This window comes from Pseudomonas sp. UYIF39 (assembly GCF_029963765.1).
Taxonomy (GTDB): domain Bacteria; phylum Pseudomonadota; class Gammaproteobacteria; order Pseudomonadales; family Pseudomonadaceae; genus Aquipseudomonas.
The window spans coordinates 1-110,159 of sequence record NZ_JALBYU010000008.1 but is presented as its reverse complement, the minus strand read 5'-3'; the positions used below and the strand labels follow the sequence as shown (position 1 = coordinate 110,159).

The window sequence follows — 110,159 nt, the reverse complement described above, 5'->3', positions numbered from 1 at the left end:
AATACCGGATCGTCGTGTTTTTCGAGACGTTCGATCACGCCTTCCATGAACCATTCGGCCATGTGTTCGCCGGGGTGTTGCTGGGCGATGATCCAGACCTTGCGCTGACCTTCGGCGCCCGTGCCTTTACGCAGCAGCTGGATGTCCCGACCTTCGACGCTTTTGCCGGTGGCCAGCAGTTCGGTGCCAGCCTTGGTCAGCGCTTGCTCGATCAACCAGTCATGGCGACCGCGGCTGTAGGGTTCGAAGTAAGCAAACCAGGCGTGGGTGGCGGTGGCTTCAAGGCTGAAGCGCAGGCAGTCACCTTCGAAAATGGTCGGCACCCGGAACCAGTTGACGTGGTCGTAGGACGCCACGGCCTGATAACCATCCCAGGCTTTGTTGTAGGAGGACTTGCTGGCATTGTTCAGACGAAACCAGTGTTCCTGACCGACGTGCAGGCCGCTGGCCTTGAAGTGGAACCACTGAAAGTGCTGGCTGCGGGTGTCTGGTTTGATGGCCAGCAGGGCTTGCAACGGATTGCTGATGTCCAACACTTCAATGTTGCCACTGTCGAAGTTGGCACTGATGTCGAAAGAGGATTTAGCCACGGTCATAGTCGATTCCTGAATATGATTTTATGGCTGCTACTTTACACGCTGGGAAGGGAAAACCCGGGGGAAATTCTGCGCTGAAGCGGGGGGCGTCCTCCTTGACGCCGACGCAGCTTAGAGACTGTGCGATTGATTCTCAAGCGCTATTTTTTGATTGGTTTTGGCCAATGATGCCGGGCTTCTCTTGTTAACGGATATTCTTTTGATATCATCCGCGCCATTCGAATTTGCAGCACTTAAAGACTTCATTAGCCTGAAGGTAAAGCCAGAGTAACTGGCAAAAAAAGACCCGGCAAAAGCCGGGTCAAAAACCGTGATTAGCCTGATGAGGAGATAGTCCAGGAGACCGACCTAAGGTCACTTGGACAATCGACTGATCTCGCGACCAGCTGCGTGCAATAATAATCATTCTCGTTTGCAAGTCAAATGTTTTTATCTACTCGATTGGAAAATTCTTTCCCGTCCACCTCGTCAGACACCCATGTCTCACCCGTTCTGATCGCCCTCCAGGGATCGATCCACCATCGCCCTGGCCATATCGATCATGTGTACTGTCGAAAACGCCAGGTCCCGACTTGCGCCCTGCAAATTGCTGGCTGACTCGTACGCGATGGCGGCGGCACAACGTAGCAAATCCGTGGCATGGATCAGCGCCTCTTCGCAGCTGATGTTGCGGTTTACGTCAAAAAAACGTTCTTCGACCACTTCCTCTGAAACAGCTGGTTTCAAGTAATAGTCCAGCGCTCGTTGCGCGGCGGCAGAGCCTTTGGGCGAGGTGAGGGAAGTGTCGATTTGCTTGTCGGGCAGGTCGTTGCAGGGGATGGACATGGCGATGGCAAGCTCCGTGATAGGTTCAGATCCGTGAACCAATCCTAGTACGAACTGTATTTATGACGAGAGATTAAATACTACAATTTGTGTTTTGATGGCCGGAGGCGCCCACGTATCGTGCCGCACATGGATAAATGGATTGAGTTGGTCAAAGCCAAGATGAGTGAACTCAAAGTCACTCAAGAGATACTCGCCGAACGTCTCGGGATGTCCCAGGGCGGCGTGGGTCACTGGCTGAATAAACGCCGTCAGCCGAGCATCGAAGACATGAACCGTGTCTTGCGGGCGCTCGGGATGGATTTTCTGGAAGTGGCGGTGGTGATCCGGGAGCCTTTAGTCCTGCAGGGTGACGAGATTTCCCTGACGCAAAAGTACAACCCGTATTTCCGCTACCCGGTCAGCGACTGGCGGGCACCTGCCGAGGTGCGCGACGGTGAGCTGTCGGTGTACGGCAAGCCACGTTTTGAACTGACCGATTACCACGCCCAGGGCGCGGCCTTCTGGCTGGTGGTGGTCGGCGATGCGATGACCGCACCCAGTGGCGTCAGCGTTGCCGAGGGCATGATGATCCTGGTGGACCCGGCCATTGTGCCGGAACCCGGAAAGTTGGTGATTGCCCACTGGCCGGACAGTACCGAGGCGGTTTTCCGCAAACTGATAGAAGAGGGCGGGCAGCGTTACCTGGTCCCGCTCAATCCGACGTATCCGAAAGCCCTTTACACCGAAGAGTGCCGAATTATCGGCGTGGTGGTTCAGGCGACAGCCAGGTTCTAATCAGATCGGTCCTCGCAAGACGTAGGACCGATCTTCATTTCATGCTTCTTCAAACTCGACCAATGCACTGCCTTCACTGACCATCTCGCCTTCCTGGCAATACAGCGCCTTGATCATCCCGGCGTGTGGCGCACGAATGCTGTGCTCCATCTTCATCGCCTCCAGCACCACCAACTGCGCCCCGGCTTCGACCGTTTGCCCGGCTTCCACCAATACCCGCACGATGCTGCCATTCATGGGTGCGGTCAGCCCGCCGTGATGGCTGTGACTGGCCTCGACGGCGCTGATCGGGTCGTAGGACTCGATGCGGCGCAATTCACCTTCCCATTGCAGATACAGAACATCACCACGGCGGATTGCCCGATGCTGGCGGCGCAGGCCGTTGTGCTCGGTCAGCAGTTGCTCGCCCTTGAGTTGAGCAGTGTGGGCATCAGCGTCGCCCAACGTCAGCGCGTGATTCTGGCCTTCACAACTCAAATGCAGGGTGATTTCTGTCGGCAGCCCGACACGCAAACCATTGCTGTTGGCCCAAGGCGAAACCGGGTCATCGGCACGGGTCGTACTCGGCTGGCTTTGGGCGAATGCCTGGGCGGCGGCTTGCCAGAATTCGTCACTGAGGTCCGAGGCGACTGGCAGCAGTTCTTCCTGATAACGCGGAATGAACCCGGTATCCAGCTCTGCCGCAGCAAATGCCGGATGAGCGACGATCCGGCGCAGGAAGTTGATGTTGGTCTTGAGCCCGCCAATGGCAAACTCATCGAGCATGCTCAGCAGCCGCAGTCGCGCCTGTTCACGATCCTCGCCCCAGGCAATCAGTTTGCCGAGCATCGGGTCGTAGAACGGTGAAATTTCATCGCCTTCTTCGACGCCACTGTCCACCCGCCGTCCCGGACCTTGCGCGGATTCACGATACAGCTCCAGTCGACCGGTCGCCGGCAGGAAATCATTGCCCGGGTCTTCGGCATACAACCGCACTTCGATGGCATGGCCGATCAGCGGAACCTCGGCTTGAGTCATCGGCAGCGCTTCGCCGCGGGCCACACGAATCTGCCAGGCCACCAGGTCGAGGCCGGTGATGGCTTCGGTGACCGGGTGTTCGACTTGCAGGCGTGTGTTCATCTCCATGAAGAAGAACTCACCCCGCGAATCCAGCAGAAATTCCACGGTGCCAGCGCCGACATAGCCGATGGCCTGTGCCGACCGCACGGCGGCCTCGCCCATGGCGCGACGCAGTTCCGGGCTCAAGCCTGGCGCGGGTGCTTCTTCAACGACTTTTTGGTGCCGACGCTGGATCGAGCAGTCACGTTCGTTGAGGTACAGGCAGTTGCCATGCTGGTCGGCGAAGACCTGGATTTCCACATGACGCGGTTTGAGCAGATACTTTTCCACCAGCATTCGCGAATCGCCAAACGAGGATTTCGCTTCACGCTGGGCCGAGGCCAGGGCTTCGGCCAACTGGCTGACGTCCTCGACCACTTTCATGCCTTTGCCGCCACCCCCCGCGGTAGCCTTGAGCAGCACCGGATAACCGATGCGTTCGCAGGCGTCGCGGAAGGTATCGAGGTCCTGAGCTTCGCCGTGATAGCCGGGTACCAAGGGCACACCGGCGGTTTCCATCAAGGCTTTGGCCGCGGATTTGCTGCCCATCGCGTCGATGGCCGAGGCGGGCGGGCCGAGGAAAATCAGGCCAGCTTCTTCAATCGCGCGGGCGAACCCGGCGTTCTCTGAAAGAAAGCCATAACCCGGATGAATCGCTTGAGCACCACTGGCCTTGGCCGCCGCGATCAGTTTGTCGATTTGCAGGTAACTGTCGGCGGCTTTGCTACCACCGAGGTCGACGCGGATATCCGCTTCGCGGCTGTGTCGGGCTTCACGGTCAGTGGCGCTATGAACGGCCACGGTGGTCAGGCCCAAGGCTTTGGCGGTGCGCATCACCCGGCAAGCGATTTCGCCGCGGTTGGCCACCAGCAGGGTGGTGAGAACAGGTGCGCTCATCAACGCGGCTCCTTGGTGGTGGTTTCGGCTTGCCAGCTCGACGGACGTTTTTGCAGAAAGGCCCGCAGGCCTTCCTGACCTTCGGGGCTGACGCGGATGCGGGCGATGGCGTTTTCGGTGTAGCGGCGTAGTGCCGGGGTCAGCGCGCCGTGGCCGACTTCGCGCAGCAACTCCTTGCTGGCGCGCATGGCGGCCGGGCTGTTGAGCAGCAGGTTGTCGATCCACTGTTCGACTTTTTGCTCCAGCTCAGCGATCGGATAACTCTCCGACAACAAGCCGATTTCCCGCGCTTGTTGTCCGCCGAAACGCTCGGCGGTCAGCGCGTAGCGACGTGCCGCGCGTTCGCCGATGGCTTGCACCACGAACGGACTGATCACCGCCGGGGCCAGGCCGATGCGCACTTCCGACAGGCAGAACTGCGCGTCATCGGCGCCGATGGCCATGTCGCAGCAACTGATCAGGCCAAGCGCACCACCGAATGCTGCGCCTTGCACCACCGCCAGCGTCGGGACTTTCAGCTTGGCGAGGTTGTACATCAACTCCGCCAGTTCCCGGGCGTCGTCGAGGTTGGTGTGGTAATCGAGTTCGGCCGATTGCTGCATCCAGGCAAGGTCTGCGCCGGCGCTGAAATGCTTGCCGCGTCCACGCACTAACAGGAAACGCAGACTGGCATCGCTCGACACTTTGTCCAGCGCAAGGATCAGCTCGCGGATCATTTCGGCGTTGAAGGCGTTGTTCTTTTCTTCACGGCTGAGCCACAGGGTCGCAAAACCACGCGGGTCGCTCAGCAGTTCGAGGGTATTGAAGTCGCTCATGATTTTCTCCCGATCACATCCGGAACACGCCGAAGCGGCTCTGTTCGACAGGCGCATTCAGCGACGCCGACAAGGCCAGGGCCAATACATCGCGGGTTTGCGCCGGGTCGATGACGCCGTCGTCCCACAACCGAGCGCTGGAGTAGTAGGGATGACCCTGCTCTTCATATTGGTCGAGGATCGGTTGCTTGATCTCGGCTTCCTGATCGGCACTGAAACCGTGACCACTGCGCTCGGCCTGCTCGCGTTTAACCTGCACCAACACACCAGCCGCCTGCTCGGCGCCCATCACGCCGATGCGTGCGTTCGGCCACATCCACAGGAAGCGTGGATCGTAAGCTCGCCCACACATGCCGTAGTTACCGGCACCGAAACTGCCGCCGATGATTACGGTAAATTTCGGCACCTTGGCGCACGCCACGGCGGTCACCAGTTTGGCGCCGTGCTTGGCGATGCCGCCGGCCTCGTACTTCTGGCCGACCATGAAGCCGGTGATGTTTTGCAGGAAAAGCAGTGGAATGCCGCGCTGACAGGCCAGCTCGATGAAGTGCGCGCCTTTCTGCGCTGCTTCGGCGAACAGAATGCCGTTGTTGGCAAGGATCGCGATCGGGTAACCGTGCAAGTGGGCAAAGCCGCACACCAGGGTCGTCCCGAACAACGCCTTGAATTCGTCGAACACCGAACCGTCCACCAATCGCGCGATCACTTCGCGCACGTCGAACGGCTGCTTGGCATCCGCCGACACCACGCCGTACAACTCGTCGCTGTTGTAGAGCGGGGCGATTGGCGTGCGCTGTTGCAGTTCACCGAGCTTGCGCCAGTTGAGGTTGGCGATGCTGCGCCGCGCAATGGCCAAGGCGTGTTCGTCGCTCTCGGCATAATGGTCGGCAACCCCGGAAATCTTGCAGTGCACATCGGCCCCGCCGAGGTCTTCGGCGCTGACCACTTCACCGGTCGCGGCTTTTACCAGCGGTGGCCCGGCGAGGAAAATCGTCGCTTGTTCACGCACCATGATCGCTTCGTCCGCCATGGCCGGTACGTACGCACCACCGGCGGTGCAGGAACCCATGACCACCGCTATTTGCGGGATGCCCATGGCGCTCATGTTGGCCTGGTTGAAGAAGATCCGTCCGAAGTGCTCACGGTCCGGGAACACTTCATCCTGACGTGGCAGGTTGGCGCCGCCCGAGTCCACCAGGTAAATGCACGGCAAGCGGTTCTGCTGGGCGATGGTTTGGGCGCGCAGGTGTTTTTTCACGGTCAGCGGGTAATACGAGCCACCTTTTACGGTGGCGTCGTTGGCGACGATCATGCATTCGACGCCTTCGACCCGGCCGATCCCGGCAATCACGCCAGCGGCCGGCACGTCTTCGCCATACACCTCGTAGGCCGCCAATTGGCTGATCTCGAGAAACGGCGAACCCGGATCGAGTAAGCGATTGATCCGTTCACGAGGCAGCAGTTTGCCCCGCGAGGTGTGGCGCTCTTGCGCCTTCGGGCCGCCACCTTGCTGCACTTTAGCGAGCAGGGTGTGCAGGTCGTCGACCTGTTTGAGCATCGCCGCGCTGTTGGCCGCGAACTCCGCCGAACGGGGGTTGAGCTGGGTATGCAGGATAGCCATGGACAGCTCCGTTTAGCGGGTTTCGTTGAACAGTTCGCGACCGATCAGCATGCGACGGATCTCACTGGTGCCGGCACCGATTTCGTACAGCTTGGCGTCACGCAGCAGACGACCGGCCGGGAATTCGTTGATGTAGCCATTGCCACCGAGAATCTGGATCGCGTCGAGGGCCATTCGGGTCGCGCATTCGGCGCTGTAGAGGATTACTCCGGCGGCGTCCTTGCGGGCGGTTTCGCCGCGTTCGCACGCTTGCGCTACCGCATAGAGGTAGGCGCGGCTGGCGTTGAGTTGGGTGTACATGTCGGCGACCTTGCCCTGTATCAGCTGGAATTCGCCGATGCTTTGGCCGAACTGCTTGCGGTCGTGGATGTACGGCACGATCAGGTCCATGCACGACTGCATGATCCCGGTCGGGCCGCCGGATAGCACGACGCGCTCGTAATCGAGGCCACTCATCAGCACTTTCACGCCGCCGTTGAGCACGCCGAGGATGTTCTCTTCCGGTACTTCGACGTCGTCGAAGAACAGCTCGCAGGTGTTGGAACCGCGCATGCCGAGCTTGTCGAATTTGTTGCTGCGGCTGAAGCCTTTGGAATCACGTTCTACGATGAACGCGGTGATGCCGTGGGGGCCTTTTTCCAGGTCGGTCTTGGCGTAGATCACGTAGGTGTTGGCGTCCGGGCCGTTGGTGATCCAGGTCTTGCTGCCGTTGAGAACATAGTGATCGTCGCGCTTGTCGGCGCGCAGTTTCATCGACACCACGTCGGAACCGGCATTCGGTTCGCTCATGGCCAGGGCGCCGATGTGTTCGCCGCTGATCAGCTTCGGCAGGTATTTGGTTTTCTGTTCGTGATTGCCGTTGCGGTTGATCTGGTTGACGCATAGGTTGGAGTGAGCGCCATAGGACAGGGCGACCGAGGCCGAACCGCGGCTGATTTCTTCCATAATCACCACGTGGGCCAGGTAACCCAGGCCAGCGCCGCCGTACTCTTCCGGCACGGTCACGCCCAGCAGGCCCATGTCGCCGAATTTGCGCCACAGGTCGGCGGGGAACAGGTTGTCGATGTCGATCTGAGCAGCGCGTGGAGCGATCTCTTTGGCGACGAAGGACTGAACCTGATCGCGCAGCATGTCGATGGTTTCACCGAGGGCAAAGTTCAGGGATGGGTAGCTCATGGGTCACCTTTTGGCTTTTTTGTAGGGTAGGGAGGGCAGTGATGTGGCTCTCACCTTTACGTTAACGTAAGCCTGTGACGAATGGCTGTCAATCACCCTTTACGTTAACGTCAACTTGAGCGAGAGTAGAGCCAGTTCTGAATGATCGGGGCTAGCCATATGCCTCGTTCCAACAACCCACTAATAAAGACAATAGGGGTCGTCATGGATCAACCCAGTGCAAGCCCGCAGCGCAGCTATACCCGTGGTTCACAGGACAAAGCCTTGCTGGCGATGACCATCGGCCAGGCGTTCGATAACACCGTCGCGCAGTATCCGACCGGGGAGGCGCTGGTCGTGCGCCATCAACAGTTGCGCTACACCTGGCAGCAACTGGCCGAAGCCGTGAACCTGCACGCCAGAGCCCTATTAGCGCTGGGCTTGCAGGCCGGTGACCGCCTCGGCATCTGGGCGCCAAATTGCGCCCAGTGGTGTATCAGCCAGTTCGCCAGCGCGAAAATCGGTGTGATTCTGGTCAACATCAACCCGGCCTATCGCAGCTCCGAACTCGAATACGTGTTGAAGCAATCCGGTTGCCAATGGCTGGTCTGCGCCGGTGCCTTCAAGACCTCCGACTATCACGGAATGCTGCAAGGTCTCGTTCCCGAGCTGGCTGAGCACTCCATCGGTAAGTTGCAGAGTGAACGACTGCCGGAACTGCGCGGTGTCATCAGCCTTGATGCTCAGCCGCCATCGGGTTTCCTGCCGTGGTCGCAATTGACCGATCTCGCGGGGAGCGTGTCGGCCGAGCAGTTGAGCGAACGTCAACACAGCCTGCATTTCGACCAGGCGGTGAACATCCAGTACACCTCCGGCACCACCGGTTTCCCGAAGGGGGCGACCCTCAGTCACTACAACATTCTGAACAACGGTTACATGGTTGGTGAAAGCCTCGGCCTGACCGCGAGTGATCGTCTGGTCATCCCGGTGCCGCTGTATCACTGCTTCGGCATGGTCATGGGCAACCTCGGTTGCATGACCCACGGCAGCACCATGATTTACCCCAACGATGCCTTCGATCCACTGCTGACATTGACCACCGTCGCCGAAGAAAAGGCCACCGCGCTTTACGGTGTACCGACCATGTTCATTGCCCTGCTCGATCAGCCCAAACGTGCTGAGTTCGATCTGTCGAGCCTGCGCACCGGGATCATGGCCGGGGCGACCTGTCCGATCGAAGTGATGCGTCGGGTCATCAGTGAAATGCACATGAGCGAAGTGCAGATTGCCTACGGCATGACGGAAACCAGCCCTGTGTCTTTGCAGACCGGTCCGTCAGACGAACTGGAATTGCGCGTCACCACCGTCGGTCGCACCCAACCACAACTGGAAAGCAAGATCATCGACGAGGCGGGCAATCTGGTGCCGCGCGGCACTATCGGTGAGCTGTGCACCCGCGGCTACAGCGTGATGCTCGGTTACTGGAACAACCCGCAAGGCACCGCCGAGGCCATCGATCAGGCCGGCTGGATGCACACCGGTGACCTGGCGAGCATGAACGACGAAGGCTACGTATGCATTGCCGGACGTAACAAGGACATGATCATCCGCGGCGGTGAGAATATTTACCCGCGGGAGCTGGAAGAGTTCTTCTTTACCCATCCGGCGGTGGCGGATGTGCAAGTGATCGGGATTCCGTGCTCGCGGTATGGCGAAGAGATTGTCGCCTGGATCAAATTCCATCCGGGCCACAGTGCTACCGAGCAGGAGCTGCAAACGTGGTGCAAGGAACGCATCGCGCACTTCAAGACACCGCGATACTTTAAGTTCGTCGATGAGTTTCCGATGACCGTGACCGGGAAGATCCAGAAGTTTCGGATGCGTGAGATCAGTATCGAGGAGTTGAAGGCCAACAACAGCTGACGACAATCCCCCGTGGGAGCGAACTCGCTCCCACGGGGTGGCGCTGGAAATTACAAACGCCAGAAAGCACAAAGGGGAGCCGAAGCTCCCCTTTAATTTTGTCGTTGCGCGTGCTCTTTTTTTATTATTGAGGGGCGGTCTGTTGTTGTTTTTGGAAACCGTGACCCTTTACCGCTGTTTTTGTCGATCCCCATCCGGGATCAAGAGCAAACGTATTTTTTTGAGCGCTGATCTACTTTTTCGCTAAGCGATCCAACCAGTTCGGGAGCTACCTGAAGGTAGTTTTATTGTTCTCTGCCCGGTTGCGGGTTACTCCGAAAAGCACCCTGAAAAGCACATCCTCTCCAAAAAAATCTGTTAGCTGCGTCTCTGCCGTGTTGTTTTTGTTATGTCAGAGTCGTTACGTCTTATTTTTATTAGGTTTGCCGCTTTTTTTGTTCTTGTTATGCAATAGAGATAGCAGAAGCCGTGCCAACTTTTAAAAATCATTTAAAATCAGTAAGTTGTGTTTTTGTTGGATTTTTCTGTCAGTCAAAATCCGACAATTTGTTTCCGTGTTACTCGGTTGCCCCCCACGATTCAGACGCAGCGGTAACACCCGGACGCCTCACTGTGCGCTACGAGCCTTGGCCACGCGCGAACCGGTCGCTCGCCCCAGCACCGCGCAAATCTGCTGACCGGCCAGAATCAAGGCGTCCAGGTCGATACCGGTCTCGATACCCAGGCCATTGAGCAGGTAAACCACGTCTTCAGTGGCAACGTTACCGCTGGCGCCCTTGGCGTACGGGCAGCCGCCGAGGCCGGCGATGGAGCTGTCGAACACCGAGATGCCTTCCAGCAGACTGGCGTAAATGTTGGCCATGGCCTGGCCATAGGTGTCGTGGAAGTGCCCGGCCAGTTTTTCACGGGGTACATCGGCCGAGACCACGTCGAACATCTTGCGGGTCGCGCCAGCGGTGCCGGTGCCGATGGTGTCGCCGAGGGAAACCTCATAGCAGCCCATCGCGTAGAGCTCGCGAGCGACCCGAGCGACTTGTGCAGGCGCAACGTTACCTTCGTAAGGGCAGCCCAGCACACAGGACACGTAACCTCGCACGCTGACACCGTGTTGCCTCGCGGCGTCCATGATCGGCACGAAACGCTCCAGGCTTTCGCTGATCGAGCAATTGATGTTGCGCTGGGAAAACGATTCCGACGCGGCAGCGAACACCGCGACTTCCTTGACCCCGGCCGCAATGGCGTCTTCAAACCCGCGCAGGTTGGGGGCGAGTGCACCATAAGTCACGCCAGACTTGCGCTGGATTTGCGCGAAGACGTCGGCGGAGCCGGCCATTTGCGGTACCCATTTGGGCGAAACGAAACTGCCGACTTCTATATAGGCGAGACCGGCGGCGGTTAGCGCGTCGACCAGTTGCACCTTGTCCGCAACGCTGATGGGTTGGGCTTCGTTTTGCAGACCGTCGCGCGGGCCGACTTCGACCAGGCGTACGTGAGTGGGTAGGGACATGGGAATCGACCTGTGCTGATTGTCTGAATGTTCAGAAAACCCTGTGGGAGCGAGCTTGCTCGCGATGAGGGGGTGACATTCAATATTGATGTTGGCTGACAGTCCGCCATCGCGAGCAAGCTCGCTCCCACAGGGGGCTGGTGAATCTACTGAACCACTTCCTGGCTCTTGATCGTCTGTTCCAGCGCCTGGGTGCAACGCTCCTGCGCGGTGTCCAGTTCCAGCTTCATCTGCTCGATGTCGAGCATTTGCTGCTCGAGCTGTTCACGACGTTCGGCGATTTTGGTCAGCATGGTTTGCAGCTGTTTCTGATTGCCGCCGGTGGGGTCGTAGAGTTCGATCAGCTCGCGGCATTCGGCCAGAGAGAAACCAATGCGCTTGCCCCGCAGGATCAGCTTCAGGCTGACCTTGTCGCGGGGCGAGTAGATGCGCTCCTGACCACGTCGCTCGGGGCTGAGCAGGCCTTGCTCTTCATAAAAGCGAATGGCCCGGGTGGTGATGTCGAGCTCGCGGGCGAGGTCGGAAATGCTATAGGTCTGGCTGCTCATGGAAGCGCTCGAAAAAGGTCATGGCGCTAAGCTAATGTCAGGTTGACGTTTACGTCAAGCATCGCGCCACGATCCTTCGTCTATCAGATGTTTCCTACACCTTATCGAGCTTCTTCTCATGTGCCGTTACCTGCTGGCACAACTCGATCATTTGCTCGCGCATCCAGCGGTTGGCCGGGTCCTGGTCGGTGCTTTCGTGCCAATAGAGGTGGGTTTCTACCGGCGGCACATCGTTGACCGGCAGGTTCACCGAGTACAGGTCATGGCGACGGGCAAAGCGTTCCGGCACGGTCATGACCATGTCGGTCTGCTGCAACACCTGGGATGCCATCAAGTAGTGCTGGGATCGCAGGGCGATCTTGCGCTGGATGCCCATTTTGCCCAAGGCCAGGTCGACATGGCCCAGACCGCTGCGGCGGCTGGAAATATGGATATGGGTCAGCGACAGGTAATCGTCGAGGGTGAATTTCTCTTTGCCCGCCAGCGGATGGCCCTTGCGCATGGCGCACACGTAACGGTCTTCCATCAACTTGACGTGGCGCACTTGCGGGTCAGTGTTGAGCGGTGCATCGACGGCGAAATCAAGACGCCCGGCCGCCAGTTCCTTGGTGGTTTCGCGGCGCTTGGACAGGAAGCTTTCGATGATCACCGTCGGCGCCAGGCGCCGCAGGCGCTGGAACAGTGGCGGCAGGATCACCGCTTCGGTGAGGTCGGTCATGCTGATGCGGTAGGTCTTGACCGCCTGCAGCGGGTTGAAAATACGGCTTTCCTGCACCGACACCCGCAGCAGGGAGAGGGCGTTGCGCACCGGCCCGATAATGTTCTGCGCCATGGGCGTCGGGACCATGCCCTGAGCGGTACGCACGAACAATGGATCATTGAAGGTCTCGCGCAGACGGGCCAGAGCGTTCGAGACCGCCGGTTGAGTAATGCCGACAATCTGCCCGGCGCGGGTCAGGTTGGCTTCGGTGTAGATCGCGTCGAAGACGATGAAAAGGTTGAGGTCGACCTTGCTCAGATTCATTGCGCTGCACTCTTATTGTTGGGCTCTCGATCAACCGATCATATATCGGTGATGAATGTTAATACACGCCGAGAATAGGCTAGGTAAATTTTCATAGCTGTTCTAGCATCGATTGCATGACCTGAACAACTCATCAAAACCCTCCGTTAAAAGGTAGAGCTGCCCATGGATTTCGCTTATTCGCCCAAGGTGCAAGAACTGCGTGAGCGCGTGACCGCGTTCATGGACACCTACGTTTATCCCGCCGAAGCGGTGTTCGAGCGCCAGGTCGCCGAGGGCGATCGCTGGCAGCCGACCGCAATCATGGAGGAGCTCAAACTCAAGGCCAAGGCTGAAGGTTTGTGGAATTTGTTTCTGCCTGAGTCCGAACTTGGCGCCGGCCTGACCAACCTCGAATACGCGCCGTTGGCAGAAATCATGGGTCGTTCGCTGCTGGGCCCCGAGCCGTTCAACTGCTCCGCGCCCGACACCGGCAACATGGAAGTGCTGGTGCGCTACGCCAATGAAGAACAGAAGCAACGCTGGCTCGAACCGCTGCTGCGCGGCGAAATCCGCTCGGCGTTCGCCATGACTGAACCGGACGTGGCCTCGTCCGACGCCACCAACATGGCCGCCCGCGCCGTGCGTGATGGCGACGAGTGGGTGATCAATGGCAAAAAATGGTGGACTTCAGGCGCCTGCGATCCACGCTGCAAGATTCTGATCTTCATGGGCCTGAGCGATCCTGACGCGCCGCGTCATGCGCAGCACTCGATGATTCTGGTGCCTGTGGATGCCCCGGGAGTGAGGATCGTTCGTCCGCTGCCCGTGTTCGGTTACGACGACGCACCTCACGGCCACGCCGAAGTGCTGTTCGAAAACGTCCGTGTGCCGTACGAAAACGTCCTGTTGGGCGAAGGACGCGGCTTCGAAATCGCTCAGGGTCGCCTTGGCCCGGGACGGATTCACCACTGCATGCGTTCAATCGGCATGGCCGAACGTGCGTTGGAACTGATGTGCAAACGGGCGGTAACCCGTACTGCGTTCGGTAAACCTTTGGCACGTCTGGGCGGGAACATCGACAAAATCGCCGACTCGCGGATGGAAATCGACATGGCACGCCTGCTGACGTTGAAAGCGGCGTACATGATGGACACCGTCGGCAACAAGATTGCGAAGAGCGAAATCGCTCAGATCAAGGTTGTCGCGCCGAACGTGGCCTTGCGGGTGATCGACCGGGCGATCCAGATCCATGGCGGAGCAGGGGTTTCCAACGATTTCCCACTGGCCTACATGTACGCGATGCAGCGCACCCTGCGCCTGGCCGACGGCCCGGACGAAGTGCACCGTGCGGCGATCGGCAAATTCGAGATCGGCAAGTACGTGCCCAAAGAAATGTTGCGCAACAGCCACTGATAATGTGGGAGCGAGCAAGCTCGCTCCCACAGGTTCGGTTCGTCAGTCGAACATTGGCAACCCGTAGAATGCTCGCGCACACGCCGTGCTGTGAGCGGCCAGATCTTCTTCGCTCTCCCCACGATGCAACGCCACTTCCCGCAACACTTCGGTCAGATACGCCGGTTCGTTGCGACCATTCTTCGGTTTGGGTCGCAGACTGCGTGGCAACAGATACGGCGCATCGCTCTCCAGCATTAACCGTCCCCGCTTGATCTCTTTCACCAACGGGTGCAGGTGCGTGCCCCGGCGCTCATCACAAATCCAGCCGGTGATACCGATGTGCAAATCCAGATCGAGGTAACTGAACAGCGCCTTCTTTTCGCCCGTGAAGCAATGCACCACAGCGGCTGGCAATTGATCACGGTAATCGCGAAGGATTTCCAGCAATCGCTGGCTGGCATCGCGCTCGTGGAGGAACACCGGCAATTGCAGCTCGACCGCCAACTCCAAGTGCTTTTCCAAGACTTTTTCCTGCTGCGGGCGCGGCGAGAAATCACGATTGAAATCCAGCCCGCATTCACCCACCGCCACGACGTTTGGCTCCTTGAGCAAACTGCGCAGACGCTGGGCGCTGTCGGCGTTCCAGTCGCTGGCGCAGTGGGGATGAATGCCGGCGGTGGCGAACAGTAGTTGAGCCGTTTCATCCAGTTGCCGGCACAGTTCCAGCGCCTGCTCGCTGCCTTCGACACTGGTGCCGGTGAGCACCAATTGGCAGACCCCGGCAGCGTAGGCGCGGTCGAGTACAGCCTGGTGTTTGTCGGCAAAACTGGGGTTGGTCAGGTTGACGCCGATATCGATGAGTTGCATGGTGCTACCTCGGACCAAAGGCCGGAAAGCATATCAGAGCTGTAGATTTATAAGAAAAGCCAAGAACTACAACGAGTTATAGCTGTCTCTTGATGCCGCGAGACAGGTCAGGGTGGCTTGGGTGCCATCACTGTGCCAGTCTTTCGCACTTTGCCAGCGCTCACGGCGCTCTGTTTCTGTCGTTCGATTTCATGAAAATTCTTGAGATCGGCCCAGTATCCTTTCTGGAGAGTGGATGATACGTCCCTCGGCTTTGCTACTGCTGTGTTGTTCGTTGCTGCTGCCGATGCCGGCGGTTGCGCGTCTGGCCGGGCCGCTGCAAGCCGTGCCTTCGACTAAAACGCGGGACTTGGCGGAGATCCGCAGCAGTCGTGTGTTGCGGGTGCTGGTCAACCAGAGCCGCAACAGCTCCGGCGAAGTTCAGGGCCAGGCCATCGGTGTTGAGTACCACCGCTTGCGTGCCTTCGAGCAATACCTCAACGGTCAAGCCCGTGACGGTCAGGAAATTACCCTCAAGATCATTCCCAAGGGCAAGGATCAACTGATCGGCGCTTTGCAGCGCGGCGAGGGTGACCTGGTCGCACCGGGGGAACTGCTGGACCTGCAACCGGGCCACGCGGTCAGCACCAGTGAACCGATTGCCAGCAACATCCCGTTGATATTGGTCGGGATCAAAGGCGAGCGACGTTACACCCGTCTCGAACAACTCTCTGGCAAAACCCTGGCGTTGCCCACCGGCAGTGCCGCTGGGGACGCGGTCAGCCAGATCAATCAAAAGCTCGCGCTGCTTAAACTGCCACCGGTGACCATCGAGTGGGTCGATCCCAGTCTGGCGGTCGAGGACGTGCTGGAGATGGTCCAGGGCGGAATCTTTCACCTGACGATCGTCGAGCAACCCATTGCCGAGCGCTGGGGCAAGATTCTGCCCAAATTGCGTTTCGATCGGCAGGTGCTCATCAGTGAGCCGGGCGAAGAATTCTGGTTCGTGCGCCGCGACGCCTCAATGTTGCGCGCGAGCATTGATCGCTTCCTGACCGGTTACAAAAAACCATCGGATCAGGATGCCGCGTTCCTGCGGATCTATCGACGTCTGTATCAAGTGCACTATCCATTGGCCAAGGCGGATCGGCAGCGCCTCGAGAAACTTCGGCCGTTGCTGCAGAAACACGCCGAAGCCCAAGGCATGGACTGGTTGAATCTGGCGGCCCTGGCGTTCAAGGAATCGGCCCTGCAACCCAATGCCCGCAGTGGCAGCGGCCCTACCGGCCTGATGCAGATTTCCCCGTCCGCCGCCCAGCGGGTGGGGGTCAACAACATTCAGAATCTCGACGCCAATGTGCAGGCCGGGGCCAAGTACCTGGCGATGATTCGTCGCAAGTTCTTTGCCAGCCCCAAACTCAACGAGCGCGAGCGCATGGCGTTCGTGCTGGCGGCCTACAACATGGGGCCGGAGCGGGTTCAGGGCATGCGTGCCGAGGCTCGTCGGCGTGGTTTGAATCCCAATCAGTGGTTCTTCCAGGTCGAACGCATCGCCATGGAGCAGGTGGGAATGGGCGCCGTCAGCTATGTTAATAGCGTGAACAAGTATTACTTGGCGTTCGATCGGGAGCGGGAGTCGTTGGAGCCCCAAGGGCAGAAAGTTGTCTCACGTAAATAATCGAATAAACTGATTGTTATGGCGAATATATTGCGCTTTTAGCATGAGATTTATTGATTAATATAGCGGCCAACCAACACACACTGACAACGGATGACACAGCATGAGCACACTGATCAACAAGGTACTGTTTACCCGCGCTGGCTACGGCCTGACTGTCTTGCGGATCTTCGTCGGCATCATCTTCGCTGCCCACGGCTCGCAGAAACTTTTCGGGGCGTTCGGTGGTTACGGTCTGGCGGGCACCGCGCAGTACATGGAAAGCATCGGCCTGGCGCCGGGCTATCTGATGGCGACGCTGGCGGGCGGTACCGAGTTCTTCGCCGGTCTGGCCTTGATCATCGGCTTGTTGGTTCGTCCGGCAGCGCTCGGCCTGATCTTCCTCTCGCTGGTGGCCATTTTCTCGGTGCACCTCCCTAACGGTCTGTTCATGGCCAACAACGGTTATGAATTCGCCCTGGCGCTGCTCGGTGGCAGCGTCGCGGTGCTGATCGAGGGCGCCGGCAAGCTCTCGGCTGACCGCGCTATCGCTGGCTGACCGCTTTGGCTCAATGAAAAGGCCCGCATTGCGCGGGCCTTTTTGTTGCTCGTCATTCTTGACACTGCCCGGTCAGCTTCTCTAGGATGCTGCCCATGCGCCGATTTAAACAGCTACTTGCGGGGCGCCAGGTGACTCATCCAGTTGCCGATAGAAGCTTGAAACAGGCTTCGAAATACCGCTAAAGCGCTGGTTCGGTGTTGCCTCTCACCTGCCATGCAGAAATTTGAGGCAGAGACACGACACAATGAATGCACTAAGCCCCGTTATACGCCCCGCGCCGATCACGGCACACCTCACCCAGCGCAATCCAAAAATCCTGCTTGGCGGTAAACATCAGCCGACGCTCTTGCGTTATCTCGATGGCTGGCCACGTCGCACCGGTGGGCCTGCGGCCTTCCTGATCCAGTTTGTCGAAGAGGGTGAGTCGCTGGCCCGATTTGCCAGCGACAGTTTCGATCTGGCGGTGATTCAATCGCCCAACGCCACAGATGCCCCCGAAGTGATCAAACAACTGATTCGCGTTGCCCGACAGGGGCTGATTACCCGCCGTTGAGGTTTAGAGCGCTGCGGCTCAAAGGTAGTCGATCGCCACGATATACACGCACTGCTCACCGGTCGGTGTCTGGACCCGAACTTCGGCGTCCAGCGCCTTGCCGATCAGGGCGCGGGCCAGCGGTGAGTCGATGCTGATCAGACCTTGTTTCAAGTCCAGCTCATCTGGCCCGACGATGCGATAGCGTGACTCTTTGCCGTCCTCGTCTTCAATCGTGACCCAGGCGCCAAAATAGACTTTGTTCGGATCGCTCGGTCTTTCGCTGACGACTTTGAGTGCTTCCAGCCGCTTGGTGAGAAAACGTACGCGACTGTCGATCTCGCGCAGCATCTTTTTGCCGTAGGTGTATTCAGCGTTTTCCGAGCGATCGCCCTGGGCTGCGGCCTCGCTGACTGACTGTGTCACCTGCGGTCGCCGAACATGCCAGAGCTCATGAAACTCGGCCCGCATCCGCGCTTCACCTTCGGGGGTAATCAGCGCGGTGCCGGCGGTGCGGGGAGGGCGATAACGGCTCATGGCAACTTCTTGTGGTAGAGAGAGCTTGAGTCTATCAACCCTCGCGCAAGACTGTCAGGGGGCTGGCGTTCAGCGCTCGGCGCGTACCAAACACGCCGGCTCCCCCGATCAGTACCGCACCGATCAGTGGCAGCACCAACAACCACGGATGCGGGTGCCACGGCAGGTCGAAGGCGTAGCGGTAGAGCACCAGACTCACCAGTTCCGAACCCAGCGCTGCCAACAATCCGCTGACCGCTCCAAGCAAACCGAACTCGATCCGCCGGGCCTTGACCAACAATTGCCGCTCGGCCCCCAGGGCTCGCAACAAGGCACCTTGGCGAATGCGTTCATCGAGCGTCGCCTGCAAGCCTGAAAACAACACCGCCATCCCCGCCGCCAACACGAACAACAGCACGTACTCCACCGCCAGGGTGACTTGGGCGAGGATGCTGCGCAGCTGTTCGAGCAAGGCTTCGACTTGCAAGATGGTCACCGCCGGAAACGCCCGGGACAGATCCACGATCTGCTGATCATGACCGGCTGCCAGATAAAAACTGGTCAGATAGGTCGCAGGCAGATCCTTCAGTGTGCCGGGCTGGAAGATCATGAAGAAGTTAGGCTGGAAGTTGTCCCAGTTGATCTCCCGCAGACTGGTGACTTTCGCTTCGCGATTGACGCCGCCCACGGTAAAGACCATGTGATCGCCGAGCTTGAGCTTCAGGCTTTCGGCGACTTTACCTTCTACCGATACGCCGGGAATTTCGTCCGGCGTCTGTTCGGCCCACCAGTTGCCTGCCGTGAGCTTGTTGCCCGCCGGTAAATCCGCCGCCCAGGTCAGGCTCAGGTCGCGCTGGATCGCTCGATCACCGGCCGAATCCTTGCTGACGATTTCCTGCACTGGCTCGCCGTTGACGCTGATCAGCCGTCCAGGTACCACCGGGTATAGCGGCGCCGATTGCGCTGACAACTTGATCAGGTGATCGATGAACGCCTGTTTGTCCGCCGGCAGGATGTTCAGCGCGAAATAGTTGGGCGCGTTTTTCGGTAGCTGGTTCTGCCAGGTGTCCAGCAACTCGCCGCGCAGCAATGCGATCAGCGCCATGGACAGCAGAATCAAACCGAAGGCCAGGGATTGCCCCGCGGCCGCCAGTGGATGACGCAGCAGTTGGCCCAGCCCGAGGCGCCACGGCAAAGAGGCGCGCGCCAGCATTCGGCGCAGACTCTTCAGAAGCAGCAACAGCAAGCCTCCAAGCACCAATGCTGCGATCACACCGCCACCGAGCAGGGCGAAGGTCAATACCAGGTCCAGGCTCAGACGCCACATGATCAGCCCGAGGGCGCCCAATGCCGCGCCGTAGACCATCCAAGTGCTAGAGGGAATTGGCAGCATGTCCCGACGCAATACCCGCAATGGCGGAACCCGGCCCAGTGCCGCCAGTGGCGGCAAGGCAAAACCGGCCAACGCTACCAATCCGGTGCCGATCCCGGCGATGGCAGGAAACAGGCCACCCGCTGGAACGTCGGTCGGTAATAAATCATGCAGCAGCGCGAACAGACCCAGCTGCGCGAACCAGCCGATCAGCGCGCCGCTGATACTGGCGAGCAGTCCGAGCACCGTCAGCTGCAAACTGAACAGCACCATGGTTTCCCGTCGGGACAGCCCCAGGCAACGCAGCAGTGCACTGGCATCGAATCGGCGGGTGGCGAAGCGCGTCGCCGACAGCGCTACTGCCACACCGGATAACAGAACCGCCACCAGACTGGCCATGTTCAAGTAACGCTCGGCCTTGCCCAAGGCACCGCCGATCTGTCGGTTGCCATCGCGGGCATCCTGCAAACGCTGGTTGGCGGCCAGGCCGGGCTTGATCAATTGACGATAGGTTTCCAGCGCCTCGGCTTTACCGCGCCAGAGTTCGCGGTAACTGACCCGGCTGCCGGGTTGCACCACGCCGGTCGCGGCGAGGTCGCTGAGGTTGATCAGCACCCGCGGCGTCAGGCTGTAGAAATTGCCGGCGCGGTCCGGTTCGTAGGTCAGCACTCGCGCCAGTTTGAGGGTTCGCATGCCGACGTCGATGCTGTCGCCGATCTTCAAATCCAGTGCGGTCAGCAGTCGCGCTTCGACCCAGGCTTCGCCGGGTTTCGGTCCGCCACCAGTTTCTTCCGGGGCGAAGGGCGCCGGGGCACTTTTCAGTTCGCCGCGTAGTGGGTAGACGTCGTCGGCAGCCTTGATGCTGGACAACTGAATGCCATTGTCAGTGGCGATGACACTGGAGAATTCCACCACTTGAGCGTGTTCGAGGCCCAGCTCCGTGCCGCTTTTAATTTGTTCGGGCCGTGCCGGTGAACTGCCTTCGAGCAACAGGTCGGCGCCGAGAAACTCGGTGGCGCGCAGCATCATGGCACCGTTCAGACGGGCGCCGAAGTAGCCGATGGCGGTACTCGCGGCGACGGCGACCAGTAAGGCGAAAAACAACACGCGCAACTCACCGGCGCGGGCGTCGCGCAGCAGTTGGCGGATGGCAAGACTGAACAGGCGCAACAGCGGCAGGCGTGCCATCAAGGCTCCAGAGGGGCGACCAGCAGGCCGGCTTCAAGGCGGATCAGGCGCCGGCAGCGATGTGCCAGGCGTTCGTCGTGGGTCACCAGTACCAGGGTTGTGCCGCGTTCCTGGTTGAGTTCGAACAGCAGATCGCTGATGCGCTCGCCGGTGTGGCTGTCGAGGTTGCCGGTGGGTTCGTCGGCAAACAGCACATCGGGTTCGGCGGCAAACGCACGGGCAATCGCCACGCGTTGCTGCTCGCCACCCGAAAGCTGGCGTGGCGAATGGGTCAGTCGCTGGCCCAGGCCGACCCGTTGCAGCAGCTCGGTGGCGCGTTCCCGGGCGTCTTTGCGGCCATCGAGCTCCAGCGGCAGCATCACGTTTTCCAGGGCGTTGAGGCTGTCGAGCAGCTGAAAGGACTGAAACACAAACCCAACATGCTCGGCGCGGATGCGGGCGCGCTGGTCTTCATCGAGATTGCTCAGGGCTTGCCCGGCGAGGGTGACGTCGCCACTGCTCGGCAGATCGAGGCCAGCGAGCAAGCCGAGGAGGGTGGACTTGCCGGAACCGGAGGCGCCAACGATGGCCAGGCTGTCTCCCTTGTTCAGTTCCAGGCTGAGTTCGTGCAGGATAGTCAGTTCACCTTCCGCGCTGGGAACCACTTTGCTGAGGTTCTTCGCGGTGAGAATGCTTGCGCCCATGGAGAATCCGATGCGTGTGTGGTTTTTGAGTGCTGGCCTGGCCTTGATGTGCATGGCCCAGAACGCAGCGGCGGGTACAGTCCTGATCGTTGGCGATAGTATCAGCGCGGGTTTCGGACTGGATACCCGGTTGGGGTGGGTCTCCCTGCTTGAGCAACGGCTCAAGCGCGAAGGTTTCGACGATAAGGTGGTCAACGCGTCCATCAGCGGCGACACCAGCGCCGGAGGCCAGGCGCGCCTGCCCGCGCTGCTTGCAGAGCATAAGCCTGAGTTGGTAATCCTCGAATTGGGCGGCAATGATGGCCTGCGCGGATTGCTGCCAACGCAATTGCAACAAAACCTTGCAGCAATGATCGACAGCTCCCGCGCCAGTGGCGCCAAGGTGCTGCTGCTCGGCATGCAATTGCCACCCAACTACGGCGTTCGTTATACCGAGGCCTTCGCGAAGGTCTACAGCACGCTGGCCGAAGAGAAAAAGATCCCGCTGGTGCCGTTTTTTCTCGACGGCGTGGGCGGCCATCCGGACTTGATGCAGTCCGACGGCTTGCACCCGGCTGCCGGGGCTCAGGACAAGTTGCTGGAAAATGTCTGGCCTACACTGAAACCGCTGCTTTGAAGCTTTTCTAGCGGCGGTGTTTCGGCTAAGGTGGCGCCCCCGATTTGGAGCCCCCGATGCCGCGTCCTGCCTGGTCACTTTTTGCCTACCAACTGATCGAGCCTGACGAACAGCTGGATCTGTTCGCCTGCCAGGAAGTGCGGGTGCATCTGGTGACCCGTCAACTGGAGTTGGGCGGCTCGGCGGACCGAACCTTGTGCGGCAGCCTGCTGCCGGCGCAACCGCGCTGGTCGAGCGTCGATCGCCGAGTTTTCCAGGATCAGCGCCTGTGCTCGCTGTGTCGTGCAATCCTTGAATCGCAAAAACGCGGCACGTCGCCTATCTGGCCGGAACTGCGTTTCGAGCTTTAGAGCCCGATAGATTGCTTGCTATCGGTCAACTCCCCGATTTTCCAGGCGTCGGTGTACAATCCCATTTTTATACCCTTGTCGATCATGCGAAGGATTTTCCGGATGTTGCCGCGCTTTCCTGCCGTCACCCGCTACCTGTCTCTCGCCGCCCTCTGTGTGGCGGGTCCCGTAGCAGCATTGGAGCTGCCCCTGCCACCGCCCGGTGAAGACATCGTCGGTCAGGTCCAGGTAATCAAGGCCAAGTTCGAAGACACCTTCGCTGACCTTGGCACCACCTACGATCTGGGCTATTCGGAAATGGTCGCGGCCAACCCGGGCGTCGATCCATGGTTGCCGGGCGCTGGCACCGAAGTGGTGCTGCCGACACGCTTCATCCTGCCGCCGGGCCCGCGTGAAGGCATCGTTATCAACCTGGCCGAGTACCGCCTTTACTACTTCCCGAAAGGCCGGAACGTGGTGTACACCTTCCCGCTGGGTATCGGCCGTGAAGGCTGGGGCTCGCCGATTGCCCATACCAGCATCACGGCCAAGACGCCGAACCCGACCTGGACCCCTCCAGCGTCGATCAAGGCCGAGCACGCCGCCGATGGCGATCCACTGCCGAACGTGGTGCCGGCCGGCCCGGACAACCCGCTGGGGCCGTTCAAGTTCACGCTGGGCACGCCGGGCTACCTGATCCACGGTTCGAACAAGAAGTTCGGCATCGGCATGCGCACCAGCCACGGTTGCTTCCGCATGTTCAACAACAACGTGCTGGAAATGGCGAGCATGGTGCCGGTAGGCACGTCGGTGCGCATTATCAGCGATCCGTACAAGTTCGGTGTCAGTGGCGGCAAGGTGTATCTGGAAGCGCACACGCCGCTGGACGATAAGGGCAACCCTTCTGTGGTCGACAAACACACCGCGGTGATCAACGCGATGCTCAAGCGTGAGGACATCACCAACAACCTGCGCATGAACTGGGATGTGGTCCGCGACGTGGTTGCCGCCGAAGATGGTCTGCCAGTGGAAATCGGAGCGCCGAACTCCTCGGCGCCGATGGTGACGAGCGCGCCGATCGACCCGTTGCAGTAATGCCTGAACAGAACCCGCCGACGCTGACTGCGCCGGCGGGTTTTTTATGGCCTGGACAAAACGCCGGGCAATAAAAAAGCCGACCCAAAAAATGGGTCGGCTTGATAACAATCCCGAAGGATTATTACTTGCGGCTAGCTTTGTCCAGCATGCGCAGAGCACGCTCGTTAGCTTCGTCAGCAGTCTGTTGTGCTTTTTGAGCAGCAGCCATAGCTTCATCAGCTTTACGGTAAGCTTCGTCTGCACGAGCTTGGGAGCGAGCTGCTGCGTCTTCAGTAGCGGTCAGACGTGCTTCGGTTTCTTTCGATACGCTGCTGCAACCGGTAGCCAGAACTGCGGCCAGAGCCAGAGCAGAGAATTTCAGAACGTTGTTCATCGTGTTCCCCTTCAAGGACTTTCTATTAAGTTAGCTGTCTCCTCAGAGTGAGGAAATAGCCGGCGTACATACTACCCATTACTTGTCGTAAGTAAACTGACGTAAAGCAAGAAGCCAAAAAAATTGTAGGCGTTGATTCTTTTTCGAGCAACTTTTAACTGCATTGTTTAAAAAATATCCAGCTGGGAGGCCCGAACTGAGCGAGCCGCCAAAGAAAAGTTCCGCGAGCGCAGGGCTCTTTTCTCCGTCTTGGCTAAAGTCTGTCTAGATGGATTCGTCCACACTTTTGTTCGGATTTTGCGTGGCGCCTCTCATATCTTTCTCCATGTTCAGGTGACTTTAACAAAGGGCGCTCGTCTTAAGTCTCAACATCCGGCAATGTTCAGGCTGTCGACCTGCAGAGATCTTGGTCGAGCCGTCTCTGCGTAACCCGGAGCAGCACCCCCGCCACCAGCGTGATGACGAGCGTATCTTGAGCATTTCTGCCAATGGTGCCTACTATTTGATACGTGCTCGGTTGCGCGAGATGGGTGCAGTTCTTCTCGGTGTCCATTCAGGCACGGGGTGGCGTAGATGTTCCTTCGCCGGAAAAACATCGGTAAGGTAGGGGTCAGAATTCCAGACCCGCGAGGAGTAGTGATGAGCGAGGCGTTGTCCATCCACCATGACCAGGCTGGTCATCAGTTCGAGACCAATGTGGACGGTCATCGTGCCTACCTGACCTATATGGATCTGGGGAAACAGACCCTGGATATCTATCGCACCTTTGTGCCCAACGCGCTGCGTGGTCGCGGCATTGCAGCAGCCTTGACCGAGAAGGCGTTGGAGTACGCTGAAGAAATGGGTTACACCGTCATTCCATCGTGTTCCTACGTGGAACGCTACATGGAACGCCACCAGCGGCATGCAGCCAAGCTGAGCCAGTAACCTTTCAAAGAATCGAACGCATAAAAAAACGCCGGGTCAAGCCCGGCGTTTTTTTGTTCTGCGGAAAGTGATCAGCTGCGATCGCGTTTCGGCAGCACGTCCTTGAGCTTGGCATACATGCTGCGCAAGGTGGTTTCGGTGGCGTTCCAGTCGATGCAGGCATCGGTGATCGACACGCCGTATTGCAGGTCGGCGAGGTCTTTCGGGATCGCCTGGCAACCCCAGTTCAGGTGACTTTCGACCATCAGGCCGATGATCGACTGGTTGCCTTCGAGGATCTGGTTGGCGACGTTCTCCATCACCAGCGGTTGCAGGGCCGGGTCCTTGTTGGAGTTGGCGTGGCTGCAATCGACCATGATGTTCGGCTTGATCTTCGCTTTGTTCAGCGCCTGCTCGCAGAGTGCGACGCTGACCGAATCGTAGTTCGGCTTGCCGTTGCCGCCGCGCAGTACCACGTGACCGTAGGCGTTGCCCTTGGTGGTGACGATCGACACGCCACCTTCCTGGTTGATGCCCAGGAAGCGGTGAGGGCTGGAAACCGATTGCAGGGCGTTGATGGCGACCGTCAGGCCGCCGTCGGTGCCGTTCTTGAAGCCGACTGCCGAGGACAGGCCGGAGGCCATTTCACGGTGAGTCTGGGATTCGGTGGTGCGTGCACCGATGGCCGACCAGCTGATCAGGTCCTGCAAGTACTGCGGGGAGATCGGGTCGAGGGCTTCAGTCGCGGTCGGCAGGCCCATCTCGGCCAGGTCCAGCAACAATTGACGACCGATGTGCAGGCCGTCCTGAATCTTGAAGGAGTCGTCCAGGTACGGATCGTTGATCAAGCCTTTCCAGCCGACGGTGGTGCGTGGCTTCTCGAAATACACGCGCATGACCAGATACAGGGTATCGGACACTTCTGCCGCCAGCGCCTTCAGGCGCTCGGCGTATTCGTGGGCTGCCTTGATGTCGTGGATCGAGCAAGGCCCGATGACAACAAACAGGCGGTGGTCGGTGCCATCAAGAATGTTGCGAATGACTTCGCGGCCCTTGGTGACAGTGCGCAGGGCAGCGTCGCTCAGAGGGATTTCACGCTTGAGCTGATCTGGAGTGATCAGCGTCTCGTTGGAGGCGACGTTTAGGTCGTTGATCGGTAAATCAGCCATCGTTTACTCGTCAGGTCACGGGTGCCGGCCGCCAGCGAACCCGCGCGGCGGAGCACAGCAAATTAAGCGCGTCGGGGAGCAGAACCTTAGCGCGTTACACCGTGGCTCGACAATGGGTAGACAGCGGTTTAATCCAGCACAGCCTGCGCAAATGCCCTGTGAACCGTGTCGTGAGAGAACTCGTCGGCATGCTCCTGGACCCATTCGAGGGCCAGGGCCTGAATATCCTTCAGCTCGTCATGTGCGTCATGCAGGCGGCAATAACGTTCGATCTGGCACACCTGCTCGCCCATCCGGGCACTGAACATCATCTGTTCGTCAACAAAGGCAATGCCTACCAGATAGCCGCGCTTACGGCGCAGGCACCAGGCTACATAGCCCAGAAAACGCATATCGGGGTTCAAGGTCGGGATGCGAATTTCCAGCGCCGTACCGTGGCGCCACGCCCGGTGATAATTGCAAGCCATGCCCCCGAGGCTGATAGTGTGCAGCTGTTGCCGTGAAATACACTCAGGTTTGAGCAACGTTAATTCGACGGGCACATCGTCAGGGTGAGGAATAAAACGTCCCATGAACACGGACTCCATGTGTCGGCCATCTGACATTGTTCCACCCAGTATAGTGGTCGAATTGGAACTGACTGATTTCGACGCCGACCAACGGCTGCTGGCGATGAGCGGTGTATCGCTGGTCATTTTCACCAGCGTCGGCTGCGCCAGTTGCCGTTTTGCCCGTGAGCAATTGCCACGACTCGATCTGGACGTCGATCGGTTGTGCTGGATTGATGCCGGGAACAATGGCGGGGTGGTCGAGCGTTATCAGGTTTTTTATTTGCCGGCGCTGTTTGTGGTGCGCGACGGTGAATTCTTCGGGGCACTAAAGTCGCGCCTGACCCGCACCGAGCTCAATGACGCGGTGGGTCAGGCGTTGAGTCGAATTGCAGAGGAGTTGCCATGATGGGGGCAGTGACCAAACCGACAATCGGTATTATTGGAACCGGCGCGATCGGCGGTTTCTACGGGTTAATGCTGGCGCGTGCCGGTTTCGATGTGCATTTTCTGTTACGCAGTGAGTTCTCAGCGGTGGCCGAGCGCGGGTTGCAGCTCGACAGTGCGGTGCACGGCGCGCTGACGTTGAAACCGGTCCAGGCCTATTCAAGTGCAGAAGACATGCCGCCCTGTGACTGGTTGCTGGTGGGCGCGAAAACCACCAGTAACGCGCAATTGGCACCGACGATCATTCAAGCAGCCTCCCCAAATGCCAAAGTGTTGTTGCTGCAAAATGGCCTGGACGTTGAGGACAGTCTGCGAGCGTTGCTCCCCGATTCGCTGCACGTACTCGGTGGGCTCTGCTATATCTGCGTTCATCGCGACGGACCAGGCTTCATCACCCATCAGGCGCTCGGCGCGGTGAATGTTGGCTATCACAGCGGCCCTGCAACTGATGAGCAGGCGCGCATGGCGATTGTCGAGGAGGGCGCCGGGCTGTTCCGCGCCGCGGGCATCGACTCTCAGGCCATGCCGAACCTGCACCAGGCGCGCTGGCAAAAACTGGTCTGGAATATCCCTTACAACGGTCTATCGGTTCTGCTCGGGGCAAGCACCACGCCGTTGATGGCCGATGCCGACAGTCGGGAACTGATCAAGGCTTTGATGGCTGAAGTTGTTCAGGGCGCAATCGCCTGCGGTCACGACGTACCGGCCGGTTATGCCGATCATCTGTTCATGGTGACCGAGAAAATGCCGGACTATTGGCCGAGCATGTACCACGATTTTCTGCACAAACGACCGCTTGAACTGGAGGCGATTTACGCCCGGCCACTGGCGGCAGCCAAGGCCGCAGGATGCGAGTTGCCGCGAATCGAAGCCTTGTATCGCAGTTTGAGTTTTATCGATCGACGTAACACCTGAGTCGATCATCCTGAGGGGGAAGGGCATGGCAAAAACTATCGACGACAAACTGGTGCTGGCGATTTCTTCGCGTGCGCTGTTCGACCTGAGCGAAAGCCACAAGGTCTATCTGTCGAGCGGTGTCGAGGCCTATCGGCAATATCAGATCGAACACGAAGACGAAATCCTCGAGCCTGGTGATGCATTCCCGTTGGTACAAAAACTTCTCAACTTGAACACCAGCCTCGGCCGCGCCCGGGTCGAGGTAATCCTGGTGTCGCGCAACAGTGCCGACACCGGCCTGCGGGTGTTCAATTCGATCCACCACTATGGCCTGGCGATTTCCCGCGCGGCGTTTGTCGGCGGACGCAGTCCTTATCCGTACCTCAAGGCGTTTGGCTGCGACCTGTTTCTCTCGACGCATGCCGAAGACGTGCGCAGTGCACTGGATGCCGGGTTCGCCGCGGCGACCATTCTGTCGGGTGGCGCCAGCCGTGCGGCCAGTGATGAACTGCGTATTGCTTTTGATGGTGACGCGGTGCTGTTTTCCGACGAATCGGAGCGTGTTTATCAGTCCGGTGGTCTGGAAGCGTTTCAAGCCAGCGAGCGTGAGGCCGCCCGCGAGCCTTTGCGCGGTGGGCCGTTCAAAGGCTTCCTCGCCGCCCTCAATCTGTTGCAGCGCGAGTTCCCGGAAGACGCCTGTCCGATCCGCACCGCGTTGGTGACGGCGCGGTCGGCGCCGGCCCATGAGCGAGTGATCCGTACGTTGCGCGAATGGGATATTCGTCTGGACGAGTCGCTGTTTCTCGGCGGCCTGACCAAATCGGCGTTTCTCGAAGCCTTTGCCGCCGACGTGTTTTTCGACGATCAGGCCGGTCATTGCGAGTTGGCCCGCGAGGTGGTCGCTACCGGCCACGTGCCGCACGGCATAAGCAACGAGCAAAAGGTTTAAGCCCACGGTTCAACGCGTTACGCGGGACGTCGTACTCGACAAGGCACTGCTAAGCTGAATCAATCTCCGCCATGTTGGAACTCAAGGAGGTCATATGATTCATTCGATGCTGTACGCCACTGACCTCGGCCTGTACGCACCTTTAGTGATGCAGCATGCCTTGGCGCTGGCGCGAACATTCAATGCCGATCTCTACGTGGTGCATGCCGTTGAACCGATGGGGCTGTTTGCCGAATCGGTGCTTCAGAGTTACCTCGATGAGCAGGCGTTGAATGAGTTTCACAGCCAAGGCTTGAACACGGTGATTGCCAACATCGAGCAGCGGGTACTCGACAGCTTTCGTGAAGAGTTGGGGGATGAAGGGTCGCAGGACCTGGAGCGGATCAAAGCAGTGCGGGTGCTTCAGGGCGATCCGTCACAGGTGATTCTCGACCAGGCGCAGAAACTCTCCGTGGATTTGTTGATCGTAGGTAGTCATAGCCATGGTGCTGGCGCGGAAACGCCTTTAGGCCGGACTGCAGCGCGGGTGTTGCAACTGTCTCGGGTACCGGTCTATCTGGTACCGCTGGTGGAACGTCGTCGCCAAGGGGATCGTTAGTGTCCTGCCTCGCGTATTCACGAGGCAGGACACCAGAACACGAATAGTGGCAGTCTGATAAAAAAGTTCTAGATTTATTCTTCAAACCATTAATATAGTTATATACCGTCGCTGATGCCCGTGGCGTCTACCTGCTTTGAGGGATTCATATGAAGCTTCAACAATTGCGCTACATCTGGGAAGTGGCGCACCACGACCTCAACGTTTCCGCTACAGCCCAAAGCCTTTACACGTCGCAACCGGGCATCAGTAAGCAGATCCGACTGCTGGAAGACGAATTGGGGGTCGAGGTTTTCGCTCGCAGCGGCAAGCACCTGACCCGCGTCACCCCGGCCGGCGAGCGAATTATCACCACCGCCGGCGAGATCCTGCGCAAGGTTGAAAGCATCAAGCAGATCGCCCAGGAGTTCTCCAACGAGAAGAAAGGCACCCTTTCGATCGCCACCACGCACACCCAGGCGCGTTATGCGTTGCCACCCGTGATCAGCAATTTCATCAAGCAATACCCGGACGTTGCCCTGCATATGCACCAGGGTTCGCCGATGCAGATCGCAGAAATGGCCGCTGACGGCACCGTGGATTTCGCCATTGCCACCGAAGCGCTGGAGCTGTTCGGTGATCTGGTGATGATGCCGTGCTATCGCTGGAACCGCTGCGTGGTCGTGCCTCAGGGCCACCCGCTGACCAAGCTGTCGAAGCTGACCCTGGAAGCGCTGGCCGAATACCCGATCGTGACGTACGTGTTCGGTTTCACCGGCCGTTCGAAACTCGACGAAGCCTTTAGCCATCGCGGCCTGACGCCGAAAGTGGTGTTCACCGCCGCCGACGCCGACGTGATCAAGACTTACGTTCGCCTGGGGCTGGGCGTGGGTATCGTGGCGAAAATGGCGGTCGATGCCAAACTCGATAGCGATCTGGTCATGCTTGATGCCAGCGATTTGTTCGAATCCAGCATTACTAAAATCGGTTTCCGTCGCGGCACGTTCCTGCGTGGTTTCATGTGCGACTTCATCGAGAAGTTCGCCCCGCACCTGACCCGCGAAGTCATGGCCAAGGCCATTCAGTGCCACAACAAGCAGGAACTGGAAGAGCTGTTCGATGGCGTCGAACTGCCGGTGCATTAATCTCCCGCGTTAAACCACCTCGGTAACAGAAAACTGTTGCCGAGCACCCGCCACCAGAATCTCCACCTCGTCCCCTTCGAACTTGCCCAGCAGGCTTTTGCCTAGCGGTGAGCGGGGGGTGATGACGGTAATCCATTGCCCCACCAGGTCGACCTTCAAACCCGCTGCGTCGGGGGCCAGAAACAACCATTGCTCACGACCCTTTTCGTCTTCCAGACCGAGCAGGGCACCGACTTCGATGCCGCGCTGATCATCGTAAGGGCGCAGCGTCAGGTTCTGGCAAAGCGTCAGTGACTGCCTGATTTCCTCCACCCGTTTTGCCTGCCCGGCTGCCAGATAAGACGCCTCCAGCCCTAGTGTGTCGTACTTGTTCTCGGCGATGTTTTCTTCGTGGGTCGCGGTTTCGTAAGCGGTTTGTGCGGCGCGCTCGGCGATGTCGAGGTCGATCCGCAGCTTGTCGAGAATCAGTTGGTGGACGGTCGGCTTGTGCATAGAGAGCTTCTTGATCAATCGCAGAATTGCTGGACGTTGGCGCGGCTTTTTTCGCTCGGTGCAGTCTGGTCCTGTTGCAACCAGAACTGGCATTTGGGGTTCGATAAATTGCGGTTGCTGCTGCGGGCCTGATCAAGCCTTTGCTGTTGCTCGTTCTTGCGCAGGTTCTCTTCGTACTGTTCGAACAACGGACTCTGCGGTGGAATCTCCGGTGCCGGTTGCACCACCACCGGTGGCTTGGCCAGTTGCTGCACGGCTTCAGCTACGGGCGCCAGCTGCTCGCTGAACAACAGTCGGGAGGCAAGCCAGCACGTCAGCGCGATCGCGATAAACCCCAGCCACACACCCAGGGCAATGCTGCCGGTCAGTTGCAAGGCGTTGAGCTGGATCGGCAACGGGCGTCGCGGGTTGGGACGGTAGGGCATGGCTGCCTCCTGGCGGGTGGTCGCGGGCGAGTGGCGATTGTCGCATGAAGATTAATCGCCGTCGGCTCTTCTGCACGGGGTAATTTATGAGGACAATCGGCGCCTTTGCCAACGGGAGCCTGGAATGCCTGAAATGCCTCAAGTAAAAAACTGCTGGCGCTGGGATATTTTCTGCACGGTAGTCGACAACTTTGGCGACATCGGCGTGACCTGGCGTCTGGCCCGACAACTGGTGGCCGAACATTCGGTGGCAGTGCGACTGTGGGTCGATGATCTGCGAGCTTTCGAGCGTTTGTGTCCGGAAATCGACGTTAACGCCTCACAGCAATGGCAGCAGGGCGTCGAAGTGCGTCAGTGGACGGCCGGCTGGCAGCCCACTGAAGCCGCTGATGTGGTGATCGCCGCGTTCGCCTGCCAATTGCCGAGTGCTTACATGGAGGCCATGGCCGAGCGGGAAAAACCGCCGCTGTGGATGAATCTCGACTATCTGAGTGCCGAGGACTGGATCGTCGGCTGCCACGGCCTGCCGTCGGTAAAGTACAAGAGCGTACAAAAAATCTTTTTCTTCCCGGGGTTCCAGAAGGGCACGGGTGGCTTGCTGCGTGAAAGTGGATTGCTGGAGCGTCGTCAGCAGTTTCAGCAAAACCCCGAGGCCCAGCGAGATTTCCTGCAGGGTTTAGGGATTGATCGTGCGCAAGGTGCGCAGTTGATCTCGCTATTTGCCTACGAAAATAACGGGCTGGCCAGCTGGCTCGACGCAATGGCTGCCGACTCGACGCCCACTCATCTGCTGGTTCCCGAAGGTCGGATTCTTGGGGATGTCGAACGTTGGCTCGGTGTGGACGGTTTGGTGGCCGGCGCGGTGCATGTGCGCGATGCCTTGACCGTTCAAGTGCTGCCGTTCGTCCGACAGGACCAATATGACCTGTTGCTGTGGTGCTGCGATTTCAATGCCGTGCGCGGCGAAGATTCCTTTGTTCGCGCCCAATGGGCAGGCCGGCCGCTGCTCTGGCACATCTATCAACAGGACGAAGACATCCATCTGGACAAGCTTGACGCCTTCCTCGCTCTGTACACCAACGGCCTGTCCGAGCCTGCCGGCGAGGCGATCAGCGGTCTTTGGCGGGCATGGAATGCGGGTGACAATATGACCGGGCACTGGCAATCGACCCGAAAACACTGGCCAGAACTGCAAAAACACGCCGAAGCGTGGTGTCTGGAACAGGCTTTGCAGGCGGATCTTGCCGCAGCGCTGGTACAGTTTTATGTAAATTGGATATGATACGCGGCCTAGATTTTTGTAAATCCCATCCAAATTCGGATATTCGCAATGAAAACTGGTAAAGAACTGAAACCCGGTACCGTGATCCGTCTCGAAAACGATCCTTGGCTGGTTCAGAAAGCTGAATTCACCAAGTCTGGTCGTAACAGCGCGATCATGAAGACCAAGCTGAAAAACCTGCTGACCGGTTACAAGACCGAGATCGTTTACAGCGCCGACGACAAGCTGGACGACGTAATCCTCGACCGCAAAGAAGCGACCCTGTCCTTCATCAGCGGCGACACCTACACGTTCATGGACACCACCGACTACACCATGTACGAGCTGAACGCTGAAGACATCGAAGCCGTTCTGCCTTTCGTTGAAGAAGGCATGACCGATGTTTGCGAAGCGATCTTCTTCGAAGAGCGTCTGGTTTCCGTAGAACTGCCGACCACCATCGTGCGCGTAGTTGACTACACAGAAGGTTCGGCTCGCGGCGACACTTCCGGCAAGGTGATGAAGCCTGCCAAGCTGAGCAACGGTACTGAGCTGCAAGTTGCTGACTTCATCGAAATCGGTGACAAGATCGAGATCGATACCCGCGAAGGCGGTTCCTACAAAGGCCGTGCTAAATAAGCACTGCTTCAGGAATGAAAAAGCCCGACCATTGAGTCGGGCTTTTTTGTGGCTGCGATTTACCGCTTATTTGAGGTGTTGCTTGAGCTCTTCGGACGCCTGCAACATCGCCGAACGCACGGCTGGCACTTGGCTCACCACGTTTAGCAAACCGTAGTCGTGGATCATGCCGTTGTAACGCACGGCGGTGACCGGCACGCCGGCCTCGTCGAGTTTGCGGGCGTAGGCTTCGCCTTCATCGCGCAGCACGTCGGCGCCGGCGGTCTGCACCAGGGCAGGTGGCAGGCCCTTGAGTTGCGCGGTGGTTGCCCGCAACGGCGAGGCGTAGATCTCGTTACGCTGTTTGGCGTCGGTGGTGTAGTTGTCCCAGAACCACTTCATCATGTTTTTGGTGAGGAAGTGCCCCTCGGCAAACTGGTTGTAGGACGCCGTTTCGAAGCTGGCGTCAGTCACCGGCCACAGCAGCACCTGGAACTTGATCGCCGGTGTGCCCTTGTCTTTGGCCATCAGCGCAACCACTGCCGCCATGTTGCCACCGACGCTGTTGCCGGCCACGGCCAGACGTTTGCCGTCGACGTTGATCTCTTTACCGTGCTCGGCCACCCATTTGGTTGCGGCGTAAGCCTGATTGATCGCCACCGGGTAATGCGCTTCCGGTGACGGGGTGTAATTGACGAACACCGCCGCCGCCCCCGAACCCGTTACCAAATCCCTTACCAGGCGTTCATGGGTCGGGAAATCCCCCAGCACCCAGCCACCGCCGTGGAAGAACATGAACACTGGCAGCGGACCTTTGACCCCGGCCGGCCGGACGATGGTCAGATTGAGCGGTTGGCCGTCGACTTGAATGGTCTTCTCGCTGACATCGGCTTTTGGCAGCGTCAGTTTCACCCCGGCCTGCGCGCCGACCAGCACGGCGCGAGCTGCTTTAGGCGTGAGTTGTTCCATCGGTTTGCCGGTGCCGGCATTCAGAACGTCGAGGAACGCCTGGGTGTTGTGTTCAACCCCGTCGCCCGCGAACGCGCTGTGGATGGACAAGGCGAGAAGGGTGCCGGTCAAGACTTTACTGAAAGTGCGCATGTTCGTTTCCTGGATCGGGCCTGGGAATCAGCGGTTAGACGGTAACGTGCAGGCGCACATCGACGTTGCCACGGGTGGCGTTGGAGTACGGGCAGACCTGGTGTGCAGCGTCGACCAGGCTTTGTGCATCGGCTTGTTCAAGCCCCGGCAAGCTGATGTGCAGGTCGATGTCGAGGCCGAAACCTCCAGGAATTTGACCGATGCCGACATGAGCGGTGATCGAAGCGTCGTCAGGGATTTTGCGTTTGGTCTGGCTGGCGACGAACTTCAGTGCGCCAATGAAGCAGGCGGAGTAACCGGCTGCGAACAGTTGCTCAGGGTTGGTCGCTGCGCCGCCGGCACCACCGAGCTCCTTGGGTGTGGCGAGTTTGACGTCGAGGATGTTGTCGCTGGAAACCGCGCGACCATCACGGCCGCCAGTGGAGGTTGCGATAGCGGTGTAGAGAGTTTGCATGGTGTGAGCCTCATTCGGGTTTGATTGTTAGCGCTAAATGTTTGCGCGCTAAGTAAGTGCGAAATGAATGTAGCGCGCGTATATTTAGCGCGCAAGATAAATTTTGGAAAAAGTTTTGGCTTGGAGGCAGGCGCTGAGTAGATGTGTTGAGCTAGAGCTGTTGCGGCAGGATTTTCAGCGAGGAATTTTTTTGACGGGGGAACGAGGTCGGAAGGGACACCACCAAACAAATGTGGGAGCGAGCTTGCTCGCGATGACGGTGTTACTGCAGTAACTCGGTATCGAGGACCTTGGACGATTCACCAATGATGCTTTCCGCAAGTTGAACAAACTCCTTGGTATCCACGCTCTCCAAATGCATCACCCCCTGCAGCACATCATCCAGCGAACGCTTGTTGCGGGTCTTCAGGCGAATCTCGCGATCCAGTTCTTGCAGTAATACGACTGCTTTCGACACCTGCGCCGGGCTGACCTGCTCTGCGCGCAAAGTCGTGACTTTCTGGCTGTCCTTGGCCAACTTCTTCTGCAAACTCTCATACCGCTCATCACTCATGCCGCCAGCGCGGCGCACCAGTTCGATGGCGTAATACTCGGCAAATCCTTCGCTGATCCAGTCACTGCGCTGCTGGTCGTTGATCCGCCCGAACACCTGCGCCAATTCCCGCACCAGCGCACTGGTGCCACTTTCGCTGACCAGCGGCAGACGCGAGTTCAGATAGATCGATTCGTGCGCGCCCAGACTGCCACGCCACATCGGGTCGTTGGCACCGACGATTAGCAGTTTGGTGGGATGACGGGGATACACCGCCTGCACTTGCGGCCAGACAAAGGTCAGCAGCGTCAGCACATCCATACGGCGCATGCCCTGGCCCAGAGGTGAGGCGACGGTGACCTCGGTTTCACCAAGACGCGTGCGACGGCTGCCGAGGTGACCGGCGAGAATCCAGCCCGTGGGCCGGTCGAACAAGCGAGAAACGTTATCGACACGGAATTTGTTCTTGCCTATTCGCGGCCAGGCGGTTTCAACGCTTTTCCAGCCGGTGGGTAATTCGAATTCAAGGCGTGAAACCAGCTCAATGCCGTCCTGCTGATCGAGTTTGGCCGCCGGCACCAGGTCGTCGCCGCGCATCAGCGCCCAAGTTGGCGTCATGCGCGTATCGAAGCTGCCATTCTTGCGCCCGTGGCTGATGCGTACGCGGTAGGTCAGGCTGGCCTTGTCGGCGGCCGGACGCCACACACCACGGACCTGCTTGCCAGGCGTGAGCTGCCATTGGCCGTCGGCCTTGAAATCGCTGTAGTGACTGCCATCGCCCAGGTCGAAATCCAGACTGCGCACCGCCGAACCCTGAGCAAGCGTCAGCCGCACTTCGGCCTGATCGCTTTGCGGCAACAGGCGCACGTGATAATCCAGATCGACCTTCTTCGCCGCCCACACGGACGAACTCAGGGCCAAAAGCCCAAAGGCCAGCGCCAGCCGCAATCCCACAGCCATACACACTCCTTCGTGAAACGTTAAAACGCTTGGCGTTTAACCCGCCCGAAAAATCAGATGTTCTTCCCAATCGTCTTCGGCCACGCTGCCTTCGGCGAGCATGCGCCCGGACTGGGAAATACGTTCGTGGTGCACCGCATCGCGATCACCGCACACCAGATGGTGCCAAAGCGGCAGGTCCTTGCCTTCGCTGACCAGTCGATAGCCGCAGGTCGGTGGCAGCCATTTGAATTCGTCAGCCTTGCCCGGTGTGAGCTGGATGCAGTCGGGGACGAAATCGCGGCGGTTCGGGTAATCGGTGCACTGACAGGTTTTCAGGTCCAGCAGTTTGCAGGCGATACGCGTGTAATAGACGCTGTTGTCGTCTTCATCTTCGAGCTTTTGCAGGCAGCACAGGCCGCAGCCGTCGCACAGCGATTCCCATTCCTCTTGATCGAGTTGATCGAGGGTTTTGCGTATCCAGAACGGTTCGACTTTGGCGGCCATGGCTCAAGCATCAACATCAGGTGGTGAAAAGGCCGCCAGTCTAGTGCCAAGGCCCTTGTGGGCCAAGCGTTGGCGACTGCCGGTAGATCGAGCTTGTCAGTTATTGCGCCGCCCAGTAGGGTTTTGCGTCGCCCCTCACTTTCAAACGTAGCAAGGAATCTCCTGATGAGTGCTAATCCACGCGTTGCCGACTATGCCATCCACCCTCAGTTCACGGACCGCTGGTCGCCCCGTGCCTTCACCGGCGAAAGCATCCCTGTCGAGACCCTGCTGAGCTTCTTCGAAGCCGCGCGCTGGGCGCCTTCGGCCTACAACTCGCAGCCTTGGCGGTTTCTGTATGCGCGTCGCGACACGCCGAACTGGGAGCGCTTCCTGGGTCTGCTGAACGAATTCAACCGCAGCTGGGCGCAACACGCTTCAGCACTGGTGATCGTGATCTCGAAAACCACCTTCGCGGTGCCTGGCGCCACCGAAGAAACCCCGGCCCTGTGGCACACCTTCGACACCGGTTCCGCTTGGGGCCATCTGGCGCTGCAAGCGAGCATCAGCGGCTGGCACACCCACGGCATGGCCGGTTTTGATCAGAACCTGACCCGCAAGGAGCTGAACATTCCTGAAGGTTATGCGCTGCACGCGGCGGTAGCGGTAGGCAAACTGGGCGACAAGGCGACGCTGGCGGACTACCTGCAAGCGCGTGAAGAGCCAAGCCCGCGTCGTCCGCTGAGCGAGTTGGCCGCCGAAGGCGATTTCACCCTCTAAGCCACAACACAGATCCCCTGTGGGAGCAAGCTCCCACATTTTGATTGCGGTGAATTCAGTAGCCGCGATTGAAATCCACTTCCCCGCGCAATGCCTCGCCCGCCTGATACGCCCGCAGGTTCTCGACAAACAGATTCACCATCATCGATGGCGAGGTCGGTGCCGAGCTGTGGCCAGTCAGCAGCAGGCCCCAAGCGGTCCAGAACGGATGACGTTGCGGCAGCGGCTCCTGACGGCAGACGTCGATCACCGCACCCGCCAGATGCCCTTCTTTCAAGGCCTCCACCAGGTCCGCATCGACCACTGCCACGCCGCGCCCGACGTTGACGAACAACCCGGTCGGTTTGAACTGCTTGAACAGTGCCGCGTCGTACAGGTCATGGGTGTTCGGCGTATTCGGCAGCAGATTGATCACGTAATCCACCTCACCGACCAGACGCGGCAGATCAGCCAGCGCCCCGACTTCGGTAAACGGTGCCTGCTCGCGGGCTTCGCTGGCGATGCCGTACAACTCGACGCCAAACGGCAGAAGGAACTGTGCCACGGTCTGGCCGATGTCCCCGGTGCCGACGATCAATACTTTGCGCCCAGCCAGACTTTGGCCCTGGCGACTGTCCCACTTGCGCTCGACCTGGCTGACCAGCCGCGGCAGCACTTCGCGCTCGTGGCCGAGCATGTAGGTCAGCACGTATTCGGCCATGACCTGCCCGAAAATCCCCACCGCCCGAGTCAGGCGATAGTGACGTGGCAAGCCATCGGCCAGCAACGGCGTAATGCCCGCCCAGGTCGATTGCAGCCATTGTGGCTCGTGGCCCTGACGCAGCAAGGTCGCCAGCAGGTCCGGCTGACCGAGCCAGATCGGACAATCAGCGGCCTGGCTGGCCAGTTCGGCAGAGTCGCCGCTGGTCAGCACTTCGAGGTCGGGCGCTGCTTGACGCAACAGCTGGGCGTACACCGGGTGGTCGTGTTCAGCAATCAGAACGCGCATGGTTCAAACCTTTCAAAAACAGTGCAGACAGCCGCCGATGGAGTAACGCTCCATCGCCCTGGCCCTCGCCAAAATCATTCCAGTGCTTCATAAAGGCTCTGAACAGAGCCTGTCTGCCAGTCACATCGGGTCGTTGCGGCGCAGCAATTCTTCCGGCAAGTGTTCGATGTATTCGTCTTCGGCCGGCGGCATTTGCAAGTGGTAACCCTGCTTCTCAAGGTTTTCCAGCACCACGGTGATGTCCTCGCGCGACAGTTTACGCTCGGGGGTCAGCACCAGGTCGAAGGCGTGATGCGGTTTGCCGAAGGCGGCCATCAGACTTTCCGGGACGCGCTCCAGTGCATCGCTTTTGAGCACATAGAGGTACATCTCGTTTTTCTTCAAGCTTCGATAAATGGAGCAAATACGTTTCAAGGCTGTTCTCCGGCGGTGGCCAGGCTGTCGAGCAGCGCCTGGCCCATCAATTCGCGGCGCCAGCCACGCAGCGAATCAGGCAATTGGTAAGGACCATTGGGATAGCCGCTCTTGAGCAGCGCTTCCAGGGTTTTCTTGCGCAGCATCAGCTCCGGCGCAATGTTCAGGCGCTCGGCTTCGGCCTGGCCGATCGCACGCAGCTGTTTGACCAGCGTGGCGGCGTCCACCGGCAAAGGCTCCGGCACCGCAGGCGGCCATTGATCAGGCGACACACTGCCAGAGCGTTTGATCAGATCAAGCAGAAATTCGCCGTCCTGACGCACGGTACGCGGATGCATGTCTTCGATTTTCGCCAACGCGCCGAGGTTGTCCGGCTGAGTCCGCGCCAGCGGCCACAGGGAATGCTCACGCACGATGCGGTTGCGCGGCAGATCACGGGCGCGGGCTTCGCGCTCGCGCCAGGCGCACAGTTCACGTAATACGACGAGTTGGGCACGGGAGAGCTTCCAGGCCAGCTTGGCTTCGCGATAGACCTCATACGGATCAACTTCGCGGCGCAGGTTGGCCACCAGCTCGGCGCCGTCTTCCAGGACCCAGGCGTACTTGTCGTCAGAAAGCTTCGGACGAAGCTGTACGAAAACTTCCGCCAAGTGCAAAGCATCTTCGGCGGCGTAGCTGATTTGGGTGTCGGAAAGTGGACGTTGCAGCCAGTCGGAACGGGTCTCGCCCTTGGGCAGGTCGATGCCGAGCACTTCCTGCACCAACCGCGAATACCCCATGGAAAAACCGAGGTTCAGGTAAGCGGCGGCCAACTGAGTGTCGAACAACGGCGCCGGCAGGCTGCCGGTCAGGCGCAGCAGGACTTCGAGGTCTTCGCTGCACGCATGGACGACTTTGACCACGGCCGGGTTTTCCAGCAACGCGGCCAGAGGCTGCCAGTTGTCGATGCTCAGCGGGTCAATCAGGTAAGCGCGTACGCCATCGCCGATCTGCAGCAGGCCTGCAATCGGATAAAAGGTGTCGACCCGCATGAATTCGGTGTCGAGGGCAACGAATGGCAGCTGCTGCCACTCGGCGCAAAACTGACCGAGGCTATCGTTGTCGCGAATCCAGTGAATATCGATGGCCACACGGCTCTCCCTTGAAGAATGGCGCGCAGTATATATCGCCCCCGGCGTTTTCCGCGCCTCCACAGAACAAGAGCTTTAGCGAAAATGCCTGCCAAACAGCAAGAAATGTCTGACAAGCGGAGACTAGCCGGCCTTACGCAGTACGTAGACGCGCATCCGCGCACAGCCGGGCAGGAAGTCCTGATGACTGAGCACGCACAAACCTGCGAGCTTGAACTCGGCTTCCACCTCGGCCTTGCTGGCCAACGGTCGGGCCGGAACGCCCTGTGCATCCGTGCGCCGGCCTTTGAAATGAGCATCGACCCGTACCGCCACAATCACCGTATCGCGACTGACCCGATGAAACTCCTTAAGCATGGCCATGCGATGCTCGGGGCAGGCAATGTGTTGAAACAGCTGCATGCAAAAAATGCAGTCAACCGCATTCGCCGACAAGCCGATGGTGAACGCTGAACTCTGAAAGGTCTTGACCCGCTTCAGCAGGCTCTGCGGATGGTGGGTGCGGGCATGATCGAGTATGTCCTGCGACGGGTCGGCCGCGAGAATCACCCGGTTTGCATGCTCGGCCAGTACCGGCCAGAAGCGCCCGACACCGCAGGTCAAATCGAGAACCAGCCCTGGCTCGCCAGCAGCCTTGAGCGCGTTGCGCACCAGCTGCTCGTCACGCCAGAACGTCAACCGCCCGGCCAGGCTACGCGGTCGCGGCTGATGACAGACGCGGGCGTGCTCCTGATCGTAGCGCCGGGCGATCTCAAGCTCGATGGCCGATGGGGGTTGAGCGGACATGTGCAATGGCTCTCGGGGGAAACTCTACCGGCCGCTGATTAGGAGGCCGGCGCATGAAAAAAGGTTGAGGCATTTAGTCTTTGGCCAACACGCCGTCGGTTACCGCACCACGACATCCGGCAAACATATCCAGATTCTGCTTGTACACCGTGGTCTTTACCTCCAGCAAACCGAGCATCGAATGGAACAGGTTGTCCTGGCTCAAGGGCTTTTCACGACTCTGTTGTAGGCAATTAGCATCCACCGAGAACGACTTTTGATAGCTGTCGGAAAACCAGGCCAGCATCGCGACATGTTTTTGTTGTTCCGGCGCGAGCATGTAAGGCGTCCCGTGCAGGAACAAGTTGTACTCGCCCAGGGATTCGCCGTGGTCCGACAGATAGAGCATCGCGGTGTCAACTTTTTCCTGATTTTTACGCAACAAATCGATCAGGGTGGACAGCACGTGGTCGGTATACACCAGGGTGTTGTCATAGCCATTGACGATACTTTCGCGACTGCAATTGTTCAGGGCGTTACTTTCACAAACCGGGGTGAAGCGCTCGTACTCTTTCGGGTAGCGCTTGAAGTATTCCGGACCGTGACTGCCCATCTGGTGCAACACCAGTACCGTGTCTTTATCCAGGGTATCGATGAAGTGTTGCAAACCCTGCAGCAGAATTTCATCGCGGCATTCGCTATTGGCACACAGCACCGGGTCTTTCAGGTTACTGACGTCATCAAGGGTGACCCGATCGCAAGTGCCTTTGCAGCCCGATTGGTTATCGCGCCAGATCACGTCGAGACCCGCGCGCTTAAGTACGTCCAGCAGGCCTTCCTGGTTCTTCGCCTTGCTGGCGTTGTAATCCTTGCGGCCCATGTCGGAGAACATGCACGGCACCGACACCGCTGTTTCCGTCCCGCAAGAATGCACGTCGGTGAACGCGATCAGGCCGGCCTCTTTATTCAGTTTGGGTGTGGTGTCACGGTTATACCCCAGGATGCCGAAGTTCTCGGCCCGGGCACTTTCGCCCACCACCAGCACGGTCAGGGATTTACGCTCATGGGTTTGCCAGGCGGGATTTCGCTGGGCATCTTCACCCAGTTTCATAAAGGGCTGTTGTGCTGAGGCAACCTGTTCACGCAGAAAGCCGAAAGAGGCACCGATGTAGTTGCTTGGCACAACCATCAGGCGCAATTCATGATGATTGCGAAACAACGAAGACAGGCCCTGATAGTTAACCAGTGCAACGCCACCAATCACGGCAACCGACGCGACAGTTACCAGCGCTTTACTTAATAGCTCTCGGTGCCAGCGGCGGTAATTAACCGGGACCTGCCACAACAACAACGACGGCAAAACACCCAGCACAAGGATATAAACAAGCAGCTTCAACGACAGCAAGTCACGCACTTCCGTCGCATTAGTTTGCGCAAAGTTACGCAACATACCGGTGTCAATCAGCACGCCATATTGACCCATGAAGTACGCGACGCCGGCACTGACCATAAAGATCAGCGTCAAAACGGGCTTCATTACTGGCCGGAACGCCAGCAAGGTCAGCACAATGTTGAAAGCAGCAATGATCATCGCCCCGAATGCCACACGCATGACGATGCCTTGACCGTCAGAGGCCGTGATTTCAAACAGGTGTTGCCAGAGAACGAAATTGAATCCTGCCAATAGAAAGGCGCTGGAAATCAGTGTTACCCACTCGGGGCGCACGGCTTTAATCTTCAACATGATGATCGGCTGTTCCTGAATAAAAGTGCCTTCGCCAAATGTGAAAATTTCATTGGCCGCAACATCAGCGATTTTAAGCTGCAGACCATCAATTTTTTGTGAAAAAGAAGCCAACGATTAGTTGGCTCCTGGCACGAGGCCAAAACGCTCAACGTTTTTGAGCATGGTTCAGGTTCTGTTCAGGCTTGATTCAAATACCAACGCCAGTCCTGCTCGCCGACCTCGCCCATGAACTGTCGATACTCGGCACGTTTTACCGCCAGGTACACGCCGAGAAACTCACCGCCGAACGCGTCCCGAGCCCAGATCGAACCTTCCAGCGCTCGTAACGTAGTCAGCCAGTCAGTCGGCAACAGTTCCGTGGCCTGGGCGTAGCCATTGCCCTCCACCGGCACACCAGGATCGAGTTGTTCGCGTATACCGCGATGGATCCCGGCCAGAATCGCCGCAGCCGCCAGATATGGATTGGCGTCGGCGCCACAGATGCGGTGTTCGATATGCCGGGAAAACGCCGGCCCGCCTGGCACGCGCAAACTCACGGTGCGATTGTCCACGCCCCACGTGGCCGCCAGCGGCGCATAGCTGTTGGTCTGGAAGCGACGGTAAGAGTTGGCGTTCGGACAGAACAGCAGCAACGAATCGAGCAACGTACTGAGCATCCCGCCGACCGCCTGTTTGAGCAACGGCGTACCTTCCGGGGCTTCACTGGCGAACAGGTTGTTGCCCTCCTTGTCGGCCAGGCTGACGTGCATGTGCATGCCAGTGCCTGCCAAGTCATCAAACGGTTTGGCCATGAAGCACGCCGTCATCCCGTGCTTGTGCGCCACGCCCTTGACCAGTCGTTTGTAGCGCACCGCTTCATCCATCGCCTGCAAGGCGTCGGTGCGGTGTTCGAGGGTGATTTCCACTTGCCCCGGCGCGTATTCGGAAATCGCCGTGCGCGCCGGAATACCCTGGAGTTTGCAGGCGCTATAGAGATCGGCCAGAAACGGCTCGATCTGTTCCAGTTCACGCAATCCGTAGACCTGAGTGCCTCGTGGCCGCCCGCCATCGACATCCCGCGCCGGTTGCGGTCGACCGTTACTGTCGCGCTGCTGATCCAGCAGATAGAACTCCAGCTCCGCCGCCATCGCCGGGTAATAACCGTCGGCCTGCAAGCCTTCGATGACTTTCGCCAGCAGATGCCGTGGATCGGCAATCGTCGCGGGCATCCCCTCTTTCGGGTGCATGCTGACCTGTACCGCAGCCGTAGGAATCAGCCGCCACGGCATGCGCGTCAAACTGCCGCTGATCGGGTACGCCCGGCAGTCGATATCGCCAACGTCCCAGACCAGGCCGGAGTTTTCCACGTCATCGCCGTTAATGGTCAAGCCAAGAATGGTGCTCGGCAATGGCCGCCCGCTTTCATACACCGCCAGCAGTTCATCGCGATGCAACAACTTGCCCCGCGGTACACCGTTGTTGTCGAGGATGAACAACTCGAACATCTCGATATCCGGGTTCTGTTCCAGAAAGGTCAGGGCGTCTTGCTTGGAGGCGAAAGATGTCGTGGCAACACTCATGGGAATTCTCTTATTTCCGCGTCAGGCAAACGCACAGGCGTCGCCGCTTTGACCCCGACGCATAGCGTGGGACCTGTAAGAACAATCAACGGGAAACGCAGGAATCCGGTGGGCGCGCGTGACGGCAGTGCCACAGCGCCCAAAAGGCTAATTCGGAGGGAAGTGCGACGGGACAACCGTCCATAGAAAAAACCACAGAGAACAGATGAGCAGCAGCGTCACACGGGAGGTTAAGTCGTTAAATCGGGATTTGAAGAACCTTGGTTGCAGTTTGGCTAAACATTCACATTGGGTCTCACGTCGCAGCAGAGCTATTTAATTTCTAAATACTGCTCCAGACTTTCTGATTTGCGGCCCGCAGGCCTCGCGCGCCTAATCGGCTCCTTGTCATCCAGGATCCGATAGATGGAAAACGTTCGCGCAAACTCCCGCCCCGCCCTCTGGCTGATGTTCAGCATCATTCTTGTCGCCCTGAACCTGCGGCCTTCCATGGCCGCCGTCGGTCCATTGCTGTCGGCGATTCGCGGCGACATTGCGCTGAGTTTCAGCCTGGCCTCGCTGTTGACCATGCTGCCAGTGATGGCAATGGGGCTGGCGATGTTCTTTGGGCTGGGCGTCAGCCAACGAATCGGCGAACAACGCACTGTGGTGCTCTCGCTGCTGATCATCGGCGCGGCCACGGTGTCGCGGTTATTCCTCGATTCGGCGGCCGAACTGATCCTCAGCGCCGTGCTGGCGGGTATCGGTATCGCGCTGATCCAGGCGTTGATGCCGGCGCTGATCAAATCCCGCTTCAGCGACAACGTTTCCGTGTGCATGGGGCTCTACGTCACGTCGATCATGGGCGGTGCAGCGATTGCGGCGTCGTTTGCGCCGCTGATAATGATCCGCACCGGCAGCTGGCGCGTGGGCCTGGCGATCTGGGCGGCACTGGCGCTGGTAGCGTTGCTGTTTTGGTGCGTGCAACGTGAAAGGCTGCCGGCGCAGCCTGATCAGGCGCAGCGCAATGGGTCCTTCTTCGACAATTCCCGCGCCTGGCTGCTCGCCATTTTCTTCGGCCTGGGTACGGCGTCCTACACCTGTGTGCTGGCCTGGCTGGCGCCGTACTACGTGGAAAAGGGTTGGAGCGAACAAAACGCCGGGTTGCTGCTGGGTTTCCTGACCGCCATGGAAGTGTTGTCCGGCCTGCTGACACCGGCCATCGCCAACCGCAGCCGTGACCGGCGCGTGGTGCTGGTGGTGTTGTTGGCGCTGATCATTGCCGGTTTCTGCGGGCTTGTTCTCAGCCCGCAACACCTGACTCTGTTATGGCCATGTCTGCTGGGGCTCGGCATCGGCGGACTGTTCCCGATGAGCCTGATCGTGTCCCTGGATCATCTGGACAACCCCCAGCGTGCCGGTGGCCTGACTGCGTTCGTGCAAGGCATCGGTTACCTGATCGCCGGTCTCTCGCCGCTGATTGCCGGGTTGATCCGCGATCAGCTCGGCAGCTTCGAATGGGCCTGGTGGTCACTGACCGGTGTCATGGCATTGATGATCCTGATGGTCTTGCGCTTCGATCCGCGGCATTACGCCCAACACATTCGCTGACCCAGGAACCCACCTCATGAAACACACCGGTTTCGCCGCCGCTCACGTCGGCATGCTGCTCTGGGCACTGTTGATCGCTGCATCGTTTTCTGCGGCAGCACAGGTCAGCCAGGCCATTGACCCGATCCTGTTGACCGGTTTGCGCCTGCTGTTCTGCGCCCTGGTGTTTTTGCCACTGCTGCTGCTCAAGGGCGATACCGCCATGACCGCCCGCGGACTGTTCGGCCATGCCGCGCTCGGCTTGCTGCTGGCGGTGTATTTCGGCTCGCTGTTCGAGGCACTGCGCTACACCTCGGCGGTCAACACCGGGACGATGTTCACCTTGGTGCCTTTGCTGACATTGGTGTTCGAAGCCGTATTAATGCCCGACAGCAACCTGAAACAGCGGGTGCTGCCGATGCTGATTGCCGCTGCCGGGGCGGTGTTGCTGGTTTTGAAAGGCGCAGGCCCTGGTGAGCTGCCTTCGCTGTATGCAGTGTCGGTGTATGGCATCGGTTGCCTGGCGATGGCGCTCTACTCGCCCCTGAGTCAACGGCTCAAGGCCAGCAGTCTCAAGGGGCGCGGCCCAGTGGGCATGACTTTCTGGAACATGCTGTTCGGCGCGCTGTTTCTGCTGGCATTCTGTGGGTTCAGCGGCGGCTGGCGATCGGCTTCATTGCTGACCGTGAGCGATTTCTGGTGGCTGATTTACCTGGCGGTGTTCGCCACGCTGGCGACCTTCTGGCTGCTGCATCGGGCCATCGGCGTTATCGCCCCTTCCTCGGTCATTTCCTACATTTACCTGAGCACGCTGTTCCTCACATTGTTTCACTGGTTCTGGTTACGTCAGTCGCCACTGCCGCTGGAAATCATCGGCGCGCTGCTGGTGGGAGTCGGTATGTGGGCACTGCTGATGTCCAGTCGCCGTGCGGTGCCTGCAGCCATTCAGGGCTGAATGCTTCTGGAACCGCCCCACAACTTTCCATGAAAATTCCTACAAGGCATTCTCCTGGCACCATCGTTCCGCTAGGATCGTTCGCACAAGTTTGCGCACAGTCAGCGCAAGGAGCACAGCGAGACGAAACGGATGCTGAACAGTAACTTGCTTAGAAAGCTCGATATGCAGGACCTCATGGTATTTATCGCCGTGTATGAGCAAAGCAGCGTCACCGGTGTATCCGAGGCGCTCTGCGTCAGCCAGTCCACCGTGAGTTACTGCCTGAAAAAACTGCGTACCAGTTTCGAAGACGAGCTGTTCATCAATTCCCGCGCGGGCATGCGCCCCACCTACAAAGCCAGCACCATGTACGCCCACGTGCTGAAGATCCTCGAAAGCATCAACCTGTGTCACGCCGGTGCGCCAGCATTCGACCCCACCCTGCAACCCGTCACCTTCAATATCTGCGCACCGGAATACTTCGAGCAGTTGATCCTGCCGCGTCTGTTGAAAAGCTTCGATTTCGCTGACCTGCCGGTGATGGTCAACATGCACAAGTTTGAAACCGACATCCCGGCCGAAGAACTGCGCGACGGCAGCCTCGACCTGGTGATTTGCTTCGGCCCGCACTTTCATCGCAGTCATGGCGATTTCAAATCCCGGCTGCTGCTGGAGGACGACCTGGTCTGTGTCTTCGATAAACGAGCCACACCGCCGGAACCGCGTTTAAGCCTGCAAGCCTTTGTTGAACGCCGGCACGTGTTCCCGACACCCTGGACTTCCACCACCAACATGGTCGACGGCTGGCTGGCGCAGCAGGCGCAGAAACGGCAGATCGTCGCGCGCTCCAACAGCTACAGCGCGGCACTGAAGATGATCACCGGTACCGACTTCATCCTGACCTTGCCTCGGCGTATCCAGCAATTGCTGGCCAATGACGCGATCTTCAATCATTGCGAAGCGCCCAACGGCTTGCCGGGGTTCAGCCTCGACATGCAGTGGAGCCAGAATGTCGATCAGGACAGCGCCAACACCTGGCTGCGCGAGCAAGTGGTCAAGGCCTGCACCGAGCAGGAAATGGCCTGAAACTCAGTGGCTGATGGCTATCTTGGTGTAGGACTCTCGATCGATGTCGAGGATTTCCACGGCCAGCTGGACTTCAATGTCCGTCGGCCAATCACACAGCTCCTGCACCACGGCCAGCAAACTTTCGGACAACTGCTTCTTGATTTGCGGTGAGCGACCGCTCAACAGTGCCAGTTTCACATGCACAAAGGCTCGCTCACCTGACACCGTGCCGACCTTGAATGTCTCAACCTTCACCGCTCGGCTCTTGATGTCGTATTCGGCAGCAAACTGACCGGAAGCCACCAACGCATTGTTGAGCCGGATCAACGCCATGTCGGCATTGAGCTCGGGCAGGTTGGCGGTGTATTCCATGTGCAGGTGAGGCATGACTGAGCTCCTGAAAGTGGGCAGAAAGGTCGTACATATAACACAGCATCGCCCTACTCACTCGAGCGGTAAAACCGCGCGTTCACTCATGAACGCCTCCAGCCGCGACCTCAACCAGCGCTCGGCCGGGTCGGTATCGACATGGCTGAGCCAGACCATCGACAGATCCAGGGTCGGCGCCTTGATCGGGAACGGCTCCTTGAACAGATGGCCGGATGCGGCCATCGCTTCGGCGGCGTAGTCCGGCAGACTAGCAATCAGATCGGTCCCGGCAAGCAAGGCCGGCAACGAGCTGTATTGCGGCACGGAAAGGACGACATGGCGCGTGCGACCAATCTCCGCCAGCCACTCATCGGCGTAACCACTGACATTGGCGGTGTGGGAAACCAGCACGTGCGGTCGCGCGCAATACTCATCGAGCGTCAGCGGTGTGTCCGATGCGTCCGCGCGCAAAATGCTGGGCAGGATGTGCCGCAACAACTTGCGCTTGGCGTTGGCCGGTAGCCCGCGAGTCTGGCTGATACCCACGGTGATATCGCCGGACGCCAGCAAATCCGGAATCCGCCAGTAATCGATATGCTGCACCACGAACACCACCTTTGGTGCTTCCTGGCGCAATGCACGCAGCAATGGCGGCAGCAGGCCAAACTCGACATCGTCCGACAACCCGATGCGAAAGGTCATGGTGCTGCTGGCGGGGTCGAAATCATGGGTCAGGCTCAACGCCACCGACAACGAATCCAGCGCTGGCGACAGGTGCAGAATAATCTCCTCGGCCCGCGCCGTCGGTTCCATACGATGCCCGACACGTATGAACAGCGGGTCGTTGAACATCGTGCGCAAGCGATTGAGCGCCGAACTGATGGTCGGCTGGCCGAGAAACAATTTCTCCGCCACCCGGGTGACGTTGCGTTCGAGCATCAGCGTTTCAAACACCACCATCAGGTTGATGTCGGCCTTGCGTAGTTCGTTACGATTCATCCACTGACTCCGCTCCCAAATCTGATGACAGTTTAGGTAGCTGTCGCAATCGGCGTCTATGCGACTCAAGCAGTTTGCGTTTAATCCAACCGTAAGACCGCCCGTTGAAACGAAGCTGCTCTGACTGAGCAGCTTCACCACCTGAATCCTAGATTTCCTTGACCGGGGTCTGATCGTGGGTCCCTTTGATCAAACTGATGGCATGCACACAATCAGACTTGTTGACGTAAGCCTCCCCGCTGGCAATCGTTTCATGGTTTCCCGCCCTCAAACGCCACCGCCATTGACCTTTGCCGGTCTGTACGATGCCACGGGTTTGCCTGTAAATCTCAAAATACATTGCTCGCTCCTTGCGATTGCTGATGACGGCAGATCAGTGATCTGCGAAACGAGAGTAGATGAGGATTTTTTGCAGCAGGGTCTTTCAATGTCAGGGGATGTTTCGCAGATCCAGCCTTGATTCGCGAGACGACCAATAGATTCGGGGGGCGGTAAATTGGGTGACTGCGCTGAGTAACTTTTCCCTTGAAGAGGCATATTTTTCTTACGCTGCGGTGCTGTCTGTTCCGACGCATGCTTTACAGACAGTTCACTGATTTTTCTGCTGAGTAGAACTGTCAGCTGACAGAGCCAAAGGCTGTTCTTCCGTCAGCACGGCATCTTCCTCAAGTTCTGTTTGAGGTTGAGCCGGGTCAGGATGGGGCAGTAAACCCCGTACAGCCCTTTCAATCAGTGAAAGGATTCCATAGGTGATGAAGCCAAAGATCAGTCCAACCACCAAAATGCTCAAAGGGTGCATCTGCGCTGCATCGGGGCTTTCCAACATGTAGCTAAAAGCCTGAACAGCAACGGCCAGGCAGGCTGCAAATGCTGCCACCAGCTTCACAAACAGCCAAATCCGTCGCCATCTGTTCATGCATTCCCCCGTCATCCGGTGATTTGCTCTGTATTGCATGATAGCTAATGACCAGGGTTACACCGAAAGCCAGAAAACGCTGATGTGGAATCGCGAGGCGCTATAAGCTGCCTTATGCAAACAGGTTTCGAGGCTTATAATGAAAACCACTGACAAGTCTGGTGGCACTTCGGTTAATGCGCCAATCAAGAATGCGTCAACCGGAAACGCCTGGCGCACCATGCCTGGCGGCATCTGGGCGCTAGGCTTCGTCTCGATGCTGATGGACATCTCCTCAGAGATGATCCATGCATTGTTGCCGCTCTATATGGTGACAGTACTGGGTACCTCCGTTCTGGCGGTGGGTCTCATCGAAGGCATAGCCGAGGCTACGGCCTCGATCACCAAGGTATTTTCCGGGGCACTCAGCGATCGTTTGGGCAAGCGCAAACTGCTCGCGGCGCTGGGCTATGGGCTGGGGGCACTGTCCAAACCGATCTTTCCTTTGGCGGGCTCGCTGGACTGGCTGATTGGGGCTCGCTTTATCGACCGTATTGGCAAAGGTATTCGCGGCGCCCCGCGCGATGCGTTGGTGGCCGACATCACGCCGCCCGCGATACGGGGAGCAGCTTTCGGCCTGCGGCAAACTCTGGATACCGTTGGCGCATTCCTGGGACCGTTGCTGGCGATCGGATTGATGTGGCTAACCGCGAACCACTTCCAGACTGTTTTTTGGGTGGCCGTCATCCCGGCCTTCCTTGCCGTCGCGGTGCTGCTGGTGTTCGTTCATGAGCCCAAACAAGTGGAAGGGACGCACCGGGTGCGTGCGCCTTTGAGCCGGCGGGAACTAGCCCGACTGGGTGCTGGCTACTGGTGGGTGGTGGGTGTCGCTGCGGTTTTCACCCTGGCGCGCTTCAGCGAAGCCTTTCTGATTCTGCGCGGTCAGGCCGTCGGGTTGGCGCCGATGTGGGCGCCAGCGGTACTTGTCCTGATGGGGGTGGCGTACTCACTGTCAGCCTATCCCGCCGGGGCCTTGTCTGATCGTGTCAGCCGCATGGCGGTGCTCGGCATAGGTCTGATTTTGCTGATTGCTGCCGACCTGACTCTGGCGTTCGCGCCAGGTATCGATGGCCTGGTCGTCGGCGTCGTTCTATGGGGGCTGCACATGGGGTTTACCCAAGGGATATTCGCCGCCCTGATCGCCGATTGCGCGCCGGCTGAACTGCGCGGGACGGCATTTGGCATGTTCAATCTGTTGACCGGGTTGACCTTGCTGCTGGCCAGCGTCATCGCTGGGGCATTGTGGGACACGGTAGGCTTCCAGGGCACTTTCTTAATGGGAGGGGGGTTTGCTGTTCTGTCTTTGCTGGGATTGTGGGTGATCCAGGCGAGAGTTCAGGTTCGATAGGAAAGGGTGATACCACCTGTGTTTCGCGAGACAGGCGTACCGCTCGTGGCAAATTTGCCCTAAACGAAACGCCATAAACGAAAAAGCCCCTGAAGTCTTTAACAATTTCAGGGGCTTAGTCTTATTCAATAATGGCGGAGAGATAGGGATTCGAACCCTAGGTACCGGTGAAGGTACAACGGATTTCGAATCCGTCCCATTCGGCCACTCTGGCATCTCTCCAACGGCGCGCATCATAACAACACTTTTGCCGGAAGCGAACCCCCTAAGCGAAATTTTTCCGTGCTATCAGATGCTTGCGTCGATTAAAGCGGTACGCCCAGACGATTGGCGACTTCTTCGTAGGCTTCGATGACGTCACCGAGGCCCTGACGGAAGCGGTCCTTGTCCATTTTTTTGCCGGTGGCCTTGTCCCACAGACGGCAGCCGTCCGGGCTGAATTCGTCGCCCAGGAAGATGGAGCCGTCGGAGAACACGCCGAATTCAAGTTTGAAGTCGACCAGCAGCAGGCCGGCGTCGTCGAACAGTTTGCTCAGGACTTCGTTGACCTTGAGCGACAGTTCTTTCATACGAACCAGTTGCTCGGCAGTGCCCCAACCGAATGCCACGACGTGGGATTCGTTGATGAACGGGTCGCCCTTGGCGTCGTCCTTCAGGAACAGTTCGAAGGTGTAAGGGTTGAGCTTCATGCCTTCTTCGACGCCCAGACGCTTGACCAGGCTGCCCGCGGCGTAGTTACGCACGACGCACTCGACCGGGATCATGTCGAGCTTCTTCACCAGGCATTCGTTGTCGCCCAGCAGTTTGTCGAATTGGGTCGGCACGCCGGCAGCTTCGAGTTTCTGCATGATGAAGGCGTTGAACTTGTTGTTCACCATGCCTTTGCGGTCGAGCTGTTCGATGCGCTTGCCGTCGAACGCCGAAGTGTCGTTGCGAAACAGCAGGATCAAGCGGTCAGCGTCGTCGGTCTTGAAAACCGATTTGGCTTTGCCGCGGTACAGTTCTTCACGTTTTTCCATGATGGGCTCCGCTTGCTAAGTAGGTGGGCTAGGCGATGTGTCGCCAGTCGAGCCCTGAATCTTGATCGGCCAGTTGCAGCCAGTCCGGGTCGCACCCGAGGGTGTCGACAAAACATTGCCGGGCCAGCTGCGGCAGGTTGTTCTTGCTGCTCAGATGGGCCAGGACCAGGTGTTGCAGGCCTTGCCAGCCCAACTCGGACACCAGGAATGCCGCCTGATGGTTGTTCAAATGCCCCAGTTCACCGCCTACCCGTTGCTTGAGAAAGTAAGGGTAGTGACCGCGAGCCAGCATGTCACGGCAATGGTTGGACTCGATCATCAACGCATCGAGATCCCGATAGCCGTCCAGCACCTTGTTGCAATACGAGCCCAGGTCGGTCAACAGGCCGAAACGCCGCTCACCGTCACTGAAGACGTATTGCGTCGGCTCCTGTGCATCATGGGCCACGGCAATGACGCCGATGCTCAGTGCGCCGATCTGCAGTTGCTCGCCGCCGGCCAGAAGGCCAGCCGGTTCAATTGGTTTGCGCATCCCGCGCAGGGTGCCGCGACTGAGGTAGACAGGCAGATTGTAGCGCCGAGACAGTAAACCCACGCCATGCACGTGGTCGGCATGTTCGTGGGTCACGAGTATCGCGCTCAACTGCGCAGGGTTCACACCCAGGCGCAGCAGGCGTTTTTCGGTTTCCCGCAGGGAGAAACCACAATCCACCAGCACATACGTGTCAGCGCTGGCTATCAGCGTGCCGTTCCCTTGGCTACCGCTGCCGAGAACGGCAAAACGCATGTGATCAGCCCAGGTTGTCCTGAATCACGCTCAATACCTTGCGCGCCACATCTGCCGGCGCCACGGTATTGATGTTTTTCTCGACGGTGACCTGGACGTTGTCGCCAACCTTGCTCAGGCGAACCTGATAACGCTCGGCACGGGCTTCAACTTCTTCCTTGCTCGGCGCACTGCCGAACAGGCCGCTGAAGAAACCAGGCTTCTCGTCTTTCTTCTCGGCTTTTTCCGACAGGTTGATGTAGTACAGGCCCAGGCTGCGGTTGATGTCTTCAACGCGCCATTCGCCCTGTTCCAACGCTCGACCGACGCTCGACCAGGCACGATCCAGATCGGGGCCGACGTTCAGGACAGGGTTACCGCTGCCGTCTTCGCTCAGGCTGACACGACTTGGCGTATCGGAGTCACGCGAAGCCAGCATGGAGACCGAACCGCCCTTCTCCGAGATGCGGCTCATGCTCGCGAGCATGTCGTCGACCAGTGCCGCGTCCAGGCCAGTGTTGACCGAACGGTTGGTGAAGGCCACGTCGGAGGTGCTACCGGCAGGACGCTCGGCGCTGACCACGTAGACTTCACTGGTGTTGCGCTGCACGCCTGGCTCGATGCGGACCCGTACGCGGGTTTCGCTGTCGGCGCCGACACCGGCTGCGCTCAGGCGCTTGGCCATTGCGGCGGACAGTTCGTCGGAATGCTGCCAGGTGGTGGTGAATTCGCCGGTTTGCGGACGCTGTTCGTCCAGACGGAAACCGTTGTCCTGGAAGAACTGCACGGCCACTGGCCAGACTTCGGCCGGCGGGTTCTGAGCGACGATCCAACGCGAATCACCGGTCTTTTGCAGGGAGTAGGCGCTGGCGTCAGCCGCTGCCGACAACGGCTGCGGGCGAGGAACGATGTACTCGCCCTTGACGGTGTCATCGGCCACGTTGCGCGGGATCGGCAACAGCGGATCCAGACGTTTGGCAGTGCTGACATCCGGCGGCAATTGCATGGGTGCAGTCTGTTGCGCTTCCAGGTAATCGCTACCGCGGTCACGGAAATAACCTTCCGGGCCCCAAACCCATCCGCAGCCACTGGTGCTGGAGATGATCAAGGCAAGTGCGGAAAGTCCGGCCAATCGCTTCATGCGTAGTACTTCCTCAATTAAACCAGGACGCCGGACTGGCGCATGGCCTGCCGCAGCGGTTCGTGACAGGCAGCACTGAGCCAGGTGAGCGGCAGACGGATACCGTCCGGCATCAAGCCCATTTCATGCAGTGCCCATTTCACGGGGATAGGGTTGGATTCGATAAACAGGGTTTTATTGAGCGGCATCAGCTTTTCGTGAATCGCGCGGGCCGTCACGGCGTCGCCTTTCAGAGCAGCGTTGCACAGGTCGGCCATGTCGCGCGGAGCGACGTTGGCGGTGACCGAGATGTTGCCTTTGCCGCCGAGCAGGATCAGCTCGACTGCGGTGGCGTCGTCACCGGAGATCACCAGGAAGTCTTTGCTCACGCCATCGATGATGGCCTTGGCACGGGACAGGTCGCCGGTGGCTTCCTTGATGCCGATGATATTTTTCACGGTCGACAGGCGGATCACGGTTTCGGCCAGCATGTCGCACGCCGTACGGCCGGGCACGTTATAAAGGATCTGCGGGATGTCGACGGCTTCGGCGATGGCTTTGAAGTGCTGGTACAAGCCTTCCTGGGTTGGCTTGTTGTAATACGGCGTCACCAGCAGGCAAGCATCGGCGCCGGCGGTCTTCGCATTGGTGGTCAGCTCGATGGCTTCGCGCGTCGAGTTGGCGCCGGTACCGGCGATCACCGGAATGCGCCCTGCAACCTGCTTCACCACGTAACGAATCACTTCGATGTGCTCGTTCACGTCAAGGGTGGCCGATTCACCTGTGGTGCCGACCGCCACGATGGCGTGGGTGCCGTTTTGCAGGTGAAAGTCCACCAGTTTGCTCAGGCTGTCCCAGTCGAGACGACCTTGTGCATCCATGGGTGTGACCAGTGCCACCATACTGCCCGCAATCATGCAACCGCTCCTGCCGAAAAAAGAGAGCGGTAATGGTACTGGCGCCAAGATGCTTGTACAAGCGAAGTACTGCGCTGCTGCCATTCCCCTTGGCGCTGCTTTTCGCTACCCTTCAGACTTTGATCGGTACTGATAAGCTCGTACGCCGGGTTCCAGCCTCCATTTTCGGCATCACAAGCCCCGATCCAGCGTTGCCACCCCTCGCTCTTGCCACTCTGGAGCACGTTGCAACCTTGCGGCTCGGGTTTTTTGAATTCGCATCCGCAGGCTCGCTCCCGGTAAAAAAAGCCCGTAGAAGTATCGACCGCTCATCGCTTTAGGAATGCTGCATGTCCACCCCCACAGTTCGCGAACAATTCCTTGTCATCAGTGCCCTCGGCGCCAACCCCATGGAGCTGACTAACGTCCTGTGCCGCGCCAGCCATGAAAACCGCTGCGCCGTGGTCACCTCTCGCCTGACGCGTCATGGCGAGTGCAGTGCGTTGATCCTCGAGATCTCCGGCAGCTGGGACGCCCTGGCGCGCCTCGAAGGCAGCCTGCCGAGCCTCGCCAAGAAGCACGCCTTTACGGTCAACGTGGTGCGCAGCGCGGCGCTGGAGAACCGTCCTCAGGCCCTGCCATACGTCGCCTATGTCAGCTCGGCTTACCGCTCGGACATCATCAACGAGCTGTGCCAGTTCTTCATGGACCACAACGTCGAGCTGGAAAACCTGACCTGCGACACCTATCAGGCTCCGCAAACCGGCGGCACCATGCTCAATGCCACGTTTACCGTGACCTTGCCGGCCGGTGTGCAAATCAGCTGGCTGCGCGATCAGTTCCTGGATTTCGCCGACGCGCTGAACCTGGATGCCCTGATCGAACCGTGGCGCCCACAAAACCCAATGTAAGGAAGCTTTCATGGCCGTTGCCATCGACCAACCGGTTGCCGACTTCGAAGCACCCGCCACCAGCGGGCAGACCGTCAACCTCGCGAGCCTCAAAGGCAAGCAGGTGGTGATTTACTTCTATCCGAAGGACAGCACGCCAGGCTGCACCACTCAGGGTCAGGGCTTTCGTGACCAGCTCGACGCCTTTAAAGCCGCCAATACCGAAGTCTTTGGCGTGTCCCGCGACAGCCTTAAATCACACGAAAACTTCAAGGCCAAGCAGGCGTTCACCTTCGAGCTGATCAGCGACAAGGAAGAAGCGCTCTGCCAGCAGTTCGACGTGATCAAACTGAAAAAGCTCTATGGCAAAGAATATATGGGCGTTGATCGCAGCACGTTCCTGATCGACAAGGACGGTGTGCTGCGTCAGGAATGGCGTGGTGTGAAGGTGCCGGGCCATGTGGATGCTGTATTGGCTGCAGCTCAGGCACTGAACAAAGCCTGAATAGTTGAATTCTGTGGGAGCCCGCTCCCACAGAGTCCTTACAACAGTGGCGCCACCACCGGCTCTTTGCGCGGCCACGCGTCCAGTACAGCCTTGAACAGGGTTGCTAGCGGAATCGCAAAGAACACGCCCCAAAACCCCCACAGCCCGCCAAACAACAACACCGCGCAGATGATCGCCACCGGATGCAGATTGACCGCTTCCGAGAACAGCAGCGGCACCAGCACGTTGCCGTCCAGCGTCTGGATGATCCCGTAGACCGCCATCAAATAGATGAACTGATCGCTCCAGCCCCACTGGAACAGCGCAATCAGCATGACCGGCACGGTCACCACCACTGCGCCGACGTAAGGCACCACCACCGACACACCCACCAGCAATGCCAGCAACGCCGCGTAGTTAAGACCCAGAACAACGAAACCGATGTAGGTCACGCCACCGCAAATGAAAATCTCGATGACCTTGCCGCGAATGTAATTGGCAATCTGCCGGTTCATCTCATGAGCGACGCGGGTGATCAGCGCCCGCTCACGGGGCAAGTAACCACGCACCCACTGACCGATCATCTCCCGGTCCTTGAGAAAGAAAAACACCAGGATCGGCACCAACACCAGGTAGATCATGATGTTCACCAGCAACGGCAGACTCGACAGCGAGAACGTCAGCGCCCACTGACCGAACTTGCCAATCTCGCCCCGCGCCACTTCGATGGCCTGCAGCACCTGCTCGTCGGAGACCAGATGCGGGTAGCGTTCGGGCAGCAGCAATAACAGCGACTGCCATTTGGCGAGCATGCCGGGTAACTCGTTGAACAGCGTAATCAACTGATGCCAGAGCAACGGCACCACAACCACGATGAACACCAGCAATATCCCCATGAACAACGCAAAGACCAACCCCACCGCCACCCCGCCCGGCATGCGCAGGCGTTCGAGAGTGACGACCAATCCTTGCATCAGATACGCCAGCACCATCCCGGCCAGCACCGGCGCAAGCATGCCGCCCAGGGTTAGCACAGCGGTAAACGCCAGAAACAGCAGGACCGCCAGCACAACGGCCTCTTCATCGGAGAAGTAGCGCTGAATCCAGTCGCGTAACACTTTGAACATCAATAATCCTTAGAAACGAACGCAGCAGAATTCAGGCTTTTTTCAACCAGTAGCGGTAAACACCTGCTTCATCTTCTTCACGAAGCAGCGTATGACCAGCCAATCGGGCAAAGGTGCGGAAGTCGCGCTGCGAACCCGCATCGGTGGCAATTACCTTCAACACCGCGCCGCTGGCCAGTCGATTGAGTTCCATCTTGGCCTTGAGCAACGGCAAGGGGCAATTCAGGCCGCTGGCGTCGAGCTCGGCGTCATGGGCTACAGCGTCGGTCATTGCATCACTCCGGGGTCAGGTGGTCGAGCGGCTAGAATATCTGGTCCGAAGCGTAGTGTCCGGCTACAGTAAGGTCTTTGTCGACTAAGGCTTTGTGCATGACTTTTTTGCGCCCTACCCTGCTGACGCTCGCTTGCCTGCTCGCCTCACCGGGCTTCGCCGACGACCTGCCGTCACTCGGCGACGCCAGTTCTGCCATTGTCTCGCCGCAACAGGAATACCAGTTGGGTCGCGCATGGCTAGCGCTGTTGCGCAGCCAGGTTTCCCAGCTCAACGATCCACAGCTCAAGGACTACGTCGAATCCAGCGTCTACAGGCTGGTAGAGACCAGCCAGGTCAATGACCGGCGCCTGGAGTTCATCCTGATCAACAGCCCGCAACTCAACGCCTTCGCCGCCCCGGGCGGCATCGTCGGGGTTAACGGCGGCTTGTTCCTCAATGCCCAGACCGAAGGCGAGTACGCCTCGGTACTCGCTCACGAATTGGCTCACTTGTCGCAGCGCCACTTTGCCCGTGGCGTCGAAGCCCAACAGCGCATGCAGGTGCCGATGATGGCCGCGCTGCTGGCCGGGATCGTGATTGCCGCAGCCGGCGCCGGCGATGCCGGTATCGCGGCCATTGCGGGCACGCAGGCGGCAGCCATTCAGGAACAACGGCGTTTCTCTCGCCAGAACGAACAGGAAGCTGACCGCATCGGCATCCTCAATCTGGAAAAGGCCGGTTACGACCCGCGCTCGATGCCGACCATGTTCGAGCGGTTGGCGCGCCAGTACCGCTTTGACGCCAAGCCACCGGAATTTCTGCTGACTCACCCGGTGACCGAGTCGCGGATCGCTGACACGCGCAACCGCGCCGAACAGGCAAAACCCGGCGGCATCGAAGACACCATGCGTTATCAGCTGATTCGTGCACGGGTCCAGTTGGTCTACGAAGAAACCCCAGGTCTGGGCGCCAAACGCTTTCGCGCCCAGCTTGATGAAAACCCGAAAAATGATGTCGCTCGCTATGGCTTGGCCATCGCCCAGATCAAGGGCGGCCAGTTGAATGAAGCACGGGAAAACCTCAAGCTTCTGCTGGCCAAGTCGCCGAACGAGATCATCTACAACCTGGCGCAGGTCGATCTGGACATCACCAACAATCGTCTGCCGGACGCCCAGTCCCGGGTTGACCGGATGTTGACGCAATATCCCGGCAACTATCCGCTGAATTCGGTGCGTGTTGACCTGCTGCTCAAGCAGAACCGTGCGCCTGAAGCAGAAAAAGCACTGGAGAATCTGCTCAAGAGCCGTCCTGACGATCCGGACGTCTGGTACATGGTGGCCGAGACTCGCGGTCTGTCAGGCAACATCATCGGCCTGCATCAGGCCCGCGCCGAGTATTTCGCCCTGGTCGGGGATTACCGTCAGGCCATTCAGCAACTGGACTTCGCCAAGCGCAAGGCAGGCACCAACTTCCCGCTGTCGTCGCGGATCGACGCACGACAACGTGAGCTGATGGAGCAAGAGCGCATGATCAAGGACATGATGGGCTGACGCTTGTCAGAAAAAAATTTCAGGCACAAAAAAACCGCCTCTTTCGAGGCGGTTTTTTATTCAACCGACAACCGGATTATTCAGCCAGTTTGAAGGTGATGAAGCTGGCGCGTCCTTGACGCAGAACCCGCATCGACACCGAGCGGTTCTTCGGCAGCGCTTTGGCGATATCCGCGAACTCCTTGGTGGAACCGATTGCCTGATTATTCAGGTGAGTGATCACATCGCCTGGCTGCAGGCCAATCAGAGAAGCAGGACCGTCCTGGACTTCCTTGATGACGACGCCGCCTTTGAGGTCGTAGGCTTTCTTCTGCTCATCAGTCAGCTCGACCACGGAAACACCCAGCCGGTTGCTGCTGCGCTCGGTGGTAGATTTCGGCAGCGCATCCAGCTCTTTGCCTTCTTCCGGGATAGCGCCGACAGTCAACTCGACATTCTTGCGCTTACCTTCACGAATCACTTCCAGATCAGCTTTCGAGCCGGCCTTCAGCGCGCCCACCAGGTGTGGCAGATCGGCGGACATGACGATCGCTTGGCCGTTCATGCTCAGGATCACGTCCCCTACTTGCAGACCACCCTTGGCTGCCGGGCCGTCATCCTGGATCTGAGCCACCAACGCGCCGGCTGGCTTCTCCAGACCGAACGACTCGGCCAAGTCCTTGTTCACTTCCTGAATCACCACACCCAACCAGCCACGGCTGACTTTGCCGCCGCTTTTGAGCTGATTGGAAACGTCCATGGCGACATCGATAGGGATCGCGAACGACACGCCCATGAAGCCGCCGGAACGGGTGTAGATCTGCGAGTTGATGCCCACCACTTCACCGGCCAGGTTGAACAGCGGACCACCAGAGTTACCCGGGTTGATCGGCACGTCGGTCTGGATGAACGGCACATAGTTTTCATTCGGCAAGCTGCGACCGATGGCGCTGACTATACCTTGAGTCACGGTATGGTCGAAACCGAATGGCGAGCCAATCGCCACGACCCACTGGCCGGCTTTCAGATCCTGGGATTTGCCCAGTTTCAGGACGGGCAGATCCTTGCCTTCGATTTTCAAAAGCGCCACGTCGGAACGTGGATCGGTACCGATCAGCTTGGCCTTCAATTCGCTGCGGTCGGCGAGACGAACGAGAATTTCGTCGGCATCGGCGATTACATGGTTGTTGGTCAGGATGTAGCCATCAGGCGAGATGATGAAACCCGACCCTAGGGATTGGGCTTCACGCTGACGATCACCACGAGGCGTACGCGGCTGTGGCATGCCGCGCTCGAAGAACTCGCGCAGCATTGGCGGCAAGCCTTCAAGGTCAGGCATCTGCTCGCTCGACACTTTGCGGTCCGGCAGTTTCTGCGTGGTACTGATGTTTACCACCGCGGGCGAGGCCTGTTCGACCAACTGAGTGAAGTCAGGCAACTCGGCCGCCTGAACAGCGACCGCCTGACCAAGCACCAGCACGGTGGCAAAAATAGAAAGATAAGATTTCAAGCGTGGTATCGACATACGGCTCCCGTTACGACGAGCATGGTTAAGCGATATGGAGCAAGGAACACCGGGAACGATACGCCGGTATTTTTGTTCCGGGAACAACAAACAAGGCCAGAGCCGAGAGGCTCTGACCTATAGAAAAAATCGGGGATATTTGCAAGTTGAAATGCTCACCAAACATTTCGATTTCTGCTCACTACTTGGTTGCAGTAGCGTCGCTGCGCATGGATAGCGCAATCCGTTCGGCGGTGCCAATCGGAATCTCACCGACCACGGTCACCATCATCTCGCCTTGCGGGGTAGTCAAGCGTCGGGAAACTGCAACGGTCGGCCCCAACTGGGTACGAGTGTCAGTAATTGTTGCGCCATTCAACGGCTCAAGGAAAACCGAGAAACGGGCCAGACCATCGTCATACATCAGACTGTTGACTTGGGTTTTGGTCTCTGGATCCTTGCGGGAGGTACTGCTGGTCAGCTCGAAACCAGGTGGTAACCAGTCCGAACGCCATACTTGCGCTGCCTTGATTGCAGACGCCTTGTCACTGTCCAAGGCAACAGTTTTACAATCGGCGCCAGGCTGCAAGTCGCTGTCGGACGGAACATCGGCGGTATCCAGTTGTGTGAACTGGAATCGCTCCAACAACTGCCCTCGTTCATTCAGAAGCAATGATTTGAGAGGCAGGCCGGTTTCTTTATCCAGATGCAATTCAAAACCGTAGCGGTGTTGATCGCGAGGTGTCAGTGAAACGATTACTGCCGCACGCCCAGCCACACGCGACTTGCCAATGACGGCAAGGTCATACCAATTCTTTAGCTTTTGTGGATCGAGTGTATGAGCCGCGGAGCTGGGGGAATCGCCAAGCCCTGCTATGAGAATGCCGCTGACGCATTGAGTACGCCCATCAATGCGCACGACTTCCTGTGCCGAGCCGTCGAGCTGGAGTAACCGCTCGCGGACTTTGCCATCCTGGACGCGGTGCCAGATGTTGTGGGTAGAAAAACTACCGTTACGCTCGTAAACGAAAGTACCGTGAAAGCTTTGCTGTTGCTCGGCTTGGCCAAGACGGGTCAACCAGTCCTGGGCTTCATCAGCATGGGCTGGAACAACAAACCAGCCACCGAGCAGAAGCGTAAGTAGAGGGATGGCGCGCATGATCCTCCTTAACGGTTTTCCAGACTTGCTGCACGAGCGTAAGGCAGAGCGCTCTCAGTACCTTTCAGTGCAGCCTGTTGAGCATGTTGGCGCAAGTAGCCTGGCAGACGCTGATCGTGCCAGCCTGGCTGACCTTGCAATACGCCGTTGGCCATAGGGCCAGTGGCTTCCGAACTCTCATTGTAGCCTGCTAATACAGCTGGACCCTTGACCTGAGGAACGGCCAGACCTGGTTGACTGGATTGTTGAGCCAGTTCGACCCCAGCGATCTCGTCCTGGTTATACAGACGAACACCTGCCAGTACGGCGAGAGTTACCGAAGCAGCGACCGCCAGACGACCCAGGCTGCGCCATGGACCACGGGTGGCTTTTGCAGGTACAGCTTCGTCAGCCAGCGCAGCAGAGACTGCCGCAGCGATATCCAGACGAGGAAGCAACAAATCCTTGTGCATAACTGCCCGAGCGATCTGATAACGAGCCCAGGTATCACGGGTTTCAACGTCGTCAAAGGCGTTCAATACCCGACGCAATTCCAATTCGTCCGCTTCGTTATCCATCACTGCGGACAGCGATTCCTGCAGGGCTTCACGACTCATGGCGTTCCTCTCTTGGCTGTCGCCGCTGTCTCAGTTTTCCTGCAACAACGGCTGCAGGGCTTTATCGATGGCTTCCCGAGCGCGGAAAATCCGGGAGCGCACGGTACCCACCGGACATTGCATGACGGCCGCAATGTCCTCGTAACTCAGACCATCGAATTCACGTAAAGTTAAAGCCGTACGCAAATCTTCTGGCAGTTGCTGAATGGTTCGATGGACGGTGCCTTCGATCTCATCCCGCAGCAACGCACGTTCTGGCGACTCGAGATCCTTGAGGCCATGATCGCCATCGTAGAACTCTGCATCTTCGGAACTAACATCGCTATCCGGCGGCCGACGGCCGCGTGAAACCAGATAGTTTTTCGCCGTGTTGATGGCGATGCGGTAAAGCCACGTATAAAACGCGCTGTCCCCGCGAAAATTTCCAAGTGCACGGTATGCCTTGATAAAGGCTTCCTGCGCCACATCCTGGGCTTCATGGGTGTCGTGCACAAAACGCACGATCAACCCGAGAATTTTGTGCTGGTATTTCAGCACTAGCAGATCGAAAGCTCGCTTGTCGCCGCGCTGAACGCGTTCGACCAGCTGCTGATCCTCTTCCTGGGTTAGCATGAACACTCCTCGATAAGCTCGGAGGAGGCTTGCATAACTAAACAACCAGACTTGCAAACATAGACTCGGGCTTTTCGCAAAAGTTCTCCCCTCCAAGCAAGTTTCCTGCGGGCTCTGATTTGGCACGCACGAAAAGCGCAGCGCGGGCTAACCCGGCTGCGCGAATAATCTTGTCATCGGATTCGCCAGCATGGATCAAACCACAGATCCCGCGTTGAAGCCGACACTGTCCCTTGAATCAGGCAACGGTCTATTGATCTTGGGCCTTTGGCAAAAGTTCCAAATATTTATAGCTGCGCAAAACTGGCATTGTGCACAGTGAAGAGAAAAAGACTGTTAAATCGTTGATACAGTCGTTTTGTCGCCGCACCGGCCAAAAAACCATCCGACGAAGCGTCAGGTATTTTCCGTCACAGTAGTTTCACAATGCCATGTGTGCTCGCTATTGTGCCGCTCCCCCTCTCTATATACTAGTGGGCTGTGTGGCTGTCTTGACTCGCCGATCCAGGTGTCTTGCGCCACCCCCGACCCGGGTCGCTTTGAGCGGAATCCTGAAATGAGCCAACAGTTTCAACACGATGTTCTGGTAATTGGCAGCGGTGCTGCCGGCTTGAGCCTTGCGCTGACCTTGCCCGGTCATTTGCGCATCGCCGTACTGAGCAAAGGCGACCTCGCCAATGGCTCGACTTTCTGGGCCCAGGGTGGCGTCGCTGCCGTCCTGGATGACACCGACACCGTTGAATCGCATGTCGATGACACCCTCAATGCTGGCGGCGGCCTGTGCCACGAAGACGCCGTGCGCTTTACCGTCGAGCACAGTAAAGAGGCAATTCAATGGCTGATCGACCAAGGTGTGCCCTTCACCCGCGATGAACAGTCCGGCACCGAAGATGGCGGATTCGAGTTCCACCTGACCCGCGAAGGCGGTCACAGCCATCGGCGCATCATCCATGCGGCCGATGCCACGGGTGCAGCGATTTTCAGAACCTTGCTCGACAAGGCCATGCAACGACCGAACATCGAGCTGCTGGAGCAGCGGGTCGCGGTCGACCTGATCACCGAAAAGCGCCTGGGCCTTGAAGGTGATCGCTGCCTCGGCGCCTACGTCCTCAATCGTGGGACCGGTGAAGTCGACACCTACGGCGCTCGCTTTGTGATCCTCGCATCGGGCGGCGCAGCAAAGGTCTATCTCTATACCAGCAACCCCGATGGCGCCTGCGGAGATGGCATTGCCATGGCCTGGCGTTCGGGCTGCCGGGTGGCGAATCTGGAATTCAACCAGTTCCACCCCACCTGCCTGTATCACCCGCAAGCCAAGAGTTTCCTGATCACCGAAGCCCTGCGCGGCGAAGGCGCACACCTGAAGCTGCCCAACGGCGAACGCTTCATGCAACGCTTCGACTCTCGCGCCGAGCTGGCCCCGCGCGACATCGTCGCCCGGGCGATCGACCATGAAATGAAGCGCCTGGGCGTCGATTGTGTCTATCTGGACATCAGCCACAAGCCGGAAGCGTTCATCAAGACTCACTTCCCGACGGTGTACGAACGCTGCCTCGAATTCTCCATCGACATCACCAAGCAACCGATTCCGGTGGTTCCGGCGGCGCACTACACGTGCGGCGGCGTGATGGTCGACCAGCAGGGTCGCACCGACGTGCCGGGGCTATATGCCATTGGCGAAACCAGCTTCACCGGCCTGCACGGCGCCAACCGCATGGCCAGTAACTCGTTACTTGAATGTTTCGTTTATGCGCGTTCCGCAGCGGCAGACATCCTTGAGCAACTGCCGCAGGTTTCGATTCCGATCGCCCTGCCCGTCTGGGATGCGAGCCAGGTCACCGACTCCGATGAGGACGTGATCATTGCGCACAACTGGGACGAGCTGCGGCGATTCATGTGGGACTACGTCGGCATTGTGCGCACCAACAAGCGCTTGCAACGGGCACAGCACCGCGTGCGTCTGTTGCTGGATGAAATCGACGAGTTCTACAGCAACTACAAGGTCAGTCGGGATTTGATCGAACTGCGTAACCTGGCCCAAGTGGCCGAGCTGATGATCCAGTCAGCCATGGAACGCAAGGAGAGTCGCGGCCTGCATTACACCCTCGACTATCCGAACATGCTGCCGGTTGCCCTGGACACTATTCTGGTGCCGCCCACCTACGTCGACTGAACGTAAGCCGAACCCGCAGGCGCCGGTGCAGATCCGCCGCCTGCGAGTCGCGGGGAACGCAGATTGATCTGACCCGCCACTCGTCTCGCAGTCGAAAACGCAGCACTACAATCAAGGGCAATGCCAAGCTGTCCGGTCGCAACTGCACTGGTTGCCAACCTGCTGCCTGATTCCACAATTGCCAGCCATCGACAGTGCGACGCAAGCCGAGAAATGCCCTTGGGTGCGTCACCAGAATCTGTCGCGGTAACGCCCAAGCGCCGTGAGCCAGACAGCAAAAAGCGCCGAGCAGACAGGCCCAGACCGGTATAGAAAGAAGGAACAGCGAACCCAGCGCGAACAGCTGGGCCAGAAGATACGCCGCCAGCAATTGCCGTGAGGCATGCCAGCGGCATTCGAACGCATTACTTGGGCTGGACACGATCCAGAATCATGCGAACCATGCGTTGAAGCTCCGGATCTTCCGATTCGGCGCGCTCCATGAACCAGCCGAACATGTCCTGATCTTCGCATTCGAGCAGCTTGCGGTAGCAATCGCGGTCGACATCATTGAGGTGCGGATAGACCTCTTTGACGAACGGTACCAGCAACACGTCAAGTTCAAGCATGCCGCGGCGGCTGTGCCAGTAGAGGCGATTCAGTTCAACATCTTCGACCATGGAGCGCTCCTCAAATAGGCGGCAAGTATACAGCCCCAAGCCCGGCCGAACAGTCGGCTTTGGTCGGGCACCATCGTCCTTTGTAAACTACCCATTTCGAGAGCGCCCCCTTATGATGTCCCCCAGACTCTTTACCCTGCGATGACCCATGGCCGATTCTGCTTTTTTCTGCACCCTGTCTCACGAAGGCGTTCTCGCAGTACACGGCGCGGATGCCGGCAAATTCCTGCAAGGCCAATTGACCTGCAACCTCAATTACTTGAGTGACACCCAGGCCAGCCTCGGCGCCCGCTGCACGCAGAAGGGCCGGATGCAGTCGAGTTTCCGCATCCTGCTGGAAGGCGACGGCGTTCTGATGGCCATGGCCACCGAACTGCTCGAACCGCAACTGGCGGACCTGAAAAAGTACGCAGTGTTTTCCAAGTCCAAACTGACCGATGAAAGCGCTGCCTGGGTCCGCTTTGGCATCGACCATGGCGATGCGGCACTGATCAGCCTCGGTCTTGATCTTCCGGCCGATACCGACAGCGTCGCGCGCAATGACGGCTTGATCGCCATTCGCGTCTCGCCGGACCGCGCCGAACTCTGGGTCGCCGCCGACCAGGCCGACCTTATCAAGGGCAAGCTGTCCGCCGTATTGGTCGAAGGCGATCTGAATCAATGGCTGTTGGGCCAGGTCCGCGCAGGGATCGGTCAGGTCATGTCGAGCACTCGCGAACTGTTCATCCCGCAGATGCTCAATCTGCAAGCCGTGGGTGGCGTGAGCTTCAAGAAAGGTTGCTACACCGGCCAGGAAATCGTCGCGCGCATGCAGTACCTTGGCAAACTCAAGCGCCGCTTGTATCGCCTGAAACTGGATGCCAACGAGTTGCCTGAACCTGGCACACAATTGTTTTCCCCTACCCACGGTAGCTCTATCGGCGAAGTGGTGCTGGCCGCCAACACCGGGCAAAACATTGAACTTCTGGCCGTGCTGCAAGCCGAAGCAGCGGAAGGGGGTGATATCCATCTGGGCGCGCTCGAAGGGCCAGCCCTGCACCTGCTCGACCTGCCTTACGAACTGGATCGCGATCGCGAAATCCAGCGTTAACAGCAGCATTTGTCGCAATACCTAGAGAAACGAAATGAGCGAGCTGGCGGAAAGGGTCCAACAGGATTTGGTTGAGGCCATCGATAACGATGACCTGGTTCTGCCAACGTTACCGGAAGTGGCCCTGCAGATTCGCAAGGCCGCCGAAGACCCGGAAATCAGTATCAGCACCCTGAGCAAAGTGATCGGCCGCGATACCGCGCTGTCGGCGCGTCTGATCAAAGTGGTCAATAGCCCGCTGCTGCGCGCGACCCAGGAAGTCACTGACCTGCACACGGCAATCACTCGACTGGGCATCAATTACAGCAGCAACCTGGCCATCGGTCTGGTCATGGAACAGATTTTCCATGCCCGCTCCGAGGTGGTGGAACACAAAATGCGCGATGTCTGGCGCAAAAGCCTGGAAATCGCCGGGGTCAGCTATGCATTGTGCCGCAGGTACACGCAACTCAAGCCCGATCAGGCAGCCCTAGGCGGATTGGTGCATCAGATCGGTGTGTTGCCAATCCTGACTTACGCCGAAGATCACTATGAACTGCTGGCTGACCCGGTCAGCCTCAACCATGTGATCGATCACATTCATCCACTGCTCGGCGACAAACTGCTCAGGGTCTGGGAATTTCCGGAGATGCTGGTACAGGTACCGGGGCTTTATCTGGACTTCAATCGACAGTCCGAGCGGGTCGACTATGTCGATCTGGTGCAAGTGGCCAGCCTGTATTGCCACAAGGACACCGACCATCCCCTCGCGCGCATCGACGCATTCAGCGTGCCGGCGTTCAAAAAGCTGGGGATTGATCCGGAGAACGAGGCGATGTGCCGCGATCTGGAAGAGTCGCGGTCGATGTTTTACTGATTGGGACCGCAGCGCCCCCATCGCGAGCAAGCTCGCACACTGGATCTATGTAGCACCGAAGATTCCCTGTGGGAGCGAGCTTGCTCGCGATGGGGCCATAACAAACACCATCACTCCCCCGCAATAAAACTCACCCGCACCTTCAACCCCGCCTGTTCGCCATCGTGCAGGCTGATTTGAGCCAGGTGTGCGCGGCAGATCTCACCGACAATCGCCAGCCCCAACCCCGAACCGGCCACCTGCTGGTTGCGCCGGTAAAAGCGCTCGAACACCCGATCGCGCTCTTCAAGAGGAATGCCCGGGCCGTCGTCCTCGACCTCCAACACGGCCGGTGCCGTGACCCGGAGAATAACGTTGCCACCCGACGGTGTATGGGCCAACGCGTTATCCACCAGATTGCTCAACAGTTCGTTCAACAGCGTTGGCTCGCCGCGCAACCACACCGGTTCGTCTGCTTCCAGCGCCAGCGCCACACCGCGCGCGTGGGCCAGCGGCGCCATGGCCATGCCGAGTTCGCGAGCCAGCTGACTGAGATCAAGCAACTGCGCGCCGCCCTCGGCGATGGCCCTGGCGCCATTTTCGACCCGTGCCAGCGAGAGCAATTGATTGGCAAGGTGGGTCAATCGGTCCGTGCCTTGGGCAGCGGTTTCCAATGTACTGCGCCAGGTTTCAGGTTCGGTCGAGCGCAAGCCCAGTTCCAGTCGTGCCTTGAGCGCCGCCAGGGGAGTACGCAGCTCATGGGCGGCATCAGCGATGAACTGCGCTTGACGTTCAAACTGCCCACGCAAGCGCTCGGTAAAGTGATTGAGCGCGCGCACCAGTGGCCACAATTCGTGCTGCACTTCCACCAACGGCAATGGCCGCAGATCGTCCGACTGACGTTCTTCCACCGCGGTGCGCAAGCGTTCCAGCGGACGCAACGCGGCACTGACCGCAAACCACACCAGCAACAACGCACCCACCGCCAGCATGCCCAGACGCAACAACGTGTCCGCCGCCAAGCTGCGGGCCATGCTGACCCGAGCCTCATCGGTTTCCGCCACGCGGATTTCCGCCATACCGTTCATGTTCGGCTCGCTCACGGGTTTGAGCAGGCTCACCACGCGTACGTTCTGCCCCTGGTACTTGGCGTTATAGAAACGCGCCAGTGCCGGATAGTCGTCCGTTCGCGGGGTTCCCGGTGGCGGTGGCGGCAGGTTTTCGTAACCGGAGATCAGTTTCTGATTGATGTCGTTAACCAGGTAAAAAATCCGTCCCGCACTGTCGTAGGCGAAGGTGTCGAGGGCCACGTAGGGTACGTCGGCGCTCAGCGAGCCGTCGCGCTGGGAAACACCGGCAGCGATGGTCCGCGCCGAGGCCAGCAAGGTCCGGTCATAGGCGGTGTCGGCCGCTTCGCGACCGTTCCAGTAAGCACTCAAACCACTGGCCAACATCAACACCACCAGCAACAACGCCAGATTCCACAGCAACCGCCAACGCAGGCTGCTGGGCTTATGCATCGCGGCTTTCCAGCAAGTAGCCGAGACCGCGGAAGGTCACGATGACGACCGGTTGGCCGTCGAGCTTCTTGCGCAGGCGATGGACATAGATCTCGATAGCGTCGGGGCTGGCCTCTTCGTCCAGACCGAACACTTGCGAGGCCAGTTGTTCCTTGCTCATCACCCGGCCAGGACGGGCGATCAGCGCTTCAAGAACAGCCTGTTCGCGAGAGGTCAGGGTCAGCAATTCTTCGCCGAGAGTGAAGCGCCGAGTGTCCAGGTCATAGGCCAGCACACCGCAGCGCTGCTGGCGTTCACCGCCGAGCACACTGCGACGCAGCAAGGCTTTGACCCGGGCTTCGAGTTCGGTCAGTTCGAAAGGTTTGGCCAGGTAATCGTCAGCGCCAAGGTTCAGGCCGTGGACCCGATCCTTGACGTCGCTGCGGGCGGTCAACATCAACACCGGCAGGTTCTTGCCCCGCGCCCGCAGGCGCGCCAGCACTTCGAAGCCATCCATGCGCGGCAGGCCGACGTCAAGGATCGCCATGGCGTATTCCTCGCTGCTCAACGCCAGGTCGGCCGCCACGCCGTCGTGCAGCACATCCACGGTCAGCCCGGTGCTCTTGAGCGCCTGGGCGACACTTTCGGCGAGCTGCAGATGGTCTTCGACGAGCAGAACACGCATGGATCTTTACCTCATTCAGGGATGGTCGATGCCATTGTTTGGCGCGGAGTTTACAGCCGCAACCGCCGCTGTGAAGCCCGAAAACCGTGAAAGTCTTCTGAAAGGTTAGCGAAAGGTTGGCCGGTTAGAGTCCAGCCACGGACAGTTTTAACTGCCGTGCGCTACCGCACATAGCGATACGAAAAACGCCTCGAAGCGTTTTCGCCAATAAGAACAATAAACGGAGTACTTCAAGATGCTGTCCATGCAGCTACAGGCTCGTCCGCCTGTTCGTTTTTCCCGCCTCAGCCACACCGCCCTTGCCAGTGCCGCCGCCCTCGCCGGCTTTTCGCCGTTGAGCCAGGCTGCCTTCTTTGAAGACAGTACGGCAACCCTTGAAACCCGCAACATGTATTTCAACCGTGACTTTCGCAACGGCACCAGCGCCCAGCAATCCAAGCGGGACGAATGGGCTCAGGGGTTCATGCTCAACCTGCAATCGGGCTACACCGACGGCACCGTGGGGTTCGGTGTCGATGCGCTGGGCATGCTGGGGGTCAAACTCGATTCGAGTCCCGACCGCACTGGCACCGGCCTGCTGCCAACCCATGACGACGGCCGCGCCGCCGATGAGTACTCCAAGCTGGGCCTGACCGGCAAAGTGAAGATTTCCGCCACCGAACTGAAAATCGGCAGCCTGATTCCGGAACTGCCGATCCTCAAGTCCAACGACGGACGCATCCTGCCACAGACTTTTGAAGGTGGAATGCTGACCTCCAAAGAGATCAAGAACCTGACCTTCACCGGGGGTCGTCTGGAAAAAGCCAAGGACCGCGACAGTACCGACTTCGAGGACATTGCCCTCAACAACAAGAACAGCCGCTTCGCTGGCACCGTAGCCGGCAAGCATTTTGACTTTGGCGGCCTGGACTACAAGTTCACCGACAAAATCACCGGCAGCTACCACTTCGCGCAACTTGATGAAGTCTACAACCAGCACTTCCTCGGTGTTGTCGCTTCGCAACCGTTCGGCCCCGGCACTTTCGGCACCGATCTGCGCCTGGCCATCAGCGATGACCAGGGCGCGGCCCGTGGCGGCCAGATCGACAACAAATCCCTCAACGGCTTGGTGAGCTACGCCTTGAGCGGGCATAAATTCAGCGCCGGCTACCAGCACATGTCCGGCGACAGCGCGTTCCCGTACGTCGATGGCAGTGACCCGTACCTGGTCAACTTCGTGCAGATCAACGACTTTGCTGGTGCCGAAGAACATTCGTGGCAAGCACGCTACGACTACGACTTCGCCAAACTCGGCATCCCCGGCCTGGGTTTCATGAGCCGTTACGTGAGCGGTGACAACATCAAGCTCAAGAACGGCGATGAAGGCAAGGAGTGGGAGCGCAACACCGAAATCAAATACGTCGTACAAAGCGGCGCGCTCAAGGATGTTGCCGTGCGCCTGCGTAATGCCACTTACCGTTCCAACTACTCCGCTCGCGATGCCGATGAAGTGCGTCTGCTGGTGAGCTATAGCGTTGCCCTTTGGTAATTGATTGAAATGCCGAAACCAAAAAAAATCGCAGCCTTCGGCAGCTCCTACACATCCTTACAACAAAAAAGCCGTGGAGAATCCAATGAATGTGTCACTACGTAAAGTTGCTATCACCGCCAGCGCCCTGCTGTTCGCCGGCCAATTACTCGCTGAACCCAAACGTCCGGAATGCATCGCCCCGGCCTCTCCAGGCGGCGGTTTCGACCTGACCTGCAAGCTGGCGCAAAGCGCGCTGGTGAATCAGAAACTGCTGACCAAACCGATGCGCGTGACCTACATGCCCGGCGGTGTCGGCGCGGTGGCGTACAACGCGGTGGTCGCTCAGCGTCCTGCCGACGCCGGCACGCTGGTGGCGTGGTCCAGCGGTTCGCTGTTGAACCTGGCCCAAGGCAAGTTTGGTCGTTTCGATGAAAGCGCCGTGCGCTGGCTGGCAGCTGTCGGCACCAGCTATGGCGCCATCGCGGTGAAAAGCGATTCGCCTTACAAGAACCTGGACGATCTGGTTCAGGCGTTGAAGAAAGACCCGAGCAAAGTGGTGATCGGCTCCGGTGGCACCGTCGGCAGCCAGGACTGGATGCAAACCGCGCTGGTCGCCAAGGCTGCGGGGATCAACCCGCGCGACCTGCGTTATGTCGCCCTCGAAGGCGGCGGTGAAATCGCCACGGCCCTGCTCGGCGGCCACATCCAGGTCGGCAGCACCGACATCTCCGACTCCATGCCGCACATCCAGAGCGGCGACATGCGCCTGCTGGCCGTGTTCTCCGAGAAGCGTCTGGACCAGCCGGAAATGAAAGACATTCCGACCGCCAAAGAGCAAGGCTACGACATCGTCTGGCCAGTGGTTCGCGGCTTCTACCTCGGGCCAAAGGTCAGCGACGAAGACTACGCCTGGTGGAAAAACGCCTTCGACAAACTGCTCGCCTCCGAGGACTTTGCCAAGCTGCGCGATCAGCGTGAACTGTTCCCGTTCGCCATGACTGGCCCGGAACTGGACACCTATGTGAAGAAGCAGGTAGCGGACTACAAAGTGCTGGCCAAAGAGTTCGGCCTGATCCAGTGATCGCCTCTGTCTAGCGGCTGCGGCCCCGTTTGCGCGGGGCTGCGGCACAGGAGTTTCCCATGCTCTTACAACGCATTTTTGCTTCGGTGCTGTTACTGGCCTGTGTTGGCCTGGCGCTGATGGCGTGGCCGTATCAAGCGCCTTTTTCCTACGAACCGGTGGGGCCGCGCGCCTTTCCACTGTTGATGCTCGGCCTGATGGGCCTGGCGCTGTTGTACATGGTGTTTCGTCCCGCACCGATCAAGCACAACCCTGACGAACCGCCGATGGACCGCGAAACCCTGACCAAAATCAGCATCTGCGTGGTGCTGTTGCTGGTGTTTGCGGGCACCTTCGAACCCCTTGGCTTCATTGTCGCGAGCATCCTGATCGGTATCCCGATGGCACGCCTGTACGGCGGCCGCTGGTTGCCCAGTGTGGTGATCATCAGCCTGATGGCTGTCGGCCTTTACTTGCTGTTCGACAAGGTGATGGACGTGCCACTGCCGTTGGGCGTGCTCGACGTTCTGGAGAACTGATATGGATACTCTTGGCTATTTGGGACAAGGGTTTGGCGTTGCGCTAACCCCGTACAACCTGGTGACTGCGCTCTGCGGCACCCTCATCGGCACCGTGGTCGGCCTGTTGCCGGGCCTGGGCCCGATCAACGGCGTAGCGTTGCTGATTCCGATCGCATTCGCCCTCGGCCTGCCACCGGAGTCGGCGCTGATTCTGCTGGCGGCGGTGTACCTGGGTTGCGAATATGGCGGCCGGATCAGCTCGATCCTGCTGAACATTCCCGGCGAAGCCTCCACCGTCATGACTACCCTCGACGGTTACCCGATGGCCCGCAAGGGTCTGGCCGGTGTGGCGCTGTCGCTGTCGGCGTGGAGCTCGTTCATCGGTGCGTTCATCGCGACTTGCGGCATGGTGCTGTTCGCCCCGCTGCTGGCGAAATGGGCGATTGCCTTCGGACCCGCGGAATACTTCGTGCTGATGGTGTTTGCGATTGTCTGTCTCGGCGGCATGGCCGGCGACCGCCCACTAAAGACCTTTATCGCAGCGCTGATCGGTTTGTTTCTATCGACCGTCGGGATCGATGCCAACAGCGGCGTGTATCGTTTCACCGGGGATAACATCCATTTGACGGACGGCATTCAGTTCGTTGTGCTGGTACTGGGCTTGTTCTCCATCAGTGAAATCCTCCTGCTGCTGGAAAAAACCCATCATGGCCAGGAAGCGGTGAAAGCCACCGGCCGCATGATGTTCAACTTCAAGGAAGCCTCGGCAGTGTTCGTGGTGAACATTCGTTGCGGCGTGCTGGGCTTCATCATGGGCGTATTGCCGGGTGCCGGCGCAACGCTGGCCAGCGCCGTGGCTTACATGACCGAGAAACGCATCGCCGGCGCCAAAGGCACCTTCGGCCAGGGCGACATGCGTGGCCTCGCAGCCCCGGAAACCGCCATCGGCGGCGCAGCCTGCGGTGCCCTGGTGCCAATGCTGACCCTCGGCGTTCCGGGTTCGGGCACCACGGCGGTGATGATCGGCGCACTGTCGCTGTACAACATCACCCCGGGCCCACTGCTGTTTCAACAGCAACCGGACATTGTCTGGGGCCTGATCGCTTCGTTGTTCGTCGCCAACATCATGCTGGTGATCCTCAACATCCCGATGATCCGCATCTTCACCCGCATCCTTGCCGTGCCGAACTGGGCGCTGGTGCCGGTGATCGCGATCATTACCGGGATCGGCGTCTACGCGGTGCACGCCACCACTTTCGACCTGTTCCTGATGATCGGTATCGGTATCTTCGGCTACATCCTGCGCAAGCTGGACTTCCCGTTGTCCCCGGTTCTGCTGGGTTTCATCCTCGGCGGTTTGATGGAGCAAAACCTGCGTCGCGCCCTGTCGATCTCCAACGGTGCGCTGGAAATTCTCTGGTCGAGCCCGATCACCTTCGGCTGCTGGGTACTGACCGCGATCATGCTCCTGATGCCGATCATCCGGATCTGGCGCAAACGTTCGGTCGCCCGTCGCGCCATCGCCGATGTCTGATCGAACACCCTTCAAAGCCTGGTGGGGAACTCCGCTGGTCGGTCTGCTGGGCGGTAACCTGGCCAGCCAGATCGGCTGGCCGCTACCGTGGATGGTCGGCTCGTTGCTGGCGATCATCCTGGTGCGTTGCCTGACACCCTGGCAATTGGCGGAAATCCCTGGCGGCCGCAAGTGCGGCCAGTGGATTGTCGGCATCGGTATCGGCCTGCACTTCACCCCGGTGGTGATGGAGCAGGTCCTGAGCCACTTCGGTCTGATCTTCTTCGGTGCGTTAGTCACCAGCCTGTCGGCCGTGGTCGGGGTCTGGTTGATGCGGCGTACCGGTGAAGATCGCGCCACCGCGTTCTTTTCCAGCATGCCGGGCGGCTCCGGGGAGATGGTCAACCTCGGCGCGCGTAACGGCGCGGTGCTCAGTCGCGTTGCGGCGGGGCAAAGTCTGCGGGTGTTAGTGGTGGTGCTGTGTGTGCCGGCGGCGTTCAAGTATTTGTTGGGCAGCGGCACGCCGGTTTTTCATCCGTCCACCGTCAATTGGTGGTGGCTGGCCTTTCTATTCCCGGCCGGCGCATTGTCCGCGTGGCTCTGGGAGCGACTGCGTCAACCCAACCCGTGGCTGTTCGGGCCGTTGCTGGTGAGTGCGGCGGTGAGTATCGGCTGGGACCTGCACATCGGCTTGCCCAACGGCGGCAGCCAGATCGGCCAATGGTTGATTGGCAGCGGGTTGGGGTGTCACTTCAATCGGCAGTTTTTCCGGCGTGCGCCTTCTTTTATGGGACGGACCTTGATCGGCACGGTGCTGACCATGTTGATCGCCACGCTGGCAGCATTGGGGTTGAGTGCGCTGATCCACCTGGATTTGCGTTCGTTGACGCTCGGCATGATGCCCGGCGGGATTGCGGAGATGAGTCTGACGGCAGAGACATTGCAGTTGTCGGTGCCGCTGGTGACGGCGATGCAGGTGATGCGGCTGTTGTTTGTGTTGTTTCTGGCGGAGCCGTTGTTCAAGTATTGGAATCGGCAGCCGGATTCTGTCTGAAAAACCGAGTCGACCCATTCGCGAGCAGACTCGCTCCCACAGGGTTCGCGTGATCCTTGTGGGAGCGAGCTTGCTCGTGATGCTTTTTAGACTGGCGGCAACCGCCACTCGATCGGCGTCTCGCCATTCTGCTCAAGATACTTATTGGTTCGGCTGAAGTGCCCGCACCCGAGGAAGCCTCGATAGGCGGACAACGGTGACGGATGCACCGACGTCAGCACCAGATGCTTGGTGGCATCGATCAGTTTCTGCTTGCTCTGCGCATGGGCGCCCCACAGCATGAACACCAGATGCGGCTGATGTGCGCTGACCACTTCAATGATCCGATCGGTGAAAAACTGCCAGCCCTTGTCCTTGTGCGCATTGGCGTTGGCGCGTTCGACGGTCATGGTGGTGTTGATCATCAGCACGCCCTGGTCAGCCCAGCTTTGCAGGCAACCGTGGGTCGGGATGTCGATGTTCAGATCGCGCTTCAACTCTTTATAGATGTTCACCAGCGACGGCGGCGCCGGTACGCCCGGTTGCACCGAGAAGCACAAGCCGTGGGCCTGTCCCGGACCGTGGTACGGGTCTTGGCCGAGGATGACGACTTTGACTTTATCCAGCGGCGTCGAATTGAGCGCGTTGAAAATCATCGGTCCCGGAGGGTAGATTTCCTTGCCGGCCGCACGCTCCTCTTGCAGGAAGTTACGCAACTCCGCCATGTAAGGCTGGTCGAATTCGGCACGCAGTGCCTCCTTCCAGCTCGGTTCGAGTTTGATACGGTCGTCAGCAGTCATGGTTACATCCGGCAAAAACAATGGGGCGAACCCTAGGAAAGCCCATCACGCTTGTCAATTGATCTGACGCAGATCCTGCACTTTCCTGTACAGCGATCATACTGAACGCTCAAATTCCCGATCGAGGTCACGATGAATCTGCACTTCGAAGAACTCACTGGCACCGACGGCGCACGCATCGGAGTCGCCAGCCTGGATGCCGAAAGCTCCCTCAATGCCCTGTCCTTGCCGATGATCAACGCCTTGCGCGATCAACTGGACGCCTGGGCCAAAGAGCCACAAATCGTCTGCGTCGTGTTGCGAGGCAACGGTGCCAAAGCCTTTTGCGCCGGCGGTGAAGTCCGCAGCCTGGTGGAAGCCTGTCGCGCCCATCCCGGCGAAGTGCCGCCGCTGGCAGCGCATTTCTTTGCGGCGGAGTATCGCCTGGACTTCAATCTGCACACTTACCCTAAACCACTGATCTGCTGGGGGCATGGTTATGTGCTCGGCGGCGGCATGGGGCTGCTGCAAGGGGCAGGCATCCGGATTGTCACGCCGAGCAGCCGCCTGGCGATGCCGGAGATCAGTATCGGTTTGTACCCGGATGTCGGGGCCAGTTGGTTTCTGTCGCGCCTGCCCGGCAAGCTCGGATTGTTTCTCGGCCTGACCGGCGCCCATATGAATGGTCGCGATGCGATCGATCTGGACCTGGCCGACCGTTTCCTGCTCGATGAACAGCAGGAAGAGCTGATGGAAGGCCTGCTGCAGTTGAACTGGCAGGAACAGACGCCGATGCAACTGAACAGCCTGCTCAAGGCATTGCAGCAAGAAGCGATCGCGCAAATGCCTGAAGCCCAGTGGCTACCGCGACGCCAGCAGATCGATGAGCTGCTGGATGTCAGTGACGTGCGCTGCGCCTGGAAGGCCATCAGCCAGCTGCGCGACAACACGGATCTGCTGCTCAGCCGTGCTGCGAAAACCATGAGCGAAGGCTCGCCCCTGACCGCTCATCTGGTGTGGGAACAGATCGCCCGCGCCCGGCACATGTCGCTGGCTCAAGTCTTTCAGATGGAATACACCATGAGCCTCAACTGCTGCCGTCATCCGGAGTTCAGCGAAGGTGTGCGCGCACGGTTGATCGACAAGGATCAAAAACCGCATTGGCACTGGCCAGACATCAATAACCTGCCGGATGCGGTGGTAGAAGCGCATTTCCACAAGGCCTGGGAAGGTCGGCATCCTCTGGCCGATCTGTAGGAATACTGAAATCCGGGCAAAAAAAGCGGCGCTTCATGCGCCGCTTTTTAATGAGTGTTTAACGGTGGCCGCCTCGGCCATCGTTATCGCCGCGACCGTTGTGGTCGCCTCGTCCACCACGATTGTCCCGACCGCCATGTCCGCGATAGTCGTTGTCCCGACCGCCGCGGTTACGGCCGTCCCAACCCTGATTCTGATGGGCCCGATAGTCGCCTCGTTGCGACTGGTAATAGCGTGGTGCCGGTTGATAAACCCGCGGCTGGTGGTAATACCGCGGCGTTGGTTGGTAATACCGCGCTGGCGGTGCGTAGTACCGGCGTGGTTGCGTGTAATAGCCGCCGCCACCTGAGTAATAAGGCCCGCCGTCATAATAAGATGGCGAGGAATAGACCTCGGAACTGTAGTAGCTGGATCCTCCATCGGAATAAGGCACACATGCACCAAGAGACAATCCCAATACAGCAATCAGAAGAATTCGCAGATACATGGCGGCCTCCTGGACCGCGAGTGAGCCACACCAGCGACGCTGGCAGGCGACAGTCAATTATTCGGTGACTGTCGAAAGATCAGACATCGTTTTCCAAATCTGGTGCGTTCCTGAAACACATTGAAACAAGTCGCCGATGAAAGGTTTTTCATCCATTCACCCGCTGATTAATGGTGGCCACCACGATAACCACCTCCGTAATGACGTGGCGAATGCCCGCCCCAATAGTAGTAGCGATAGCCGCCGTAAAAGCGCGGTCCGTAGTAATAGCGCGGTCCGTAATAGTAGGAATAGGGCGAATAGCCGGGGTAGTAATAAGGCTCGGAATACACATCATAGCCACCGGCGTAGTAGTAGCAGCCGGACAACCCCAGACCGAGAACAACACAGAACAACAGTCGACGAAACATGGCGGCCTCCTGAAAGACCTACAGTCGGAACAGGCCGGCTGACACCTGTTTTGACTGGCAATGCTGCGTCGAGTGCCGAGTCGCCTGGACCTTCAGATCAGCGGCCGGCCCGATCCATTGCGGTGCACCCGCGCACCATCACAAGGCAACGCGGCCACCTCCTCCCAACGCGCCAATGGCGTAATCGCCCACGCTAGAGCGCTCAAGCCAACTTGGCACGGCTCTCGCTTTAGCAAAGACGTGCAGGAGTCATCACAGGTTCGCGGCACCACAATTTGCAATGGCTGACTAGGGTTCCGGCTCGCTAAGGCGAGTGGCTGGTCCGAGAGTTGGCGACCTCCAGTTGAGGTTACACGGCGGGACAAAAGCCCGGGAGACAAGCCACCGTTCGCGGTGCCGCGTTGACTCCTGCCCGCCCTTGATCAACTGGAGAACCACCCATGCTCAAGCTTCGTTTACCCACCCTGCTCGCCGCTGCATTCGCAGCCCTCGTGAGCGTCTCGTCCCAGGCCGCCCAGAAAGACCACTTCAGCGTTTGCTGGACCATCTACGCCGGCTGGATGCCCTGGGAATACGCTGGCAGCCAAGGCATCGTCGATAAATGGGCGAAGAAGTACGGCATCAAGATCGATGTGGTACAGCTCAATGACTACGTCGAATCCATCAACCAATACACCGCCGGCCAGTTCGACGGCTGCACCATGACCAACATGGACGCGCTGACCATTCCGGCGGCCGGTGGCGTCGACAGCACCGCGCTGATCGTCAGCGACTTCTCTAACGGCAACGACGGTATTGTGCTCAAGGGCGATGGCAAGAAAGTCACCGACCTCAAAGGCATGGACGTCAATCTGGTGGAGCTGTCGGTTTCCCACTACCTGTTGGCCCGGGCGCTGGATTCGGTCGATCTCACCGAGAAAGACCTGAAAGTGGTCAACACCTCCGACGCCGACATCTCGGCGGCCTTCAACACCGATCAGGTCAACGCCGTCACCACCTGGAACCCGATGCTTTCGGACATCAAGGCCAAGCCTGCGGTGACCGAAGTGTTCAACTCCAGTCAGATCCCAGGCGAAATCATGGACATGATGGTGGTCAACAGCGCCACCCTCAAAGACAACCCGGCCCTGGGCAAAGCGCTGACCGGTGCCTGGTTCGAAGTAGTCGAGTTGATGAACGCGAAAAACGCCGCGAGCAAAGCGGCACTTGAACACATGGCCAAAGCCTCCGGCACCGACCTGGCCGGTTTCCAGTCGCAACTGGACACCACCAAATTGTTCGCCACCCCCAAAGAAGCCCTGGCGTTTTCCACCAGCAAGCAACTGCCGGACACCATGCGCAAGGTGGCCGAGTTCTCCTTCCAGCACGGCTTGCTCGGTGAAGGCGCCAAGGACACCAGCGCGGTAGGCATGGCATTCGCCAATGGCGTGACCAGCGGCGACAAGACCAACCTCAAGCTGCGCTTCGACCCGACCTACGTGCAGATGGCTGCCGACGCCAAGCTGTAATCAGGAGGACCTGGCCATGCGCCTGATCAATCGCCACCCGGATCGCCCGAGTCGCCTGCTGTTGGTGATCCTGCCGTTCGCCCTGGTGCTGTTCGCCTACTTCATGGGCTCGGCCGAGCGGCTGACGGACAACCCCAACGACAAGCTATTGCCGAGCGCCGTGCAGATGACCGACGCGGTGAAACGCCTGGCGTTCACCGCCGACACCCGCACCGGTGAATACGTGTTGTGGCAAGACACAGCCTCCAGCCTGCGACGCCTGGCCATCGGCCTCGGCATCAGCGCGTTGGCCGGGCTGTGCCTGGGCATCGCCGCCGGGACTTTGCCGCTGTTTGGCGCGCCGTTGTCGCCGTTGCTGACGGTGCTGTCGATGGTGCCGCCGCTGGCAATTCTGCCGATTCTATTCATCGTGTTCGGCCTGGGGGAATTGTCGAAAGTGATGCTGATCGTGATCGGCATCACCCCGTGTCTTGCTCGCGATCTGGAGCAACGCGCCCGGGAGATACCGGTCGAGTTGCTGATCAAGGCCCAAACCCTCGGCGCTTCGACCTGGACGCTGATGCTGCGGGTAGTGCTGCCGCAATTGCTCCCGCGCCTGCTGATCTCGCTGCGACTGATGCTCGGCTCGGCGTGGTTGTTCCTGATCGCGGCCGAAGCCATCGCCTCCACCGATGGCCTCGGTTACCGGATTTTCCTGGTGCGCCGTTATCTGGCGATGGACGTGATTTTGCCCTACGTGGTGTGGATCACCCTGCTCGCCTGGCTGATGGACTGGGGCCTGAAGCGCCTGACCCAACGGGCGTTCCCTTGGTATGAGGGGGCCCGCGCATGAGCTTCATCACGGTGAAAAACGTCTGGCAGCAATACGCCGATCAGGTGGTGCTCGAAGGGCTGAACCTGAACGTCAACGAGGGTGAGTTCTGCACCTTGGTCGGCGCATCCGGTTGCGGCAAGTCGACCTTCCTGCGGCTGTTGCTCGGCCAGGAACGCGCCAGTCGCGGCGAGATTCTGCTCGACGGCCAGACCTTGGCCGGCGAGCCGGATGCCAGTCGTGGCGTGGTGTTTCAGCGCTACTCGGTGTTCCCGCACCTGACAGTTCTGGACAACGTCGCCTTGGGCCTTGAACTACCACGTTCGCCGCTGCTCGGACGCTTGTTCGGCAGCGCTAAAAAAGACGCACGCGAACAAGCCTCAGTGCTGCTGCACAAAGTCGGTCTCGGCCACTCGCTGGACAAGTACCCGGCGCAACTCTCCGGCGGCATGCAACAACGGCTGGCCATCGCCCAGGCGCTGATCATGAAACCGCGCGTGTTGCTGCTCGACGAACCGTTCGGCGCGCTCGATCCGGGCATCCGCAAAGACATGCACGGTTTGCTGCTGGAGCTGTGGCACGAGACGCAACTGACGGTGTTCATGGTCACCCACGACCTGTCCGAAGGCTTCAGCCTCGGTACTCGCCTGTTGGTGTTCGACAAGGTCCGCGTCGACCCGCACGCCCCCGGCGCCTATGGCGCGCGCATCACTTATGACATCCCTTTGAACAGCGACCGCCGCACCAACCGTGCCGCCGTCGATGCCTTGCCGGCTGAGCTGGCAGGCACGCTTCGTATCGCTTAGAGGATTTTTGAAATGACTGATTCGACTCAATTGTTCCCGCCCTTCGCCGAGGAAATGCTCCCCGGCGGCGGCCATCGTTCTTTCGGGTTGAAACGCGGCCAACTGCTGCGCCTGACCGACCTGCGCGGTGGCGCCAACGTCAGCCTGACGCTGCTCAACGCCAATGAGAAAACCGAACGCCTGAACCTGCCCGACAGCCTCAAATGCCAACACACCGCCAAGCTCACCACCGGCCATTGCCTGTATTCGGACATGGGCCGCGTGCTGGCCGCCATCACTGCTGACACCTGCGGCTGGAGTGACAGCCTCGGCGGTGTGCTGTGCGCTGAAGAAGTCGCGGAAAAATACGGCCAGGGTCGCTATCAGGAACTGCGCAACGGCTTCTTCCGCAACGGCACCGACAACCTGTTAGTGGAGCTGGGCAAGTGGGGGCTGGGCCTGTCCGATTTGCTGATGACGCTCAATTTGTTCAGCCGGGTGAACGTCGATGAGGCCGGGCGTTTCCACTTCGTCGAAAGCAATTCCAGGGCCGGTGACTACATCGAGTTGTATGCGCCGATGGACACGCTGGTGGTGCTCACCGCGCTGCAACATCCGATGGACCCTTCGCCTGAGTACGCGCCGAAACCGCTGAAACTCAGCTGGATGAACGCCGACGCCAGCGTCGCCGAACACTGCCGCACCTCGCGCCCGGAAAACGAGCGCGGCTTCATCAACACCGACCGTCTGTTCGCCTGAGGATCGCTGCCATGTCACTCGCAATCGCTACTGCTCACCAGCAACCAGAAACTGCGATCTACCGCGCCACCATTCCCGCCGGCGAACCGTGGCTGATGGAGGTCAAGGCCGGCCAGACCTTGCGCATCCTCGACCTGGAAGGCAACCAAGCGGTCGACACCTTGTTCTACAGCGTGGCCAATCCGAAGGAACGCTACGACGTACAACGCACGTTGCGCCGGCAGAACAGCGTCTACCTGAGCACCGGCAGCGTGCTCTATTCCAACCTTGGCAAACCGATGCTGACCATCGTCGCCGACACGTGCGGCCGCCACGACACCCTCGGCGGCGCTTGCGCGCAAGAGAGCAACACCGTGCGTTACGCGTTGGAGAAACGCTACATGCACAGCTGCCGCGACAACTACCTGCGGGCCTGCGTCCACGACGGGCGATTGGGCAAGGGCGACATCGGGCCGAACATCAACTTCTTCATGAACGTGCCGGTCACAGCGGATGGCGGGCTGACGTTTGAGGACGGAATTTCGGCGCCGGGCAAATACGTCGACCTGCGGGCCGAGATGGACGTGATCGTGCTGATCTCCAATTGCCCGCAACTGAACAACCCGTGCAACGCCTACAACCCGACCCCTGCGGAGCTGCTGGTATGGAACTGAAATTCTCGCGGTTGCGTCTTTGGTTGTTTGCCCTGTGCCAGGCCCGTTCCGGGCAGTGCATCAAAAAGTAAGAACACCACTGAACCCAATGTGAGAGCGAGCTTGCTCGCGATAGCGTCAGCACATTCACCATTAATGTCGACTGACACACCGCTATCGCGAGCAAGCTCGCTCCCACAGGGGGGGCGGTGGTGTTTTTGAATGAATTGATTCTGCCGTCGGGGACGACCCCGGCGCTCATCGAAAAACTGCGGGACGGCCCGCATCCCAGGTCGAGGCTGATGCGCTATCGCCTCCAGGGGTTATGCCATGTTCGAAAAAGTCCTGATTGCCAACCGTGGCGCCATTGCCTGTCGCATTCTGCGCACCCTGCGTGAGTTGCAGGTCCAGGGCGTTGCCGTTTACTCCGAAGCCGATGCCGCCAGTTTGCACATTCTGCAAGCCGATGAAGCCCACAGCCTCGGTGAAGGCGCAGCCGCCGGCACCTATCTGGCCGTCGAAAAAATTCTGGCCATCGCCAAAGCCACCGGCGCCACGGCGATCCATCCGGGCTACGGTTTTCTCTCGGAAAACGCCGCGTTCGCCGAAGCGTGCGAAGCCGCCAACATCGCGTTCATCGGCCCGACGCCAGAGCAGCTGCGAGTGTTCGGCCTCAAACACACCGCGCGCGCCTTGGCCAAGCAACACGGCGTGCCGATGCTCGAAGGCACCGAGTTGCTCGACAGTCTCGACGCAGCGCTGATTGCCGGTGAACAGATCGGCTACCCGGTGATGCTCAAAAGCACCGCCGGCGGTGGCGGCATCGGCATGCGCGTGTGCCGCAGCGCTGTCGAACTGAGCGAATCCTTTGAAGCCGTCAAACGCCTCGGCCAGAACAACTTCAGCGACGCCGGCGTGTTCATCGAAAAGTACATCCAGCGCGCCCGACATCTGGAAGTCCAGGTGTTCGGCGACGGCCAGGGTGAAGTGATTGCCCTCGGCGTGCGCGACTGCTCGGTGCAGCGGCGCAACCAGAAAGTCCTCGAAGAAACCCCGGCGCCGAACCTGCCCGAGGGCATGGCTGAGGAGCTGTGTTCGGCGGCGATAAAACTGGCAAAAGCGGTGAATTACCGCAGCGCCGGTACGGTGGAATTCGTCTTCGACAGTGAGGATCAGCGTTTCTACTTTCTCGAAGTGAACACTCGTTTGCAGGTGGAGCACGGCGTCACCGAGCAAGTCTGGGGCGTGGATCTGGTGCGCTGGATGGTGGAACTGGCGGCGGGTGATTTGCCATCGTTGAGCGAGTTGAGCCAGGGCTTGAAAGCCGACGGTCATGCGATTCAGGCGCGGCTTTATGCCGAAGATCCGGGTCGCGATTTTCAGCCGAGCCCGGGGTTGCTGACCGCCGTGAACTTCCCTGCCGCCGATGGCAAACACCTGCGCATCGACACGTGGGTCGAGGCCGGTTGTGAGATCCCACCGTACTTCGATCCGATGATCGCCAAAGTCATCAGTTGGGCGCCGACTCGCGAAGAAGCCGCTGCCGATCTGCATCAAGCGCTGGGCGACAGCCTGCTCTACGGGGTGGAAACTAACCGCGATTATTTGCGGCAGATTCTGCTCGATGTGCCCTTCGCCAGCGGCCAGCCGTGGACGCGTTGCCTGGAAGGTTTGGTGTATCAGGCCAACACGTTTGAAGTGCTCAGCGCCGGTACTCAGACCAGCGCGCAGGACTATCCCGGCCGCCTCGGTTACTGGGCCGTGGGCGTGCCGCCGTCGGGGCCGATGGACAGTCGTGCGTTGCGTCTGGGCAACCTTTTGCTGGGTAACGACGAAGGCGCCGTTGCGCTGGAAATCACCATGAGCGGGCCGCTGCTGCGCTTCAATTGCGACGCGGTGGTGGCGGTGACCGGGGCAGTGATTCCACTGACCCTTAATGGTGAAGTGGTGCCGATGAACACAGCTTTGCTGGTAACGACGGGGGCTACTTTGAGCCTCGGCACGATTGCCGGTGCAGGCGCCCGCAGCTATCTGTGCCTGCGCGGTGGCCTTCAAGTTCCAGATTATCTGGGTAGCAAAAGCACCTTCACCCTCGGCCAGTTTGGTGGGCATGGTGGCCGTGCCTTGCGAGCTGGCGACGTGCTGCATATCCCGGCCTTGAACGACCGCAGCGCCGGTCAACAACTGGCTGAAGAACAGGTCACCGAGTTACCCGACTTGCGGCAGATCCGGGTGATCTACGGCCCTCATGGCGCACCGGAATACTTCACCGAAAACTACATCGACACCTTCTTCGCCACCCAGTGGGAAGTGCATTTCAACTCCAGCCGAACCGGTGTGCGGTTGATCGGGCCGAAGCCTGAATGGGTGCGTGCCGATGGTGGCGAGGCGGGTCTGCATCCGTCGAATATTCATGACAATCCGTACGCCATTGGGGCGGTGGATTTCACCGGTGACATGCCGGTAATTCTCGGTCCCGACGGCCCTAGCCTCGGCGGGTTTGTCTGCCCGGTGACGGTGATCGAGGCGGATCTTTGGCAGCTGGGCCAGCTCAAGGCTGGGGACAAAGTTCAGTTCCTCCCGGTCGATCTCAAGACCGCCCGCAGCCTCGCCTTGAAATGGAATCACTGTGGGAGCGACGGTGCGACGATTCGACTTGCTCGCGATGATGGCGGCACATCCAGCATTGATGTGACTGACACACCGCTATCGCGAGCAAGCTCGCTCCCACAGGGGATTGAGTCGCCTGTGGTGTTGGATTTGGGTCAGGGGGACATGCGGCTGGTTGCGAGACTGTCGGGGGACACTCATCTGCTACTGGAAATCGGAGCCCCCGAACTCGACCTGGTCCTGCGCTTCCGCGCCCACGCCTTGATGCAAGCCCTGGAAAGCCAAAACCTTTACGGCGTCTTCGACCTGACACCCGGCATCCGCTCGCTGCAAGTGCACTACCAACCCGAACAACTGCCGCTGGCCGATCTGCTCGGCATCGTCGCCGGCGAATGGGACGCCGTGTGCGCCGCCAAGGACCTGCAAGTGCCCTCCCGCATCGTTCATCTACCGCTGTCCTGGGACGATCCGGCCTGCCAGTTGGCGATCGAAAAATACATGACCACCGTGCGCAAGGACGCCCCGTGGTGCCCGAGCAATCTGGAGTTCATCCGCCGCATCAACGACCTGCCAAACCTCGACGAAGTGCAGCGCACGGTGTTCGACGCCAGCTACCTGGTGATGGGCCTGGGCGACGTCTACCTCGGTGCGCCGGTGGCCACGCCGCTCGACCCGCGTCATCGCCTGGTGACCACCAAATACAACCCGGCCCGAACGTGGACTGCGGAAAACTCGGTGGGCATCGGTGGCGCCTACATGTGCGTGTACGGCATGGAAGGCCCTGGCGGTTATCAGTTCGTCGGCCGCACGTTGCAGATGTGGAATCGCTATCGCGAGGTCACCGCATTCGATGGCAAACCGTGGCTGCTGCGCTTCTTCGATCAGATCCGTTTCTACCCGGTCAGTGCCGATGAACTGCTGCGTATTCGACGGGATTTCCCACTCGGGCGCTTCGATCTGAACATCGAGCACAGTCAGCTGAATCTGGCGGACTACCAAGCCTTCCTGACGAAGGAAGCCGAGAGCATTGCCGCGTTTCGCGATCAGCAGAAAGGCGCGTTCAACGCCGAACGCGAGCGCTGGATCGCCAGTGGCCAGGCGCATTTCGACAGTGAAGAGCTGACTCCGGAAGTGACCGAAGACGCGCCGCTGGCCAGCGGTCAACAGAGCGTCGACAGCCACATCGCCGGCAACCTTTGGCAAGTTCAGGTTGAAACCGGTAGCCGGGTTGCTGCGGGTGATGTGCTGGTGATTCTGGAATCGATGAAGATGGAAATTCCGCTGCTCGCGCCTATGGCCGGGGTGGTGCGCGAGATTCGCGTGCAACCTGGTTCGGCGGTGCGCGCCGGACAGCGCGTCGTGGTGCTGGAACTCGAGTGAACCCATTTTGAAAAGGATTAACGCCATGAACATCAATCTGCAACTCGACGCCCTGCGCAGCGCTTATCGCGTCGGCAACGTCACGCCCCGTCAATTGCTCCTGAGCCTGCGCGATAAAGCCGCGGCGCTGAACCCGGATTATCACCTGTTCATCCACTTGCTCAGTGTTGAAGAACTGGAACCGTACCTCGCCGCACTTGACGGTCGCGACCCCGACAGCTTGCCGCTGTTCGGCGTGCCGTTCGCGATCAAGGACAACATCGACCTGGCGGGCATTCCGACGACCGCGGCGTGCCCGGCGTTTGCCTACGTGCCGGAACGTTCGGCGACCATCGTCGAGCAATTGCTGGCGCTAGGCGCGATTCCGTTGGGCAAGACCAACCTCGATCAATTCGCCACCGGGCTAAATGGCAGTCGCTCACCGTATGGCGCGTGCCCGAACAGCGTGTTGCCGCAATATCCATCGGGCGGTTCCAGTGCCGGCTCTTCGCTGGCGGTGGCGCTCGGCGTGGCGAGTTTTTCCTTGGGTACGGACACGGCAGGTTCCGGTCGTGTACCGGCGGCGCTGAACAATCTAGTGGGGTTGAAAGCCAGCAAAGGGTTGATCTCCACGGCCGGTGTGGTTCCGGCCTGCCGCACCCTCGATTGCGTGACCACGTTCACCGCGACTGCTCGGGAAGCCAGTCAGTTGCTCGCGCTCACTGCGCACCTTGATCCCCGCGATGAATACAGCCGTAGCAATCCGTTGTGGAACGACGGCTCGGCGTTTGGTGTACCTCGCCCCTTCCGATTTGGCGTACCGCGTGCTCAGGATCTGGAGTTCTTCGGCTGCCCTGAAGGCCCGTTGTTGTTTGGTGATGCCATCGATCAGCTCAAGGCATTGGGCGGTGAAGCCGTGGAACTGGATTTGTCGCCGTTCCTTGAAGCTGCGCGATTGCTCTATGAAGGGCCGTGGGTGGCCGAGCGCTACAGCGTCGCCGGCGAATTGATGGAGCAAGACCCTGAAGCCGTACTGCCGGTGATCCGCGCGGTGCTGGCCAAGGCTCCAGCGGTGAACGGCGTGCAAACTTTCCGCGCCCAGTACCGGCTTCAAGCCCTGAAAGCCCTGTGCGACCAGGCACTGGACGGCCTCGATTGCGTGCTCACACCCACCCTCGGCCGCCCAGTCACGCTGGCGGAACTGGACGCCGAGCCGGTGCTGCGCAATTCGGAACTGGGCTACTACACCAATTTCATGAACCTGCTCGATTACGCCGCCGTCGCCGTGCCCAGCGGTTTCATGGGCAATGGTTTGCCTTGGGGCGTGACGTTGTTCGGGCGGGCGTTTACTGATCAGTATTTGTTGGGAGTGGCGGATGCGTTGCAGCGCCAGCAAGGTTTGCTCTCGCCTGTACCGACGGCTGCTGCGCGTAATGACCGGGCGCGGTTGGTGGTGTGTGGTGCGCATCTGGATGGGTTGGCGCTGAATTGGCAGCTCAAGCAGCGCGGGGCACGACTGCTCGAGACGACGGTTAGCTCACCGGACTATCAACTGTATGCCCTGGCCGGCGGCCCGCCGTTTCGTCCCGGGATGGTTCGCGTGAAGGACGGGGGTGTGGCGATTGCCGTGGAGGTTTGGGAACTGCCGAGCCATGAGCTGGGTTCTTTTCTGACCGGTATTCCGGCGCCACTAGGGTTGGGCAAAGTGCAATTGGCGGATGGGCGTTGGGAGAGTGGGTTTATTTGTGAGGCGTATGGGTTGGAGGGGGCGGTGGATATCAGTCACTTGGGTGGGTGGCGGCGTTACCTCGCTCAATGATCTATTTCGGCGGGGCGTGTGTACGATCATTCGCCCTGCACATAGAACAGTTATTTCCCGGCGGTGCCATTAGAATGCCTGCCATCGGGTCACTGCCAACGGAATTGTCATGCCGCTTCACTCGCCGCTGTATTCGCAACGTTCGTTGGTCCTCACGCTGATCGCGCTGCTGGGCGCAGGTTTTCTCGCCACATCCTTCCTCAGTTACTACGCCTCGCGAGCGTCAATCCGCGACAACATCATCAACACCGAACTGCCGCTGACGTCGGACACGGTCTACTCGGAAATCCAGAAAGACCTCGTCAGACCGATCCTGATTTCCTCGATGATGTCCCGCGACACCTTCATGCGTGACTGGGTGGTAAACGGCGAGCAGGATCCCGAAAAAATGACCCGTTACCTCAACGAGGTCATGACCCACTACGGCGCCTACACCGCATTTTTCGTCTCCGACACCAGCCTCACCTACTACCACGCCAAGGGCGTACTCAAACAGGTCAAAGCCACTGAACCCCGCGATACGTGGTATTTCCGCGTACGAGACATGGCCGATCCCTATGAGATCAATGTCGACCCGGACCTGGCCAACAAGGACAACCTGACCTTCTTCATCAACTACAAGGTCTACGACTACAACAACCGTTTCATTGGCGCGGCCGGCGTCGGTCTGACAGTCGATGCTGTGATCAAGCTGATCGACAAGTATCAGCAGCGTTATCAACGCAGCGTGTTTTTCGTCGACAAATTCGGGCGCCTGGTACTGACGGGCGCCGAGGGTGGCCCAGAAAGCGCGCGGATCGGGCGGACCCTCGGCGAGCTCGACAGCATGAAGGACCTGGTCAGCCAACTGCCCAAACCTCACAGCGGTAGCTACGAATATTCCGTCCGGGACCAGGGGCATTTCCTCAATGTGCGTTTCATTCCGGAGCTGAACTGGTACTTGTTCGTCGACAAACGCGTAGACGGCGCCCTCAGTGAAATCCGCCAATCGCTGTACCTCAACCTCTTGATCTGCCTGATCGTCACGCTGATTGTGCTGGCCCTGCTCAACCGGGTGATCAAGCGCTACCAGGGCAAGATCCAGGCCCAGGCGATCCTCGACAGCCTGACCGAGTTGCCAAACCGCCGCGGTTTCGACCTGTTGGCGGCGCAAGCCATGCACGAAGCCCAGCGCGAGCCCAAACCGCTGACCGCGTTGCTGTTGGATCTGGACCACTTCAAGGTTTTGAACGACACCTACGGTCACCTTGCCGGCGATCAGGTACTGATCGGCTTTGCACGGGATCTGGAGAGTTGCCTGCGGCACTCAGACATCGTCTGCCGTTGGGGCGGGGAGGAATTTATCGTGCTACTCAAGGACACTGATGGTGAGACCGGTCTGATGGTCGCCGAGAAAATTCGTCAGCATGTCGAGCAACAGCGTTATGCCTACAACGTTAAGGCCTTGCAGCTGACCGTGAGCATCGGCCTTACCACCCTGCAGACCGATGACACCTTGCACACGCTGCTGTCGAGAGCGGATCATGCGATGTACCGGGCCAAGCAAGCAGGCCGTAACCGCACCTGCGTGGAAATGCCTCACTCCAGTTATGAATAACCCTACATGAATAAGCCAGATTTCTGCCCGGCCTGCGGCGCTTCCAACGACTGCACTCTGGCCGACCCGCGAACCGCCGATCGGGCCTGCTGGTGCTACGGCGTCAGCATCGACCCGGTGGTGCTCGAAGCACTGCCGCCCGAACTGCGCGACAAATCCTGTTTGTGCCCACGCTGCGCGCAAGTCGAGGCGCAGCTGTAAGCAACCGCACAACCGATCACGTAAGATACGCGCCCCTTTCCTACCGATCCCTCGTCATGCGCATTGACCGTTTCCTCAGCAACCTGCCGCGCTTCAACCGTAAGCAGGTGCGTCTGTTGCTGGTGGAAAAGCGCGTCAGAATCGACGGAAAAATCGTCAGCGACCCTCACGCCGACGTACTGGAATTCAGCCGGGTGGAAGTCGACGAGGAGCTGCTGCAAGTCGGCAAGCCTGCACGCTACTTCATGCTGCACAAACCGCCTGGCTGCGTCAGTGCAACCCGCGATCCGCAACACCCGACCGTGCTCGACCTGATACATGAGCCGGACAAGGAGGACCTGCACATCGCCGGGCGCCTGGACTTCAACACCACCGGCCTGATGCTGATCACCAATGATGGCAGCTGGTCGCGACGCCTGACCCAGCCGCAAACCAAACTGCCCAAGGTCTACTACGTCGAGACCGAGCAAGAGATTGGCCCGGAATACGCTTTGAAATTCACCGAAGGGCTGTACTTCGCCTTCGAAGACCTCACCACCCAACCCGCCGAGCTGGCCGTACTCGGACCAACATCCGCACGACTGAGCATCGTCGAGGGCCGTTATCATCAGGTGAAGCGGATGTTCGGCCATTTCGACAACAAGGTGCTGCGCCTGCACCGCGAAAGCGTGGGCCCGCTGGTGCTCGACAGCGCCCTGAAACCGGGCGAGTACCGCGCATTACGCACCGAAGAGATTCAATTGTTCTAAGCAGGCGACCGCTCAGCAGAAGTTGTCGAACAATTTGCCAAAGATACTTGCGCGATGACGTGACCCCTGCTTGAATCAGGACGTCGGCCGAAATGTGACCGATGAGTCACAACATACTTCCAAGAAACTTTTTGCCGGTAGAGAACCCTCAGGTTCCGCCTTCCCCGGCAGACTGCCCGCCAATAACAATACCCGTCGACCGGACTGCAATGGATCGACATGGGCCTCTCAAATTCCAGGCGTATGCCTACCTGTCACAAAGCTCGTGCAATCTGATTTGCACGCATACCCGCTTGCCAGGAGTCTTATGACATGAGGCCAGAAATCGCTGTGCTGGATATACAGGGTCAGTATCGGGTTTACACGGAGTTCTATCGCGCAGACGCCGCAGAGAAGACCATTATTTTGGTCAACGGCTCGATGGCCACGACTGCGTCGTTTGCACAAACCGTGAAAAACCTTCACCCGCAGTTCAATGTGGTTTGCTACGACCAGCCCTACGCGGGCAAGTCGAAAGCCCACAACCTGCACGAGAAATTGCTGACCAAGGAAATCGAAGGGCAGATCCTCCTGGAGCTGATCGACCACTTCGCCGCCGAACACGTGCTGTCGTTTTCCTGGGGTGGCGCCGCGACCCTGGTCGCTCTGGCCCACCAGCCACGACGCATCGAGAAAGCCGTGATCAGCTCGTTCTCTCCGGAGATCAACGCGCACATGCTCGACTACCTTGAGCGCGGCATCGATTACCTCGGCAGCCGGGACGGTGACCGGGTCGGCAACCTGGTGAACAGCACCATCGGCAAACACCTGCCGACACTGTTCAAGCGCTTCAATTATCGGCACGTCAGTTCCCTGGCCGAGCATGAATACGGGCAGATGCACTTCCACATCAGCGATCTGCTGCAAAGTGATCGCCAGTGCTTCTTCAAAGCCGCGGAGAAAATCAACGTGCCGGTGCTGTTCATGAACGGCGAATGGGACGAGTACACCGCTGCCGACGGCGCTCAACTGTTCGCCAACCATGTGCAACACGCTACTTTCACCACCCTGCAGGCCACCGGCCACTTTCTCGACATGGAACACAAAGCTGCTTGCCGAGATAGCCGCGACGCACTGTTAGGTTTCCTGAAACCGGCGCAACACGTCAGCCGACCGCGTTACCACTACGTCCAGGACCAACATGCATTGGCCATCTGAAACAGCGTCATCGTGAGCAAGCCCCGCCCTGTAGGAGCGAGGCTTGCCCGCGAACGACCGTCACGCGGTCCCAGCGGTTGTTCCACGCGGCGCTAAAGCCATCGCACGCAAAGAAAAACTTCATTTCCACGCCCACATCTGGTACAAAGTCAGCCGCTCTGAGCGGGTGTCGTATAATGGCATTACTCCAGCTTCCCAAGCTGATAACGAGGGTTCGATTCCCTTCACCCGCTCCACTATTTTCAAGGCCTCCAGCGGTATCGAGGTAGCGTCAGGCGAGACTGGTGACAGTTTCAGTGACAGTTACTCAGAATTCGCGTATCACGCTTCCGGCCAGCCCCGCCCTTACCAAATTCCCCTTCTGCCGCATCGTCCTGAAAAAACCTGCCGACAAACGCTGTTTTCGGGGCTCCTGCCCGCCTACTGTCGGATCATTGGTCGTTGCTGACGCTTCATCATTTTGATTAGCTTTTCCGCAGCCAGAAGATCAGCCAACTGAATTCCGAAGTCGTTCTTCGAATCTACGAATTGGATATCGTCTCTGATTAGCTTTTCAATCACACCGCACAAGAATAATGTAGAGAAACAAACTTTTTTTGAACGTACATCTACATGAAAAATTGGCTCACGTTAATCCTTGGCCTCCCCACCGCAAATGCCACCGAGCGCATGCGGGCTTGGCGTGCCCTAAAAGCCTCTGGAGCGGCGGTCTTACGTGATGGTGCCTATCTGTTACCGGATACCACTGCCTGTCGAGACGCGCTAACGTCTGTCGAGCGCGACATCCTGTCCATCAATGGAACCGCTTTCATTCTTCCTGTCGTAGACCCTGCCGGTGAGCGCTTTATTGAGCTGTTCGACCGTAGCGATGACTACACCAAGCTAGGTGCAGAGATCGAAGTGTGCCGTGCACAACTCAATGCAGAGAATGCGCTGTCCACCACCAAGCAGATTCGCAAGCTGCGCAAAGCCTACGATCAGTTGGCCAACATCGATTACTTTCCAGGTCAGCCGAAGCAGCGGATCGACTCAGCTTTGCAGGAGCTTGAGACTGCGGTCAGCAGAGCCCTGTCTGCGGATGAGCCGCATAGCTGCAACCAGCCAATAATGGCACTGAGTCTCGGCGACTATCAGGACCGCGTATGGGCAACACGCAAGCGTCCCTGGGTTGACCGACTGGCCTGTGCCTGGCTGATTCGACGTTTCATTGACCCACAAGCTCAGATCCTTTGGTTGAACACTCCACAGGACTGCCCAGCCGATGCCCTGGGTTTTGATTTCGATGAGGCAACCTTCAGTCATGTCGGCAACCGTGTGACCTTCGAAACCCTGCAAGCCAGTTTTGAAATCCAGGTGCCCGGTCTGGGCCGAATTGCTGCCTTGGTACATTACCTCGATATCGGCGGTATTCAGCCGGTGGAGGCGGCCGGCATCGAACGGGTACTAGCAGGGCTACGCGAAACCATTACTCATGACGACCACTTGCTGGCTGCTGCAAGCGCCATCTTCGACGGCCTGCTCGCCGCGTTTGTGAAAGAGGAACAACCCAATGAGTAAGGTTTCCCTATCAGCTGATGAACAGGATCAGCCAAGGCCTGAGGTGATCAGTTTCCGCGAGGCGTTCTGGTTCTGGCTGAAGCTTGGCTTTATCAGTTTCGGCGGGCCTGCAGGGCAGATCTCGATCATGTACCAGGAGTTAGTAGAACGCCGACGCTGGATATCGGAACGGCGATTCCTGCATGCCCTCAACTACTGCATGTTGCTCCCTGGGCCGGAGGCTCAGCAGCTGGCAACCTACATTGGCTGGTTGATGCATCGAACCTGGGGTGGAGTGATTGCCGGGGGGCTCTTTGTACTACCCTCTCTGTTCATCCTGATTGCCTTATCCTGGATGTATATCGCGCTCGGCGACGTACCGGTGGTGGCGGGTCTCTTCTATGGCATCAAGCCCGCCGTCACGGCCATCGTGGTACAGGCAGCTCATCGGATCGGTTCACGAGCACTGAAGAACAATTGGCTGTGGGCCATAGCAGCGGCTTCATTCGCGGCGATATTTGCATTTGATGTTCCCTTCCCGCTGATCGTTCTGAGTGCGGCGCTGCTCGGCTACCTGGGGGGCCGTTTTGCCCCCGAGAAATTCAGAACCGGAGGTCACAACACCGCCAAAAAATCCTGTGGCCCAGCCCTGATCGATGACGACACTCCGCCCCCTGAGCATGCCCAATTTAGCTGGGTAAAACTGGCGCTGCTGGTGCTCGTCGGCGCTGCGTTGTGGGCTTTGCCAATGGGGATCTTGACCACTCTCTTCGGCTGGGAAGGCACCTTGACCCAGATGGGCTGGTTCTTTACCAAAGCCGCGCTGCTAACGTTTGGAGGTGCCTATGCGGTGCTTCCTTATGTCTACCAGGGCGCAGTCGGTCACTATGGGTGGCTGACACCAACACAGATGATTGATGGCCTGGCGCTGGGGGAAACCACTCCTGGGCCGCTGATCATGGTGGTGGCCTTTGTTGGCTTCATCGGTGCCTACGTCCTGCAAGTGTTCGGCGCCGATCATGTATTTCTCGCCGGAGCCGTCGCAGCCACTCTAGTGAGCTGGTTCACCTTCCTGCCTTCTTTCCTGTTCATCCTCGCGGGCGGCCCGCTGGTGGAGTCAACTCACAACGAACTCAAGTTCACCGCGCCGCTCACCGGGATTACCGCTGCTGTAGTTGGGGTGATTCTCAATCTGGCAGTGTTCTTCGGCTATCACGTGCTGTGGCCCAAAGGGTTTAGCGGCAACCTCGATTGGCCCTCTGCTCTGATCGCAATTGCAGCCGCTATCGCCTTGTTTCGCTTCAAGCGTGGCGTGATTCAGGTACTGATGGCCTGCGCGCTCGCTGGTTTGGCAGTGCATCTGCTGCGCTAGAAAGCGTGCGCTGATCAACCTTCTGTCCCTGTGCCGCCAAGTCGTCACCTGGGTTCGACGCTTCGCCGGGAGTAGGTTCTTTGTCTTGCCGCCCGGCACTGAGTGATTTGATCAGAGCGACGAGCGCACCCAGTTCATCGTCATTGAGGGTATAGGTCACCATGACCGGCGGGTAGCCTTGTACCAGTCGGGCCTTCGGATCGAGGATCGACTCTTTCACGTAGGGCTCATCGACGAGCACGCTGGTGCCATCGGCAAGCTGTTCAGTGCGACCGTACAACCCCTTCTGGCACTGCCATCCTGGCTATGGCAGCCACCGCAGGCGTATTTTTCGACCAGCAGCCGGCCTTTTTCCAGCACGCTGTCCTGACTGGGTTTTGCAGCTGTTGCTAATGTCTGCGCAAAAGTCGGTTGGCTGTTCAGCCATTGAACAAAGGTGGCCTGGCCTTCCACGATCATATGGCCGCGCATGTTGTATTGACCTACGCCACAATATTCAGCGCAAAGAACTTCATATTTCCCCGTTTTAGTCGGTGTAAACCAAAAGTACGACATCATCCCTGGCACCATGCCCATCTTGCTGCGCATTTGTGGGACATAGAAATCGTGCAGCACATCTTTAGAGCGCAGTAAAACTTTTGCCGGCTTATCGAGCGGAAGGCGAACGTCATTGTTTAATATAAGTACATCGTCTTGCCCAACAGGATCCTTGGAGTCAAGGCCGAAGGGATTGGCGGAATCAACAAACTTAATATCCGATTTGCCCAGCTTCCCGTCCTCGCCGGAAAAACGAAAAGTCCATTGCCACTGCTGGGCGACCACTTCAAGTTCATAAGCATTTTTCGGAACCCGAACGAAGCCACGGTAAACAACCAGACCTGGCGCCAACATCGCGGCAATACCTACCGAGGTCACGATAATCAACCATGCTTCTAACTTTTTACTTTCTGGCTGGTAGACCGCCCTGGCACCCTCCTTATGACGATAACGCATCTCATCGGTATGCATAAGCATCGCCACAGAACAACATCGTCAGATCAATACTAATCTGACGCCAAAAACAGGCTAGACAAATACCATCTATCTTCATGGCAAAGTCCGCAGGAAGTATAGTTCATGGCCGGAACGAGCGCTTTTCCTGAAAAGCCGTGCCGCTTGGATATTCCAACCTCAGCATCAACTTCATTACTTGAAACTATTCGCTATATATAGCTGTAAATATTCAGCAACACATCTCGCCTGGATGACACGTCGAGTAAGCGAGGTCCGGTTGCCAGCTATAATCAGGTCTGATTACGGAAGGCAAAGATCGTCTAAAAGCGCCCGCGAAGATCCTTGCCTATGCATTGCGGTCAGACAAGTGACGGCCAAGAGCTATAGCGTCCAGCCGTCCACAACGGAGATTTCGTCATGAGTGCCTTGACGATCGAAGGCTGGTGCAAAGTCAACGGACAACAAAAGTCGACCTCGGTGGGTGAAATCCATTTTTACGTCGATGGCCCCCTCCATAAGGGTCTGGAGGACGCTGAAGAACGCCTGCAGAAGACCCATGAGCGTGAAGCCATGGTCGATGTCGACATGGACACACTGGAGTTGAAATTGCCAGAGGGATACGGCCCTTTGTCCGACTGCCAGATGCGCGTCTATATACACAACGAGCGCGGTCAGTTCCATCTGGTCGGGCATCGAGCAAGTGATGGAAGCTTGATCTATAGCAACGCGGTTTTGATTGATCAGCTGATTGACGCCTAGCTCAGACGGAATTCTCGGCCATTGGTACACGAAAGGGACAGACGAAAAGAGCGCAATCTGTCCCTTTTTCATTAATGCATCAACGCGTCGCAACGATAAACAACCGTGGGAACGGCAGCAGCACTGAACCATCGGCCAACGGCGGATAGGCCAGTTCGATTGCCGCTTGATACTGCTTGAGATACTGCGCCCGCTCCGCCTCATCCAGCGGATCGAGAAACGGCCGCAATCCGCTGCCCTTGAACCACTCGACCACACCAGACGCGCCGCCAGCAAGTGGATGATGGTAAGTCGTGCGCCACACATCGACACGCGAACAGTGGGCTCGCAGCATCGAGTAATAACCACTGGCATCTGCCATCTGCGTCCGCTGCCCGGCGGCGCCCGCCAGTTTGTCAACCCATGGACCATCGGCTGCAACTTCGCGCATCAAGCGATGCGAAGGTTCGTTGAGATTGTCCGGCATCTGGATCGCCAGACTGCCACCGGGCGCCAGTTTGCTCGCCAGCGCAGGCAGCAACTTCGCGTGATCAGGTAGCCACTGCAACACCGCGTTGGCGAAAATCACATCGAACGGGCCGTTTTCGTTCCAGGTATCAATATCAGCCGTATCGAATTGCACCTGCGGCAAGCGCTTGCGGGCGGCGTCGATCATATCGGTCGAACTGTCCAAGCCACGCACAGTGGCATTGGTGAAGCGCTCAACCAGCAACTCAGTCGAATTACCAGGGCCGCAACCGATGTCGATTGCCGAGTGCGGGTCCACAGCAGGGATCGCGGCCAGCAAGTCACGGGCGGGACGTGTGCGTTCATCTTCAAAAGCGACGTATTGTTTGGCGGACCAACTCATTGCGTTCTCCTGTCGGTGCGTTGTTGTAGCAAGAGGCGGGAAACCGGTTCGCTACGATACCTCGACCGGTGCGCTCTGCCCTATCCGACCTATGGCGAAAGCGGTCAGTTAACCCGCCAATACCCACGAGACCAAACGTACAAAGAGGATTTGAATGAGCATTTTTATCGCAAAATCTTCTGAAGCCATAACCAAACCGACCGTTCTCCGAACTAGAAACTAAGCAATTTTGACAGCCTAAAATTCACATCTATAGTCCGATTGCGGCTCATCGAAAGGAACCCGAACCCGTTAGCTTGCACGCAATGAGTAAGGCCCGCTCATGCCTTAAACCCACTCATGAGCCGCAAAACCCGACCAGGATTGATGAACGCCTCATCTTTCCATCAGCGACACAAAAACAACACAAAGTACAATAAATGACAGCTTAATGATGCTTGTCACCATTGACGGCAAGAGCTTCCATATCCGTGGCAGGACCGTCTGCTTGCTCGCTGAACACAGCGTGGTGTTCTACGAGATACCTGTAGGTGATGCCGGGGTACTTTCCAAAAAAACCGGCCTCATGGGTAACCTCATGGGTCGGTTTTTTATTGAATATGGAAATGTAATTAGAATTTCCAACACGCCGTCGCTGTCTGAAAATCAGGCGCATCCCGATAAGGAACACGGCTATGAAGTTCGCAAAAGTCGCTCAGACACTTGCCCTGTGGGCGGGCAGCCCCAAGACGTTCATGGGGGCGATCATTCTGATTTTTCTGTGGGGGCTGAGTGGGCCGATTTTTCACTTCAACGACACCTGGCAGCTGGTCATCAATACGTCGACCACCATCATCACGTTCCTGATGGTGTTCCTGATCCAAAACACCCAGAACCGCGACACGGATATTTTGCATTTGAAAATAGATGAGTTGCTGCGGGTGACAAAGGATGCGCAGAACGCGATGCTGGGGCTCGAAGCGCTGGATCTCAAGCAGTTGGAAGCGCTGAGAAAGCAGTATCAGCAACTTGGCGAGGGCGAAACAATTTCCGTGGACGGGACCGTCGTCGAGGAAAAAGGCAAACCGGATTTGAATAAATGCTGATCGGAAAGTCGCGGGTGGACCGAGGCCACCCGCGCACTCCGATGGCTAGCGACTGGTTTGCAGCGCCTTGGCCATTTGCAGATGGCTCTGCAATTTTGGCAGGGTTTCTTCGGCGAAGGCTTTGATTTCAGGCACGTCGGTGGTCTGCGCTGCCTGTTGCAGCTGTTCGATGGCTTCCTGGGTGGTTTTCACCTGACTGGCCGCGTAGGCCTGGTCGAAGCTCGCGCCGTCCTGCACTTGCGGCATCAAGGCTTTGGCTTTATCGACTACCTCTTCGCGCGGAGCCACCGGCAAATCCAGTTGCTTGGCGATTTTCGCCAGGTGCTGGTTGGCGGTGGTGCGGTCGTTGATGACGACGATGGTGTAGTCCTTGACCTCTTTGGATTCGGTTTTCTGGTGCGCCAGCCGGCTGGCTTCGATATCGGCCATGCCTTTGGCCGATGCATCGTTGATGAATTCGGCGGGGGACTGGGCAAAGGCACTGCTGGCGCACAGGCCCAGCAACGTGGCAAAACTGGCATTGCGTAATCGGGTGGCCATCCGGCTCATGGTCGCGCCCTCCTCGTAAAAAATTCAAACGGGAGCTTACGCTCCCGCCTCTCAATCAAAACTACCTTCACCGCTATTTCGATTTCTGACCACCTTTGCGGCCCATGTCGGGTTTCACAGGGTCTTTATCGACAGTCGTGGTGGTAGTTTTCCCACCTTTGCGACCGGTTTCAGACGCCTTCGTTCGATCGTTGGCGAAGTTTCCCGAGTTCGAGTTTCTTGAATTAGGCATGATTCTCTACCTCTTGGTGATGATCGCGGCGAGCAGGAGCCCGCATAGAATCAGAATTTCGATCGCCGCAAAGGTTTAGAAAAGTTGAAATCGCCGCGACGAACGGTGGCAGATTTTTCAAGCCCCGAGGCGCTGGTGATGTTCGCGCTTGACGGCATACATGGCCTCATCGGCATGCCTTAACAGCTGCTTTTCCTCGGTGCCGTGCTCGGGGTAATGAGCGACGCCGATACTCGGCAGAATGTTCACGCTGTGCCCATCCAGGCGCAGGGGTTGAGCCAGAACCTGACGGATTTTTCCCGCCACGTTGTTGGCGTCTTCCGACGCGTGGATGCTGTGCAACAACACCACAAATTCATCACCCCCCATGCGCGCCACGGTGTCGGTTTCACGCACGCAGCCTTTGAGCCGATTGGCGACCGCTTGCAACAGCATGTCGCCGACTGCATGGCCGTGGGTGTCGTTGACTTCTTTGAAGCGGTCGAGGTCAACATACAGCAATGCCATACGCCCGGAATCCGCCCGAGCCAGCGCCAGTGAGTCTTTGAGCCGGTCACGGAGAAGCTCGCGGTTGGGCAACTGAGTCAGTTGGTCGTACTGGGCCATGCGCTGCAGTCTGGCATGCAATTGCTTGCGCTCAATCGCTGTGGCGACCTGGGCGCAAACGTATTGCAGCAGTTCCTTGTCCTGCTCGGTGTAGCGCTCACCACCGGGTACGCTTTTAACGATCAGCGCACCGATGGTGCCGTTTTGTGAACTCAACGGCACACCCAGCCAGCAAGGTGAATGCCGGCCCGCGACCAGCGCTTCAAACCCCGCCAGTGGATTGTCCTGATCCGGGGTCAGCAGAATCGGCAAGCCGCTGCGAATCACCTCGGCGCAGAGACGTCCTGTGATCGTTCCGGGCTGCTCGGGTTGCTGCTCATGGTCGTTGACGTGATAGGGGAAATTCAGCTGTGCACAGTGTTCGTCATGCAACGCCACGGAAAAATTCAGCGCCGGCAGCCATTCACCGATGATCAAATGGACGCGCTTGAACAGCGCCAGTAAATCTTCCGCCGCGTGGGCTGCTTCGGAGATCGCATACAACGCCGCTTGCCGGGATTCGGCCTGCTTGCGCTCAGTGATGTCGCGTGCCACGGCGATTCGCAGTTGGTCGACCTCCGACCAGCGCGCCGACCAGAGGATGTGCGCCACTCGGCCATCTTTGCGCAGGTAGCGGTTTTCGAAATTGAGCTTGGGGTCGCCGCCCATGATCTCCCGCGCGGCATCGAGGGTGCGCTGACGATCGGCGGGATGCACCAGGTCGATCATCGGCACGCCGATCAGCTCTTCGGGGGTATAACCGAAAATACGCTCGCAGGCCGCGCTGACAAATACGAAGCGACCTTGTTTGTCGACCGCACAGACGGCGTCCAGCAAGAGATCAATGTAACTCGCCAACGGCGCGGAATTTCTGGTTGCCATAGTGCGGTGAGCGTGTCCGGACAATGCAGCAATAAAGAACTCTCCCTGACCCCATCAGTGCAACTGACGCCTCCCTGCGATCAGTCTCAAGCCTTGTTCGTCACCAACCCCGGCAATGCATGCGCCAGGGCGTTGATGGCGAAACCGATAAACATCACCCCACACAGCCGGGTGATCAACAGCTCATGGCGCTGGTACAACATGCGCACCTGCCGCGCACCGACAATGCCAATGAGGATAGCGTAGGCCATGAGACCGCCAACGAAGCTCAGGACAATCAGCCACGGCAGCATCGACCAGTGAAGCAACTCGGCACGGCTGGACAGCAGCGCCGTAAAAGTCGCTACCGCCACCGGGTAAGCCTTCGGATTGGTCAGGCCAAACAGAATGCCGTGCCAGAACGGTTGCCGCGCCGGGCCCTGTGGCACTTCAACACTGCTGCGACGGGCACGAACCGCGCGCAGACCGAGCCAGAACAGATACAGCCCGCTGAACACTCCCAGCACATCGAACGCGGTACTGCCGATTTCCCGCGCACCGACAATCGCGATCAGCGCGGTGCTGCACCAGACCACATCCCCCAGCAAATGCCCGCAGAGAAACCCTGCCTCGGCCCTCCGACCACGCGCCGCACCGATGCCGAACACCGCCAACACACCCGGCCCCGGCGTGATGCCGTAGATAAAGCCCGAGGCGAGAACAGCCATTAGCAGCGATGGGGTCATTGGAAGTCCTGTTGAGCCGGGGTGAATGCACGCAAGTCTATCCCAGGTCTCCGGGGATCGACTTACTGATCGTCGAAGAACTTCATCCGCGCAAGGGCTGCTGCCGACCGATTAACCTTTAAGTGCTTCTGGTACGACGTATTGCTTACCGTCATAACGGAGAGTGACTTGGGTTGTCTTCAATTTTTTGGATTCGCCATCGCATAGCTCGCCCACCTTGAAGCTTTTCGTCAGCGTCACAGTGGAGCTGACAATGAGGTCTGCGAACCCGTTTTGCATCGACTGAGCGATACCGACCGTTCGCTGCGTCCGCGCCCCCTCTCCTGCGCAATTGCCGTCCCACTCGCCATTGCTGGTATCGACCACCAGCCCTTCCAGCACGGGGCGTAGAACACTGCCATCCTTGAGATACAGTGCCAGTTCTGTTTTCGAATAGGGACTGACACTAGACTCATGCGCAAATTTCGAACGAATGCCAAACGCACGCTCGTCAGTGTTCAGCTTGTACCTTGCTGTATCAATGGCCAGCCCTTCATACGCCACAGCATCCGAATAATAGGCGTCTTTTTTTCGGTAGTTGGCTAGGCGCTTCGAATTCGATGAATGGATGAGCGACAATTCCAGATCGACATTCCCGCCGTCATTACCTGCATCTACGAAGTCCGGGGTAAACGTCGATGTGGCAACAATCGTCAGGTCGTCATATGCCGGCCAAACCTTGCACAGCGTGAATGAACGCTGGCCGAATGGCGCCTCATCTTCGCAACCCGCTTGAGCCTGGCCGGCAGCAATGATGAGGCCGAGTACGGCGATTGAACTCAGCAGTTTCTTGGTAGTAATCATTGTCTTCCCTGATCGTCTCGAATCGCTCGCAGTACTTAAACGCCCTTGAAACCTTGTGGAAGGACATAGGCTTTGCCGTTGTATCGGAGTGTCGTCAGCACGGGTTTGGCGGTGATTGATCTGGATTCACAAGCCTCCCCCTCGCCTTTGCCCATGATACTGGTGGCCACCGATTTGACGATCAGATCCGCAAATCCATGTGAGCTGGTTTTGCCGATCTCGACGGTTCGAACGGTGTTGTAGCGCTCACCAGCACAATTGGTATCCCATTCGCCGCTCTCCGCCTCCGTGATGAGCCTGTCCAGGACTGGACGCAACTGATTGCCTTCTTTTACATAGAGCGACAGCCAGGTTTCAGCCATGGGATTGGCGCGAGAAGAACCGCTGAATCTGATCCGTACGCCAAAGGCTCGCAGTTCTGGAGTGAGTGTGTAGCGGGCGGTATCCAGTTGCAGGTCTTCAATACCAAATGCATCAGACACGAAGGCAGATGCCTGATGGAAGGATGCCAGTGGTCTCGATTCACTGCCCGACACTACCGCAAGACTGAGGTCATAGATCCCGTCACTACCCGAACTGTCGAAAGAGGGATTCGCTTCGTGCTGCGAAGTGGCAGTCAGAGTAAGGCCGGGATAAGCGGGCCAATCTTTGCAAACGGAAAAACCGAATTCGTCACTCAACGGTGGTGGCGCACATTCGGCGAACACTTGGGCCGTCATTATCAAGCTGCACGCAGCCAAACTCCCCATCAACCCAGACTTCAATGTCATGCCCTGCTCCTTGTTTACCTCAAAAACCCAGACAATTTCAGCCGCGCACTATCCCCGGCTCGGCAGGTCTGTTCAATCATTTGTTACGGCAGACGAACGGGGGTGGTCTAACCCCCTGCATGACGCTGTAGTATGTTGTATTACAAACCACTACATCGAGACCGTCATGTCCGTCATGTCTTTACGTCTGCCAGACGAAATCGCCGATACCCTCGCCAATCTTTCCAAGGCCACTGGCCGCAGCAAATCATTTCTCGCGGTGGATGCTCTGCGTGAATATCTCGCGAGGGAAGCCTGGCAAATCGAGGAAATTCAGAAAGCACTGAAAGAAGCCGATGCTGGTGACTTCGCAACGCCGGAAGAAGTGAATGCAATCGCTGACAAGTGGACAGCCAATGCGGGTTGAGTGGCTGCGTACCGCATTAAAAAATCTCGATGACGAAGCCACTTATATAGCAATTGAGAATCCGAAAGCCGCAGCGGACTTCGTCCAAGCCATCCTTGCCAGCGTCGATCACCTTGCACGCTTCCCGGCAACCGGCCGTGAAGGCCGCCTGCCCGGCACTCGAGAATGGGTCTTGCCAGACCGACCTTATCTAATTCCCTATCGAGTTCGCCAAGGACGCCTGCAGGTACTAAGGGTCTTCCATACCAGACGTCTTCCGCCTACCAGTTGGTAAACACTACAAAATCAGGGCACTGGATAGAACGTCATCCGTGCCTAATCCCCTCCTCAATCCGCCCATTCAACCAGTTCAACGCCTGATCCCCACCCCGCCGCTTGTGCCAAACCAACACAAACGTAAACGACGGAATATGAAACGGCGGCGGAACCACGATCAACGACTGCTCATCGATATTGAGCAACCCTCGGGAAGCGACGGTGAGGATCAGGTCGGTGCCGCTGATGAGTTCCGGAGCAACGCTCCAGTGCGGCAGGCTGATCGCCACGCGACGGCGTTCACGCAGGGCTGTCAGGGCTCGTTCGATTTCCGGGGTGCCGCTGCCGCGCATTTCCAGCAGGACGTGGGGTCGGGCGAGGTAGGTTGGCAAGTCGAGCACGCCATCGGCGGGCAGGCTGTTGCGGTCGATCAGACAGGCGTAGTGCTCTTCGAACAGCGGAGTGCTGCGCAACTCGTTCGGCAATTCTGGAAAGACGCCTGCCGCCACGTCGATGTCGCCGTTGAGCACCCCCTCGAGCATGCCTTCGCGGCTGGCATGGCTGATTTGCAGATCGATGCCCGGCGCTTCCCGGCGCAAGGTCCGTATCAACCCCGGCAGGACGATTGCAGCGCCATAGTCGGACATCGCCATTCGAAACGTGCGCTTGGCGGTGGCCGGATCGAAGGTATTCGGTGCCAGCAGCGATTGCACTTGAGCCAGGGCTTCGGCCAACGGAGCCATCAACTCCAAGGCTCTCGGGGTTGGCACGAGGCTGGCGCCCGCTCGCACCAGCAAAGGATCGCCAAGCAGATCACGCAATCGCGCCAAGGCATGACTGACGGCCGGCTGACTCAGGTGCAGGCGCTCGGCGGCACGGGTCACGTGTTGCTCGCTGAGCAAGGCGTCGAGGATCACCAGCAAATTGAGGTCGACGCGCCGAAGATCATTCATCTGATGCATGTTCTGGATAGCTATTTGGAATTTAAATCTGCGCGACGAATACTTTAGAGTCCAGCAAAACCTGTTGGAGAATCGTCATGAGTACGTTGCATTGGGCCGGGCTGTTGCTGCTGGCCGTGATAGCCGGGGCGGTGGTGCCTTTTCAAAGCGCAATCAACGCCAACCTCGGCCGCGGCTTGGGTCATCCGTTGTGGGCGACCCTCGCGTCGTTGTTGGTGAGTATTGTGGTGTTGTTGCCGGTTATGTTGGCGCTGCGTTTGCCGTTGCCGTCGCTGGCGTTCATCAGCAAAGCGCCACAGTGGATGTGGGCCGGTGGCGCGTTTGGGGTGTGCTTTATTTCGTTGGCGCTGATGCTGCTGCCCAAGCTCGGGGCGTCGGGGTTTATGGCGTTGGCGCTGGCCGGGCAAGTGGTTGCGTCGCTGGCGCTGGATCACTTCGCAATGTTTGGATTGGTCGAGCGGCAGATGACCGTGTCGCGGGGGGTTGGCGCTTTATTGCTAGTAGCGGGAGTGGTGTTGATTCAGTTCAGCGCTACACCGGCCAAAGCGGTGATTGCAGCCTCTTGAAAATCAAAAGATCGCAGCCTCCGGCAGCACCTATAGGGATGCGTGGTCCCAGGTAGGAGCTGCCGAAGGCTGCGACCTTTTAAAACTTGTCGAGCGTGCGCAGCTTCTGCGGCAACCCCCACATCAGCAGCGCCACGGCGATCAGCGCACAGACGCCGATGACATACAGCGCCGGCGTGGTACTGCCGGTCAGGTCTTTGATCCGCCCTACCATCACCGGGCTGACAATGCCGCCGAACTGGCCGAGGGTGTTGATCACCGCGATCCCGCCAGCAGCCCCTGCGCCAGCACCGGCCAGCAGTTTCGGCGGCAGGGTCCAGAAGCTCGGGATGGACGCGATGATCCCGGCACCAAGCAAGCCCAGCGCGACAATCAGGAAGGTCGTGTGGTTAGCGAAGATCCCCGCACAGAAGAACCCCACCGCGCCCACCGCCACCAATCCTGCGACAAACTTGCGCCGCTCACCGGTCGAGTCGGACAACCGCCCGATCACCACCATGCTGATGGCGCCGCAGATGTAAGGGATGGCGGTCAGCAAACCAATCATCACCGGGCTCTCGGTGCCGGCGCTGCGAATCAGTTGCGGGGCCCAGAAGTTCAAGCCGTAGGACGCCACCTGAATCAGGAAGTAGATCAGCCCGAGCGTCAGGAAACCCGGAATCCGCAGTGCGGCGAGCAACGAGCCGCCACTCTTGTGCGGTTCATGGTGAGCGATACGGCTGGCCAGCAGCGTTTTCTCTGACGGTGTCAGCCAATGGGCGTCCTCTATGCGGTCCTTGAGCAACGTCAGCACCAGCAAGCCAAGGCCGATGCAAGGCACGCCGCCCAGCAGAAACAGCCAGTGCCAGCCGCGCATATCGAGGAAGCCGTCGAGGTGTTGAAGCACCAGCCCGGAGAACGGTGCGCCGACCAGACCGGCAAACGCCGACGACAGAAACAACATCGACGTGATGCGCCCGCGATAGTGCTGCGGGAACCACAGCGTCAGGTAATACAGCACGCCTGGGGCGAAACCTGCTTCCATCGCGCCAATTACAAAGCGCAGCGCGTAGAACTGCCATTCGCTGTTGACGAAGACCATGGCGGCGGTGGCCAGCCCCCAGGACATCATGATCCGGGCGATCCAGCGCCGGGCGCCGACCTTGTACAGCATCATGTTGCTCGGCACTTCAAAGATCACGTAACCGACCACAAACAGCCCGGCGCCGAGGCCGTAAGCGGTATCGCTCAGGCTCAGGTCGGTCTGTAGCTGGAACTTGGCAAAGCTGATGTTGATGCGATCGAAAAACGCGAACAGGTAGCAGACAATGATCAACGGCATCAGGCGCCAGGCGACTTTGCTGACCAGGGCTTTTTCTTCGTCGTGGCTAACGGACGGGCTCGCGCCCGCCTCCAGTACATTAAGGCTCATGATGGTTCTCCAGGCGGACTGCCCGTGGGTGTCCGATTGTTTTTGTTGTCTGGTGTGGGATTACAAGGTTGTGATGGATTGCGGGGACGGATGCAGATCGCAATTGCGTCCGGCCTTGGCCAGTTGCCCGGGTACTTCGTGGCCCAGCAGTGCGGGTAACCCTCGCGACAATTGCAGCAACAGCGGCAGATCGATGCCGGTGTGAATGCCGATCTCATCGCACAGGTTGACCAGGTCTTCGGTGCAAATATTTCCCGAGGCCCCTGGCGCGAACGGGCAACCGCCGAGCCCGCCCAATGCCGCGTCGAAGCGTCGGGCACCGGCCTCATAGGCGGCCAGTACGTTGCACAGACCGAGCCCGCGGGTGTTGTGGAAATGCAGGGTCAAGTCAGTGGGTGAAACGCGCTGCAAGACCCGCCGCACCAGACGATCAACCTGCCGCGGATTGGCCATGCCGGTGGTGTCGGCCAGGGTAATGCCCTGAATCCCGAGTTCCTGATAAGCCTCGACGATTTGCAGCACGCGATCTTCATCGATCTTGCCCTCAAACGGGCAGCCGAAGGTGGTGGCGATGCTGGCGTTGAGTCGCACCTTCGTCCCGTGAACGAATTGCACGATCTCGCCAAACGCGGCCAATGAGGCTTCGCAACGCATGCGCATGTTGGCCAGGTTGTGGGTCTGACTGGCGGACATCACCAGATTCATCTCGTCGGCCCCCGTCGCCAGCGCCCGTTGCGCGCCTTTCAGGTTGGGGATCAACGCGACGTAAATCACCCCCGGTTGCCGGGTGATGCCCTTGAACACCAGCTCACCATCGCGCAGCGCCGGAATCGCCTTGGGGGAAACGAACGAGCCTGCTTCGATGCGACTGAAACCGGCCAGCGACAGCTGATCGATCAAGGCAATCTTGTCGGCGGTTTCGACCCAGGTCGGCTCGATCTGCAAGCCGTCGCGGGGGGAGACTTCCTGAACAATCAGAGTCTCGGAAAAATCGGTGATCATTGCACCACCCCTTGAGCTTTCAGCCGTTCGATGTCCGATCCTGTCAGGCCCAGTCCCGCGAGGATGCCGTCGGTGTGCTGGCCCAACGCAGGTCCGGACCAGTTCACGCCACCGGGCGTCTCGGACATTTTCGGCACAATGCCGGGCATCTTCACCGTGGCACCGCCGGGCAGGTCGGCGTTGAGCAGCATGTCCCGCGCCTGATAGTGCGGATCGGCGACGATGTCGGCGACTGAATAGATGCGCCCGGCTGGGACTTCGGCGGCTTCGAGAGCAGACAGCACCTCATCAATGGGCAGGCTGCTGGTCCAGTGAGTGATCGCCGCATCGAGCACGTTGCTCTTGGCGGCACGCCCGTCGTTATGGGCGAACTCCGGAGCCTCGGCCAGATCACGGCGACCGATCACGTCCATCAAGCGCTTGTAGATCGGGTCGCTGTTGCCGGCGATCACCACGTAGGCGCCATCGGCCGTCAGATAGGTGTTGGACGGCGCGATACCTGGCAAGGCCCCGCCGCTGCGCTCACGAACATGGCCGAGCATGTCGTATTCCGGCACCAGGCTTTCCATGACGTTGAACACACTTTCGGCCAGGGACACATCGACCACTTGCCCACCGCCCTGCCCGGTCTTGACCCGCAGCAGCGACATCAAGGCACCGATTACCGCGTGCAGCGAAGCCAGGGAATCGCCGAGGCTGACGCCCACCCGGGCCGGAGGTGAACCGGGCGTGCCGGTGGTGTAGCGGATCCCGCCCATGGCCTCGCCGATGGCACCGAAACCCGGACGATCACGGTACGGGCCGGTCTGGCCATAACCGGAAATACGCACCAGGGTCAGGTTAGGGTTGAGGGCGTGTAACACGTCCCAGCCCAGACCGAGTTTCTCCAGGGCGCCGGGGCGCAGGTTTTCGATCAGGACGTCGGCACTGGTCGCCAGTTGCTTGACCAGCTCAATGCCTTCGGGGGATTTGAGATTCAGCGCCAGGGACTTCTTGTTTCGCGATTGCAGGTACCACCACAGCGACGTGCCTTCGTGCAGCTTGCGCCATTTGCGCAGCGGGTCGCCCTGACCCATGGCTTCGATCTTGATCACTTCAGCGCCGAACTCGGCAAGCATGCGCGCGGCGAACGGCGCGGCGATCAGCGTGCCGATCTCGATCACTTTGATTGCACTCAAGGGGGCAGTCATCGCGGGGTACCTCATGTTGTTCTTGGAATATGTGCCAAGGCTAGAGGACCACGGGGCCTGAAATCCAACCTTCAGTTGGCAACGAGCGTTCGCGAAACGCGAACGCCTTGAGAATTACCGCGACCTTAAGTCCGCTATCGCGAGCAAGCTCGCTCCCACATTTATTTGTGTCAGGCGTTGG

Annotated in this window: 112 protein-coding genes, 2 tRNA genes, 1 pseudogene and 1 riboswitch (1 of these 116 running past the window's edge); of the genes and pseudogenes, 53 read left to right on the top strand and 62 right to left on the bottom strand. The window is 58.9% G+C overall.

The annotated features are described in order from the left end of the window. Together MO767_RS13170 and MO767_RS13165 are read right to left on the bottom strand one after the other, a co-directional pair. Nucleotides 1-596 carry the 5' portion of a M14-type cytosolic carboxypeptidase gene (locus tag MO767_RS13170; RefSeq protein WP_201182367.1) on the bottom strand. It extends 556 nt beyond the left edge of the window, so the window shows 596 of its 1,152 coding nt (coding positions 1-596); it begins with the start codon at nt 594-596; its stop codon lies beyond the left edge, outside the window. 483 nt (nt 597-1,079) lie between these two features. Then, nucleotides 1,080-1,421, bottom strand: a complete 342-nt coding sequence (locus MO767_RS13165; RefSeq protein ID WP_282480838.1) for a DUF3077 domain-containing protein — start codon at nt 1,419-1,421, stop codon at nt 1,080-1,082. A gap of 129 nt (nt 1,422-1,550) precedes the next feature. Between MO767_RS13165 and MO767_RS13160 the strand changes: the two genes are divergently transcribed. Next, the gene (locus MO767_RS13160) at nt 1,551-2,198 is read left to right on the top strand and encodes a S24 family peptidase (RefSeq protein WP_282480837.1); all 648 of its coding nucleotides are present in this window, start codon (nt 1,551-1,553) and stop codon (nt 2,196-2,198) included. 39 nt (nt 2,199-2,237) lie between these two features. Here the strand turns inward: MO767_RS13160 and MO767_RS13155 are convergent, their stop codons facing one another. From MO767_RS13155 to MO767_RS13140, 4 genes are read right to left on the bottom strand one after another with little or no spacing between them, the layout of a single operon-like run. Then, nucleotides 2,238-4,193 carry an acetyl/propionyl/methylcrotonyl-CoA carboxylase subunit alpha gene (locus MO767_RS13155; protein WP_282480836.1) on the bottom strand — a complete coding sequence of 652 codons (1,956 nt, stop codon included), beginning with the start codon at nt 4,191-4,193 and terminating at the stop codon, nt 2,238-2,240. Continuing rightward, nucleotides 4,193-5,008 (bottom strand): gamma-carboxygeranoyl-CoA hydratase, encoded by an 816-nt coding sequence (locus MO767_RS13150; RefSeq protein WP_282480835.1) that lies wholly within the window; start codon nt 5,006-5,008, stop codon nt 4,193-4,195. Before MO767_RS13150 ends, MO767_RS13155 begins: the two co-directional genes overlap by 1 nt. Before the next feature lie 13 nt (nt 5,009-5,021). Further along, nucleotides 5,022-6,629, bottom strand: a complete 1,608-nt coding sequence (locus tag MO767_RS13145; protein WP_282480834.1) for a carboxyl transferase domain-containing protein — start codon at nt 6,627-6,629, stop codon at nt 5,022-5,024. A gap of 12 nt (nt 6,630-6,641) precedes the next feature. Next, nucleotides 6,642-7,805 carry an isovaleryl-CoA dehydrogenase gene (locus MO767_RS13140; protein WP_282480833.1) on the bottom strand — a complete coding sequence of 388 codons (1,164 nt, stop codon included), beginning with the start codon at nt 7,803-7,805 and terminating at the stop codon, nt 6,642-6,644. A gap of 204 nt (nt 7,806-8,009) precedes the next feature. Here MO767_RS13140 and MO767_RS13135 point away from each other — a divergent pair, with 204 nt between their 5' ends. After that, nucleotides 8,010-9,707 (top strand): AMP-binding protein, encoded by a 1,698-nt coding sequence (locus MO767_RS13135; protein WP_282480832.1) that lies wholly within the window; start codon nt 8,010-8,012, stop codon nt 9,705-9,707. Nucleotides 9,708-10,314: 607 nt separating this feature from the next. Here the strand turns inward: MO767_RS13135 and MO767_RS13130 are convergent. The 3 genes from MO767_RS13130 to MO767_RS13120 all read right to left on the bottom strand — a co-directional run bounded on the left by MO767_RS13130 (nt 10,315) and on the right by MO767_RS13120 (nt 12,786). Beyond that, a complete protein-coding gene (locus MO767_RS13130) occupies nt 10,315-11,214 on the bottom strand; it encodes a hydroxymethylglutaryl-CoA lyase (protein ID WP_282480831.1) in 900 nt (299 codons plus the stop codon). Between the two features lie 146 nt (nt 11,215-11,360). Further along, nucleotides 11,361-11,762 (bottom strand): MerR family DNA-binding transcriptional regulator, encoded by a 402-nt coding sequence (locus MO767_RS13125; protein WP_282376513.1) that lies wholly within the window; start codon nt 11,760-11,762, stop codon nt 11,361-11,363. Nucleotides 11,763-11,856: 94 nt separating this feature from the next. Continuing rightward, nucleotides 11,857-12,786, bottom strand: a complete 930-nt coding sequence (locus tag MO767_RS13120; RefSeq protein ID WP_008148497.1) for a LysR family transcriptional regulator — start codon at nt 12,784-12,786, stop codon at nt 11,857-11,859. Nucleotides 12,787-12,951: 165 nt separating this feature from the next. On the opposite strand from MO767_RS13120, the gene MO767_RS13115 reads away from it, so the two are divergent. After that, on the top strand, nt 12,952-14,181 hold the full coding sequence (locus tag MO767_RS13115) for an acyl-CoA dehydrogenase (protein ID WP_282480830.1): 1,230 nt from the start codon (nt 12,952-12,954) through the stop codon (nt 14,179-14,181). A gap of 42 nt (nt 14,182-14,223) precedes the next feature. On the opposite strand, the gene MO767_RS13110 is transcribed toward MO767_RS13115, so the two are convergent. Then, nucleotides 14,224-15,030 (bottom strand): TatD family hydrolase, encoded by an 807-nt coding sequence (locus tag MO767_RS13110; RefSeq protein ID WP_282480829.1) that lies wholly within the window; start codon nt 15,028-15,030, stop codon nt 14,224-14,226. A 235-nt stretch (nt 15,031-15,265) separates the two neighbouring features. Between MO767_RS13110 and MO767_RS13105 the strand changes: the two genes are divergently transcribed. The 3 genes from MO767_RS13105 (at nt 15,266) to MO767_RS13095 (ending at nt 17,781) form a co-directional block, all read left to right on the top strand. Beyond that, the gene (locus MO767_RS13105; RefSeq protein WP_282480828.1) at nt 15,266-16,687 is read left to right on the top strand and encodes a transglycosylase SLT domain-containing protein; all 1,422 of its coding nucleotides are present in this window, start codon (nt 15,266-15,268) and stop codon (nt 16,685-16,687) included. Nucleotides 16,688-16,790: 103 nt separating this feature from the next. After that, nucleotides 16,791-17,225, top strand: a complete 435-nt coding sequence (locus MO767_RS13100) for a DoxX family protein (protein WP_282480827.1) — start codon at nt 16,791-16,793, stop codon at nt 17,223-17,225. 247 nt (nt 17,226-17,472) lie between these two features. Next, complete coding sequence (locus tag MO767_RS13095) at nt 17,473-17,781, top strand: class I SAM-dependent methyltransferase (RefSeq protein ID WP_282480826.1); 309 nt, start codon at nt 17,473-17,475, stop codon at nt 17,779-17,781. Between the two features lie 18 nt (nt 17,782-17,799). Here MO767_RS13095 and greB read toward each other — a convergent pair whose 3' ends face one another. The 3 genes from greB to MO767_RS13080 are packed head-to-tail and all read right to left on the bottom strand — an operon-like array spanning nt 17,800 to nt 21,519. After that, entirely contained in the window at nt 17,800-18,297 is a 498-nt protein-coding gene (gene greB / locus MO767_RS13090) for a transcription elongation factor GreB (protein WP_282480825.1), read from the bottom strand. Between the two features lie 34 nt (nt 18,298-18,331). Further along, nucleotides 18,332-20,836 carry an ABC transporter permease gene (locus MO767_RS13085; protein WP_282480824.1) on the bottom strand — a complete coding sequence of 835 codons (2,505 nt, stop codon included), beginning with the start codon at nt 20,834-20,836 and terminating at the stop codon, nt 18,332-18,334. Continuing rightward, entirely contained in the window at nt 20,836-21,519 is a 684-nt protein-coding gene (locus tag MO767_RS13080; protein ID WP_033057202.1) for an ABC transporter ATP-binding protein, read from the bottom strand. The genes MO767_RS13085 and MO767_RS13080 overlap by 1 nt, the downstream gene beginning before the upstream one ends. Nucleotides 21,520-21,529: 10 nt before the next feature. On the opposite strand from MO767_RS13080, the gene MO767_RS13075 reads away from it, so the two are divergent. From MO767_RS13075 to MO767_RS13065, 3 genes are all read left to right on the top strand, one after another. After that, nucleotides 21,530-22,135 carry an arylesterase gene (locus MO767_RS13075; RefSeq protein ID WP_008148512.1) on the top strand — a complete coding sequence of 202 codons (606 nt, stop codon included), beginning with the start codon at nt 21,530-21,532 and terminating at the stop codon, nt 22,133-22,135. A 56-nt stretch (nt 22,136-22,191) separates the two neighbouring features. Continuing rightward, entirely contained in the window at nt 22,192-22,485 is a 294-nt protein-coding gene (locus MO767_RS13070; RefSeq protein WP_003226812.1) for a hypothetical protein, read from the top strand. 102 nt (nt 22,486-22,587) lie between these two features. Next, complete coding sequence (locus MO767_RS13065; RefSeq protein WP_282480823.1) at nt 22,588-23,559, top strand: L,D-transpeptidase family protein; 972 nt, start codon at nt 22,588-22,590, stop codon at nt 23,557-23,559. A gap of 124 nt (nt 23,560-23,683) precedes the next feature. Here the strand turns inward: MO767_RS13065 and MO767_RS13060 are convergent, their stop codons facing one another. Further along, nucleotides 23,684-23,935 (bottom strand): Lpp/OprI family alanine-zipper lipoprotein, encoded by a 252-nt coding sequence (locus MO767_RS13060; RefSeq protein ID WP_003347084.1) that lies wholly within the window; start codon nt 23,933-23,935, stop codon nt 23,684-23,686. A 639-nt stretch (nt 23,936-24,574) separates the two neighbouring features. Here MO767_RS13060 and MO767_RS13055 point away from each other — a divergent pair. Beyond that, nucleotides 24,575-24,862: a GNAT family N-acetyltransferase gene (locus tag MO767_RS13055; RefSeq protein ID WP_008057026.1), complete on the top strand. Its 288-nt coding sequence runs from the start codon at nt 24,575-24,577 to the stop codon at nt 24,860-24,862. A 71-nt stretch (nt 24,863-24,933) separates the two neighbouring features. On the opposite strand, the gene MO767_RS13050 is transcribed toward MO767_RS13055, so the two are convergent. Together MO767_RS13050 and MO767_RS13045 are read right to left on the bottom strand one after the other, a co-directional pair. Beyond that, nucleotides 24,934-26,010: a 3-deoxy-7-phosphoheptulonate synthase gene (locus tag MO767_RS13050; protein ID WP_282480822.1), complete on the bottom strand. Its 1,077-nt coding sequence runs from the start codon at nt 26,008-26,010 to the stop codon at nt 24,934-24,936. A 128-nt stretch (nt 26,011-26,138) separates the two neighbouring features. Next, nucleotides 26,139-26,582 carry a PilZ domain-containing protein gene (locus tag MO767_RS13045; protein ID WP_282480821.1) on the bottom strand — a complete coding sequence of 148 codons (444 nt, stop codon included), beginning with the start codon at nt 26,580-26,582 and terminating at the stop codon, nt 26,139-26,141. On the opposite strand from MO767_RS13045, the gene MO767_RS13040 reads away from it, so the two are divergent. The 5 genes from MO767_RS13040 (at nt 26,581) to cysB (ending at nt 30,573) form a co-directional block, all read left to right on the top strand. Then, nucleotides 26,581-26,967, top strand: a complete 387-nt coding sequence (locus MO767_RS13040) for a thioredoxin family protein (protein WP_282480820.1) — start codon at nt 26,581-26,583, stop codon at nt 26,965-26,967. The two genes, MO767_RS13045 and MO767_RS13040, sit on opposite strands and share 2 nt — an antisense overlap. After that, nucleotides 26,964-27,920 carry a putative 2-dehydropantoate 2-reductase gene (locus MO767_RS13035; protein ID WP_282480819.1) on the top strand — a complete coding sequence of 319 codons (957 nt, stop codon included), beginning with the start codon at nt 26,964-26,966 and terminating at the stop codon, nt 27,918-27,920. The genes MO767_RS13040 and MO767_RS13035 overlap by 4 nt, the downstream gene beginning before the upstream one ends. A gap of 25 nt (nt 27,921-27,945) precedes the next feature. Beyond that, nucleotides 27,946-28,851, top strand: a complete 906-nt coding sequence (locus tag MO767_RS13030) for a 5'-nucleotidase (protein WP_008148545.1) — start codon at nt 27,946-27,948, stop codon at nt 28,849-28,851. Between the two features lie 94 nt (nt 28,852-28,945). Continuing rightward, entirely contained in the window at nt 28,946-29,449 is a 504-nt protein-coding gene (locus MO767_RS13025) for a universal stress protein (protein WP_129436980.1), read from the top strand. A gap of 149 nt (nt 29,450-29,598) precedes the next feature. After that, entirely contained in the window at nt 29,599-30,573 is a 975-nt protein-coding gene (gene cysB, locus MO767_RS13020; RefSeq protein ID WP_008148549.1) for an HTH-type transcriptional regulator CysB, read from the top strand. Between the two features lie 9 nt (nt 30,574-30,582). On the opposite strand, the gene MO767_RS13015 is transcribed toward cysB, so the two are convergent. After that, nucleotides 30,583-31,065 carry a GreA/GreB family elongation factor gene (locus MO767_RS13015; protein WP_056740335.1) on the bottom strand — a complete coding sequence of 161 codons (483 nt, stop codon included), beginning with the start codon at nt 31,063-31,065 and terminating at the stop codon, nt 30,583-30,585. Between the two features lie 14 nt (nt 31,066-31,079). Then, complete coding sequence (locus MO767_RS13010; RefSeq protein ID WP_282480818.1) at nt 31,080-31,490, bottom strand: hypothetical protein; 411 nt, start codon at nt 31,488-31,490, stop codon at nt 31,080-31,082. A 124-nt stretch (nt 31,491-31,614) separates the two neighbouring features. Between MO767_RS13010 and earP the strand changes: the two genes are divergently transcribed. Both earP and MO767_RS13000 read left to right on the top strand, forming a co-directional pair. Then, nucleotides 31,615-32,772, top strand: coding sequence for an elongation factor P maturation arginine rhamnosyltransferase EarP (earP, locus tag MO767_RS13005; protein WP_282480817.1), 1,158 nt, complete (start codon nt 31,615-31,617; stop codon nt 32,770-32,772). 48 nt (nt 32,773-32,820) lie between these two features. Next, the gene (locus MO767_RS13000; protein ID WP_028619992.1) at nt 32,821-33,390 is read left to right on the top strand and encodes an elongation factor P; all 570 of its coding nucleotides are present in this window, start codon (nt 32,821-32,823) and stop codon (nt 33,388-33,390) included. Nucleotides 33,391-33,456: 66 nt separating this feature from the next. On the opposite strand, the gene MO767_RS12995 is transcribed toward MO767_RS13000, so the two are convergent. From MO767_RS12995 to MO767_RS12980, 4 genes are all read right to left on the bottom strand, one after another. Further along, the gene (locus tag MO767_RS12995; protein WP_282480816.1) at nt 33,457-34,470 is read right to left on the bottom strand and encodes an alpha/beta hydrolase; all 1,014 of its coding nucleotides are present in this window, start codon (nt 34,468-34,470) and stop codon (nt 33,457-33,459) included. 34 nt (nt 34,471-34,504) lie between these two features. Further along, nucleotides 34,505-34,924 (bottom strand): organic hydroperoxide resistance protein, encoded by a 420-nt coding sequence (locus MO767_RS12990; protein WP_111449024.1) that lies wholly within the window; start codon nt 34,922-34,924, stop codon nt 34,505-34,507. Nucleotides 34,925-35,186: 262 nt separating this feature from the next. After that, nucleotides 35,187-36,416 carry a hypothetical protein gene (locus MO767_RS12985; protein ID WP_282480815.1) on the bottom strand — a complete coding sequence of 410 codons (1,230 nt, stop codon included), beginning with the start codon at nt 36,414-36,416 and terminating at the stop codon, nt 35,187-35,189. A gap of 36 nt (nt 36,417-36,452) precedes the next feature. Further along, nucleotides 36,453-36,902 (bottom strand): YcgN family cysteine cluster protein, encoded by a 450-nt coding sequence (locus tag MO767_RS12980; RefSeq protein WP_282480814.1) that lies wholly within the window; start codon nt 36,900-36,902, stop codon nt 36,453-36,455. 165 nt (nt 36,903-37,067) lie between these two features. On the opposite strand from MO767_RS12980, the gene MO767_RS12975 reads away from it, so the two are divergent. After that, on the top strand, nt 37,068-37,661 hold the full coding sequence (locus MO767_RS12975) for a nitroreductase family protein (RefSeq protein WP_282480813.1): 594 nt from the start codon (nt 37,068-37,070) through the stop codon (nt 37,659-37,661). A 55-nt stretch (nt 37,662-37,716) separates the two neighbouring features. On the opposite strand, the gene MO767_RS12970 is transcribed toward MO767_RS12975, so the two are convergent. The 6 genes from MO767_RS12970 to MO767_RS12945 form a co-directional block, all read right to left on the bottom strand. Next, the gene (locus tag MO767_RS12970; RefSeq protein WP_282480812.1) at nt 37,717-38,649 is read right to left on the bottom strand and encodes a D-2-hydroxyacid dehydrogenase; all 933 of its coding nucleotides are present in this window, start codon (nt 38,647-38,649) and stop codon (nt 37,717-37,719) included. A 120-nt stretch (nt 38,650-38,769) separates the two neighbouring features. Next, entirely contained in the window at nt 38,770-39,063 is a 294-nt protein-coding gene (locus MO767_RS12965) for a YcgL domain-containing protein (protein ID WP_007898694.1), read from the bottom strand. After that, nucleotides 39,060-40,193 carry a ribonuclease D gene (rnd, locus tag MO767_RS12960; protein WP_129441972.1) on the bottom strand — a complete coding sequence of 378 codons (1,134 nt, stop codon included), beginning with the start codon at nt 40,191-40,193 and terminating at the stop codon, nt 39,060-39,062. Before rnd ends, MO767_RS12965 begins: the two co-directional genes overlap by 4 nt. Nucleotides 40,194-40,316: 123 nt before the next feature. Continuing rightward, nucleotides 40,317-40,979: a class I SAM-dependent methyltransferase gene (locus tag MO767_RS12955; RefSeq protein ID WP_282480811.1), complete on the bottom strand. Its 663-nt coding sequence runs from the start codon at nt 40,977-40,979 to the stop codon at nt 40,317-40,319. A 73-nt stretch (nt 40,980-41,052) separates the two neighbouring features. Then, nucleotides 41,053-42,702, bottom strand: a complete 1,650-nt coding sequence (locus MO767_RS12950; RefSeq protein WP_282480810.1) for a phosphoethanolamine--lipid A transferase — start codon at nt 42,700-42,702, stop codon at nt 41,053-41,055. Nucleotides 42,703-42,881: 179 nt separating this feature from the next. After that, nucleotides 42,882-44,264 carry a glutamine synthetase family protein gene (locus MO767_RS12945; protein WP_282480809.1) on the bottom strand — a complete coding sequence of 461 codons (1,383 nt, stop codon included), beginning with the start codon at nt 44,262-44,264 and terminating at the stop codon, nt 42,882-42,884. Between the two features lie 405 nt (nt 44,265-44,669). On the opposite strand from MO767_RS12945, the gene MO767_RS12940 reads away from it, so the two are divergent. From MO767_RS12940 to MO767_RS12930, 3 genes are all read left to right on the top strand, one after another. Next, nucleotides 44,670-45,854, top strand: coding sequence for a cyanate transporter (locus MO767_RS12940; RefSeq protein ID WP_282480808.1), 1,185 nt, complete (start codon nt 44,670-44,672; stop codon nt 45,852-45,854). A 16-nt stretch (nt 45,855-45,870) separates the two neighbouring features. After that, entirely contained in the window at nt 45,871-46,788 is a 918-nt protein-coding gene (locus MO767_RS12935; protein ID WP_282480807.1) for a DMT family transporter, read from the top strand. Nucleotides 46,789-46,920: 132 nt separating this feature from the next. Continuing rightward, a complete protein-coding gene (locus MO767_RS12930; protein WP_282480806.1) occupies nt 46,921-47,856 on the top strand; it encodes a LysR family transcriptional regulator in 936 nt (311 codons plus the stop codon). 3 nt (nt 47,857-47,859) lie between these two features. Here the strand turns inward: MO767_RS12930 and MO767_RS12925 are convergent, their stop codons facing one another. The 4 genes from MO767_RS12925 to MO767_RS12910 all read right to left on the bottom strand — a co-directional run bounded on the left by MO767_RS12925 (nt 47,860) and on the right by MO767_RS12910 (nt 50,122). Further along, nucleotides 47,860-48,225 (bottom strand): 5-carboxymethyl-2-hydroxymuconate Delta-isomerase, encoded by a 366-nt coding sequence (locus tag MO767_RS12925; RefSeq protein ID WP_282480805.1) that lies wholly within the window; start codon nt 48,223-48,225, stop codon nt 47,860-47,862. A gap of 57 nt (nt 48,226-48,282) precedes the next feature. Beyond that, entirely contained in the window at nt 48,283-49,206 is a 924-nt protein-coding gene (locus MO767_RS12920; protein WP_282480804.1) for a LysR substrate-binding domain-containing protein, read from the bottom strand. A gap of 148 nt (nt 49,207-49,354) precedes the next feature. After that, nucleotides 49,355-49,546 carry a DUF1508 domain-containing protein gene (locus tag MO767_RS12915; RefSeq protein WP_129441952.1) on the bottom strand — a complete coding sequence of 64 codons (192 nt, stop codon included), beginning with the start codon at nt 49,544-49,546 and terminating at the stop codon, nt 49,355-49,357. A 249-nt stretch (nt 49,547-49,795) separates the two neighbouring features. Further along, complete coding sequence (locus MO767_RS12910; RefSeq protein WP_282480803.1) at nt 49,796-50,122, bottom strand: hypothetical protein; 327 nt, start codon at nt 50,120-50,122, stop codon at nt 49,796-49,798. A gap of 220 nt (nt 50,123-50,342) precedes the next feature. Here MO767_RS12910 and MO767_RS12905 point away from each other — a divergent pair, with 220 nt between their 5' ends. Then, nucleotides 50,343-51,509, top strand: a complete 1,167-nt coding sequence (locus tag MO767_RS12905; RefSeq protein ID WP_282480985.1) for an MFS transporter — start codon at nt 50,343-50,345, stop codon at nt 51,507-51,509. 132 nt (nt 51,510-51,641) lie between these two features. Here the strand turns inward: MO767_RS12905 and MO767_RS12900 are convergent. The 5 genes from MO767_RS12900 to dapA all read right to left on the bottom strand — a co-directional run bounded on the left by MO767_RS12900 (nt 51,642) and on the right by dapA (nt 55,331). Further along, nucleotides 51,642-51,731: transfer RNA gene (locus MO767_RS12900), tRNA-Ser, on the bottom strand. Nucleotides 51,732-51,814: 83 nt separating this feature from the next. After that, nucleotides 51,815-52,528: a phosphoribosylaminoimidazolesuccinocarboxamide synthase gene (gene purC, locus MO767_RS12895; protein ID WP_282480802.1), complete on the bottom strand. Its 714-nt coding sequence runs from the start codon at nt 52,526-52,528 to the stop codon at nt 51,815-51,817. Between the two features lie 28 nt (nt 52,529-52,556). Continuing rightward, on the bottom strand, nt 52,557-53,315 hold the full coding sequence (locus MO767_RS12890; protein ID WP_008153089.1) for an MBL fold metallo-hydrolase: 759 nt from the start codon (nt 53,313-53,315) through the stop codon (nt 52,557-52,559). A 4-nt stretch (nt 53,316-53,319) separates the two neighbouring features. Further along, nucleotides 53,320-54,435 (bottom strand): outer membrane protein assembly factor BamC, encoded by a 1,116-nt coding sequence (gene bamC, locus MO767_RS12885; RefSeq protein WP_282480801.1) that lies wholly within the window; start codon nt 54,433-54,435, stop codon nt 53,320-53,322. A 17-nt stretch (nt 54,436-54,452) separates the two neighbouring features. Further along, nucleotides 54,453-55,331 carry a 4-hydroxy-tetrahydrodipicolinate synthase gene (gene dapA, locus MO767_RS12880; protein WP_129441946.1) on the bottom strand — a complete coding sequence of 293 codons (879 nt, stop codon included), beginning with the start codon at nt 55,329-55,331 and terminating at the stop codon, nt 54,453-54,455. A gap of 329 nt (nt 55,332-55,660) precedes the next feature. On the opposite strand from dapA, the gene MO767_RS12875 reads away from it, so the two are divergent. Continuing rightward, entirely contained in the window at nt 55,661-56,221 is a 561-nt protein-coding gene (locus MO767_RS12875; RefSeq protein WP_008034925.1) for a glycine cleavage system protein R, read from the top strand. Nucleotides 56,222-56,231: 10 nt separating this feature from the next. Beyond that, nucleotides 56,232-56,705 carry a peroxiredoxin gene (locus MO767_RS12870; RefSeq protein WP_008153083.1) on the top strand — a complete coding sequence of 158 codons (474 nt, stop codon included), beginning with the start codon at nt 56,232-56,234 and terminating at the stop codon, nt 56,703-56,705. 38 nt (nt 56,706-56,743) lie between these two features. Here the strand turns inward: MO767_RS12870 and MO767_RS12865 are convergent, their stop codons facing one another. Further along, complete coding sequence (locus tag MO767_RS12865) at nt 56,744-57,814, bottom strand: AI-2E family transporter (protein ID WP_282480800.1); 1,071 nt, start codon at nt 57,812-57,814, stop codon at nt 56,744-56,746. Between the two features lie 31 nt (nt 57,815-57,845). Further along, entirely contained in the window at nt 57,846-58,085 is a 240-nt protein-coding gene (locus tag MO767_RS12860; protein WP_007930235.1) for a sulfurtransferase TusA family protein, read from the bottom strand. 98 nt (nt 58,086-58,183) lie between these two features. On the opposite strand from MO767_RS12860, the gene MO767_RS12855 reads away from it, so the two are divergent. Further along, nucleotides 58,184-59,617 (top strand): M48 family metalloprotease, encoded by a 1,434-nt coding sequence (locus tag MO767_RS12855; protein WP_282480799.1) that lies wholly within the window; start codon nt 58,184-58,186, stop codon nt 59,615-59,617. 76 nt (nt 59,618-59,693) lie between these two features. Here the strand turns inward: MO767_RS12855 and MO767_RS12850 are convergent, their stop codons facing one another. The 4 genes from MO767_RS12850 to rpoE all read right to left on the bottom strand — a co-directional run bounded on the left by MO767_RS12850 (nt 59,694) and on the right by rpoE (nt 63,467). Beyond that, complete coding sequence (locus tag MO767_RS12850; RefSeq protein ID WP_282480798.1) at nt 59,694-61,121, bottom strand: DegQ family serine endoprotease; 1,428 nt, start codon at nt 61,119-61,121, stop codon at nt 59,694-59,696. 181 nt (nt 61,122-61,302) lie between these two features. Beyond that, a complete protein-coding gene (locus tag MO767_RS12845) occupies nt 61,303-62,259 on the bottom strand; it encodes a MucB/RseB C-terminal domain-containing protein (RefSeq protein ID WP_282480797.1) in 957 nt (318 codons plus the stop codon). Nucleotides 62,260-62,267: 8 nt separating this feature from the next. After that, entirely contained in the window at nt 62,268-62,855 is a 588-nt protein-coding gene (locus MO767_RS12840) for an RseA family anti-sigma factor (protein ID WP_046055719.1), read from the bottom strand. A gap of 30 nt (nt 62,856-62,885) precedes the next feature. Further along, complete coding sequence (gene rpoE, locus MO767_RS12835; RefSeq protein ID WP_007944079.1) at nt 62,886-63,467, bottom strand: RNA polymerase sigma factor RpoE; 582 nt, start codon at nt 63,465-63,467, stop codon at nt 62,886-62,888. A 556-nt stretch (nt 63,468-64,023) separates the two neighbouring features. Between rpoE and nadB the strand changes: the two genes are divergently transcribed. Continuing rightward, a complete protein-coding gene (gene nadB, locus MO767_RS12830; protein WP_282480796.1) occupies nt 64,024-65,640 on the top strand; it encodes an L-aspartate oxidase in 1,617 nt (538 codons plus the stop codon). On the opposite strand, the gene MO767_RS12825 is transcribed toward nadB, so the two are convergent. Beyond that, on the bottom strand, nt 65,609-66,061 hold the full coding sequence (locus MO767_RS12825) for a protein YgfX (RefSeq protein ID WP_282480795.1): 453 nt from the start codon (nt 66,059-66,061) through the stop codon (nt 65,609-65,611). The genes nadB and MO767_RS12825 overlap by 32 nt on opposite strands. After that, nucleotides 66,045-66,299 carry a succinate dehydrogenase assembly factor 2 gene (locus MO767_RS12820; RefSeq protein ID WP_007944081.1) on the bottom strand — a complete coding sequence of 85 codons (255 nt, stop codon included), beginning with the start codon at nt 66,297-66,299 and terminating at the stop codon, nt 66,045-66,047. Before MO767_RS12820 ends, MO767_RS12825 begins: the two co-directional genes overlap by 17 nt. 148 nt (nt 66,300-66,447) lie before the next feature. Between MO767_RS12820 and MO767_RS12815 the strand changes: the two genes are divergently transcribed. Both MO767_RS12815 and MO767_RS12810 read left to right on the top strand, forming a co-directional pair. After that, entirely contained in the window at nt 66,448-67,389 is a 942-nt protein-coding gene (locus MO767_RS12815; RefSeq protein WP_282480794.1) for a folate-binding protein YgfZ, read from the top strand. Between the two features lie 34 nt (nt 67,390-67,423). Beyond that, complete coding sequence (locus tag MO767_RS12810) at nt 67,424-68,245, top strand: HDOD domain-containing protein (RefSeq protein ID WP_282480793.1); 822 nt, start codon at nt 67,424-67,426, stop codon at nt 68,243-68,245. 110 nt (nt 68,246-68,355) lie between these two features. On the opposite strand, the gene MO767_RS12805 is transcribed toward MO767_RS12810, so the two are convergent. Further along, complete coding sequence (locus MO767_RS12805; protein WP_140677401.1) at nt 68,356-69,744, bottom strand: sensor histidine kinase; 1,389 nt, start codon at nt 69,742-69,744, stop codon at nt 68,356-68,358. Beyond that, the gene (locus tag MO767_RS12800) at nt 69,737-70,408 is read right to left on the bottom strand and encodes a response regulator (RefSeq protein ID WP_123366793.1); all 672 of its coding nucleotides are present in this window, start codon (nt 70,406-70,408) and stop codon (nt 69,737-69,739) included. The genes MO767_RS12805 and MO767_RS12800 overlap by 8 nt, the downstream gene beginning before the upstream one ends. A gap of 235 nt (nt 70,409-70,643) precedes the next feature. Between MO767_RS12800 and MO767_RS12795 the strand changes: the two genes are divergently transcribed. From MO767_RS12795 to MO767_RS12775, 5 genes are all read left to right on the top strand, one after another. Further along, complete coding sequence (locus MO767_RS12795) at nt 70,644-71,936, top strand: OprD family porin (protein ID WP_282480792.1); 1,293 nt, start codon at nt 70,644-70,646, stop codon at nt 71,934-71,936. A gap of 85 nt (nt 71,937-72,021) precedes the next feature. Next, nucleotides 72,022-72,999 (top strand): tripartite tricarboxylate transporter substrate binding protein, encoded by a 978-nt coding sequence (locus MO767_RS12790; RefSeq protein ID WP_282480791.1) that lies wholly within the window; start codon nt 72,022-72,024, stop codon nt 72,997-72,999. A 59-nt stretch (nt 73,000-73,058) separates the two neighbouring features. Further along, a complete protein-coding gene (locus MO767_RS12785) occupies nt 73,059-73,517 on the top strand; it encodes a tripartite tricarboxylate transporter TctB family protein (RefSeq protein ID WP_282480790.1) in 459 nt (152 codons plus the stop codon). A 1-nt stretch (nt 73,518) separates the two neighbouring features. Further along, nucleotides 73,519-75,033 (top strand): tripartite tricarboxylate transporter permease, encoded by a 1,515-nt coding sequence (locus MO767_RS12780; RefSeq protein ID WP_282480789.1) that lies wholly within the window; start codon nt 73,519-73,521, stop codon nt 75,031-75,033. Next, on the top strand, nt 75,026-76,066 hold the full coding sequence (locus MO767_RS12775) for an AbrB family transcriptional regulator (RefSeq protein ID WP_282480788.1): 1,041 nt from the start codon (nt 75,026-75,028) through the stop codon (nt 76,064-76,066). Before MO767_RS12780 ends, MO767_RS12775 begins: the two co-directional genes overlap by 8 nt. Before the next feature lie 86 nt (nt 76,067-76,152). Here MO767_RS12775 and ung read toward each other — a convergent pair whose 3' ends face one another. Beyond that, on the bottom strand, nt 76,153-76,845 hold the full coding sequence (gene ung, locus MO767_RS12770; protein WP_282480787.1) for a uracil-DNA glycosylase: 693 nt from the start codon (nt 76,843-76,845) through the stop codon (nt 76,153-76,155). Nucleotides 76,846-76,977: 132 nt separating this feature from the next. Here ung and MO767_RS12765 point away from each other — a divergent pair, with 132 nt between their 5' ends. Next, on the top strand, nt 76,978-78,081 hold the full coding sequence (locus MO767_RS12765) for an enoyl-CoA hydratase/isomerase family protein (RefSeq protein WP_282480786.1): 1,104 nt from the start codon (nt 76,978-76,980) through the stop codon (nt 78,079-78,081). Nucleotides 78,082-78,139: 58 nt separating this feature from the next. Here the strand turns inward: MO767_RS12765 and MO767_RS12760 are convergent, their stop codons facing one another. After that, complete coding sequence (locus MO767_RS12760) at nt 78,140-78,568, bottom strand: hypothetical protein (RefSeq protein WP_282480785.1); 429 nt, start codon at nt 78,566-78,568, stop codon at nt 78,140-78,142. Nucleotides 78,569-78,735: 167 nt separating this feature from the next. Continuing rightward, a complete protein-coding gene (locus MO767_RS12755) occupies nt 78,736-78,978 on the bottom strand; it encodes a hypothetical protein (RefSeq protein WP_282480784.1) in 243 nt (80 codons plus the stop codon). 277 nt (nt 78,979-79,255) lie between these two features. Beyond that, nucleotides 79,256-79,356: riboswitch (guanidine-I (ykkC/yxkD leader) on the top strand. A 62-nt stretch (nt 79,357-79,418) separates the two neighbouring features. Between MO767_RS12755 and MO767_RS12750 the strand changes: the two genes are divergently transcribed. The 14 genes from MO767_RS12750 to chrA all read left to right on the top strand — a co-directional run bounded on the left by MO767_RS12750 (nt 79,419) and on the right by chrA (nt 95,913). Continuing rightward, nucleotides 79,419-80,486, top strand: a complete 1,068-nt coding sequence (locus MO767_RS12750) for a putative urea ABC transporter substrate-binding protein (RefSeq protein WP_282480783.1) — start codon at nt 79,419-79,421, stop codon at nt 80,484-80,486. Between the two features lie 16 nt (nt 80,487-80,502). After that, nucleotides 80,503-81,318 (top strand): ABC transporter permease, encoded by an 816-nt coding sequence (locus MO767_RS12745; RefSeq protein ID WP_033054095.1) that lies wholly within the window; start codon nt 80,503-80,505, stop codon nt 81,316-81,318. Then, nucleotides 81,315-82,103 carry an ABC transporter ATP-binding protein gene (locus MO767_RS12740; protein WP_282480782.1) on the top strand — a complete coding sequence of 263 codons (789 nt, stop codon included), beginning with the start codon at nt 81,315-81,317 and terminating at the stop codon, nt 82,101-82,103. The genes MO767_RS12745 and MO767_RS12740 overlap by 4 nt, the downstream gene beginning before the upstream one ends. A gap of 12 nt (nt 82,104-82,115) precedes the next feature. Further along, complete coding sequence (locus MO767_RS12735; RefSeq protein WP_282480781.1) at nt 82,116-82,841, top strand: urea amidolyase associated protein UAAP1; 726 nt, start codon at nt 82,116-82,118, stop codon at nt 82,839-82,841. Nucleotides 82,842-82,852: 11 nt separating this feature from the next. After that, the gene (locus MO767_RS12730) at nt 82,853-83,494 is read left to right on the top strand and encodes an urea amidolyase associated protein UAAP2 (RefSeq protein WP_282480780.1); all 642 of its coding nucleotides are present in this window, start codon (nt 82,853-82,855) and stop codon (nt 83,492-83,494) included. 309 nt (nt 83,495-83,803) lie between these two features. Then, nucleotides 83,804-87,463 (top strand): urea carboxylase, encoded by a 3,660-nt coding sequence (gene uca, locus MO767_RS12725; protein ID WP_282480779.1) that lies wholly within the window; start codon nt 83,804-83,806, stop codon nt 87,461-87,463. Nucleotides 87,464-87,488: 25 nt separating this feature from the next. Beyond that, nucleotides 87,489-89,261, top strand: coding sequence for an allophanate hydrolase (atzF, locus tag MO767_RS12720; RefSeq protein ID WP_282480778.1), 1,773 nt, complete (start codon nt 87,489-87,491; stop codon nt 89,259-89,261). Between the two features lie 109 nt (nt 89,262-89,370). Beyond that, nucleotides 89,371-90,858: a sensor domain-containing diguanylate cyclase gene (locus tag MO767_RS12715; protein ID WP_282480777.1), complete on the top strand. Its 1,488-nt coding sequence runs from the start codon at nt 89,371-89,373 to the stop codon at nt 90,856-90,858. Between the two features lie 6 nt (nt 90,859-90,864). After that, nucleotides 90,865-91,059, top strand: coding sequence for a cysteine-rich CWC family protein (locus MO767_RS12710; protein WP_282480776.1), 195 nt, complete (start codon nt 90,865-90,867; stop codon nt 91,057-91,059). Nucleotides 91,060-91,115: 56 nt separating this feature from the next. Then, entirely contained in the window at nt 91,116-91,808 is a 693-nt protein-coding gene (locus MO767_RS12705; RefSeq protein WP_282480775.1) for a pseudouridine synthase, read from the top strand. A gap of 312 nt (nt 91,809-92,120) precedes the next feature. Then, nucleotides 92,121-93,005 (top strand): alpha/beta hydrolase, encoded by an 885-nt coding sequence (locus MO767_RS12700; protein WP_282480774.1) that lies wholly within the window; start codon nt 92,121-92,123, stop codon nt 93,003-93,005. A gap of 162 nt (nt 93,006-93,167) precedes the next feature. Next, nucleotides 93,168-93,241 (top strand) — tRNA-Gly (locus MO767_RS12695). A 376-nt stretch (nt 93,242-93,617) separates the two neighbouring features. After that, nucleotides 93,618-94,562 carry a chromate resistance protein ChrB domain-containing protein gene (locus MO767_RS12690; RefSeq protein ID WP_282480773.1) on the top strand — a complete coding sequence of 315 codons (945 nt, stop codon included), beginning with the start codon at nt 93,618-93,620 and terminating at the stop codon, nt 94,560-94,562. Further along, on the top strand, nt 94,555-95,913 hold the full coding sequence (gene chrA, locus MO767_RS12685; RefSeq protein ID WP_282480772.1) for a chromate efflux transporter: 1,359 nt from the start codon (nt 94,555-94,557) through the stop codon (nt 95,911-95,913). The genes MO767_RS12690 and chrA overlap by 8 nt, the downstream gene beginning before the upstream one ends. A 10-nt stretch (nt 95,914-95,923) precedes the next feature. Here chrA and MO767_RS12680 read toward each other — a convergent pair. Further along, nucleotides 95,924-96,906: pseudogene (locus MO767_RS12680) on the bottom strand (c-type cytochrome); the annotation flags it as partial. 417 nt (nt 96,907-97,323) lie between these two features. Here MO767_RS12680 and MO767_RS12675 point away from each other — a divergent pair. Next, entirely contained in the window at nt 97,324-97,665 is a 342-nt protein-coding gene (locus MO767_RS12675; protein ID WP_282480771.1) for a hypothetical protein, read from the top strand. Between the two features lie 79 nt (nt 97,666-97,744). Here MO767_RS12675 and tam read toward each other — a convergent pair whose 3' ends face one another. Continuing rightward, entirely contained in the window at nt 97,745-98,515 is a 771-nt protein-coding gene (tam, locus tag MO767_RS12670; protein WP_282480770.1) for a trans-aconitate 2-methyltransferase, read from the bottom strand. A 674-nt stretch (nt 98,516-99,189) separates the two neighbouring features. Between tam and MO767_RS12665 the strand changes: the two genes are divergently transcribed. Next, the gene (locus tag MO767_RS12665; RefSeq protein WP_282480769.1) at nt 99,190-99,600 is read left to right on the top strand and encodes a low affinity iron permease family protein; all 411 of its coding nucleotides are present in this window, start codon (nt 99,190-99,192) and stop codon (nt 99,598-99,600) included. Between the two features lie 45 nt (nt 99,601-99,645). On the opposite strand, the gene MO767_RS12660 is transcribed toward MO767_RS12665, so the two are convergent. From MO767_RS12660 to MO767_RS12635, 6 genes are all read right to left on the bottom strand, one after another. Continuing rightward, on the bottom strand, nt 99,646-100,149 hold the full coding sequence (locus MO767_RS12660) for a DUF4142 domain-containing protein (protein WP_282480768.1): 504 nt from the start codon (nt 100,147-100,149) through the stop codon (nt 99,646-99,648). A 73-nt stretch (nt 100,150-100,222) separates the two neighbouring features. Then, complete coding sequence (locus MO767_RS12655; RefSeq protein ID WP_129441885.1) at nt 100,223-100,381, bottom strand: KGG domain-containing protein; 159 nt, start codon at nt 100,379-100,381, stop codon at nt 100,223-100,225. Nucleotides 100,382-100,498: 117 nt separating this feature from the next. Next, nucleotides 100,499-101,848 carry a diguanylate cyclase gene (locus tag MO767_RS12650; protein WP_282480767.1) on the bottom strand — a complete coding sequence of 450 codons (1,350 nt, stop codon included), beginning with the start codon at nt 101,846-101,848 and terminating at the stop codon, nt 100,499-100,501. An 86-nt stretch (nt 101,849-101,934) separates the two neighbouring features. Next, on the bottom strand, nt 101,935-102,573 hold the full coding sequence (locus MO767_RS12645) for a LysE family translocator (RefSeq protein ID WP_282480766.1): 639 nt from the start codon (nt 102,571-102,573) through the stop codon (nt 101,935-101,937). A gap of 111 nt (nt 102,574-102,684) precedes the next feature. Continuing rightward, nucleotides 102,685-103,416, bottom strand: a complete 732-nt coding sequence (locus MO767_RS12640; protein WP_282480765.1) for a hypothetical protein — start codon at nt 103,414-103,416, stop codon at nt 102,685-102,687. A gap of 35 nt (nt 103,417-103,451) precedes the next feature. Beyond that, on the bottom strand, nt 103,452-104,186 hold the full coding sequence (locus tag MO767_RS12635; protein WP_282480764.1) for a hypothetical protein: 735 nt from the start codon (nt 104,184-104,186) through the stop codon (nt 103,452-103,454). Nucleotides 104,187-104,352: 166 nt separating this feature from the next. On the opposite strand from MO767_RS12635, the gene MO767_RS12630 reads away from it, so the two are divergent. Both MO767_RS12630 and MO767_RS12625 read left to right on the top strand, forming a co-directional pair. After that, nucleotides 104,353-104,592 carry a ribbon-helix-helix protein, CopG family gene (locus MO767_RS12630; RefSeq protein ID WP_282480763.1) on the top strand — a complete coding sequence of 80 codons (240 nt, stop codon included), beginning with the start codon at nt 104,353-104,355 and terminating at the stop codon, nt 104,590-104,592. Next, nucleotides 104,582-104,866, top strand: coding sequence for a type II toxin-antitoxin system RelE/ParE family toxin (locus MO767_RS12625; protein WP_282480762.1), 285 nt, complete (start codon nt 104,582-104,584; stop codon nt 104,864-104,866). Before MO767_RS12630 ends, MO767_RS12625 begins: the two co-directional genes overlap by 11 nt. A 31-nt stretch (nt 104,867-104,897) precedes the next feature. Here the strand turns inward: MO767_RS12625 and MO767_RS12620 are convergent, their stop codons facing one another. Continuing rightward, nucleotides 104,898-105,809 (bottom strand): LysR substrate-binding domain-containing protein, encoded by a 912-nt coding sequence (locus tag MO767_RS12620; RefSeq protein WP_282480761.1) that lies wholly within the window; start codon nt 105,807-105,809, stop codon nt 104,898-104,900. Nucleotides 105,810-105,886: 77 nt separating this feature from the next. Between MO767_RS12620 and MO767_RS12615 the strand changes: the two genes are divergently transcribed. Then, complete coding sequence (locus MO767_RS12615) at nt 105,887-106,375, top strand: DMT family transporter (protein ID WP_282480760.1); 489 nt, start codon at nt 105,887-105,889, stop codon at nt 106,373-106,375. A 79-nt stretch (nt 106,376-106,454) separates the two neighbouring features. Here the strand turns inward: MO767_RS12615 and MO767_RS12610 are convergent, their stop codons facing one another. From MO767_RS12610 to MO767_RS12600, 3 genes are read right to left on the bottom strand one after another with little or no spacing between them, the layout of a single operon-like run. Continuing rightward, the gene (locus tag MO767_RS12610; protein ID WP_282480759.1) at nt 106,455-107,786 is read right to left on the bottom strand and encodes an MFS transporter; all 1,332 of its coding nucleotides are present in this window, start codon (nt 107,784-107,786) and stop codon (nt 106,455-106,457) included. A gap of 60 nt (nt 107,787-107,846) precedes the next feature. Then, complete coding sequence (locus MO767_RS12605) at nt 107,847-108,788, bottom strand: hydroxymethylglutaryl-CoA lyase (protein ID WP_282480758.1); 942 nt, start codon at nt 108,786-108,788, stop codon at nt 107,847-107,849. Continuing rightward, entirely contained in the window at nt 108,785-109,978 is a 1,194-nt protein-coding gene (locus MO767_RS12600) for a CaiB/BaiF CoA-transferase family protein (protein WP_282480757.1), read from the bottom strand. Before MO767_RS12600 ends, MO767_RS12605 begins: the two co-directional genes overlap by 4 nt. Between the last annotated feature and the right edge of the window lie 181 nt (nt 109,979-110,159).

What these genes read in the sequence shown, in the direction of transcription:
- MO767_RS13165 (WP_282480838.1), bottom strand. Translation starts at nt 1,421, where the DNA reads ATGTCCATCCCCTGCAACGACCTGCCCGACAAGCAAATCGACACTTCC.
- MO767_RS13160 (WP_282480837.1), top strand. Translation starts at nt 1,551, where the DNA reads ATGGATAAATGGATTGAGTTGGTCAAAGCCAAGATGAGTGAACTCAAA.
- MO767_RS13155 (WP_282480836.1), bottom strand. Translation starts at nt 4,193, where the DNA reads ATGAGCGCACCTGTTCTCACCACCCTGCTGGTGGCCAACCGCGGCGAA.
- MO767_RS13150 (WP_282480835.1), bottom strand. Translation starts at nt 5,008, where the DNA reads ATGAGCGACTTCAATACCCTCGAACTGCTGAGCGACCCGCGTGGTTTT.
- MO767_RS13145 (WP_282480834.1), bottom strand. Translation starts at nt 6,629, where the DNA reads ATGGCTATCCTGCATACCCAGCTCAACCCCCGTTCGGCGGAGTTCGCG.
- MO767_RS13140 (WP_282480833.1), bottom strand. Translation starts at nt 7,805, where the DNA reads ATGAGCTACCCATCCCTGAACTTTGCCCTCGGTGAAACCATCGACATG.
- MO767_RS13135 (WP_282480832.1), top strand. Translation starts at nt 8,010, where the DNA reads ATGGATCAACCCAGTGCAAGCCCGCAGCGCAGCTATACCCGTGGTTCA.
- MO767_RS13130 (WP_282480831.1), bottom strand. Translation starts at nt 11,214, where the DNA reads ATGTCCCTACCCACTCACGTACGCCTGGTCGAAGTCGGCCCGCGCGAC.
- MO767_RS13125 (WP_282376513.1), bottom strand. Translation starts at nt 11,762, where the DNA reads ATGAGCAGCCAGACCTATAGCATTTCCGACCTCGCCCGCGAGCTCGAC.
- MO767_RS13120 (WP_008148497.1), bottom strand. Translation starts at nt 12,786, where the DNA reads ATGAATCTGAGCAAGGTCGACCTCAACCTTTTCATCGTCTTCGACGCG.
- MO767_RS13115 (WP_282480830.1), top strand. Translation starts at nt 12,952, where the DNA reads ATGGATTTCGCTTATTCGCCCAAGGTGCAAGAACTGCGTGAGCGCGTG.
- MO767_RS13110 (WP_282480829.1), bottom strand. Translation starts at nt 15,030, where the DNA reads ATGCAACTCATCGATATCGGCGTCAACCTGACCAACCCCAGTTTTGCC.
- MO767_RS13105 (WP_282480828.1), top strand. Translation starts at nt 15,266, where the DNA reads ATGATACGTCCCTCGGCTTTGCTACTGCTGTGTTGTTCGTTGCTGCTG.
- MO767_RS13100 (WP_282480827.1), top strand. Translation starts at nt 16,791, where the DNA reads ATGAGCACACTGATCAACAAGGTACTGTTTACCCGCGCTGGCTACGGC.
- MO767_RS13095 (WP_282480826.1), top strand. Translation starts at nt 17,473, where the DNA reads ATGAATGCACTAAGCCCCGTTATACGCCCCGCGCCGATCACGGCACAC.
- greB (WP_282480825.1), bottom strand. Translation starts at nt 18,297, where the DNA reads ATGAGCCGTTATCGCCCTCCCCGCACCGCCGGCACCGCGCTGATTACC.
- MO767_RS13085 (WP_282480824.1), bottom strand. Translation starts at nt 20,836, where the DNA reads ATGGCACGCCTGCCGCTGTTGCGCCTGTTCAGTCTTGCCATCCGCCAA.
- MO767_RS13080 (WP_033057202.1), bottom strand. Translation starts at nt 21,519, where the DNA reads ATGGGCGCAAGCATTCTCACCGCGAAGAACCTCAGCAAAGTGGTTCCC.
- MO767_RS13075 (WP_008148512.1), top strand. Translation starts at nt 21,530, where the DNA reads ATGCGTGTGTGGTTTTTGAGTGCTGGCCTGGCCTTGATGTGCATGGCC.
- MO767_RS13070 (WP_003226812.1), top strand. Translation starts at nt 22,192, where the DNA reads ATGCCGCGTCCTGCCTGGTCACTTTTTGCCTACCAACTGATCGAGCCT.
- MO767_RS13065 (WP_282480823.1), top strand. Translation starts at nt 22,588, where the DNA reads ATGTTGCCGCGCTTTCCTGCCGTCACCCGCTACCTGTCTCTCGCCGCC.
- MO767_RS13060 (WP_003347084.1), bottom strand. Translation starts at nt 23,935, where the DNA reads ATGAACAACGTTCTGAAATTCTCTGCTCTGGCTCTGGCCGCAGTTCTG.
- MO767_RS13055 (WP_008057026.1), top strand. Translation starts at nt 24,575, where the DNA reads ATGAGCGAGGCGTTGTCCATCCACCATGACCAGGCTGGTCATCAGTTC.
- MO767_RS13050 (WP_282480822.1), bottom strand. Translation starts at nt 26,010, where the DNA reads ATGGCTGATTTACCGATCAACGACCTAAACGTCGCCTCCAACGAGACG.
- MO767_RS13040 (WP_282480820.1), top strand. Translation starts at nt 26,581, where the DNA reads ATGAACACGGACTCCATGTGTCGGCCATCTGACATTGTTCCACCCAGT.
- MO767_RS13045 (WP_282480821.1), bottom strand. Translation starts at nt 26,582, where the DNA reads ATGGGACGTTTTATTCCTCACCCTGACGATGTGCCCGTCGAATTAACG.
- MO767_RS13035 (WP_282480819.1), top strand. Translation starts at nt 26,964, where the DNA reads ATGATGGGGGCAGTGACCAAACCGACAATCGGTATTATTGGAACCGGC.
- MO767_RS13030 (WP_008148545.1), top strand. Translation starts at nt 27,946, where the DNA reads ATGGCAAAAACTATCGACGACAAACTGGTGCTGGCGATTTCTTCGCGT.
- MO767_RS13025 (WP_129436980.1), top strand. Translation starts at nt 28,946, where the DNA reads ATGATTCATTCGATGCTGTACGCCACTGACCTCGGCCTGTACGCACCT.
- cysB (WP_008148549.1), top strand. Translation starts at nt 29,599, where the DNA reads ATGAAGCTTCAACAATTGCGCTACATCTGGGAAGTGGCGCACCACGAC.
- MO767_RS13015 (WP_056740335.1), bottom strand. Translation starts at nt 31,065, where the DNA reads ATGCACAAGCCGACCGTCCACCAACTGATTCTCGACAAGCTGCGGATC.
- MO767_RS13010 (WP_282480818.1), bottom strand. Translation starts at nt 31,490, where the DNA reads ATGCCCTACCGTCCCAACCCGCGACGCCCGTTGCCGATCCAGCTCAAC.
- earP (WP_282480817.1), top strand. Translation starts at nt 31,615, where the DNA reads ATGCCTGAAATGCCTCAAGTAAAAAACTGCTGGCGCTGGGATATTTTC.
- MO767_RS13000 (WP_028619992.1), top strand. Translation starts at nt 32,821, where the DNA reads ATGAAAACTGGTAAAGAACTGAAACCCGGTACCGTGATCCGTCTCGAA.
- MO767_RS12995 (WP_282480816.1), bottom strand. Translation starts at nt 34,470, where the DNA reads ATGCGCACTTTCAGTAAAGTCTTGACCGGCACCCTTCTCGCCTTGTCC.
- MO767_RS12990 (WP_111449024.1), bottom strand. Translation starts at nt 34,924, where the DNA reads ATGCAAACTCTCTACACCGCTATCGCAACCTCCACTGGCGGCCGTGAT.
- MO767_RS12985 (WP_282480815.1), bottom strand. Translation starts at nt 36,416, where the DNA reads ATGGCTGTGGGATTGCGGCTGGCGCTGGCCTTTGGGCTTTTGGCCCTG.
- MO767_RS12980 (WP_282480814.1), bottom strand. Translation starts at nt 36,902, where the DNA reads ATGGCCGCCAAAGTCGAACCGTTCTGGATACGCAAAACCCTCGATCAA.
- MO767_RS12975 (WP_282480813.1), top strand. Translation starts at nt 37,068, where the DNA reads ATGAGTGCTAATCCACGCGTTGCCGACTATGCCATCCACCCTCAGTTC.
- MO767_RS12970 (WP_282480812.1), bottom strand. Translation starts at nt 38,649, where the DNA reads ATGCGCGTTCTGATTGCTGAACACGACCACCCGGTGTACGCCCAGCTG.
- MO767_RS12955 (WP_282480811.1), bottom strand. Translation starts at nt 40,979, where the DNA reads ATGTCCGCTCAACCCCCATCGGCCATCGAGCTTGAGATCGCCCGGCGC.
- MO767_RS12950 (WP_282480810.1), bottom strand. Translation starts at nt 42,702, where the DNA reads ATGTTGAAGATTAAAGCCGTGCGCCCCGAGTGGGTAACACTGATTTCC.
- MO767_RS12945 (WP_282480809.1), bottom strand. Translation starts at nt 44,264, where the DNA reads ATGAGTGTTGCCACGACATCTTTCGCCTCCAAGCAAGACGCCCTGACC.
- MO767_RS12940 (WP_282480808.1), top strand. Translation starts at nt 44,670, where the DNA reads ATGGAAAACGTTCGCGCAAACTCCCGCCCCGCCCTCTGGCTGATGTTC.
- MO767_RS12935 (WP_282480807.1), top strand. Translation starts at nt 45,871, where the DNA reads ATGAAACACACCGGTTTCGCCGCCGCTCACGTCGGCATGCTGCTCTGG.
- MO767_RS12930 (WP_282480806.1), top strand. Translation starts at nt 46,921, where the DNA reads ATGCTGAACAGTAACTTGCTTAGAAAGCTCGATATGCAGGACCTCATG.
- MO767_RS12925 (WP_282480805.1), bottom strand. Translation starts at nt 48,225, where the DNA reads ATGCCTCACCTGCACATGGAATACACCGCCAACCTGCCCGAGCTCAAT.
- MO767_RS12920 (WP_282480804.1), bottom strand. Translation starts at nt 49,206, where the DNA reads ATGAATCGTAACGAACTACGCAAGGCCGACATCAACCTGATGGTGGTG.
- MO767_RS12915 (WP_129441952.1), bottom strand. Translation starts at nt 49,546, where the DNA reads ATGTATTTTGAGATTTACAGGCAAACCCGTGGCATCGTACAGACCGGC.
- MO767_RS12910 (WP_282480803.1), bottom strand. Translation starts at nt 50,122, where the DNA reads ATGAACAGATGGCGACGGATTTGGCTGTTTGTGAAGCTGGTGGCAGCA.
- MO767_RS12905 (WP_282480985.1), top strand. Translation starts at nt 50,343, where the DNA reads ATGCCTGGCGGCATCTGGGCGCTAGGCTTCGTCTCGATGCTGATGGAC.
- purC (WP_282480802.1), bottom strand. Translation starts at nt 52,528, where the DNA reads ATGGAAAAACGTGAAGAACTGTACCGCGGCAAAGCCAAATCGGTTTTC.
- MO767_RS12890 (WP_008153089.1), bottom strand. Translation starts at nt 53,315, where the DNA reads ATGCGTTTTGCCGTTCTCGGCAGCGGTAGCCAAGGGAACGGCACGCTG.
- bamC (WP_282480801.1), bottom strand. Translation starts at nt 54,435, where the DNA reads ATGAAGCGATTGGCCGGACTTTCCGCACTTGCCTTGATCATCTCCAGC.
- dapA (WP_129441946.1), bottom strand. Translation starts at nt 55,331, where the DNA reads ATGATTGCGGGCAGTATGGTGGCACTGGTCACACCCATGGATGCACAA.
- MO767_RS12875 (WP_008034925.1), top strand. Translation starts at nt 55,661, where the DNA reads ATGTCCACCCCCACAGTTCGCGAACAATTCCTTGTCATCAGTGCCCTC.
- MO767_RS12870 (WP_008153083.1), top strand. Translation starts at nt 56,232, where the DNA reads ATGGCCGTTGCCATCGACCAACCGGTTGCCGACTTCGAAGCACCCGCC.
- MO767_RS12865 (WP_282480800.1), bottom strand. Translation starts at nt 57,814, where the DNA reads ATGTTCAAAGTGTTACGCGACTGGATTCAGCGCTACTTCTCCGATGAA.
- MO767_RS12860 (WP_007930235.1), bottom strand. Translation starts at nt 58,085, where the DNA reads ATGACCGACGCTGTAGCCCATGACGCCGAGCTCGACGCCAGCGGCCTG.
- MO767_RS12855 (WP_282480799.1), top strand. Translation starts at nt 58,184, where the DNA reads ATGACTTTTTTGCGCCCTACCCTGCTGACGCTCGCTTGCCTGCTCGCC.
- MO767_RS12850 (WP_282480798.1), bottom strand. Translation starts at nt 61,121, where the DNA reads ATGTCGATACCACGCTTGAAATCTTATCTTTCTATTTTTGCCACCGTG.
- MO767_RS12845 (WP_282480797.1), bottom strand. Translation starts at nt 62,259, where the DNA reads ATGCGCGCCATCCCTCTACTTACGCTTCTGCTCGGTGGCTGGTTTGTT.
- MO767_RS12840 (WP_046055719.1), bottom strand. Translation starts at nt 62,855, where the DNA reads ATGAGTCGTGAAGCCCTGCAGGAATCGCTGTCCGCAGTGATGGATAAC.
- rpoE (WP_007944079.1), bottom strand. Translation starts at nt 63,467, where the DNA reads ATGCTAACCCAGGAAGAGGATCAGCAGCTGGTCGAACGCGTTCAGCGC.
- nadB (WP_282480796.1), top strand. Translation starts at nt 64,024, where the DNA reads ATGAGCCAACAGTTTCAACACGATGTTCTGGTAATTGGCAGCGGTGCT.
- MO767_RS12820 (WP_007944081.1), bottom strand. Translation starts at nt 66,299, where the DNA reads ATGGTCGAAGATGTTGAACTGAATCGCCTCTACTGGCACAGCCGCCGC.
- MO767_RS12815 (WP_282480794.1), top strand. Translation starts at nt 66,448, where the DNA reads ATGGCCGATTCTGCTTTTTTCTGCACCCTGTCTCACGAAGGCGTTCTC.
- MO767_RS12810 (WP_282480793.1), top strand. Translation starts at nt 67,424, where the DNA reads ATGAGCGAGCTGGCGGAAAGGGTCCAACAGGATTTGGTTGAGGCCATC.
- MO767_RS12805 (WP_140677401.1), bottom strand. Translation starts at nt 69,744, where the DNA reads ATGCATAAGCCCAGCAGCCTGCGTTGGCGGTTGCTGTGGAATCTGGCG.
- MO767_RS12800 (WP_123366793.1), bottom strand. Translation starts at nt 70,408, where the DNA reads ATGCGTGTTCTGCTCGTCGAAGACCATCTGCAGCTCGCCGAAAGTGTC.
- MO767_RS12795 (WP_282480792.1), top strand. Translation starts at nt 70,644, where the DNA reads ATGCTGTCCATGCAGCTACAGGCTCGTCCGCCTGTTCGTTTTTCCCGC.
- MO767_RS12790 (WP_282480791.1), top strand. Translation starts at nt 72,022, where the DNA reads ATGAATGTGTCACTACGTAAAGTTGCTATCACCGCCAGCGCCCTGCTG.
- MO767_RS12785 (WP_282480790.1), top strand. Translation starts at nt 73,059, where the DNA reads ATGCTCTTACAACGCATTTTTGCTTCGGTGCTGTTACTGGCCTGTGTT.
- MO767_RS12780 (WP_282480789.1), top strand. Translation starts at nt 73,519, where the DNA reads ATGGATACTCTTGGCTATTTGGGACAAGGGTTTGGCGTTGCGCTAACC.
- MO767_RS12775 (WP_282480788.1), top strand. Translation starts at nt 75,026, where the DNA reads ATGTCTGATCGAACACCCTTCAAAGCCTGGTGGGGAACTCCGCTGGTC.
- ung (WP_282480787.1), bottom strand. Translation starts at nt 76,845, where the DNA reads ATGACTGCTGACGACCGTATCAAACTCGAACCGAGCTGGAAGGAGGCA.
- MO767_RS12765 (WP_282480786.1), top strand. Translation starts at nt 76,978, where the DNA reads ATGAATCTGCACTTCGAAGAACTCACTGGCACCGACGGCGCACGCATC.
- MO767_RS12760 (WP_282480785.1), bottom strand. Translation starts at nt 78,568, where the DNA reads ATGTATCTGCGAATTCTTCTGATTGCTGTATTGGGATTGTCTCTTGGT.
- MO767_RS12755 (WP_282480784.1), bottom strand. Translation starts at nt 78,978, where the DNA reads ATGTTTCGTCGACTGTTGTTCTGTGTTGTTCTCGGTCTGGGGTTGTCC.
- MO767_RS12750 (WP_282480783.1), top strand. Translation starts at nt 79,419, where the DNA reads ATGCTCAAGCTTCGTTTACCCACCCTGCTCGCCGCTGCATTCGCAGCC.
- MO767_RS12745 (WP_033054095.1), top strand. Translation starts at nt 80,503, where the DNA reads ATGCGCCTGATCAATCGCCACCCGGATCGCCCGAGTCGCCTGCTGTTG.
- MO767_RS12740 (WP_282480782.1), top strand. Translation starts at nt 81,315, where the DNA reads ATGAGCTTCATCACGGTGAAAAACGTCTGGCAGCAATACGCCGATCAG.
- MO767_RS12735 (WP_282480781.1), top strand. Translation starts at nt 82,116, where the DNA reads ATGACTGATTCGACTCAATTGTTCCCGCCCTTCGCCGAGGAAATGCTC.
- MO767_RS12730 (WP_282480780.1), top strand. Translation starts at nt 82,853, where the DNA reads ATGTCACTCGCAATCGCTACTGCTCACCAGCAACCAGAAACTGCGATC.
- uca (WP_282480779.1), top strand. Translation starts at nt 83,804, where the DNA reads ATGTTCGAAAAAGTCCTGATTGCCAACCGTGGCGCCATTGCCTGTCGC.
- atzF (WP_282480778.1), top strand. Translation starts at nt 87,489, where the DNA reads ATGAACATCAATCTGCAACTCGACGCCCTGCGCAGCGCTTATCGCGTC.
- MO767_RS12715 (WP_282480777.1), top strand. Translation starts at nt 89,371, where the DNA reads ATGCCGCTTCACTCGCCGCTGTATTCGCAACGTTCGTTGGTCCTCACG.
- MO767_RS12710 (WP_282480776.1), top strand. Translation starts at nt 90,865, where the DNA reads ATGAATAAGCCAGATTTCTGCCCGGCCTGCGGCGCTTCCAACGACTGC.
- MO767_RS12705 (WP_282480775.1), top strand. Translation starts at nt 91,116, where the DNA reads ATGCGCATTGACCGTTTCCTCAGCAACCTGCCGCGCTTCAACCGTAAG.
- MO767_RS12700 (WP_282480774.1), top strand. Translation starts at nt 92,121, where the DNA reads ATGAGGCCAGAAATCGCTGTGCTGGATATACAGGGTCAGTATCGGGTT.
- MO767_RS12690 (WP_282480773.1), top strand. Translation starts at nt 93,618, where the DNA reads ATGAAAAATTGGCTCACGTTAATCCTTGGCCTCCCCACCGCAAATGCC.
- chrA (WP_282480772.1), top strand. Translation starts at nt 94,555, where the DNA reads ATGAGTAAGGTTTCCCTATCAGCTGATGAACAGGATCAGCCAAGGCCT.
- MO767_RS12675 (WP_282480771.1), top strand. Translation starts at nt 97,324, where the DNA reads ATGAGTGCCTTGACGATCGAAGGCTGGTGCAAAGTCAACGGACAACAA.
- tam (WP_282480770.1), bottom strand. Translation starts at nt 98,515, where the DNA reads ATGAGTTGGTCCGCCAAACAATACGTCGCTTTTGAAGATGAACGCACA.
- MO767_RS12665 (WP_282480769.1), top strand. Translation starts at nt 99,190, where the DNA reads ATGAAGTTCGCAAAAGTCGCTCAGACACTTGCCCTGTGGGCGGGCAGC.
- MO767_RS12660 (WP_282480768.1), bottom strand. Translation starts at nt 100,149, where the DNA reads ATGAGCCGGATGGCCACCCGATTACGCAATGCCAGTTTTGCCACGTTG.
- MO767_RS12655 (WP_129441885.1), bottom strand. Translation starts at nt 100,381, where the DNA reads ATGCCTAATTCAAGAAACTCGAACTCGGGAAACTTCGCCAACGATCGA.
- MO767_RS12650 (WP_282480767.1), bottom strand. Translation starts at nt 101,848, where the DNA reads ATGGCAACCAGAAATTCCGCGCCGTTGGCGAGTTACATTGATCTCTTG.
- MO767_RS12645 (WP_282480766.1), bottom strand. Translation starts at nt 102,573, where the DNA reads ATGACCCCATCGCTGCTAATGGCTGTTCTCGCCTCGGGCTTTATCTAC.
- MO767_RS12640 (WP_282480765.1), bottom strand. Translation starts at nt 103,416, where the DNA reads ATGATTACTACCAAGAAACTGCTGAGTTCAATCGCCGTACTCGGCCTC.
- MO767_RS12635 (WP_282480764.1), bottom strand. Translation starts at nt 104,186, where the DNA reads ATGACATTGAAGTCTGGGTTGATGGGGAGTTTGGCTGCGTGCAGCTTG.
- MO767_RS12630 (WP_282480763.1), top strand. Translation starts at nt 104,353, where the DNA reads ATGTCCGTCATGTCTTTACGTCTGCCAGACGAAATCGCCGATACCCTC.
- MO767_RS12625 (WP_282480762.1), top strand. Translation starts at nt 104,582, where the DNA reads ATGCGGGTTGAGTGGCTGCGTACCGCATTAAAAAATCTCGATGACGAA.
- MO767_RS12620 (WP_282480761.1), bottom strand. Translation starts at nt 105,809, where the DNA reads ATGCATCAGATGAATGATCTTCGGCGCGTCGACCTCAATTTGCTGGTG.
- MO767_RS12615 (WP_282480760.1), top strand. Translation starts at nt 105,887, where the DNA reads ATGAGTACGTTGCATTGGGCCGGGCTGTTGCTGCTGGCCGTGATAGCC.
- MO767_RS12610 (WP_282480759.1), bottom strand. Translation starts at nt 107,786, where the DNA reads ATGAGCCTTAATGTACTGGAGGCGGGCGCGAGCCCGTCCGTTAGCCAC.
- MO767_RS12605 (WP_282480758.1), bottom strand. Translation starts at nt 108,788, where the DNA reads ATGATCACCGATTTTTCCGAGACTCTGATTGTTCAGGAAGTCTCCCCC.
- MO767_RS12600 (WP_282480757.1), bottom strand. Translation starts at nt 109,978, where the DNA reads ATGACTGCCCCCTTGAGTGCAATCAAAGTGATCGAGATCGGCACGCTG.